We start from the raw sequence: 115,343 nt of genomic DNA on the forward strand, positions 1-115,343 counted from the left end.
ATTACAACGGAAGTTGTATCTGTACGGCATAGTTTTTTGGCGGTGTAGCTCAGCTGGCTAGAGCGTCCGGTTCATACCCGGGAGGTCGGGGGTTCGATCCCCTTCGCCGCTATTATTCCGGACCTTTAGCTCAGTTGGTTAGAGCAGGCGGCTCATAACCGCTCGGTCGTAGGTTCGAGTCCTACAGGGTCCATCTTTAAGGACCCCATTTGTTATTGTTATCGCGGGATGGAGCAGTCTGGTAGCTCGTCGGGCTCATAACCCGAAGGTCATAGGTTCAAATCCTATTCCCGCAATTGGTTTCAAAATATTTGGTTCCTTGGTCTAGTTGGTTAGGACGCCTGCCTGTCACGCAGGAGATCGCGGGTTCGATTCCCGCAGGGACCGTTAGTAGATATTAATCTATTAAGAGTTAAAAGTGTCGTAGGTAATATGCGGGTGTAGTTTAGTGGTAAAACCACAGCCTTCCAAGCTGTTGTCGCGAGTTCGATTCTCGTCACCCGCTTTGCCACTGTTTTGGGCCTATAGCTCAGCTGGTTTAGAGCGCACGCCTGATAAGCGTGAGGTCGATGGTTCAAGTCCATTTAGGCCCACTATATCTGGAGAAGTACTCAAGTGGCTGAAGAGGCGCCCCTGCTAAGGGTGTAGGTCGCGAAAGCGGCGCGAGGGTTCAAATCCCTCCTTCTCCGTTTTATATGACCCGTTGGTCAAGTGGTTAAGACACCGCCCTTTCACGGCGGTAACATGAGTTCAAATCTCGTACGGGTCATTGGTGCTAGTCACCAATAATTAAATAGTTTTGTATATTAAGCAATGGAGGATTACCCAAGTCCGGCTTAAGGGAACGGTCTTGAAAACCGTCAGGTCGCGAAAGCGGCGCGTGGGTTCGAATCCCACATCCTCCTTAGTGAGTAGCACAAGTTTCATTTTTATTATCGCGGGATGGAGCAGTCTGGTAGCTCGTCGGGCTCATAACCCGAAGGTCATAGGTTCAAATCCTATTCCCGCAATTAGTTTTAAAGAAATATTTGGTTCCTTGGTCTAGTTGGTTAGGACGCCTGCCTGTCACGCAGGAGATCGCGGGTTCGATTCCCGCAGGGACCGTAATGGCTCGGTAGCTCAGTTGGTAGAGCAATGCATTGAAGCTGCATGTGTCGGCGGTTCGATTCCGTCCCGCGCCATTTTGGAGGGGTAGCGAAGTCTGGCTAAACGCGGCGGACTGTAAATCCGCTCCTTCGGGTTCGGTGGTTCGAATCCACTCCCCTCCATATTAGGGATATAGTTTAAAGGTAGAACTACGGTCTCCAAAACCGTCGGTGTGGGTTCAATTCCTACTATCCCTGTTTCTACCTTTTATCATGGCGGTATTGGTGAAGTGGTTAACACATCGGTTTGTGGTACCGACACACGTGAGTTCGATTCTCACATACCGCCTATTTTATTGGGTTATAGCCAAGCGGTAAGGCAATGGACTTTGACTCCATCATGCGCTGGTTCGAATCCAGCTAACCCAATTGTTTTAAAAATGAATATGGCGGTATAGCCAAGTGGTAAGGCAGAGGTCTGCAAAACCTTCATCACCGGTTCAAATCCGGTTACCGCCTTTGGCTGATGCTAAATTATTCAAGTATTAAAATGCCGGTGTGGCGGAATTGGCAGACGCGCGGGATTCAAAATCCCGTTCCTGTATAAGGAGTATCGGTTCGACCCCGATCACCGGTATTAATGGTTTTTAAAGCCAAATATCAGTTAGCTTAAATTGTTGTTATTGACAATTTAAGCTTTTTTTGTATCTCAAAATAAATAACAAACATTTATTTGTCTGAAAATTTTGGATTGTCTAAGATAGAGTTCCTTAAACATTCGAAAGGTATATATACACTGGAATTTAATGTTTCCGTGATAAAGAACCCCATGTACAGCTCTGTTGGTCTAATGCCATGTATATCTTCAAAGATGTATGGGGGAACATTAAAGACAGCTCGTGAATGTTTAATAGCTTGTTCTTGAGCCATTTTTAGAACTGATAGATAAGTTGACGTATCCTTACTGAATCTAACTTTCTTGGGTTTAATTTGTCCTCTTACGGTAAAAGTATTGTGAGGTAAATCAAGATTATTCCATGTTAGATCATTAATTTCATCAAATTTAGCGCCAGTATCTATTTCTAGAAGAGTCTCATAGGAGTACATACGTTTAATTGAAGCCTTCAATTTGGAGGCAGTCTTTAAAAGACTTAATTCGTCTGACGTGAGTAAATCAGTTCTTAATTTGTTTTGCATGCTTAAGCTCCTTATTCTTATTAATATTCATTATGACACTCTTTTAGGAGTTTAATGTACTTGTGTGGTTTTGGATTTTCGATATTTATAGAACTATTTGATGTGATCAACCAAAATTGAAACAGCTGTTTGATTCAAATATTTAGAATTGAAATTGTCTTTAGACTTTATAGTTGTTTTTCCATTGAGAAATCCTTGAATTGTAATTCGCTGATTTCTTTTAAATGATTTAGTTGTTTTAGTAACAGCTAAGAAATATTGATTACTAGTACTGAGAGGGGCTAGTAGTAGATGAGTTTTTCCTGTTGAATCAAGAGAGAAATCCTTAATATAAAAATCTTTTAATGAAATATTCATAAATAACATATTGCTTTCATACTGTTGCATTGATGTTATATCCAGTTTGTTCATAATATCAGGATATTTAGTCTTATATTTTGACTTTTTATTCTTCTGATTAGCCTTAATTATTTGAACGTTCGGCTTTTTGGATGAATAATTATTGGAAAAATTTATGCCAGAAATAATTGTAAGGCCGGTCATAAGAGCAATTTGCTTGCGATTCATCATATATTCTCCTAAGTATTCAATTTATTAAATATTATAAATCCTGAATATTTTAAAAAATAGGAAAAGGTTCATCTATTTACTGATAAATATTAATATTTTATTTATTAAATATTTACTCAATTTAGATAACAAATTCGATTAATAAATTGTTGATAAATTCTCACTAAAGATGAAGAAATTTGCTAAGATACAAAGTAAATGGAGGTTTTAATGAATGAATTTGACAATTGATAGTTTGGTCAATTCCATCTACAAGGAATTATCAACAAGACGTGTGAATCGTTTTACGATGACTGATTTAATGAAAGCTTCGAGCGTCTCAAGGGGGACAATATATTATTATTTTAATAATATAGAAGATATTTATACAGCAGCATTTGAGAAAAATATTCTTAATCGAGCTATTGAGGAAAGCGACTCGTTTACTTCATTTATCAATAAATTTATTTCATACATTTATGAAAACAAAACGTTTAGCCTTAATTTTTATCATTTGACTGAAATAAAAATTAGAAAAGAATTTTTAATTGAAATATTTAATAATCAATTGCTGCGTTTCAAAATTAATATCAATCCTAAAAATTTATATGTTGTCAGCGGCTTTTGTTTTATAATCATTAACTGTTTTGATCATGATTTAGAATTGGAACAGGGATTGATTAATAAGGAAATTGAATTATATTCACAAATGTTGCGTAAAACTTTAAAAAACTTTTGAACAGAATTATAAAGATGTTCAAATTTTGAACACTTTCTGAAAACTGCTTATATATAGTTGAAAGTTATTTAGTTATGATATTTATGTAATCAAATATATGGATTGGAGAACCATTGTGAAAATTTGATTAACAAATAAAAAAATAGGAGAATGCAAATAATAATTTTGGAAACTTAAAAGCAATGAGCAAACTATCATTGCTTTTTTGTGATATAAAGGTAATTTGAGATTATTTTTAAATCATGTATTATATATATTTGAGGTGAAAATATGTTTAGATATGCGAAAGAAGAAGATGCTGATCAGATATTGCCGATACTGTTCCAAATCTTTGATGAGATGGAATTAGATGTTTTAAAAAAAGTCGGCGACAAAAAGATGGCAGAAGTTATTAGGGAAGGCTTTTTCCAACCAGGATATCGTTATGGATTCGAAAATATTCTTGTGAATGATATGGATGGAAAAGTTGTTGCCATCGTCGTTGGTTACCCTGAAGAACTCGAAGATGGTATTGATAAACCATTGATCAAAATTCTGCATAAACATGGTATAGAAGAAGATAATTTCTTTGGCGATAAGGAAGCTTGGCCGGGAGAATGGTATTTAGATTCATTTGCAGTTGCTCCTGATTATCAAAATCAAGGTATTGGAACTAAGACTTTGAAGCACGTCATCGAGGTTATACGTGAACGTGGTGAGAAAATTCTGAGTTTGAACGTTGATATTGATAATGAACCCGCTAAGCACGTTTACAAAAAAGCTGGCTTTGAAAAAGTTGGTCAATTATACATTGGCAGTCACTTATATGATCATATGCAATATGATTTAACGAAATAAAACCTTGAAGAGAAATCTTCAAGGTTTTTTATTCGCATCTGTTTTTAAAATTATTCAAATAAGGTATCTTAGATTTCAATAAGCTTCTATTCAGGTCAGTTGAGGAAGAAAAAGTCGGTAATTTAATATATTTGTTTAAAAAGATGGTCAGTAATGTGCCAATGGGTCCATCTTCCATATTAGTAAACTTCATCTCCAAACCTGGATGGCCTTGAGCCAATATTGTAGGTTGAACAGTGAGAATCTTTTTCCCGTTTTTTGTAACATGATAATCTGACATGACCAAATTTCCCATCACATGCCAATTAATTTTACTAAGATAGACATATTTGAGATCTAACATAGGAATAGCATTGATGGTGGCTTTTTCCTCACCGTTTATTTCAATTGAATAAATTTTCAAGAAATTATTTTTTAACTTTATTTCACCAACTAATGTATTTAAACGATTATAAAGTTTAATTATGAAAGGATCATTTTTGTCACGTGAAGCAATAAAGACGGTTTCTTTATTCTGATTAACTACGACAAGAATATTACCAACTGTTAAATCGGCCTTTCGAATATAGAGGTTCATCATTTTTCCTGCTTTTGAACTTTTTCAATAACTTTCTCGACAATTTGGGCTACACCATCGTTAACATTATTGTCTGTCTGAATTTCAGCCAAATCGGCAATAACAGGAATGGCATTTTTCATAGCAACGCCGATACCAGCATCTCGTATCATAGACTCATCATTTAAATTATCGCCGATTGCCATAGTTTCAGTTTGATCAATATTCTTGTCCTTAGCGTATTGCAAGAGAGCAATTCCCTTTTGAGCGTCAGTACTGTTGATTTCAATATTATTTGACGAAGAGGATGTTACCACAACGTCAGAAATATTTTTTTCAATATCTAGTCTTAACGGTTTTAGAACCTCATGTTCTTTATCGCTAAAGGCTAATATTTTCATGATTTGATACGATGGGTCATTGAAAATTTTGTCATAGTTTTCAATAAAAGTCATTGGTGTTAGTTTGATTCTTTCCATAGTATCTTCTAGTGCTTGTTCGTATGTCGTACTGGGATTTAACTTTACTAATAATTGAGCCAAGCTAGTGATACGCATATCTTTATTATCCGAAAAGATTCCCTTGTTGGTAACTACTTCAAAGTAAATTTGATGTTTTCTGAGGTAATCAATAACTTTCTGTTTAGAACTTTTCGAGATAGGATTACTGGAAATCAGATTTTCATTTTCATCATAAACTTCAGCGCCATTTAAAGTTATGTATCCTGGATGTACACGATTTTTTAAGAAAGGCTTAGCCTCATCAAGACTACGTCCTGTTGCAATTATAAATTCTATTCCTTCTTTTTGTGCATTTTTGATGGCTTGAATATTACGATCTGAAACAGCCATCTTGTCATTTAATAACGTTCCATCCATATCGGATGCAATTAATTTAATCATAAAGTTCCCTCCGAGTGCATTATGCTATATTTGCATGTTACCATATTTTATAGAATTAATATCAAACAGGTAGGTGTAAATTTGAAAACGCTAATAAAAAATGATTGGCAAGAAGTTCTTCAAGGTGAATTTGATAAACCATACTATGAAAAACTTCGTGAATTTCTTGTTGAAGAATATAATACTCAAACGATTTATCCAGAGATGCATCATATCTATCAAGCGTTTAAGTGGACTTCATTTTCTGACACTAAAGTCGTTATTTTAGGACAAGATCCTTATCATGAGCCTAATCAGGCAATCGGTTGCAGTTTTGCCGTTGCTCCCGGAATAACAATTCCACCATCATTACGAAATATTTATAAAGAACTGCAAGATGATTTGGGATGCACACCCGTAAATCATGGCTATTTAAAATCATGGGCAAAACAGGGAGTTTTATTGTTGAACTCTGTTTTAACCGTTAGAAGAGGACAAGCGTTCTCTCACAAGGGGAAAGGCTGGGAACAGTTAACTGATTATGCCATTCACGCTTTGTCAGAACGTGGAAAAGTTGTTTTCATCCTCTGGGGTAATGCTGCCAAGAGTAAGATACCTTTAATTGATGAATCGAAGAATACCATTATTTCTTCAACTCACCCAAGTCCGTTTGCTGCTCGCTATGGTTTCTTTGGTTCAAAACCATTTTCTAAAGCAAATGCAGCTCTTTTAAACTATAATGAAGAAGAAATCAACTGGCAGTTACCTGAGAATGCCGAAGATACGGAGGAAGAATAATGGATCTATTTGAAAGCCTTAAAAGTAAAATTAACGGAAAAAATTTAACAATTGTTTTCCCGGAAGGTGAAGAACCTAGGATTTTGGGTGCCGCAACTCGACTAGTTAAAGAAAATGTTTTAAAACCAATTCTCGTTGGTGAACAAACTAAAATTGAACAAGTAGCAACAGAAAAATCGTTTGATATTTCTAATATCGAAATTATTGACCCTAATAAATATGCTGATTTTGATACTTTAGTAGATAAATTTGTAGAACGTCGTAAAGGCAAAAATACTAAGGAACAAGCTCAAAAGATGCTATTAGACAATAACTATTTTGGAACAATGCTAGTTTATACTGGAAAAGCCGATGGGATGGTTTCTGGTGCAATCCATTCAACTGGCGACACTGTTCGTCCAGCTTTACAAATCGTCAAGACAGCGCCAGGAAATTCTAGAATCAGTGGCTCTTTCATCATGCAAAAAGGTGATGAAAGATATATGTTTGCTGATTGTGCAATCAATATTAATCCTGACGCACAAGAGTTAGCTGAGATTGCTGTACAGACTGCTAAGAGTGCAAAATTATTTGATATTGATCCTAAAGTTGCTATGCTTAGTTTTTCAACTAAAGGTAGTGCTAAAAGTGATGAAGTTACTAAAGTTGCTGAGGCTACAAATATTGCACATGAGTTGGCACCTGATTTAGCTATTGATGGCGAATTACAATTTGATGCTGCTTTTGTACCAAGTGTCGGAGCACAAAAAGCACCGGGCTCAAAAGTAGCAGGACATGGTAACGTCTTCGTCTTCCCAGATCTTCAATCGGGGAATATTGGCTACAAAATTGCACAAAGATTTGGTGGCTTCGAAGCTATTGGTCCAGTCTTACAAGGCTTAGCAAAACCTATCTCTGATTTATCCAGAGGATGCAATGAGGAAGATGTTTATAAGTCTGCCATTCTAACCGCTGCTTTAGCATTATAAAGTTTAGGAGAAATTATGCTCGAATATCAAGTAACCACACATTCGTATGAAGAAACTGAAAAAATAGGCGCACAGATGGCCAATCTATTAAAAATCGGGGATGTAGTCGTCCTAAACGGTGACTTAGGTGCCGGTAAAACGGCTCTGACTAGAGGATTGGCACGTGGATTAGGAATCAAAAAGAATGTCAAAAGCCCAACTTTTACGTTGATTCGTGAGTATCAGGATGGGCGTATTCCGCTTTATCATATGGATGCTTATCGTTTAGAGAGTAGTCCTGATGAAGATTTGGGGTTTGACGAGTACTTTAATGGAAATGGTATTACGGTCGTTGAATGGCCTCAATTCATCAAAGATGAGATACCAGAAGAACACATTTCTATCAATATTTCACGTCTATCAGATACGGATCGCCAAATTGTCTTTAAATTACATGGAAAAAAATATGCTGATCGAAAATTTGGAGAGTTGCAATGAGTGAGCAATTAGTTTTACGTGAAGCAGTTCCCAATGATGCAAATAATTTGATTGATTTTTTAAAAAAGGTCAGTCAGCAGTCAGATTTTATTGTTTTTGATGACCTAACAAATTTGACCATAGAAAAAGAAAGACAGTCATTAAATGATATCTATCAATCACGCTTTGATGAATTGATGGTGGCTATATTTGATCAAAAAATTGTTGGTTATTGTCGAATTGAAAAAATTGACGAACAAAAGGCTGAATTGGGAGTTGTAGTTGATCAAGAGTTTTGGAACAATGGGATTGCTTCATACTTAATCGAAGATAACCTCGATTGGGCAAAGGATTCGCCATTGAAAAAAATAATTTTAGAAGTATATAAAAATAACCCAGCTGCAATCCATATTTATCAAAAATATGGATTTACAACTGAGTTAACAAAAGAAAAAACTTTATTAATGTCGAAAATGTAAAGTGCTTCATAATTGTTAGACAAGAAATCTAACAGTTATGGAGCGCTTTTTATATGGTTAAATACAGTTCAAAATTAAAGGCAGAGGTTGTTGGTGAATACCTCCAAGGTAGAACCAGCATGCAAAGTCTCTCAGAGAAACATAATTTACCTAAACGGCAAGTCAGTTTCTGGATTCAAAAATATCGCTTAAGCGGCGTAGACTCGCTTAAGCGAAAAAAAACTAAACGGAGCTTTTCAGCTGAATTTAAAATTGATGTGATAAACTACTATCAAACTCATGATGAAACTTTAGCTGAAGTATCCGCCAGATTTGATGTTAACAAGTGTCAGATTAGTTCCTGGAGAACGGCATTCAATAAACATGGCATAGAAGCCTTGAAGTCTCATCCGAAAGGCAGAAAATCCAAAGTGAAAAATGATAAAAAGAAATTACGTCATTTAATAAACAAGAATGAATTAGATCAACTTCGCGAGGAACTCGCAAAGAAGAATCAAGAATTATATGACACAAAGTTGGAGAATGATATTTTAAAAAAATCAATGACCCTGTTCGGAACTTCAAAGGACGCAAAAAAACACAAATAGTTGATCAGATCAGGGTAGAACAAGAGTCTCTTCCAAAAGCAGAACGGTATAAGATAGGCGATATTCTTAAGGCCATTGGACTTAAAAAGGCCACTTACCATGATGAGCGTAAACGTATCAAAAATCATGTAGATAAGTACAAAGATATAAAAACTGAAATATTAAAAATTACTGAAAGTGGAAAATGTCGTGGACGCCTAACCTACGGTTATCGTCGCGTACAAGAAGGATTAATTAAACTAGATATTCACATAGCAGATGCCGTAGCTCGTCGCTTGATGAATGAGTTAAATGTTCAAGTAAATCTTTATAATCGTCATAAAAATGGAAAGTATTCCTCATATAAAGGAACTGTTGGAAAGGTCGCACACAACATTTTACATCAACAGTTTAATGAAACTGAGCCCTTTAAAGTCCTGCATACAGATGTCACACAAGTTCGTTTAAGGGATAACGAATGGGCTTATGTTTCCGCAATTACCGACGAGGCAAGCAAAGAAGTTCTAGCGTTCCAAGTAAGTAATAGTCCCAATAGTAAATTAATTATGGATACATTAAATGAATTAACGACAGTTATACCTAAAGGAAGCAACCCAGTGATACATTCAGATCAAGGCTGGCATTATCAACTAAATTATTATACTGATAGGCTTTCTGAAGATGGATTTATACAGAGCATGTCTCGCAAAGGAAATTGTCTCGACAATGCGCCAATCGAAAGTTTCTTTCATCTATTCAAAACAGAATGTCTCAATGGATTTCCACCTTGTAAAGATATGAAAGAATTTAGGAAACTTTCTAAGGAGTACGTCGATTGGTTTAACAATCGACGCATCTCAAGAAAAACAAAAGGCATGACTCCCCGCGAATACAGGGAACATGCCTTATCAGCTTAACAATATTCAATTTTGTCTAACTTTTGTGTTGCACTTTAAATGGTTTAGCTAGTAAGCTTGACCATTTTTTTTATTTGTTCAGTACCAAATTGCTGTTCAGTTTTAACTAAGATCTCCGCACAAGCAACGCTATCAGCTAGGGCGTTATGATGATTGCGTAGGTCGATATTGAGGCGGTCAGAAACTGTATTCAATTTATGATTGGGAAAGTCTGGGAAGAATTTGCGACTGGTTCTTAAAGTGTCAATGGTTAGGTACTTAGGCACCATGATACCGTAATCGCTTAAAGTCTTTTTGAGTACACTATTATCAAAACTAGCGTTATGAGCGGCAACTAAGTGACTGCTGTCAAAAAGGGGCTTAATGTGACTCCAAACCTGATCAAAAGTAGGAGCGTCTGCCACATCGTCAGGATGGATATGGTGAATCTGAATATTTCTTGGACTGAAATATTGTTGGGGATTTATTAAAGTGTAGAAGTTGTCAACAATCTGATCGTTACGTACTAAAACTAGGGCTAAGGAACAGGCACTAGAACGACTTCCGTTGGCAGTTTCAAAATCCATGGAAACAAAATTCATAAATTACTCTCCTTGTATATTTAAATCTAATTCAATTGGACAATGATCAGAACCGTAAACATCGGTTAAAATGTTGGAATTGCTAATAAGATTTTTGCCATTGTCAGAAACCACGAAGTAGTCGATTCTCCAACCGGCATTGTTCTTACGAGCGTTGAAACGATAGCTCCACCAGGAATATTTCACTTCATCGGGATGAAGGGTTCTGAAACTATCTATGAAACCACTATTTAATAGTTCTGTAAATTTATTTCGCTCTTCATCGGAGAAGCCGGGATTCTTGTGATTAGTTTTATCATTCTTTAAATCAATTTCTTCATGAGCTACATTTAAATCTCCGCATAGAACAACTGGTTTATCAACTGATAATTTCTTCATATAATCTCTTAAAGCATCGTCATAACGCATCCGATATTCCAAACGCTTCAACTTGGGCTGGGAATTTGGGGTATAACTATTGATTAAATAAAAGTCAGGAAATTCTAAGGTTAGAGTACGTCCTTCGTCATCAAATTCGTCAATACCTAAACCATATTTGATGTTTAAAGGTTCTTTTTTAGTAAAAACTGCTGTTCCAGAATAACCTTTTTTCTTAGCATAGAAGAAATATTGATGATACCCCGGTAGGGATAAGTCGATTTGTCCTTCTTGTAATTTGGTTTCTTGAATACTAAAGATATCTGCATTTAAATTTTGAAAAATTTCTGAAAAATCTTTTCTGACAACGGCACGCAGACCGTTTACATTCCAAGATATAAGTTTCATAAAATCACCTCGGCATAATTATAGCATTATTGTAATAGTTGTTAGTTCGTTATGTACCTTAGTATGTGATAAAATTATAAGTAAGTCTATGCAACACAAAGGATGATGAATATTGAATTTTCCAGTTGAAAAATTACCTAATATTGAATTTAAGATAAATGAACCGCTCAGTAAATACACTTTTACTAAAACAGGTGGCAATGCGGATGTTTTAGCGTTTCCGAAAACTCGGGAAGAATTAGTTGAGATTGTTGACACTGCTAGAGTAAATAAAGTAAAAATCACGATTATTGGTAACGCTAGTAATTTGATTATTAAAGATGGTGGAATTAGAGGTATTGTTATCATTTTACCTAATTTCCATAAGATTACAGTTACTGATACGGAGGTCACGGCGGAAGCTGGCGCTACGATTATCAATACAACCATCGCAGCCCAAAAAGCTGGTCTAACTGGCATTGAGTTTGCTGCGGGTATACCTGGTAGTGTAGGTGGAGCTGTTTTCATGAATGCTGGTGCCTATGGTGGTGAAATTAAGGATGTTTTTGAATCTGCTGAGGTACTCTTACCAGATGGTCATATAACGACTCTGACGCACGACGATATGAAATTCTCATACCGTCATAGTTTAGTTCAAGACGACGGAGGTATCGTTATAAGCGCCACCTTTGCTTTGAAACGTGGCAATAAAGAAGTTATTCAAGAAGAAATGGACCGTTTGAATGCTTTAAGAAGATCAAAACAGCCATTAGAATATCCTTCTTGTGGCAGTGTCTTCAAACGACCTAAGGGTCATTTCACTGGTCCGCTGATTATCAAGGCTGGTTTGCAAGGCAAGATAGTTGGCGGAGCACAAGTTTCAATGAAACATGCTGGCTTTATCGTTAATATTAAGCATGCGACAGCAACTGACTATATGAATTTGATTCATTTGATCCAAAAGACTGTGAAAGAAAAATTTGATGTCGAACTGCACACAGAAGTTCGCATTATTGGTGAAGATAAAAAATAAAGAGAATGGTAGGTGTTGTCTGTGGAAATAATCGAATCAATCATTTTGATTCTTTCATTATTAATTATTGCTAATATTGTGAGTCATTACTTTGTATCAATTCCACCAAGTTTGTTACAGATTGCTGCAGGAATCTTGGCGGCTTTATTTATACATGTGAAGATCTATGTTGATACGGAGTGGTTTTTATTGGCGTTTATTGCGCCAATTTTATTTAATGATGGGAATAATTTTCCTAAAAGAGAACTTTGGAAATTAAAAGGTCCAATTTTAGGAAATGCCATTATTTTAGTTATCATATCTACCGTAGTAGGTGGAGTTTTTGTTAAGTGGTTAATTCCACAATTGCCATGGGCAGTTGCTTTTACGTTGGTAGCCGTATTGTCACCGACGGATCCGATCGCTGTAGAATCAATTGCTAAGAAGGCACATATTCCAGATAAATTGATGCATTTGATCAATGGTGAAAGTTTGATAAATGATGCATCGGGATTGATCTGTTTTAAGTATGGCGTTGCAGCAACTGTAACGGGGGCGTTCTCGTTAAAGAATGCGACGGTAGATTTCTTCTACATCTCTATCTTTGGAGCTTTAGTCGGGGGCTTAATGATTTGGATTTTCAATGGGATCAGATTATATTTGATCAATCAAGGTGTGGATGATTCAATTTTGCACGCAATAATTCAAATTATTATTCCATTTATAATTTATTATGTTGCTGACGACATTTTAGGCGTTTCAGGTGTTGTTGCGGTGGTTATCGCAGGTATTTTGAATATTTCTTCTAGTCGGAATATGAGTACTTTTACACCAGAAATAAGACTCGTTACTTCAAGGACTTGGGATTTAGTAGTTTATATGCTAAATGGAATTGTCTTTGTTTTACTAGGGATTGAGATTCCTTTTGCGATGGAGGAATTGGTCCATAATGATAATATCAATACTTTTTGGGCAACTATTTTAGCCTTTATTATTTGGATAATGCTAGTTGTGATTCGTTTTCTTTGGAGTTACATTTATTCGACATTTTCTAATAATGGCGACGGTAAAATTAAACTTTGGTCAAAAGCCAGATTTGATGATTGCTTGATGTCTGGTATTTCAGGGGTACGTGGCGCCGTTACAATGGTTGGTGTTTTGTCAATTCCAATGACTATCAAGGGTGGTGGCGCCTTTCCTTCAAGAACCCTATTGCTATTTATCGCAAGTGCCGTGATTATCTTTAGTTTGTTAGGAGCAACGTTCTTGATTCCTATATTAACTAAAAATAGTGCACCTGTTGCTTATCGTGGAAGTACGTTTGGCGCTGATGCTGAGGATCTAGATGATGACGATGAACCCGCACCGATTGCTTTGACTCAAAATGAAGCTAGTAGGGTCATCTTAGAAAAGACAATTAAGAAATTGCGTTCAGAGATGGATGACGGAGACACTGCAGTATATTCTTCGGTAATTGCTGAATATCTTTATGATTTGAGAAATCTTGGTATTCAAGCCAATAACCCTGTTAAAACCCGTCAAATCAGTAAAAGGCGTGTCCGTGGGAAAAAGGATGCAGAACTTTGGGATATTTGTTTCAATTGCGAATTAGATGCAGTGGAAGAGCTCTATGATAATCAGGAAATATCTGATGAATCTTATGATTTAGCGGTTAGAAAGATTGCTCGTTATAAAAAAGAAATCGTGCATCGAAGTTACAATCAAACATTTGAATTCTTTTATAGCTACTTCAGACGGTCTTATTTGCAGATTAAACATATTATCTATCGTTCTGTAAATTCCGATGAAATTAAACAAATAAATCAAGATACTATCAAGATTTCTATTGCTGGGGCAAAGAAAGCCTTGGCAAAATTACAAGAATTAAATAAATCTGATCATGAAGATGTTGATGATAATTTGATTTATATTTTTCAACGTCATTACGAGGATCGTTTAGAATTACTGCAAGGTAAATATCGTGGTCGATCCCCACAATTCAACAGTGAACGAATGAATTTAGAGATCAAAGCACTCAGTTACCGTCGGGCTTTTGTCCAAGATATGTTAGAACAAGGTAAGATTAGTAAGTCGACGGCTAATGAATTGCGGCAAAATATTAATTACAGTGAAGAAGTAATTAATATTGATGTGGATTAACATATAAAATGTGATGAACTTTTATAATTTTTATTGTTTGTTATAATTAGTTCGAACTACTAAGGAGCTATGAAAATGAATTTTATACCAAGCAATATTTTTACATGGCAGAATTTGGCTAACTTGGTTGATGTCTTGGTAGTCTGGTATTTTTTATATAAAGTTCTGTCTATGTTACGAGGAACCAAAGCTGTCCAATTGCTAAAAGGAATCGTAATTATTTTCGGTATAAAGTTGATCAGTTGGGCCTTGAATCTTCATACAGTTTCGTATTTGATGGATCAATTGATCAATTGGGGGATTATTGTAATTGTGATAATCTTTCAGCCAGAAATTCGTCGTGGTTTGGAGCATCTGGGACGTTTGCCGTTTTTTAGTTCGACCAGTAATGAAGAAGGCAAAACTAAAAATCATTTGATTGAGAGCTTGGATCAAGCTATTCAATACATGAGTAAACGTCGGATTGGTGCCTTGATAACCTTGGAAATGAATACAGGTCTTGAAGAATATGTAGAGACCGGAATTGATTTGGACGCTGAAGTTACTGGCGCCTTGTTGATTAATATTTTTATTCCTAATACACCTTTGCATGATGGGGCAGCAATTATCCGAAATAATCGTATTTCAGTTGCAGCGGCATATCTACCACTTTCAGAAAGCAATACGATTCCCAAGGAATTGGGAACTAGGCATCGTGCAGCTGTCGGAATCAGTGAAGTAACGGATGCCATCACAATTGTTGTCTCCGAAGAGACCGGAGGGGTAATGATCACCAGAAATGGACATATGATGCTTGACCTCTCTAGGGAAGATTACCTGAAATATCTGCACGCCCAGTTAAAAGACCCTAATGACACTGGAACTCGTTCAATCTTAGGTTTCTTGAAACTAGACCGAAAGAAGGGAAAACAAGATGAAAAAGATAATTAACAGTAATTATTTTTATGCATTCCTTTCTCTCTGCTGTGCTCTTTGGTTGTTCTTCTTTGTAAGTACGCCTGGTGCAGGGTCAACACGGGATACCAATCAGTCGAATACTTCGACGGTCACTAAAAAGGCGACTTTTTCAGTACCTTTACAATTGCAGGCTGATGTCGATAAATATTACATAACTGGTTACCCTGAAAAAGTTAAGGTAACGGTTGAAGGTCCATCAGCTTTAGTCACGGCGACTAGAAATACTCAGAACTTTAATTTGTATTTAAATTTGCGTGACTTGTCGATTGGTCAACATCGAGTTCAAATTAGAGAAAATGGTTTGAATAGCGAGTTAACTTATAGTATTAAGCCGAAGTATGTAACGGTGAATATCCAAAGGCGTGAAACTAAGAAATTTGCTGTTGATATTGACTACAACAAAGAATCCTTAGCGACAGGCTATGAAACAGGAACTACTGAAGTGTCTCCTGAAACGGTTACCGTCACAGGTGCTGCTTCTGAAATTAATAAGATTAATAAAGTGGTTGTTAAACCAATTTTACCTAAGGGAATAAAATCTACATTCGATCAAGAAGTTTTAGTGCAAGCTCTCGATAAAAATGGTAAAACTGTAAATGTTACATTAGATCCACAAACTGTTCATGTGAAGATTCCTATTTCGATTCAAAGTAAGCAAGTAAGTATTAACTTGAAACAAAAAGGGAATACTTCGGATAATAGTTTTACACTGGAGTCTGATGTAAAGAATATTAGAGTTTATGGTACTAAGAGTCAGATCGATGCTATTGATGATTCAGTCGATGTGCCTGTTGATGTGTCTGATGCCTCTGATGGCGATAAAAAGACGATTGATTTAAGTGACGCCTTGGGCAATAAAGTTACTTTTACCGATCCTAGTTCTGTCAGTGTGACAATCAATCAGACTAGTTCTAACACTTTATCTAGTACGACGGGAAATCCTACTAGTGGGACAACATCTTCTGATTCTAGTTCTTCTTCAAAGAGTTCTAGTTCGGATAGCACGGATTCAGATAATGATTCTAGTTCGTCAAGCACTAATTCAACAAATGACAATAATGATAGCGAATAAAACGCTGGGGGTAAATTTTTCATGACAAAATATTTTGGAACAGATGGTGTAAGAGGTATCGCAAATAAGGACTTGAGTCCTGAATTAGCTTTTAAATTAGGTCGTTGTGGTGGCTATGTTCTAACACAACATTCAGATAATAAGAGTTCTCATCCACGTGTTTTAGTGGCTAGAGATACTCGTATTTCTGGACAAATGTTGCAATCTAGTTTGATTTCTGGCTTACTTTCTGTAGGTATCGAAGTTTTAAACTTGAACGTTGTTACAACTCCTGCTGTAGCCTACTTGGTACGTGCAGTGTCAGCTAATGCCGGAATTATGATTTCTGCTTCACATAATCCTGCAGAAGATAATGGTATCAAGTTCTTTGGTGCAGATGGCTACAAGTTGCCAGACGATGTTGAAGAAGAGATCGAGGAATTATTAGACGCTAAAGAAGATACTTTGCCAAGACCTTCAGCAGAAGGTTTAGGTAGCGTATCTGACTATCCAGAAGGTGCACAAAAGTATCTTCAATTCTTGAAGCAAACACTTTCAGATGATTTGAGCGGAATGAAGATTGTTTTAGATACAGCTAATGGTTCAACTAGTCGTTTGGCAAGTACACTCTTTGCTGACCTCAATGTTGATTTCGATATTATGGCATCTCATCCAGATGGTATCAATATTAATAAGGATGTTGGTTCAACTCATCCTGAGCAGTTGGCTAAGCGTGTTAAGGAATCAGACGCCGTTGCCGGATTAGCTTTTGATGGTGATGGAGATCGTTGTATTGCCGTTGATGCCGATGGAAATATTGTCGATGGTGACAAAATTATGTTCATCCTTGGTAAATATTTGCATGATGGTGGCCGTTTAAAGAAAGATACGATTGTTACGACTGTTATGAGTAATATCGGTTTGTATAAGGCAATTGAGGCCAACGGGATGAAGTCTGTTCAAACTGCTGTTGGTGACAGACACGTCGTTGAACAGATTCGTGAGAACAACTACAACATCGGTGGTGAACAATCTGGTCACGTTGTTTTGTATGAGTATATGAATACTGGTGATGGAATGTTGACAGGTACTCATCTGTTGCATGTTATGAAGGTTACAGGCAAGAGTTTGGCTGAACTAGCTGCTCCTGTAAAAGTTTATCCACAGAAATTAGTTAATATTCCTGTTGCTGATAAGAACTCATGGGACAAGCACCAACCTATCTTAGATGTCATCAAGACTGTTGAAGATGAAATGGATGGCGATGGACGTGTCTTAGTTCGTCCTAGTGGAACACAATCATTATTACGTGTTATGTGTGAAGCTCCTACAGAAGAAAAAGTTAACGAATATTGTGATCAAATAGTTGAAGTTGTTAAGACTGAATTAAGCTAAAACTATAAATATATTTTAAAAAAAGGAATCAGGATGATTAAAATCCTGATTCCTTTTTTGTGCTATAGACCAATTTTTATAAATGGTACATACCGCCTATACCATTTATAAAAAATATTAAACTTTTCTTGACATAATTATAATAGATTAGTATTCTATTCATTGTCGCGAGATGATACAACTAAATTAAATGAGCTATACCATTTTGAATAAATTAAACTATACCAATTTAGAAAGGCTTAATTATTATGTGTGGAATTGTTGGAGTAATTGGAAATAATAATACAACTGATATCTTATTAAATGGATTGGAAAAACTTGAATACCGTGGTTATGATTCAGCAGGTATTTATGTTAATAATCAAAAAGGCAAAGACTTCTTAGTTAAGGAAGTTGGTAAAATAAGCGAATTGGAAAATGCCGTTTCAAGCGATGTTCAAGGCGTTGTTGGAATTGGACATACAAGATGGGCAACACACGGTAAGCCAACGATTGAAAATGCTCATCCTCATTTTTCAGAAGATAATCGTTTTTACTTAGTTCATAACGGTGTCATTACTAATTATGAAGAATTAAAAAATAAATATTTATCAGATTTTACTTTTAAAAGTCAAACTGATACTGAAGTAGCTGTTCAATTAGTAGATTACTTTGCTAAACAAGGTATGGATGGTGAAAGTGCTTTTAGAAAAGCTCTGACCTTGATTGAGGGTTCATATGCTTTTGCAATGATTGATAAAGAGCAACCTGATAGAATCTTTGTTGCTAAAAACAAGAGTCCATTGTTGATTGGTTTGGGTGACGGTTCAAATGTTATTTGTTCCGATGCCATGGCCATGCTTGATCAAACACATAAGTTTGTTGAAATCCATGATGGCGAAGTTGTTATCCTCAAGAAGGATTCAGTTGAAATCAGTAAAATTGATGGTACAAAGGTTCAAAGAGATCCTTACACAGTCAATATTGATGCTAGTGATATTTCTAAAGGAACTTATGATCATTACATGTTGAAGGAAATTGATGAACAGCCTAATGTTATGAGAAAAATTTCTCAAAATTACATTAATGACGATGGCACCTTGAAAGTTGATAAAGACTTGTTAACAGAATTGAAAAAGGCTGATCGACTTTATATCGTCGCTGCAGGTACTAGTTACCATGCCGGTCTAGTTGGTAGAAATATTTTTGAACAACTAGCTGATATTCCTGTTGACGTTGAATTAGGAAGTGAATTTGGTTATCATATGCCAAAACTTTCAAAGCATCCTTTCTTTATTTTCCTTTCACAAAGTGGGGAAACAGCCGATAGTCGTCAAGTCTTAGTTAAGGTAAACGAAATGAAGTTGCCAAGCTTGACGATGACTAACGTTGCCAAATCAACACTTTCTAGAGAATCTGATTTCACAATGGAATTGTTGGCGGGTCCTGAGATTGCAGTTGCTTCTACGAAAGCTTATACAGCTCAGATTGCAGTTGAAGCAGTTTTGGCTAAGGCCTTGGGTGAAGCTAAAGGATTGGAAAGCGCTAAGAATTTCAATTTAAAGAAACAACTAGCTTTGGCTGCTAATGGCATTCAAACAATTGTCGATGAAAAAGAAAAAATCAAGGAATTGGCTGCTGATTATTTAACAGATCAATCAGATGCTTTCTATATTGGTCGAGGAATTGATTACGCCTTATCACTTGAAGCAGCATTGAAACTCAAGGAAATCTCTTACATCCACGCTGAGGGCTTTGCAGCCGGTGAATTGAAGCACGGAACAATTGCCTTGATTGAAAAAGGTACACCAGTCTTTGCTTTCGTAAATGACGGGATCGGTGCTAGTCATACACGTGGTAATATTCAAGAAGTTGAAGCTCGTGGAGCACATGTTTTGGTAATTGCCAATCAGAAATACGCTGAAGCAGGGGACCAAATAATTATTCCCGAAATTGATGAATTGATATCACCAATTATTAGCGTCGTACCAGCTCAATTGATTGCTTACTATGCTAGTTTGGCTCGAGGAAATGATGTTGATAAACCTCGTAATCTTGCAAAAAGTGTGACAGTAGAGTAGCCTATTTTTACATAATGGATATATAATAGTCTTCGTAATGAAGGCTATTTTTTATTATAAAAATTCAAAGATTGGTGGTTTTATGAGGAATAAAAAATTAAATTTGTTCTCAACAGTTATGTTTGGACTCAGCGCAATTATTGGGTCTGGATGGATGTTTGGTTCTAGTCAGGCAGCACAAATAGCTGGGCCTGCGGCAATTATTGCTTGGATCGTGGGAGCACTTTTAGTAGCAATGATTGCGATGGTTTATGTTGAAATTGGTACGATGTTTCCTGAAGAGGGGGCAATGAGTCGATTCACAATGTACACTCACGGTTCGTTGTTGGGACACATCTTTTCTTGGGCCAACTGGATATCGCTTTTAGCTATTTTACCGATTGAAGCCGTAGCTTCAGTACAGTATATGAGTACTTGGCCTTGGGAATGGGCCAATTGGACGCATGATTTCATGAGTGGTGGTCAGTTGAGTCCTCAAGGAATTATGATGGCTACAGTTATGCTTTTTATCTTTACCTTTATTAATTATTGGTCAGTAACAATTATGGCAAAATTCAATAACTTCATATCTGTTTTGAAAGTTATTGTGCCAATTATTACAATGATAGTTTTAGTAACAGCACATTTTGATTTTAATAATATGGGAAGTTCCTTTAGTGAATTTATGCCAAATGGAACCTCATCAATCTTTGTTGCTATTGGTAGTGCGGGAATTATTTACTCTTACGTAGACTTTCAAACGGTGATCAATTTGAGTAATGATATAAAAAAGCCCTCAGTCAATATTTAAAGTGCAACACAAAAGTTAGACAAAATTGAATATTGTTAAGCTGATAAGGCATGTTCCCTGTATTCGCGGGGAGTCATGCCTTTTGTTTTTCTTGAGATGCGTCGATTGTTAAACCAATCGATGTACTCCTTAGAAAGTTTCCTAAATTCTTTCATATCTTTACAAGGTGGAAATCCATTGAGACATTCTGTTTTGAATAGATGAAAGAAACTTTCGATTGGCGCATTGTCGAGACAATTTCCTTTGCGAGACATGCTCTGTATAAATCCATCTTCAGAAAGCCTATCAGTATAATAATTTAGTTGATAATGCCAGCCTTGATCTGAATGTATCACTGGGTTGCTTCCTTTAGGTATAACTGTCGTTAATTCATTTAATGTATCCATAATTAATTTACTATTGGGACTATTACTTACTTGGAACGCTAGAACTTCTTTGCTTGCCTCGTCGGTAATTGCGGAAACATAAGCCCATTCGTTATCCCTTAAACGAACTTGTGTGACATCTGTATGCAGGACTTTAAAGGGCTCAGTTTCATTAAACTGTTGATGTAAAATGTTGTGTGCGACCTTTCCAACAGTTCCTTTATATGAGGAATACTTTCCATTTTTATGACGATTATAAAGATTTACTTGAACATTTAACTCATTCATCAAGCGACGAGCTACGGCATCTGCTATGTGAATATCTAGTTTAATTAATCCTTCTTGTACGCGACGATAACCGTAGGTTAGGCGTCCACGACATTTTCCACTTTCAGTAATTTTTAATATTTCAGTTTTTATATCTTTGTACTTATCTACATGATTTTTGATACGTTTACGCTCATCATGGTAAGTGGCCTTTTTAAGTCCAATGGCCTTAAGAATATCGCCTATCTTATACCGTTCTGCTTTTGGAAGAGACTCTTGTTCTACCCTGATCTGATCAACTATTTGTGTTTTTTTGCGTCCTTTGAAGTTCCGAACAGGGTCATTGATTTTTTTAAAATATCATTCTCCAACTTTGTGTCATATAATTCTTGATTCTTCTTTGCGAGTTCCTCGCGAAGTTGATCTAATTCATTCTTGTTTATTAAATGACGTAATTTCTTTTTATCATTTTTCACTTTGGATTTTCTGCCTTTCGGATGAGACTTCAAGGCTTCTATGCCATGTTTATTGAATGCCGTTCTCCAGGAACTAATCTGACACTTGTTAACATCAAATCTGGCGGATACTTCAGCTAAAGTTTCATCATGAGTTTGATAGTAGTTTATCACATCAATTTTAAATTCAGCTGAAAAGCTCCGTTTAGTTTTTTTTCGCTTAAGCGAGTCTACGCCGCTTAAGCGATATTTTTGAATCCAGAAACTGACTTGCCGTTTAGGTAAATTATGTTTCTCTGAGAGACTTTGCATGCTGGTTCTACCTTGGAGGTATTCACCAACAACCTCTGCCTTTAATTTTGAACTGTATTTAACCATATAAAAAGCGCTCCATAACTGTTAGATTTCTTGTCTAACAATTATGAAGCACTTTATATTCGTAGAGGGATAATTTTATCGCTATTGATAAGTGCTTTGATTTACATTGCCTTGCAGATTGTCTTTATTGGTGCTTTGCCACAGTCAATTATTAGTGGCGGCTGGTCAAAGATTAGTTTCAATTCACCGTTTGCTGATTTGGCAATACTTTTAAATATCTACTGGTTATCTACACTGGTTTACTTTACAGCCTTTATTTCACCAGTTGGTAGTGGAATTGCTTTCGCTTCTTCGGCAAGTAAATCATTATCTTCTATGCCGAAAAATAAGCATTTGCCATTGTTCTTAAGTAATTCAAATAATAAGTACAATTCACCACGAATTGCTTTGTTTGTCGATTTGTTGGTCAGCTTTATTCTGATTTTGCTATTTAAAAACTGGTCATTATTGTCACGTGTCGTGGCAGCTTCAACTCTGATTTCTTTGCTTTCAGGTCCAGTTGTAGCTGGTAGTTTACGTAAAATGGGTCCTAATTTGAGGAGACCGACAAAGATTAAGGGGATGAATATCCTAGCACCAGTTGTTTTTGATTTAATAAGTTTGGCGATTTATTGGGCTATGTTCCCAACGACGGTTGAAGTTATCGTGATTATCATTGTCGGCTTGCCAATTTATTTCGTCTATGATTTTCGTCGTGGATTTAAAGAATTTAAACAAAAATTGTATGCCAGTCTTTGGCTAATAGTTCACTTGTTTGGCTTATCACTGATCTCATGGATCGGTGGCTCAGCTTTTGGTGGAATGAATCTGATTAAGTATCCTTTGGATTTCGTTGTTATTTTAATCTTTTCAACGTTCATGTACTTTTGGGCAATTCATTCATTGTATTATTCTGGTTATTTCGATGATGCTAAGGAAATCAATTCAACTGTCAAGCTGGATGAAGATTAATGAATAATCGTTCAAAGAATAAGCAAAAATGGTTCTGGGGAGTTGTTATAGCGATAGAATTGGTCTTATTTTACAGTTCTTCGATGACTTATAAAGAGCAAACTTCAGTACCATTTCTAGAAAAATATTTTAAGAATCAACCATTTCATGATTTATTATCAAAGATTGGTTTTAATTACAGTGGCAAGTACCAATCAGTGGCAAATGATGGCTATTTTAAATTTGTGGAATTTATTATTCGCAAAGGTGCACATTTTAGTATTTATTTGTTATTAGGATTGTTCTTGTGTTTAGCTTTAAATATATATTTTAAGAAGAATATTTTCTTGAAAGTTTTCGTACCATGGATGACAGCGACTGGTTTAGCTGCTTTTGATGAGTTCCATCAGGGACTGACTGGAGGAAGAACACCATTAGTCGATGATGTTATTTTGGACAGTTCTGGAGCTTTGGTAGGTAGCTTAATTGCAATTTTAATTCTTTATTTACTCTATCGTCATAAGTCCAAAAAAGAATTATTTACTATGTAAAGAGATAACGGCAGATAATCACAATATATGATTGTCTGCCGTTATATTACTTTGAATGAAGAAAAAAGTTTCGCATTTGAGGTTTATTTAGCTTAGTAATATTGAAATACCAGTCTTAGTTTGATAAAATTATATGCGGTTTACAATAATCATGAAAGAAGGAAACAGAAATGTCAGGACATTCAAAATGGCATAACATCCAAGGTAGAAAAAATGCCCAAGATGCAAAACGTGGTAAAATCTTCCAAAAGCTGTCTCGTGAATTATACATGGCAGCTAAATCGGGTGGTGCCGATCCTAACGATAATGCTGCCCTTCGTTTAATAGTAGATAAAGCTCGTGCAGCTAACATGCCAAAGGATAACATCAAGCGTGCTTTGGATAAAGCTGAAGGTGGCAGTGAAGAACATTATGATGAAGTTACATACGAAGGCTATGCTCCAGGTGGAGTTGCAGTATTAGTTGAAGCTTTGACAGATAACAAAAACAGAACTGCATCTGCCGTACGTGTTGCATTTACTCGTAATGGAGGAAGCTTAGGTTCAAGTGGTTCAGTTTCATATATGTTTGATCGTAAAGGATATCTTGTCTTAGATCGTACTAAGAATAGTCAAGATGAAGATACTGTTTTGATGGATATTATGGATTTAGGTGCAGATGATTTACAAACATCTGATGATGCTTATGAAATCTACACAGAAGCTAAGGATTTTACAGCCGTTCGTGATGGTTTGATTGAAAAGGGCTATGAAGTTGCTGATGCTGAATTAAAGATGATTCCTCAAAACACTACACCAGTGCCGGAAGATAAGAAAGAACAATTTGAACATATGATTGATCAACTCGAAGACGATGAGGATGTTTCAGAAGTTTACACTGCTGCTGCAGATGATGACGACGAAGAATAGATTCTTATTAATGAGTTAATAAAAGACCGTAGATTAATAATCTACGGTCTTTTTTTGGGTTCTGTAGCATTATTCAAAATATCATTTTGCATTAGTTTGTCATAATTGCTTTGCATTTTAATGAGATTTTGTTTATATGATTTGGAATAAACAATAGCGAAAAGGGTATTCAATAAGTATTCAAAGGTCATTTGTGAGGCGAAAGTACTGACTTTAAAAACATCGAATTCGTTTTGAACGATTGTAATATTTTGATCAGCATAGTCAATCAATTTGCTATTGGGATTGCCTGTGATCAAAAGTGTGGGGACATCCTGTTTTTTTAAAAATTTAAGTAATTTAAGATAATTTGAATTATTGCCTGTATAGGAGAGAAAAATGGCTAAATCGTTCTTATCAAGATTAATAGCACTCCAGGATTCATCGCTGTATTCTTCGGCGATAATAGCAAATTTGTTTATCTTAACCAGTTTACTCTGGAGACTTCGAGCTCTAATTTGAGTATCGCCGATGGCAAAGAGAACTAGCCGCTTACTGTCAATAATCATTTTTGCACTTGAGATTAACTCTTCTTCATTTACTTGAATTAAGGTGCGCTTAATAGCGTTAATGGTTAAATCCGAAATATTCTTAGCAATATTTATTGCTGAATCATCAGGCGAAAAAGGGAAGTTAGCATCGATATCGTTTAGTTGAGTGATATTTTGTTGAACATCATTAGATATAGCTTGTCGCATGGCTTTAAATCCTGAATAATTGAATTTTTTAGCCAAACGAACTATGGCTGAATGCGAGGTATAGGTCTTGGAAGCTAGAGTTTGAATTGACATAGTTGAAACAGCTTCTAAATTTTTTTTAATATATTGAACGATTCTTTTTTCGTTGTCGGTTAAATCTGTAATATGAGTCATTTTGTCGGTAAAAAGCATTTTATACCTTCCTTTTTGAACAGGATGTTCAAGAAAATATCCGTTTAATTAATATCTTTGTTCATTGTGACCACTTTTTTTCAAAAGGGTTTCTAAAAACTTTGATAGCAAGTAAAGTTTGATTATAGAAGTTTGGAGGAATTATTTATGAAAAAAATGACGGTTGCTTATATTGGTAATGGAAAAAGCGCTAATCGTTATCATTTACCATTTTCACTCAAATTGAATAATATCAAGGTTAAAACAATTTATGCTCGTCATATCGAACATGATATTTGGAAAGAAATTCCTGGTATTAAATATACAACAGATATCAATGATATTTATCAGGATCAAGAAATTGATTTGGTAGTTTTATCGGTTCCCGCAGCGGCACACTACCAATTAGCCAAAGACGTATTGAATCATGGGAAAAATGTTCTAGTTGAGAAGCCCTTTACAGAAACAGAAGCTCAAGCTAAAGAGCTTTTCAAACTGGCAGATGATTTAGGTTTACTAATTCAATGTTATCAGAATCGTCGTTATGATTCAGATTTTTTGACGGTTCAGAAAGTGATTGAGAGTAATAAATTGGGTGACATCTTGGAAGTAGAATCAGCCTATGATTATTTTCGCCCATACGTACCAGAAAATGAGAAGGAGTTCTCTATTGGTCATAGTTATTTGTATGGTCATGCTTGTCATACCCTAGATCAAGTTATTTCTTACTTTGGTAAAGCAGACAGTGTTCATTATGATGTAAGACAATTGTTAGGCAAGGGCAGAATGAACGATTATTTTGATATTGATATGTATTATGGCGTTATGAAGGTGTCAGTCAAATCAAGTTATTTCAGATTGGTACCTCGTCCAAGCTTTACTATCTATGGGAAAAAGGGTGTTTTTGTAAAAGAAACGATGGATCGACAAGAAATTGATTTGAAGCATTTTTATATGCCTGATCATGCTGATTTTGGAATTGATCGCCCCAAAGATTATGGAACATTGACTTATCTAGATGACAATAATAATTATCATCAGGAAAAAGTGGTTTCCGAAATTGGAGATTATAGTCGAGTTTATCAAGGGTTGTATAACGCCATTATCAAAGGACAACCTAAGACAGTAAAGGATTCAGAGACTATCTATCAAATGCATTTGTTAGAAAACGGTATTAAACAAATTACTTCAGAAGGGGAAGATTAATAATGAAATTAGCTATTTTAGGAGCTGGAATGATTGTGAAAGACTTTTTATCAATGATTCACGATATTCCCGAGATAGAATTAACTGCCATTATGGGGACGCCAAATGATTTAGAAAGAATGCAAGAATTTCAAAAAGAAAACCAGATCGGCAAAATTTATACAGATATTGCTGAGTGTTTAAAAGATCCAGAAGTAGACACAGTTTATGTGGCGCTACCTAACTTTTTACATTATAAATTTGCCAAATTAGCTTTAGAAGCTGGGAAAAATGTTATTTGTGAGAAGCCCTTTACCTTGAATACTTTTCAATTAGAAGAATTATCCAATCTTGCTCAAACTAAGAAGTTGATTTTGGTTGAAGCAATCACCAATCAATATTTGAATAATTATCGGAGTTTAAAAAGTGATCTATCAAAGTTAGGATCATTAAAAGTTATTGAATGCAACTATTCACAATATTCACATCGTTATGATGCCTTTTTGGCTGGTACAATTTTACCAGCGTTTGATCCTAAAAAGGGTGGTGGCGCTTTGATGGATTTGAACATCTATAATATTCATTTTATCGTTGGATTATTGGGTGCACCAAAAACGGTCCATTATTACGCCAATGTCAGTCGAGGAATCGACACCTCAGGTGTTTTAGTCTTAGAATATCCAGAAGTTAAAGTCGTATGTATTGCAGCTAAGGATTGTTCAGCTGAAGTCACCTCGACTATTCAAGGCAATTTAGGTTCAATAGTGGTTGATGAACCAACAAATGTATTAGATAATTATGAAATTCATTTAAATGGTGAAAGTGCACAAGTAGTGGATAACAAAGCGCATAGTCATCGAATGTATGAGGAATTCGTTACTTTTAATAAAATGATAGAACAACATGATCTGATTGAAGCACAAAAACGAATGAAACACAGTCTGGACGTTATGAAAGTAGTCGATTCTGCTCTCAGTGATTCAGGAATTAAATTAGGTTAAAGTAAATGCTCACGTTATTGAAAACATCAATTAATGTGAGCATTTTTGTTATTTAAAAATTATAAGTAATATTGTGTTTCCTCTTTGCGTAATTTTTAAACGAAAGGGGGTATTTTATGACTGCTGAATCAATGGTTAATAATCTATTAACCGAAGCATGTATCAATCAGATCTCAGATATCTATTTTTTTCCGCGTGATAACTTTTATCATATCGAAGCTAGTAATGCTTTACAAAGTTATAACGTAGCGGATTTAACCAATGATGAAAGTTTTGCTATTATGAATTTTTTGAAATTTAATGGAGGGTTGGATGTTTCAGAACGACGGCGATCACAAAAGGGAGCCTTTAATTTCATCTATCAGAATAAGAATATTTTTATTAGAATTTCCGCAGTAGGAGATTTTAAAAATCGTGAATCTATGGTAGTACGACTGATTTATCCACAGGAATATAACACACCAATTGATGAGGGGATTTTGGAGAAATTGCGACCTGTCTCGCAAAAAAAAGGCATGATGTTATTTGCCGGTCCAATGGGTTCGGGCAAGACGTCCTTAATGTATTCGTTGAGTCGGAGATTATCTGCTACTAAAAAAGTGATGTGTATTGAAGATCCCATTGAGATTGTCGAGGATGATTTTTTGCAATTACAAGTAAACGACGATGCAGGGATGACCTATGAAGAATTAATCAAAACTAGCTTACGACATCGACCAGAAGTACTGATTATTGGTGAGATCCGTGATAAAAATACCGCTAAACAAGCAATACAGGCTGCCTTGTGTGGCTATACGGTCATGTCAACTATCCATGGAAAATCAAAGTATTCTGTTTTGCAACGTCTGAGACAATTTGGAATTGAAGATGTTGAGATTATAAATGCCGTAAATTTTATTTCCTATCAACGATTAGTACCAGTTTTTGATAATTTGGAATTATTTTTGGATTCGATGGAAATATCGGAGATAAAGAAATATTTAGCTGATGGATTGCCTGATGAACAATGGCAACAATTATTGAAAAATGCATATCAAGCGGGACAAATTAATGAAGAAACTTATCAAGAATATCTTTCCTAAAAAAATTACTAATGGCAAGAAATCGGAACATTTGTTGACGATAAGCAAACTCTTAAAAAATGGATTTTCACTAAGTGATGCAATTAACTGTTTGCGTCTGTTGGATGATGATCAGAGAATCTTTTTTAAAATTTATCAAGATCTCTGTCAGGGAAAAATGATTTCACAAGCTTTGTTACATCTTGATTTGCCAACAGTTATTTCCAATCAATTAATTATCGCTCAAAATCACGGAAAATTAGCTCAGGCATTAGAACAGACGGGGCAATTGATTCAAAGTCAGGTCAAGCAAAAGAATAAATTAAAAGAACTGTTAATTTATCCTTGTTTCATCTTGTCATTTTTGATTGTGATGTTGGTTGCCATGAAGGTTTATATTGTGCCACAATTGGCAATTTCTGATAGTGGTAAAATGATTGATCTTTTTCTAGGAGCAATTCTGGGAGTGATTTTAAGTGTGTTCGTAGCGTCTTTGTTATTCATAGCGTTTCTTAAACGAAAGGATGAATACAAAAGAGCAATAATACTTGTGAAATTACCTATTGTTGGCAAAATATATCTCAATTTTTTACAATTTTTAATTTTGCAGGGGTGGGGGATGCAATTAGCCAATGGGATGAATTTATTCGACATTTGTGAAGTTAGTAAACAGTTTCAAGTTGGATCGGTTCAACGTCATTTGGCCGAAAAATTTACGAATGATTTAGTCCGTGGAAAAAGTTTTGTAGATTTGATAAAGCAAGAACCACTTTTACCAAAACAATTGTTAGTTATTTTTCAGGCTGGAGAAAGTGGGACTGCTTTGGCGCAGGATTTATTAGTGATGTCTGAATTGAAATTTGATGAGACCCAGCGAGGTTTAAAGAAGATGTTGGGCTTGATTCAACCAATATTATTTGGCGTAATTGCCATTGTGATCGTCGTGACTTATTTAATAGTTCTACTACCTACTTATGGAATGATGAAAGGAATTTCGTGATGAAAAAAATCAGAAAAGGTTTTACCCTAATTGAAATGGTAATCGTATTGTTTATTATTTCATTGTTACTTTTAATTATGATTCCTAATTTAACGGAGCAGAAAAATAATGCCAACAAGAGATCTGATGAAGCCTTGCAAACGACTGTAATAAATCAGGCAGAATTGTATTCTGAAACTCATGATGGCGACTTTTCTTTGGATGATTTAGAGGATACAGGTTACATAACTGGCAATCAGAAAAAGAAACTGAAGGGTCAATATTTGAAGAAAGATGATACCGGCAAATGGATACTAGAAAAGGATTCATGATCTTAGAAACAGTAATTGGTTTGATGATTGTCTGTAGTTTGATAACTATTTCGGTGATAAATTTCAATAATTATCGAGCTCATGTTGAGGAAAAGCAGGCCTTGGAGTGGTTTAAAGGATCGTTTAAGAATACGATGAATTACGCTTATTTGAATAATAAATCGGCTTCAATGAAAGTCGAAGCTAATCGGATTGACTTTTTATATACTGATATTCATGGTAAAAGAATCGATCATAAAAAGAAATTTCCTAAAACACTTACAATAGTTAATGCACCGGTTGATTACTTTATTGGTAGGTCAGGTCAATCGGGTCCAAGAACGGTAATAATTCATTCAAAGTTATCAAATGAAGACTATAAATATGTGATTCAATTGGGCTGGGGTGAGATTGTTGAGTCAAAAACGTAATGGTTTTATTCTATTTGAATCTCTTACAGCATTGATTATTTCGGTCTCAGTAATTTTTACTTTGACACTTTGTGTAACGGAGCAGTTTAAATTAATTGATAAATGGGAACAACGAGTCAATGCGCATAAAATAATCTTGCTTTATCTAGAAGGTCAAGACGTAAGTAGAAAGATAGTAATTAAGAATAGAGTATATTACTTCAGTCAGACACAGAATAAATATCAAGTGATGGTAAACAAAAATGTCTATCAAATTGAAAAATAACGTCCGTCATAAGGGTTTCATGTTGTATGAATCAATTGTCGCTTTGATGGTGACAATATTAACAATTAGCGTGTTGCAACAATCCTTACAATTAATGAAATCGATTCAAAATACAACTTTTAGAGAACAATTACGGTGGCATATTACTCAAGAAAAATTACAATCAATGTTAGACGATGCTTACGAGATTCGTAAGATAACTTCCAGCCAAATAATTTTTTCTAAGACAAAACTATTAGATAAAAAACATCCTGTTTTTGTACTAAGTATTCGTGAAGACAAGGGAACCTATGATAGAATGTTACGGATAACAACAGCAACCAATGGTGGTCATGAACCAATTCTAATGCACCAAAGGGAAATTAAGATTGAAAAAATCTCAAATTTGGTTATTATTACAACAGTGAACCAAGCTGGTGAAAAGTCCGAAATGTACTTAACATTGAAAGAGAAAAGCCATGATGAGCAATCAAAAACGTAGCGGAATGGTCTTAATAAATAGTATATTAATAATAATGGTCGCAATTATGATCGTAGGATATACTAATAAGTTGATTGGTGAACAAATCTCAGGATACCAGCAATTAGATGAGATTTATTTACGGCAGATCGACAAAAAAATTCATAAAAGTAATAAAATAGCTGTTGAGGATTGAGGAATCCTTGAATAAAATCGTTTCCAACGTTAAAATTTTATTATTAGGCAAAGAGGTTAACCATGTCAGAAAAAGATATGCAAACATATTTTGATAAGATAAATCAAGCTAATGCTTTATTAAAGGAGTCATTGAGAGTCGATAATATTGAGTCGCTTGCAGAAACATTAACGAATATTTCCGATGGAAAAGTTTATGTGGAAAATGATGTTCCAGATAAAGAGACCGTGGGGAAGTTAGAGAAAATCTATCAAGAAATGAAAGATTTAAATCTAACACCGTTACAATTAAAACAAGCAATTACAGTTTCAATTATTAAAGCTCAAAAGGACGACAAGACTGAAGTTAATAAACTGATGACTCCGGATGCGATTGGCTTGATAACTAGCTTAATTGCTTATGAGGTACTAAATGTTCAAAATAAGAAGAAAGTGAATATAGTTGATCCGACTGTTGGAACAGGTAACTTGTTGATTGAAGTCATTGAACAATTGAATATGACTGATAAATTTACTATCAATGCTGCTGCACTAGATAATGATGATGCCTTGGTTTCTTTGACAAAGTCGTTTAGTGAGGTAATGAATTTGAATCTCGATGCCTATCACCAAGATAGCGTGGCTGATTGGGACATTACTGATATTGATCTAGCAGTGGCTGATTTACCAGTTGGCTATTATCCAATTGATGATAATGCGCGCAATTTTAAGACTAAATCAGACAAGGGTCATTCCTATACTCACCACTTATTGATTGAACAAACTATGAATAATTTAAATGACGGTGGAATCGGTATATTCGTTGTACCTTCACAGATTTTCCAGACTGATCAAGCTAAGAAGCTATCTGAATGGATGGTCTCCAGTGTTTATTTGCAAGCTGTGTTAGATTTGCCAGCAAGCTTATTTGCATCGAAGGAAGCACAAAAGGCAGTCGTAGTTTTACAAAAGCATGGTGGCAACGCCAAGCAAGTTGGAAATGTTTTGATGGGCACAATACCAGATACCAATAACCCAAAGTTGTTTGAGGGATTTAAAGACCAGTTACAAGACTGGGCAAAAAATTTTAAAGGTTAGGTGAGATTAAATGTCTAAAATCATGGCCGTTAATTCTGGTAGCTCTACATTGAAGTGGAAACTATATACAGTACCTGATGAAAAAGTTATTGCTAAAGGGATGGTAGATCGTTTAGGTTTATCTGATTCAGTTTTTGAAGTCCAATATAATGGCAAGAAAATTAGTGAAGTGGGAGATATTCCTAATCACACGACAGCTGTTAATAAAATGCTCGATAAATTAATTGATTTGAAAATCATTGATGACTATAAAGAGATTAATGGCGTTGGTCATCGAGTTGTCGCTGGAGGCAGTATTTTTAAAGATTCAGCCATTGTGACGCCTCGTGTAATTCAACAGATTAAGAATCTTTCCGAATTTGCACCACTGCATAATCCAGGACAAGCAGCCGGAATTGAAGCATTTGAGAAGATCTTGCCTGATGTTCCTCAAGTTGCCGTATTCGATACGTCGTTTCACCAAACAATGGACCCAGTCAATTATCTCTATAGTATTCCTTATGAATATTATGAAAAATATGGTGTTCGTAAATTTGGAGCTCACGGAACTAGTCATCGTTATGTTTCACAAGCAGCAGCTGATTATTTACAGAAGCCATTGGCTGACTTAAAAATAATTTCTTGTCATCTTGGTAGTGGAGCTTCAATCGACGCGATTGAAGATGGAAAATCAGTTGATACTTCAATGGGATTCACACCACTTGCTGGTATTACTATGAGTACACGTTCAGGTGATATTGATCCATCATTGGTCGCTTACTTGATGCAAAAGATGAAGATCACCGATCCTAATGAAATGGTAAAAATTTTAAATACGAAGTCTGGTCTATTAGGTATATCTGGGGTTTCACCGGATATGCGCGATTTGCTTGCAACCAGAAAAGAAAATCATCGTTCAGATTTGGCTATTAAAATTTATATCAATCGAATTGTTAAGTATATTGGTTCATACATTGCTACTTTAGGTGGAGCCGATGTCTTGATTTTCACTGCCGGTACAGGCGCTAAAAATGCTGAAATTCGTGCCGATATTGTTAATAGATTTAATTATCGTGGCATAAAGATTGATAAAGAGGCCAATGAAAATGGTAAAGGAACTCGTTTAATCAGTACTAAGGATTCCACGACAGATGTTTTAGTCGTACCAACTGATGAAGAGTTAATGATCGTTCGTGATGTAGTTAGATTAACTAAATATAGTGATTAGAGTAAAAGATATTTTTCAATTAAATTTAATCAAATGGCATCTATTTGAAATGCACAAGTATCTGTGTATTCGAATAGGTGCCTTTTTCTTTGGAAAAATTTATTTGATCAAAATATTCTAACTTTTTTATGTTAAAAACTAGATTATAAATTTTGAAAATAATGCAATGTAAGCCTTTACTTTTAATGATTTACTGTTATATTAAAAGTGTAGAGAACGAAAACGATTTGGAATGGAGGTTCACTTATTATGACAAGAAAAGCCTACATGATCGGTACTGGGGTTGGTAACTTAGCCGCTGGTATCTATTTAATTCGTGATGGTGGTTTTAATGGCGATCAGATTACAATGATGGGTCTTGAAGATCATGGTGCTAACGATGGTGCCGCGGTTAAAGATTACGAAAATGAATATGGTAATCAAGCTTTGTCTAACAGCAAAGGTTACTTAGCCAAAGGTGGAAGAATGCTCAATGAAGAGACATTTGAAAATCTTTGGGATGTTTTACGTTCGGTACCATCTTTGGATAATCCTGGTCAAACAGTCACTGATGATATTTTGAACTTTGATCACGCACATCCAACACATGATGTGGGACGCCTGATCGACAGTGATGGTCCACGTGTCAAACCTAATAAAGACAATTACAAGCATATGCAATTTGACAATAAAGATCGTTATTTATTGTCGAAGTTAATGTTGATGCCTGAAAAGGACGAAGAAAAGTTAAACAATATTAGTATTGCTGAATGGTTTGCAAGCAGTCCCCATTTCTTCACAACTAATTTCTGGTACATGTGGCAAACGACTTTTGCTTTCAAACGTGCTAGTTCAGCCGTTGAATTACGTCGTTATATGAATCGAATGATATTGGAATTCAGTCGGATCAACACTTTGGAAGGTGTTACTAGAAGTCCTTATAATCAATTCGAAAGCATTATCTTACCAATGCGTAAGTATTTGGAAGATCGTGGCGTAACATTCATCAACAACCGTAAGGTTACTGATTTGGAATTTAAAGATACACCACTTCAAGACGATATAGTCGTTACAGGTTTGAAATATGAAGAAGTTGATAACGACAATAAAGAGGGACATATTGACATTGAAGAAAACGATTTAGTGTTTGATACTAATGGGTCAATCACCGACAGTTCTTCGATTGGCGACTTGAATACACCATTCAAGGAAAATATGGACTACGCTCCAAGCGCTTTGCTTTGGAAGAAGGCAGCTGAGAAATTCTATTCACTGGGTAATCCAGACAAATTCTTTGGCGACCGTACCCAAAGTGAGTGGGTCAGCTTTACAGTTACAACTAATAGTCATTTCTTGGTCAATGAGATTTCTAGAATCACTGAACAAGAACCCGGAAATGCTTTGAACACATGGATCAACAGTACACCACTATTGTCAATCGTTGTTCATCATCAACCACATTTCAAGGCACAAAAGACTAATGAATCAACCTTCTGGGGCTACTTCATGTACCCAAGAAGAAATGGTGATTATGTTCAAAAACCCGTTATGGAAATGACAGGTAAAGAAATGCTTGAAGAATTGTTGGGTCATTTGGCCGAAGTAGACCCAAGCAAAGATAATATTAAGAATCATACTCAAGAGATCATGGATAGTATTGTCAATGTAATTCCAGTTTACTTGCCATATGCTAGTGCTATGTTTAATCAAAGAGCAGTTGGCGACCGTCCTGATGTCGTACCAAAGCACAGTAAGAACTTGGCCTTCATCAGTCAATTCTGTGAACAACCATTTGATATGGTCTTTACAGAACAATATTCATTCCGCGCAGCACAGCGGGCAGTATATACACTATTGAATATTCCTTTGTCAGAAATGACACCAATGCATCATTATGAAAAAGATCCTAAAGTCATGGCACGTGCTACTAAGACTATGTTTAGATAAGTATCAAAAAAAGCAGGAGCGAGCTTTTTACGCTCAATAGAAAATAATGAATTTTCACAATAGGGACTGAATTTGATTTCAGCCCCTTTTTGTAGCGTTAAAAGGGTTAAATAGGATACTTTGTGAATAAATTTTCACAATAAAATATTAGTCAATTTAAATTAATATATAAATTTTTTTAACATAAAACAGACTGGGTGTTGATATATCAACGTGAATACGTTTACATTGGCTTTTTGCGATAATTTGCTTGAACAATATTCACACAGTGATAGTATAGAACGTGAATTAGTTAACAAATAAATGCTTTTTAAAATCTTGGAGGTAATCAGATGGTGAAAGGTTCCAAAGATACAAAAGTTTCTGTAAAAACAGACAAAAAAGAAGAAGTAAAACCAGTTATTGATGCAATGGTCGTGAAAGCTCACAAGGCCTTGGATATCATGGACAGTTTTACACAAGAACAAGTGGATCACATCGTACATCAAATGGCAATTGCCGGTTTAAATGCAAGTTTCGAGTTAGCAAAGTTAGCTTATAAAGAAACTGGTCGTGGTGTGGTTGAAGATAAAGTTATCAAGAATATGTATTCTACTGAAGAAATTTGGCATTCAATCAAACGTGATAAAACTGTTGGTATTATTGAAAATGATAAGGAACATCGCTTAATTAAAGTTGCTGAACCACTAGGTGTTTTAGCTGGTGTAACTCCAGTTACTAATCCAACTTCTACAGCAATGTTCAAGTCGTTGATTGCTATGAAGACACGTAATCCAATTATTTTTGGATTTCATCCCCAAGCTCAAGAGTCATCAGTCGCCGCAGCAAAGGTTATGTTAAAAGCTGCTGTTGACGCAGGTGCTCCTGAGGGTGTTATCCAATGGATCAAGAAACCAAGTATTGAAGCTACATCATATTTGATGAACAACGATGGTGTCGCCAGTGTCTTGGCTACTGGTGGTCCGGGAATGGTTAAGGCCGCTTATTCAACTGGTAAACCAGCTTTAGGTGTTGGTCCTGGTAATGGTCCCGCATATATTGAAAAAACTGCTAATATTAAACGTGCTGTTAACGATATTGTATTGTCAAAGACTTTTGATAATGGTATGGTTTGTGCTTCTGAAAATAGTGCCATCGTTGATGCCGATATTTATGATGAAGTTAAATCATTATTCGAAAAGAATAAAATTTTCTTCATTAAGAAATCAGAGTACAAGCAGCTAGCTGAAGCAATGTTTAGACCAGAAGGTGGAGTTAAAGGTCCGATTGCTGGTAAATCAGCTGTAGAGATTGCTAAACTTGCTGGAATCAAAGTTCCTAGTGACACTAAGGTCTTAGGGGTTGAGATTTCAAAGGTTGGACCAGATGAGCCACTTTCAGCTGAAAAACTTTCACCAGTTCTTTCCGTTTATAAAGTTGCTGGACATAAAGAAGGTTTTGAAAAAGCTGACGAGTTGCTTCACTTCGGTGGATTAGGCCATACTGTTGGTATTCATACTATGGATGAAGATTTGGCTACCGAATTTGGTATTAAGATGAAAGCTAGCCGTGTTCTAGTTAATACTCCTGCTGCCATTGGTGGTATTGGTAATCTTTACAATGAAATGATTCCATCACTTACACTTGGTACTGGTTCATGGGGGAAGAATTCTATTTCTCATAATGTATCCTCATTTGATTTGCTTAATATTAAGACAATCGCAAAACGGAGAAATAACATGCAATGGATTAAACAACCAAGAGTTTACTTTGAAAAGACTTCAGTTCGCTACTTAGAAGATCTTGAAGGAATGAAGAGAGCCTTTATTGTATGTGATCCTATCATGGTTCAATTAGGCTTTGTCGATACGATTACTGATGAGTTGAAGCGCAGCAAAGTACATGTTGAGTACTCAATGTTCTCAGATGTTGATAGTATCGTAACTACTGATGTTGTAAAACGTGGTGTTACTCAAATGAACTTGTTCAAGCCTGATACAATTATTGCTTTGGGTGGCGGAACAACTATGGATACTGCTAAAGATATGTGGCTATTCTATGAACATCCTGATGTTGATTTGTTTGGAGCTAAGCAAGGTTTCATTGATATTAGAAAACGTACTTACAAATTCCCTAAGCCTGAAAAAGCACAATTCGTTGCCATTCCAACAACTTATGGTACTGGCGCAGAAGTTACACCATTCAGTTCAATCATCGACACTAAGACAGGAACGAAGTATCCAATCGCCGATTATGCTTTGACACCTGATGTTGCTATCATTGATTCTCAATTCGTTGAAACAATGCCAAAGAGTATTATTCCTGAATCTGGTATGGATATTTTGAACAACGCTATTGAATCATATGTTGCTAATATGGCGTCTGACTATACAAGACCTTATGCACTTCAAGCTATTAAATTAGTCTTTGACAATCTTGAAAAGGCAGCTGCAGGTGATAAAAACGCACAAGCTGAAATGCACAATGCTTCAACACTTGCCGGTATGTCATTCGGCAATGCTTTTGCTGGAGTCGGTCATTCAATTACTGACGCTTTGACAAATGCTTATGGTATCAGACATGGATTAGCTTCAATTATTGCTTTGCCACAAGTAATTAACTACAATTTTGAACAACCAACAAAGATCACTATGTGGCCTAAGTATGAGAGTTTCAGAGCTGATTCAGATTACGCCAATATTGCTAGATACATTGGTTTGACTGGTGAAAATGATCGTGCATTGAAAGATGCTTTAGTTAAGAAAATTATTGATCTCGCACATGCACTTGGTATCAAACTAAGTCTAAAGGATAACTATATTGATAAAAAAGAATTTGATGAAAAATTGGATAGCTTATCAGAAGCAGCCTTTGGAGATCAATTCTCATTTACAAATCCAAAAGAACCATTGATTTCAGAATTAAAACAAGTTCTTGAAAATATGTATGTTGGAAAAGGAATTGAAAAATAATTATTTTATAAGGTTGAAGAGAGTGGAACATAATATGTTCAGCTTTTAGTAAATAGGGCAAGGCAATCGTACTTTGATTGTCTTGCCTTATTTATTTTGAGCAAAAATTGTGTTATATGTAAGTTTTTTTACCGATATTTTTTGAAATGATTTTTTTGGAAATCCTATTATAGCAATGAATTCAGCTGATAAGTTATTAATGGAACTTGTATCAAGAGATGAGGTTAACATGCTATAATTTCCCCACATGTTAAGACTATTTGGCGGGGGCAATTGATTGATGATTTCTTTGAAGAATAAAAGAAGTATCGGTTGGAGGATCAATAAAGAACAGTGGAGTTGGATTATGTACGATTGGGCTAATTCGGCATATGGAATTATTGTGACGACGGCTGTTTTACCAATCTATTTTAAATCGTTAGCTTCAAATGATAATATATCGGCTGCTAGTTCCACTGCATATTGGGGATACGCTAATAGTTTCAGTACATTATTAGTTTCGCTATTAGCTCCATTTTTAGGAGCGTTAGCTGATTATCCGCATTTTAAGAAGAAAATGCTAAGCATATTTTGTTGGTTAGGGATCGTTACGACAATAGGGTTAGCATTTGTTCCCAGTACACAATGGCAGTGGTTATTGATTGCTTATATTTTTTCGGCAATTGGGTATTCAGTTAGTAATCTGTTTTATGACAGTTTCTTGACTGATGTAGCCGATGACGAACAAATGAACAAAATATCGACTTATGGGTATGCGTATGGTTATTTAGGTGGCGTAATTGCCTTTATTTCATTTCTCATTTTAGAATTGACTAATGGTTTTGGTAATTTAGATGGGACAGGAATTGCCCGTTGGAGTTTTATTATTGCAGCGATTTGGTGGTTTATATTTTATTTGCCATTACAAAAAAATGTTAAACAAAAATATTCACTTAAAAAAAGTGAATCACCAATTCTAGGTAGTTTTAGAAGAGTTTTTCAGACGATAAGGCATGTTAAACAGTATAAAAAAGTAGCTTGGTTTTTAGTGGCATATTTTTTCTACATTGATGGTGTTGATACGATATTTACTATGGCAACAGCAATAGGGATGGATATTGGTATTAAGACAACAGAGTTGATGATTGTCATGTTAGTCGTGCAGTTGATTGCGGTACCTTTTTCAATTTTCTTTGGTTTTATTGCCGATAAAACTTCGACAAGAAAGGGAATACTTTTAGGAATATTTGTCTATTTATTGATCTGTTTGTATGCTCTACGATTGCATACTAATATTGATTTTTGGATTTTAGCGATTTTAGTAGGGACTAGTCAAGGTGGTTTACAAGCTTTGAGCCGATCTTACTTTGGCAAAATTATTCCTAAGGAATCTGGTAGTGAGTTCTATGGCTTTTATAATATATTAGGGAAGTTTTCCGCTGTAGTGGGTCCGTTTATCGTTGCCGTTGTGACGCAGTTAACAGGTAAATCAACAATTGGAGCAGCATCTTTAAGTGTTTTATTTTTGATTGGTTTAATTATTTTTACAATTTTACCAAAAATTAGTCGAGAGATCTAAAAAGAACTAAACACCATCTTTATTTTCAAGCAGTGTTTAGTTCTCTTCTAAGACTTTTTTCTATTAGCAGTAATTAATCGGAAATTATAGGAATTGATAACCAATTCAATATCATCTTTTTGGAGATAATAGTTTTTACCTTCTTTTGTAGTGACAGTTTCGTCAGATATAATTATCTGATTAACCAATTTCTTGATTTCATCGTTGGTTAAATTAAGAGTTAATTTTTTGTTGAATCGTCCAAAGACTAGTGTCGTGTAGCAGATTCTATCTAGAAACACTTGTCGATTGGGTATGTTCGTTATTTCCATTTGTCTATTAAGTGGACTGTCTCCTTAGTATTATTAGTAAAGACACTATCCACTTTTAAAGTGTTTAAAGCACGATAATTATCGTTATAAGTATTTAATATCCAAGCGTTAGTTTTGAAACCGTTCTTGTGAGAAAGCTTGATTAGTTTAGGTGTCCATTGTTCTAAACGAATTGAAATGAATTTAATATAACGAGGAGCATTTTCAATTTCCTCACTATATTGGCGCTGTGTAACTGAATCTAACAGCCAAAGAATAGGGACATTTTTAAGTGATTTGTGAAAAGCCTTGATACCGGGGATACTTTCATCTTGCATGATTATATTTTTACTCATTTTATACTTCTTGACCTCTTTAGCAAGGGCCTTTTCAGTGGCAGTATTGTCGCCAGCGTTTTTCTTAGTCTCAATTATATAATGGACATTTTTTCCGTAACGTTTAAAGACATCCTTTAATTGATGTAGTTTTTCACCATTTCGTAGTTTGACATTTTTTAATTGAGAAGTTGTTGAGTCAGAAATCGTAACATTTTTACCAGTTGATTTCTTTAGATTATTGTCGTGTGCGACATACAACTTTTTATCTTTACTGAGCCAAACATCTTGTTCAATGTATTGTGTTCCATCTTTGATGGCTTGATTGTAGCCACTAAATGAGTGATCGGGATTGTTATAAGGACTGCCACGATGTGAGAAGAGCAACGGATTTTCTGGTGAAGCATGATTGACACTTTGAGTAATCGAGGTTAAATTCTTGGCCTTAGGTGCTGCAGCTGCCTGGACTGTCACTAGGGAGGTTGATACACCTATAATTAGTCCTAGCGAAAAGATTAAAATGGATAATTTCTTTTTTAACATAATATTCCCCTTAATTTGATACTTCTCATGATAGTTTAAACATAAAAAAAGTGCCACCGTTGGGTGGCAGATTTTCTAAATATGCTTTGATAACAAGGAAAGATGTTTTTTATTTGCGGATAATTGCTTGGTTTTTTCCCGTTCAATTTGTAATTGCTTTTTGAGCTGACGATTCTTCCAAAATCCATGAATACAAATGGTTGTAGGAATCATTAGCCAAGCTAAAGTAGCCGGAATTAACCAAGGATTGTTTTCGATTATTTTGAAGCCTTCAGCGTCATACTTTTTCATTTCTTCACGCATTTCTTTAGATAATAACATAACATCGCATCCTCTCATTATTTAACTCAACTAAATCATATAGCAAAAAGTAAGCGGTGTCATTGGATAAGGGCAATTAATTACCAGAAGATATTTTGATACCGATAATACTGATCAATAATAAGACTACAAAAATCCACGTTAAAGGAGATAATTTGTCTCCAAATAAAATCACTCCTATAATGACTGAGCCAACAGCTCCGATACCAGTCCAAATAGGATAGGCGAGACTCATTGGGAGTTTTTTAATTGCGATTGCTAAAAAGAGCATGCTTAAAGCTAAACCGACAATTGTATAGATGGTAAAACTGATTTTACTAAAGCCATGGCTTAGTTTCATTGTAGTGGACCAAACTACTTCAAATAGTCCAGCAATAATTAAATAGATCCAACTCATAATATTTTCCTCCAAAAAAATAAGTACTCCTTAGCAATTCCTTCTTTGGCCTAATGGAATTGGTAAGAGTACTTTATTGATTAACACCCGGCGGTGTAGTTATTTTTAATAAAAATAGTTGCTGGTGACAAATTATTCTGCAGGGACAAGTGGATGTTTGCGAACAATAAATGTTAAAAGATACGATGCTGCAAGAATTACTGTAACGACTAAGTATGGGTAATGTGTATTCCAATCCATCAAAGCTCCTGACATCAATGGTCCAATGACGTTACCTACACTAGTTAGTGACATATTCATCCCATTGATCAAGCCTTGGTTAGAGCGACTCGATTTAGTCAAAAGTGTCGTGATAGCAGGTCTTAGAAGATCAAATGATGAAAAGATGACTAGAGTGGCTACGATGACTTCAATGTGCGAGTGTGCCTGAGTGATCCAGAATACGCATATAGCACTAAGTAGGAAAGCAATACTGATCAATCGCATTTCACCAATCTTTTCAATGATCCAATTAAAAGCAGCTACTTGTAAAACCAAGGAAATTATACCATTCAAAGTTAAAACTAAAGCGATTGTTCCTAGTCCAAAATTGAAGACTTGATTTACATAGATACTATAAATACTTTCGAAGCCTTGAAGTCCAAATGATGATACCAGAATCATACCGAATAACATGACCATTGGCAATGTTAAAATTGAACGAATGGAACCTTTTTCTTGGGCTTTCTTTTCAGCTTGAGCTTCTTCAACGGCGAGAACTTCTTTATCTTCTTTAAGAAAAATCTGTGTGAAGATAGCACTAGTAATACTTAGAACACCGGCGACCCAGAAAGGCGTTTTATAAGTAATACCGGCAAGGATTCCACCCAATCCTGGTCCTAAAATCAGACCACCACTAAAGGCGGCTGATAGCCAACCAATAACTTTAGCACGATCCTTTAAGGTAGTCAGATCAGACCCTAAGGCCATTGAGGTAGGAATTACCATAGCGGCTGATAAACCACCAATGATACGAGAAAGGTTAAAGATTGGTAAGCTTGTAGCGACTGCGAAGATGAATTCAGAAATCATATAAGTAAATAAACCAAAGACGATAACTGGTTTGCGACCAATCTTGTCGGACATCTTACCAACAATTGGTGAGGCAACGAATTGTGCAAAGGCAAAAAGAGATGTCATGACTCCCATTTGTGACGTAGTAAAATGATATTCATTCTTAATAAAAGGTGTGACAGGTATAACTAATCCAATTCCTAAACAAATTAAAAAATTACTAAAAACAAGAATATAAATAGATCTTTTATTCTTCCCCATATTTCCCTCCTTATAACTAAGTTTCAGTTCAAAAAAACTACCATCTGCCTAGGACGGTAGTTGAGAATAATAAAACCGATTTCTAAGCGAACTTAGACATCGGTTGTTGTGAACCTCAATTTATATTACTGACTAGCATACTATGGTTTTATGTTAATGTCTAATAAATTAAATGAATCATATTTTTAATTTATTATGAAATAATAACTTTTGGCATATAAATAGGATGTAATTATGGACAATCAGTATATTTCTGACTATTATATAAACATGACTGTAAATAAGGAGGTCATATTTTGGATTTTCGAAGTGGCTTAAACAGTGATAAGCCTCAGATAATAAATTTACTGGTGGACTCATTTAAAGAATACATTACTACTAAGAATATGTTTCAATCGAAATTTCGTTCGAGTGCAAAATTTGATAAATTGCTTCACAAATATTTTGCATTAGAAGTAAATGTATTTATGAAAAAAGGTTTGGTTTATGTTGGAGCTGACGGAAAGGGCAAACCACGTGCTGTGGCCTTAATTGAATTTTCTCAAGGTAATCAAATTAGTAGTTGGGATTATCTAACTTTGGATGGATTGAAATTAATTCCAGAGATATTGAGAAGTGGATTCAATGGTTTCAATGCATTCGATATCTTTAAGTTTGAAGATCTATTTGATTTAGTAAAGGGTAAGAAGAAATGTGCAGTTGAATATTTGGCTGTCGATAAGAAGCTTCGTGGTCAAGGTATCGGTAGTAAGATGCTTAATAATCACATTAGCCCTTATGTTAAGAAGATTGGTTATCGAAACATTATTCTTGAAACAAATACTCAAAAAAATGTTAAATTTTATAAGAAAAACCATTTTTCCGTGCGCTCAGTTAAAAAGGTTAACTTGAGTCATGGTGATGTAAAAGATTGGGTCTTATCTAAGGCTATCTAAAGTAAAAGAGACATTCACACGTTGTGAATGTCTCTTTTTTACTAAAAACAACTAATTCCTACGCCATAAGAATAACAAATTATTTTATACATAGTGTTTTTCTTAAGGAAACTTAAGATTTTAGATATCGGAATCAACCATAGTCCAAGTGATAGTTCCATTATAAGTACCAGGGGATGCTTCAGGAGAAAGATAAATTTGCCAATCTCCAACACCGACATAATTAGTCAAGTTTAAATCGTCTTGATTTCCAGAAAAGTTAGTATTTCGAATAGGTGTACCAGTAGGCGAAATAGGTTCCCAAGTTCCGGAATCTGTATCAGAAGTGTTTCTTTGTCTAATGAATAAGAGATTTGATCCATTAGTTGGCAAGGTTTTATTATCACCATTAATCATTTGGGTATTGACGTTAGTATTGTCATAGGAAACGTTAATGTTAAAGTCACTGTTGTCAGGATGAGAAACACGTAAATCTCCCTTTGTACTGATATTATTCAATGTTTTAGCTTGACCGTACATATTGGTAGAACCGAAATTAATTGATGTCGGGACTGAGAGAAAGGAGTCGGTCTTTTGAATGTTTAAATTTGCTTGAGGAGAATCAATATCCTTGGATTCGTTGCCATCCGTTGTTCCAGAAAGGTTTGCTGTATTAGTGACTATTCCAGCTGCAGCAGAGGTTACTTTAGCTTGGAATTCGACTGTCAGACTTTGTCCCTTTCCAATGGAAGTCACTCGTGTGTTGATAGTTGAACCGTTGTTATATGGTGTACTATCTCCTGGTCCTTTGATTTTAACGGTTCCAGTTTGTTGGAGTCCAGAGGCAAGCGTGTCAGTGAATTGGGAACCGTCAAGCATAGTGTCTTTACTATTACTGTTTACTTTGAACTCAATAAAGTAGTCGACAGTGTCGCCACTTTTAGCGGTGGTAGAATCTTTAAAGCTAGTCTCATTGTTGGTTACGTTTTTAACTTTTTTAGTAAAGGTATAACTAAAATCAGCAGGGGATACCGGAATTTTAACAGAGGCATCATATGAGTCTACTTTATTAGGAGAAATATTATAATCCGAACCTGAGAATGTGGCTGTATTAGTCAAATTGCCATCCGGGTCTAGATTATTTAAAGCAGAATTAGTTATTGTAGCTTCATAAGTAATTGTTTCATCTTGTTCATCAGTCAAAGCTTGTTCGGGTGTAACGGAAAGCTTTTGAGATGAAGAATCGTAACTATATTGACTGGAATCAAGAGCAGTGAATTTATCGCCATTGAATGACTGTTTGATTGAAGACGTATCTAGCTGGAGTCCAGAAGGAATCTTATCGCTTAGTGACTTGTAATTCCACTGAGCACCATAACCGTTATTAACCATTTTCAAAGTGAATTTAAGCTTATCGCCAACTTTATTAACGCTACCTGAACGTGATTCGTTGGTAAATGTTTTAGCAGCAGTGGGAATAGAGTAAGGTTTTGCGGTAACGCCCATAGTAGAACTGTAATGGGCTGTGTCACCTACAGCCAAGGTCGTTGGATTCCATTTTAAAGAATAGGCTGTATCCATAGCTTTAGTAATTGTAGGTTCAAGTAATTCATCACCAGTACCAGAAACAGTTGCAGGAGTGAAACCTTTGGCCCAATTCATACCGGTACCACCTGTAGTATTTTCTTCGCCTGCATAATTATCAAAGCCATCAGGGGTTTGATTACTGACGATTAATCGTAAATCATGACCATTATAGGATGTTTGGATGCTTAGTCCGTCTCTATTTTCCATGCCACGAATAGGAACCATATCGTTACCACCATTACTATCACCCATTTTAGTATCTTCACCGAAAAGAATTGTAAACTTTTGAGAGGTAGTGCCCTTATTCTTTAGGTAGAGTTCACGTTGAACAATGGCCGAATTAGACGGAGAAGCTCTCAGTAAGATTTCCGCTTCTAGATCATAATTACCATTATTAGTACTGCCTTGCGTTCTGACGTAATTACCGACAATTTTGTAAGCCGGATTTCCATTCTCATCGGTCCCAGCAAAGTATTTTTTGTCAGTCATACCGGGATTACCATTATTATTACTATTAGTACCAGCTCCTAAGATAGAGAAATTCTTAGCCGTAATTTCTTTGGTACTATCTGACGGTGCTAAAAGAAAATCAGGAGAAGTCATAGATACCCCTGATTTATTAGTAGAATTATATTTATAGCCTGATTGAAAGACAGAACTAATATATGTTCCGCCATCATTCAAAAAAACATTCATTTTTGAGTAATTGATATTGTTACCAGAGGCAATCGAATTGTTAGTAATGGTATTGTCGCCCATCTCTGAAACTAATCCAGAAGTATTTTGCGCCAATCCAAAGGCATAACCCAAGCTAATTTTTCCTCCAATAGGAAGCTGTGCAATTGAATTGGAAGTTCTACTTTGCCAGTTAGTTATTCCGTCATCAAAATCATTTCCCGAAATGGCATCTCCAGTAGCGGCCTGAGTATTCAAGACTGGAGTAAGAAAGAAGCATGCTATTAAAAAGAAGATTATTGATAATAAGAACTTGGTAGATTTATAATCCCTCATTATAATCCCTCGCAATTAATTCAATATTAATAATATTTTGTTTCTTTTATCAAAAAATCTATACATATATATTATAATATTAAACCAAATGTAAAAGTTATATTGTTTAGGAATAAAATAGATGAACAATAATGATTTTTAAGACAAAAAATTGTGATAAAAATAATTACTCGGCTTTTTTCAAGCCATTTTGAAGAGATTCAATTCCTTCACTAGCAATGAAGTAAACCAAAATCAAGGCAGCAATGGAGTCGACCCACCAGAGATTGAAGAGGGCGGTCAAAATAGCACCTAATAAAACTGTTCCTGCCATATAAGCACAAGTTATGTTGCACATACCATCTTCAATCAATGCATCTGATTTAATTATCTTACCTAACGAGCGTTTCTTGAAGGTAAAGATAGGCATCAAAATGACTGAGGCTATGGCAATAAGGATTCCCGAAAGACTGGATTCAGCACTTTGATGTGTCGCTAAGTTGAAAACAGAAACAGCAATGACATAGACAGATAAGAGCAGTAAAATTATGCCAACAATAAAGGATGATTTCTTTTCCGCTTGAGCAATTTCTTTTTCTGGGGCATGATTGAATTCTTTTTTTAAACGCCAGATCAAGGTGCTTCCGGAAATGATTTCTAGAAAGCTATCTAAGCCAAAAGCTATTAATAGGATAGAACCAGCTTTGATTCCTGAAGTGAAGCCAACGACAAATTCAAAAGCCATCCAAATAGTTGATAGGTACTCAATTTGTAAACTACGTTTGATATTACTAGTATTATTCACCGTGTTTCTTACCTCTCATAACGTGATCAGCATGTTCTAGTGTTTCATTAATAACATCTAGAATATGAGGATCATCTAGTTGATAGTAATTTGCTTTACCAATTCTTTTAGCGCTAACTAGTTGATAATTTTTTAACAAAGCCAATTGGTGGGAAACTACTGATTGTTCGATTCCTAATAGATCGACTAGTTCACTAACATTCATTTCTTTTTGTTCCAAAATATTCAACATTTGGATACGGATGGGATTACTGAGTAATTTCAAAATTTTTTGTGATTCATCGAGAAGATGTTGATCAATCATTTTTATTTCCATTGTTTTCTCCTTTATATGTTGTTTATAACATATGTCAAAGATAACATATAAAGACTTAATAAAAAATACTTCTGAAAAATTATTTGAATTTTTCTTAAAAGTATTTTAGATAGCGGTTGGTATCTTTGGTCCGCAGTGACCATTGCAAGCACATTTTTGATCGTCAATCATTGGACAATGACAGATTCCATCTTCACCAGAACAATGGCAAGTTGAAAAACAAGTCATGTTTTGATGACAATAAGGATTGTTGTCAGTCAAATAAATCCCCCCTTAAATTAATTTCTCTTTATAATTTTACCTCAGGAAAGTTCGTTGACAATGATTTATTGAATGCTAAGATTTTTACAAAGACTTTATCAAGGGGAACAAAATGAGAAAAGTGTCGGCAAAATCATTAATTTTTGGTGCTTTTTTAGAATCAGTTGGAGCTAGTTTTATTTGGCCCATCAATACAATATTTATCCACAATTATTTACACAAATCATTGGCTATTGCGGGAATAGTCCTATTTTTTAACTCAATTTTAACTTTTTGTGGCAATTATTTAGGCGGTAAATTGTTTGATCGCCTAGGAGGGCACAAGACGATTGTTCTAAGTACCGCTATAGCTTTGGCAGCGTTGATAGGATTGATTTTTAATCATAATTGGCCAGCCTATCCAATCCTTTTGCCTATTTTGGGATTCGGAGTAGGGAGTGCCTTTACAGTTATTAATTCGTTTGCGGCTCAAATTGATGATGTGGATCGTTACAAGCTCTTTAACGGGATTTATATGGGGACAAATTTGGGAAATGCCATCGGTACGGCTCTTGGTGGCTATATTGCGGGAATTCAGATGACCTTAGTTTTTATTGCTAATTTTATTTTTTTGACGCTTTTCTTCCTATTAGTAATATTTGGATATCATGATCGAGTGATTTCTAGCAAAAATGTTTCGCAAAGAAAATTTGTTAAAAGTGGTATTCATCCAGGTGTTGGTTTAATGGCTCTATTCTTAGGTGTGTCGTGGTTAGCTTATTCGCAATGGAGCAGCAATATTTCTACGCATTTGACGGATCTGGGTATTCCGGTCAGTAAATACAGTCTTCTTTGGACAATTAATGCAATTGTAATTGTTCTGGTTCTACCGATAATTAATCGTCTAGTTGAAAGTAGGGTCTGGTTTAAGAGAATTCAGATTCCTTTAGGTGTAATTTTATTTATTATGTCGTTTGTGGCGATTATCAATGCTAGAGTTTATTGGTTCTTTGTTGTTGGCATGGTTGTATTGACTATAGGAGAAACTTTGGTTTATCCAGGTATTCCTGCATTGGTGAGTGAATCCACTCCTAAATCGGAAGCTGGTCGCTATCAAAGCCTTTTGAGCATGTCATCCACATTTGCTAGAGCGATTGGACCATTAGTCGGTGGCGTGATTGTGGAACAAGGGTCATATGACACGTTATATTTGTCGGCTATTGGGGTTTTAATTGTTTCTTTAATTATTTTGCGTTTAGGATATCGTGAATTGATACATAGATATGACTAACTTAGATATTATTAATAAATAAAGTTATTTTATAATAAGGTAATAATAAATGTTATAGTCAATAATCGTTAATAATATTTGATAATTTTGATGATAGGTAGTATATATATAGATATAGTTAAGCGATGTGGAGGCAGTCGCGATGAAAAAATCAATTAGAGGGAAATTATATTTATTTTTATTAGCTACCTTAATTTTTTGTACTTTTATCAGTTTTAAGGGAAATTCATTAACTGTTAAGGCTGATGATGAGACGGTAACACCATATGAAACGCCAAATTCTGATCCAATTGTCTTTTTGGGGATTTGGTTTACAAATGGATACTCATTGCAGCCTGAAACAGATTATTATACGCAGGTAGGTCAGTCAATTGTTGTTCATACTTCACCTGGGCGTTCAATTTGGACGACAATGATGGGATTAGCCGATTCACCACATTATAGATGGTATAAATCAACTGACAGTGGCAAGAATTGGAGTGAAGTCTCTGAAAGTGATGGCGGTCACAGAATGAACTTTCCAATTACTCCAACAGAAACAGGAACAACTTGGTATCAGCTAGATACGCAATATTACACATTGATAACTCCATGGGCAAAAACTCATATTTATTCTAAAGTAACAGCGGTTCACGTAAAAGATGCGGTCAATGCTACTAGTTTGAAAGTAAGCGCTGACGATAATTATATTTACAATGAATCTGATTCAGATTTGGCTCAGAATTATACATTTATTCATGCGTACCCAACCCCATCGGATGCTACCGGTAAAATAACTTATTCTGTTGATAAGCCTGAGATTGCTGACTTTGCGGCCGATAGTGAGAATGGTGGTACAACAAACGAATTGGTCGCTAAAGATGGTGCAACTGGTACTGTTCGTGTCACAGCGACGATGGAAAATCCCAACGGTTCAGAAACAAGTGGTTATGTCGATGTCAAAGTTGGTGGTGGACTTGATGATCAAACAGTTGATGTTGGAGACCCGGCAACCTTTAGCATGCACGGTAATATTGATGGAACCAATTCAAATACTAATGGTAGTATCCAAATAAAATGGTACAAATACGATAAAGATGGAAATCAAACCACAGTAGCGACAAGTAGTGGCAGCAATTATAAAGATTATGCTGATTATACAATTCCAAAAACTACTATGGACGATGATGGGACTCAATATCAAGCTAAGATAACTGTTTCATTATTGGGAGGACTTATTCAAACCGATAGTTTGACGACTAATAAGGCAACGTTAACAGTTAAAAATGAACCGAAAGTTTCGATAACTGGAAAAGCTGTCAATAATACATATGATGATGGCAGTAATACTTCAAATACGTTGAATAAAGTTACTAATAAAGATGATGTTTCATACGAATATGATATAAAAGATAGCAAGAAACAATCCGTTCTAGATGGTGGTAGTTTTGTAATTCCATTGCACAATGGAACAACTGTCAATAGCGTGGAATTAGACGGCAGTTCTTTGGCATCAAGTGAGTATACTGTTATCAGTGATTCTGATGGTAAAAAAGATTATTTAGTTGTTAATGATATTAATTTCGACGCAGATACTCAGAGTCATTCGGTAAAAGTTGATACTACAGTATCAGGTATAACTGATAAAGAGCAATTTGATTACACGCCTTATTACTATGGTAATGATTACAGTGGTACTGTTTATAAAACGGAAGCGGATAAGTATACAATCAATTATGTAAATGATAGTTTTAATGCCTCGGTAGATGATATTGATTTTGGCACTATAGCATCTTCAGAGACAAATACACTTTACTACCGTCAGGAAGATAACAATCTACCTAATAATACGATTGATATTAGTGATCAAAGAAGAGATAAGAAGCCTATGAAAGTCTTTGTCGCCCAACCAGAGGCTCTGACAAATGGGATGGTTTTGCGTTATTACCAAAATGGCAATTATACTAATCTATCAAGTAGCGATGTCTTGATTAAAAGTTTTGGTCAAGATGATACTGCTTCAATTGGTTGGAAAAAGGATGAAGGTATTTTGCTTTACGTAGGTAATACGACACCACTTGCCGGTAAATATACTACCCAATTGAATTGGACCTTTGAAGATAGTGTTTAGATGATTGTTTTATATTGAAAGGGAAGAAATCAGATATTATTTGATTTCTTCTTTTTTTGTGCCAATAATAATTATTAATTGTTTTTTGACAAACAATATTATTAGATATATATTAATTAAATTAGAAAGATGCAATATATATGCTTTGTTCTAAACGGAGATTATTTATAAAAAGGGGAGTCTTAAAATGAAAAAATTTATAAGCAAACCACTTTTTCTTTTGGCGATTGTATTTAGTATTCTTGCGGGGTTGGAAACACCTTTCAACGTTATGACATATTCTTATATTTTTTATTTAATTAGTCATAAAAGTCTGAATCTTGTTTTCCCATCTATGATTATTATTATTTTATTGTATGGAGTATTTTGTATATTAGGTTATTTAAAGAGTGTCGTAATAAATAAAAATATATATTCAATCAACAATAATATAAAGTACAATTATCTGACTAGTAAAATGTTTAATGTGAGTCCTGAAGATGATGACTTTGAATCAAAAAATCTGTCCTTTTTTATGAATGATCTAAAATTGTTGGAGAACAATTATTGGAGACAAATTTTTAGGCTATTGGGTGGATTCATTACTACTTGTGCCACGTTGGCATATGCTTTGTACAATAATGTTTATATTACGTTAATATTCTTATTATTTATGGTATTACCATCAATGGCACCAAAAATGTTCAGTAAATCTATTCAGAAGAAAACTAAAATATGGTCCAAAAGAAATCAGAACTTATCTTCTGTAGTGAAAGACTTATTGCACGGTGCGCTACTTTTAAAGAGATATAAATCAACTTTAGGGTTTTCTGGGAAATTAAAGGGTTCTATTTCGGAAATGGAAAATTCAAACGCTGAAATGAAGAATAGAATTTCACTTTCAAATAATTCAATATCATTTCTGTTATATTTATGTACTTATTTACCAATTGGAATTGGAATTTACTTTACTATCAATGGCACAATAAATTTGGCTCAGTTCGTAGCAATTCAATATTCATCTTCTTGGATTCTTAATGGATTCAGCTCTATTATTCAGGGATGGAATACTATAAACAGTACTAAGGATATTAGAAATAAAATAGAATTATTACCTGAATATAAGAAAGATAATGATTCTGGAAATGACGAGATCTTTAAAGAACTGGAAGTAAATAACGTTTCATTTTTATATACTAGTAAAAAGGTCTTTGAAAATATCTCATTTAAATTATTATCAGGTAGTAAAATTTTAATAAAGGGAAAGTCAGGTATAGGAAAATCGACTTTACTCAGAATGATCCTTGGGGAAAAGAAACCTGTATTCGGGGAAATTACAGTTAATAATCACCAATACAATAGTGATTTTGCTTATAATCTTTTTGGAGTAGTAGGCCAGAGTCCAATAATATTTGAAGATAGTATTAGAATGAATATCACTTTGGGCAAACGTGATAGCAAGGATAATGAGGTTATTGATGCATTAAGAAAGTCGGGACTTGAAGAATTTGCTTCAAAAAAAGGAATTGATCTAAAAATAAATGAAAATGGACACAATTTATCTGGTGGTCAATTAAAACGAATAGAAATAGCTAGAGCTCTATTTTTCAATCGACAAGTTTTGTTAATTGACGAAGGCACAGCTTCATTAGATGAAGAGACGGCAAGTGAAATACATAAATCAATTTTGAGTAATAAGAATATATCTATAATAGAGGTGGATCACCACATATCAGAGGATATTAAGAATCTATATAGTAATGTTTATGAATTGAAGAATAGTGGGCTTGTTGAACAAGGATAGGATTATTGTTATTACTAAAAATGTTAATAATGGTAAAAAGCCACTACATAATAAATATGATGGCAACTGCCCCAACCAGTAATATATTTATTTTAAAATCTAAATTAAATTTGACCATAATAAGAACTCCTTGGTTTGATTTCATGTCCAAACTAAGGGATTCACTTCACTTAAATAATTTAGATGTGAGGCGTTTTTATTATGTCTGTGATTAATTATATTAAATAACCATAAAAGGGGCTCGTACGTTCGCATGGTGTTTTAAAATGTATATTTAAATTAATTAAAATAATCAAATTTGATGTATATAAAGTGATGTACCTGTTATAATATGGATGTACAAAAAAGAGGGATGCTCGAACACCCCCCAGATAGCCCGTTTAAGACGGTGACTACTTAAGTTTTAATAATAGTTCAATAACCGTTAACTCAGCCAAAAGTTAGGACGGTTATTTTTTTTGATTAAAATTGAGTATTAGAACTACCAACGTTGCAAAAGAAATCATCAACGTTAAAGCTTGGTAAACACTCATGGTTATCCTTTCGAGAGGTAAAGCCACTTTATTAATCTCATAAGGCATCACCTCACATCATCATGAAGTTAGCCACCGCCATTAACTTGCTATCGTTAATATTATCTAATATCAATCGGATCAATGAAAGCTATTTATCAGAATCTTAAAAGATAAATGGCTTTTTTGTTTAATATTGATAACAAATGCTAACTTTTATATATATAAAGTTGCAACCTTAAATATATGTAACTAGGGGTGTACATCGTATACACCCCAAATAACATACTTTAAAAATATCTAGGGAATTATTTTGAGAATACTACATAATACTACATTTTACTTGTTACTCATTTTTGACCCAAAGATTCATTATCCAAAAATGTTAATGACGCAAAAAAACCACCACATAAGAAATGTGATGGCAACCGCCCCAACCAGTAATATATTTATTCTTTGACTACCAAAAAGGTGTTATAAGATGATTCTTAAAATTATCAAAATAAAGAAAAAATCAGTTATATCAATGCTTGCACCCAATAACGGTTGTACGATAAATAGAGTTGATAGGCATTTTTATTTTAAAATAGAATCCCATATCCTGCTTCCACTATTTATTTTAAAAATTGATTGCACTTTTGATTGACATATTCGTGAAATAATATGAAACGGTTTGAAATTGAGAAAAGAAAAAAGCCAGTCATATCAAGGCTTTTAGGCCTTAATACAACTGACTGAAATCTACTTTATGGAGGTGAGGGGAATTGAACCCCTGTCCAAGCATAATGCTATGCAAGCTTCTACACTCATAGTTGTATCATTTAAAGTTTCGCTACTATGAACGCCATACAACCAGGCTAGCCACAGTAGCTATCCTGATAATCTCTTTTCAACTATTCAGAATGCACAGTTGAACGTAGCCCAATTAATTTGAGACCCATTTCCAACCCTTGGGCGAAACTAGAATGGATCACGCTTAGACTGTTTTTAGGCAGCTAATGCGTAAGAATTATTATTTTTTGCAGTTATAATAAACTGTGTGTTTTAAAGGGACACAAGGCCCTAAGTGCGGCTCACACGCTACTACACATGTCGAATCCAGAACACCCCCATGGTGTCCAACTAATATACTATCTAACTTTGGATAATTAGGCAAGTTATATGTTTTAAATTATTGAAAATAGCAATACATTTATGATGCTACTTTTCATTATTATTGTTAAAATACAGGGTGTAGATGGAGGTATTGAAAATTGAATGAAAATGAAAGGAAACCATTTTACAAGAGAAATTGGTTCTGGATCACGATTCTTTCGATTATAGTAGTAGTTTCAGCTACAACTTATGTTGCTAATTATGCTTTTTATCAAGATAAGGCGGACCAGACCACCTTGAGACAAAGAAAGAGTCAGTCATTAAAGAAAAAGGCTGAGAAGAGTCCTTCATTAATTACAAAGTACAATTCTATTAAAACGGGGCGTGAAGGTTATTCTAAACGTACCATCTATAAACTTTTGGGAAATCCTAAAGAGTCACAATTAATTGATCCTGAAGGTCAAATTGAAAATGTTACTTGGAATGGCACTGATAATAATAATGAAGTGATGATTCAAATTACCTTTGAAAAAAATAAAGCGCAAGCTAAATCAATTCAGGGGCTAGATATCGACCGTGAAAATAGTTTAACTTTAGTAGATTATAATAAAATTGCGGATGGCGACGGTTATAATCGGGTTATAGATGTATTAGGTGAACCAGATGATTATTCAGATATGAATGGGATTAGAACTTTGACGTATGTATCTGATTTATCAGAATTAGATCCGACTCAAAATGCTTCTATTCAAATAAAATTATCGAATAATCAAGTGATTTCTAAATCGCAAATTAATGTAAAATAAAAAAGATGCCTATGTCAAAACAGTGAATGCTTTGATATGGGCGTCTTTTACTGTGCAATGTGTCGTTTGTGAAAAATACCGAATGCCTTGATGGCTAGACTGGAGATGCCAACTGACATGACAGCTAAGAAGAATGAAACTATGTCAGTTAAAGCAATATTTCCTAAACAAACGAAGCCATCAATAATGAATAAACTAATGTATTTGTCGACACCAAAGTTTTTATGAATAATCATTGGTGGAACAGTGGTCCCTCCACTAGACATGTTGAGGGTATATAGAATTGCAAGACCAATGCCAAAAATTACACTTCCTACTATTATAGAGATAACTCTACTTTGAAGAATTAAGTTATAAACTGGTGTGATATATAACAGTAACGGAAGTACGAAACTTCCAATTGCTAATTTAATGGTGGTTTGTCGATCTAAATGTATGTAAGCCAGTACTAACATCACAATATTTATGACAAGAACCGAGATGAATGTTGGGATTTTCCATCCTGCCTGTAGCAAGATGGCGATACCTGTGGCACCACCAGCCGCTATACTATGCGGTTCGAAGAACATATTAAGACTAAATGCGATAAGTTCCAAAGCAACTAACATTATTAGTAGTTTTGCGGACGTTCTCTTTTTATTATTCTTCATATATAAAACTATATCATGAATATATTGTTATAGCAATAAAAGTATCCGATACCTAAATATAAGAACAAGCTTTCGCATGTTTCATGAATGTTACTAAAATTACATTATCATCCTAAAATGTAACTTTGCGGTCGTTGTCATGTAATACTGAGCTGTTAGTATAGCACCATAGCAATGAGAGCTAAACAATAAAAAATAAGGATGTAATTAATTCATGAAAAAAGTTTTATCTATCGCTTTATTAAGTACAGTAGCATTAGCAGGGGTATTCACTTCAACAAATACTGCTCAAGCCGCAGTTTCAACTGGTAACAATAAGGTACAAGTTGAAAAGGGTGATACTTACAAGAGCATTGCTGAAGCTAACGGAATTAGTATTTCCGCTCTTGAACAAGCAAACGGCCGTGAAGTTGGCGGATTTGACTTGATTTTCCCAGGAGAAACAATTACCTTACCTAGTGCCACAACAAACACAAGTGCAAATACAGATACAACAAATAATAATTCAAATACACAAGCAACAACACAAGCAGCACAAGCACAACCAACAACTGATACTCAATCTGCTACAACAACAGATAACACTGCTCAAGCAACACAACAAAGTGCTACTCAAAATACTCAAAGTACACAGAGTTCACAAAATACTAGTGCCACAACACAAGCTAGTCAAACTGCAAGTACAAGCACTACTTCAACATCAACTTCTAGTGGTACCTTCAAGATCAGTTTCTATGATCCATCTGTTTTAGGATCAAATATGGGTTATAGTGGTGTCGCTGCTAATCTTTCAGTCTTCCCTAAGGGTACACAATTGAAGATTACTTTAGCTGACGGTACAGTATTGTACAGAACAGTTAATGATACAGGAACATTTGCTAACTCAAACTCACAACAATTAGATGTTGCTATGCCTAGTTCATCAATTCCATCATATGGTGTTACAACAGCTTCTGTTGAAGTTATTTCTTAATTAGAAAAAAATAATTTAATATTTAAGTATTAATGATAGTCATAGCAATCACAAATTGTGATTGTTGTGGCTATTTTTGTGGACAATCTTCCTTAGATTAAAGTAGCGTCTTTTTAATAAAGTCTTAATTTTATAATATAAAAATATGTAAAATAGAAATTTTGTAATTTTTTTATTTTCAAAATAATATCAATTAACCGTTATAAAATCCGTAACGACGGTCTTTAAGAAACATTATTAAATAGGCGTTTTGCTAAATAACATGTTATAAATGACACTTGGCATAAAAAAGTAAAATTAGAATGTTACTAAAAAAAGTTCATTTTTATTGATTGACATTTTAAAAATTAGATTGTATTATCTAACCAATGATTAACAAAGACATTTATTAAACAATTTGATCGGGGGAAGTAATTCGATCTCGTTTGTACAGAAAGCCTCTAATTGCTGAGATGAGGACTACGACTTGAATGAAAATGACCCGTGATTGGTGCGCTGAATCCTTTCGGATAAAGATGCAATGGTTGGTACCCTTTACAGTACACGCGTATAGTGAATTTCTGTACGTTGTTAAGGGGATAAGTGTAAATTTATTCCGAATTAGAATGGTACCGCGCAAAAGCCGCTTCTAAATATGAACAGATTATGTTCAGTTTAGAAGTGGCTTTTTTGTTTATATAGATATTTTTGATTAGTAAGAAATGTATAAGGTGGGAGAAAGAAATGAGTAAATATAAAAAGATTGGCAAGGTTATCTTATTAGGCTTTACAGCATTATTTATTTTTGTATTAGCTGGTTGTGGTAATCAAAATAAAACCCAAACAGTTAAAGTAGGAATCAATCCTTCTGATTCTGCAATTTGGAAAGTTGTTAAGAAAAACGTGAAGAGTGAAGGTATCAACTTAAAGATTGTTGAGTTCAATGATTACAATCAACCCAACACAGCTTTGGTACAAGGGGAAGTGGACATCAATGCTTATCAACATACATTCTTCTTAAATTCATGGAATAAGGCACATCACAGTGATCTTGTTTCAATTGGTAAGACGGTTATTCAACCTATGTCTTTATATTCACACAAGATCACTAAGCTTAGTCAATTAAAGAATGGTGCAAAAATTGCTATTCCAAATGACGCTTCTAATGAGGCTCGTGCATTGCAGTTACTTGAAGCAAATGGTTTGTTGAAACTTGATAGTGGTGTGAAATTACCATCAACGAAGAATATCAAGGAAAACAAATTGAATTTGAAGTTTACCACACTTGATGCAGCTCAAACAGCTCGTTCACTTGATGATGTAGATGCAGCTATCGTTAATGGTAATGTTGCTAGTGATGCAAAACTTGATCCATCTAAAGCAGTTGTAACTGAAAAGGTTAATAAGAAATCACAACCATGGATCAATATTATCGTTGCTCAAAAGAAGGATAAGAACAACAAGACTTACAAGAAAGTTGTTAAAGCTTTCCAAACTAAGGCTGTTGCTAAAGAAATCAAGAAGGTTTATGGCGAAAGTGCCGTACCAGCTTGGAATAAGTAATAAAATGTTTTAAAAATTTGAGGAGGTTTTCATATGTCAAAACTATCAGATCCATTAATTCAGAAGTCGATTGAGGATTTAAAGCAATATATCGCACTACCATCCGTTTCAGCAAAGAATCAATCTATTACTGAGACAGCCGAATTCCTTAAGAATTTACTACAAGACTTTGGAGCAGACGCAACCGTTTGGGATGAATTTGAATATCCAGTTGTTTTCGCTGAGATCAAGCCAAAGAAACCTAGTGATACTACCATTCTTATTTATAATCACTACGATGTTCAACCGGAAGAACCACTGGACCTTTGGAATTCAGATCCATTTAAATTAAAGATTACTGATGACAAGTTCATTGGTCGTGGCGTTTCTGATTGTAAGGCCGATTTGATCAGTCGAATCACAGCTTTGAAGATTTATCGTCAAGAACATGGCGATCTTCCATGTAACATTAAATTCTTAGTCGAAGGACAAGAAGAAGTTGCCAGTCGTCATTTGGAAGATTACTTAAAGAAGTATTCCGATAAATTGTCTGCTGATTTGATAATTTGGGAATCAGGATATAAGAACGAAGAAGAACAATTTAATTTCACCGGTGGTAATAAAGGCGTTTTGTGCTTTGAATTAGAAGCCACTTCAGCAAATATTGATTTACATTCTTCATTTGCTGCGGTAGTTGATTCAGCCACATGGCGATTAGCTCAAGCACTGGATGCTTTGAGAACTCCCGAAGGTGATATTAAGATTCCTGGTTTCTATGATGATGTTGTAGAACCTACTCAAAGAGAAATTGATTTAGTTAATAAAGCTACTACACCAGATTTGAAATCAAAATGGGATCTACAAGTTCCATTATTGAAAAATAAATCGGTTAATTACAATTTAACTTTCAATCCTACTATTAATATAGAAGGAATCAGCGGTGGCTGGGAAGGCGAAGGAGTAAAAACTGTCACTCCTAAAGCCGCTACTGCTAAATTAGAGTTCCGATTAGTACCTAATCAAGATCCTCATGACCTATTTGATAAGTTGACAAAATATTTGAACGATCAAGGCTTTAAAGATATTAAAGTTAAGTATCTCTTAGGTGAAAAGGGTTATCGTTGGGATTTGGATAGTCCAATTGTTGATAAGTTGATTTCAACTGCTAAAGACTTCTTTGGTGGCAAGGATAAAGTTGAGGCATTGCCATCAAGTCCTGGTACTGGTCCAATGTATCTCTTGAACGAATATACTCATGCCTCAATTATTTCAACAGGTGTTAGTTATTCTAAAGCTGGCAATCATGCCCCAAACGAAAATATTAGAATTCAAGATTACTTAGATTTTATTGATTTCTTTGATCAATTCTTGGGTAAATTAAGGGAGTAATTATTAAATGGCAGAACAAAATGGGATAATTCAGCTAAAAGATATTGATGTTACCTTCCATAATGAAGGAAAAACGATTGAAGCTGTTAAAGATGTTTCGATCAACGTTAATAAAGGTGACGTTTTCGGAGTTATCGGGTACTCTGGTGCCGGGAAAAGTACTTTGGTTCGTGTAATTAATTTGTTGCAAAAGCCAACTTCTGGAACAGTAATTGTTAATAACCAGAATTTAACCAAATTAAGTGCAAAAGATTTACGGAAATCACGTCGTAATATTGGAATGATTTTCCAACATTTTAATTTGATGAATTCATTGACTGTTTACGGAAACGTCGATTTTCCACTACGTGATTCAAATTTGAGTAAAGCTGAACGTAAACAAAAAATTGATAAATTATTAAAAATTGTTGGTTTAGCTGATAAAGCTAAAAATTACCCATCACAATTATCTGGTGGTCAGAAACAGCGTGTGGCGATTGCTCGTGCTTTAGCTAATGATCCAGAAATTTTGATTTCTGATGAAGCTACTAGTGCTCTTGATCCAAAAACTACCACAGAAATCTTGGATCTACTGGGTAGCTTAAATAAAGAATTAGGAATTACCATTGTCATCATTACTCATGAAATGGATGCTATCAAACAAATCTGTAATCGTGTTGCGGTTATGGAAAGTGGACAATTGATTGAGGAAGGAAGCCTGTTGTCGATTTTTGGTAATCCAAAGAAACAACTTACGAAAGACTTTGTTAATACTTCGACACATATTGGTTCTGTTCTGGATGAAATCAGAGATAGCGGCATTGTTAACAAATTGAGTGGACGTTTGATTGAATTGAATTATATTGGTGACTCAACCAATGAGCCAATCGTTGTTGAACTTTACAAACGTTTTGAAGTTGAAGCAAACATTCTTTTCAGTAATATTGAAAGATTACAAAATACTACTGTGGGAATTATGTTATTTGCTTTAACTGGTGACGATAAAAAAGTTGAAGAAGCTATTCAATATTTAAATAGTTTAAATGTTAATGTTAAAGAAATTTCACTAAAGAAAGAAGGCAAATAATTCATGGCAGATTTAGTAAATAAGTTTCTTCCTAATGTTGTTGCCAACTGGGAAGGCGATAATGGATTCGTCGTAGCTATTTGGCAAACACTTTATATGACATTTGTCAGTGCTTTGTTTGCCGGAATCATCGGGATTATTTTAGGAATTCTCTTGGTTGTTACGGCTGATGATGGAATTACACCACACAAGGCCTTTTATACATGTTTGGATAAACTAGTTAATTTATTCAGATCAATTCCATTTATTATTTTATTAGCGGTCATTGGACCATTTACCAAATTGATTGTTGGTCAAACAATTGGACCTACAGGTGCTTTGGTACCGTTGGTTATTGGAACTGCACCATTTTTTGCCAGACAAGTCCAATTAGCCTTGGTTGAAGTTGATCATGGTGTGATTGAAGCTGCTGAAGCAATCGGACTTTCACCAATGAAAATCATTTTTAGAGTTTACTTACGTGAAGGTCTTCCAGAGTTGATTCGTTCAGGGACACTAACAATTATTAGTTTGATTGGTTTAACTGCCATGGCTGGTGCCGTTGGTGGTGGTGGTCTTGGTAACATGGCTATATCCGTTGGTTATCAACGATTCGAAAATGATGTCACAATCGTTTCTATGTTATTTATTTTAGTATTGGTATTCGTTATTCAAGGACTCGGTGATTTTGCTGTTAGAAAATTAGAACATTAGATAACAAGTTGATCGGAAAAGTAACATATTTAATTGGTACAGAAAGCCTCAGGTGCTGAGATGAGGACTAAGCAATATGTGAAAATGATCCGTGATTGGCATTCCTGATTTTTTTAGGGGATGATGGTTGGTACCCATTATCATACACAACATGCATTGCATGTTTTAGAGGAAAGTAAATGTGAATTTACTTTCGAAATAGAATGGTACCGCGCTAAAAGCGCTTCTATCTAAGATGATTAAGTCGTCTTAATAGGAGCGCTTTTTGTGTCGAGAAATAGGGTTTTAAAATCGAGGAGGAGTACTCATGAAGAATAATAAATTTAAAGCTATTCTTTTATTAATTGTTGCCACATTTAGTTTGTTTGCTTTGGTAGGTTGTGGAAGTAGTCAGGCTAGTTCAAATAAAGAAAAGACTGTAAAGATTGGTATTACTGGTTCCGATGACAAGGTATTAAAGGCCGTTGCTAAGAAAGTGAAAAAAGAAGGAATCAACATTAAAATTGTTGAGTTTTCAGACTATAGTCAACCAAATGCTGCTTTGGATCAAGGGGAAATTGATTTGAATGCCTTTCAAACAGTGATTTTCCAAAATGACTGGAATAAGAAGCATAAGACCAATATTGTATCAATTGGTTCCACTGTAATCGCACCAATGGCACTTTATTCAAAGAAGATTAAAAAGGTTAGTCAAATCAAAGAAGGCGATAAGATTGCCGTCGCTAATGATGCAACCAATGAAGCTCGTGGATTGACATTACTAGAGAGTGCCGGTTTGATCAAGCTTGATAATGCTAAAGTTCCTGGTTTAAAAGATATTACTGAGAATAAATTGAATTTGAAGATTACACCTTTAGATGCTGCTCAAACAGCTAAATCAATGGATGATGTTACTGCCTCGGTTGTTAATAGTGGAGTTGCTAATGATTCTAAATTAGACCCTAAGACAGCCGTATATAGAGAAAAGATTACTGCTAAGTCAAAACCATATGTTAATATCATTTCTGCTAATAAGAAAGACAAGAATAATGCAACATATAAAAAGATTGTTAAGGCATATCAATCTAAAGATATTGCTAAGGTTATTAAAGATGAATTCCATGGATATGAAAAACCAGCTTGGAATTATAAAGTATTAAATTAAAGAATAAAAATTGTTAAAAAGATTTTAAACTACCACAAAAAAGCGTCTAGAATATTTCTAGGCGTTTTTTGCAACTTAAAGTAACACATTTTTCCTGTTTTCATTTAGAATTAAGATAGTAAGTAAAGTAAAGTCAGGGATAAATATGAGAGATTTAGGGACGGTAATAAAAGAGTTACGTAAGGAAAAGCATTTTACACAAAAAGAATTGGCAGCTGGGGTCTGTGCTCAGTCAATGTTGTCAGCTATTGAGAATAATATTTATGTGCCTAATTCCAATCTATTGGTCAATTTAGCAAATAAGTTAATGGTGAATCTTGATGAAGTTAGTTTGGCAACTAATTTTCCTGTCAGTTCTAAATATAACTTTAATGATAAAGTTGATGACCTTTGTAACAATCATCAATATCATGAATTATTACAATTTTTATTGCAGGATAAAATTTTGAATAATTTGAAGACTGATTTACAAATTCAAGCTTATTATTACTATTTAGGCACGGCACAATTGCAAACAAGTGCTCTCTTTGAGGAAATTCAATCGTTTGAATTATCATTGGCAGGAATCAAAAATCAGAGACCAAATACTCTAGGACGTTTAGCATACATGTCAATGGGATATATCTATGCCTTGCAAGGACAAAAGAAATTGGCTGAAAAAAATATTAATATGGCCTTTAAACACTGGGATGAATTCTCTTATGAAGAGAATCAAAACGTGCTGTATTATTTAGCTGCATTGATTTATTTCAAATTAAATGATTATCAGAATTCAACGGCTTATTTGGCTGATGGGATTGAGTTTATCGCTAAACACAATTCGCATTATATGTTGGCCAATTGTTATTTTCTTCTGGCTAGGTTAGCACAAGCTGCGCACAATGATAATGAGAGATTGGAACCTAATCGTCGAAAAGATCTATTTACCGAGTTATATAGCGAAGATGCGTTTGAATAAATATTTCAATGTGACATAACTGTAAGTCTTATGTAAGCAGTTTAAATGTACTTATGTGCTGTAATAACTTATTATATAAGTAACAATAAAAGGGGGAAATAAAAATGCATATTCCAATAAAACGTTCTAGTAATGATAAAGTTTTTGCAGGTGTCATCGGTGGATTGGCCGAACATTTCCAATGGAATCCAACAATAGCCAGAGTTTTGTGGGTTGTTTTATCCTTAACACCATTTCCAGGGATTATTGGTTACTTAATTCTATGGTTATTGATGGAGAGTCCAGATTATTAATAGTTGGAGGTTAAATATATAATGCACATTCCCGTAAAGAGATCAAAGGATAATCAAATATTTGGAGGAGTCATTGCTGGTATTTGTGAAAAATTTGACTGGAATCCGGCAGCTGGTCGAGTATTGTATGTTGTGTTATCGCTCGTGCCAGGATTTCCTGGAATCATCGTTTATTTGGTTATGTGGCTTCTAATGGAGAAACCAGATTTAAATTAAATATATAAATTATAGATAGTAAAAAGCATTATCCAGAAGCCCTGTAAGGGGGTAAGTGGATAATGCTTTTATAATTTCATCAAAAATTTTATTTGTAAATCTGTCAAAAAATGTAATTAGTTTCGGGTTCCAAAAGTTATTTTTTATAACGATAAAAAATAATAATCACGCCAAATATTATGGTTATAATTCCAGTCATTTGCCATAGAATCAATGTTTTGACATTAATCCATGCGGCTAAATAACTAACGACCGAGAATAATGCGAATGTTGAAGTCGCCAATGCGTGCATAGCTGATATGTTCCCAACGTTAAATGATCGATACATTAATTTTTCAAAAACATTTCCCGACATTCCCATAACTATCCCCGCTATCAAAAGAAGAGCCAACCTTATAAAGTTGTTAATAGGGAAGGTGACGGCTATGAAACAGCCTCCAGAAATAATATAATCAAATGCGAAAAAAGTTGGTGCTTTCCATTTGACTAGCGGAGCAAACATACCACCTACTAAATCACCAATTTTTTGGACGGCGTTAACAATTGAAAACATGGCTACGGCTAATCCCAATTCTTTCATGGTTAACGGTAGCAAATCAAATAGTAAACCAGTAATACCACCCAAAATTGCTTCAAATAAGATAATCAAAAAAGCGGGCATCGTGTGTGAAAATTGATACAGTGAATCAATCATTTCTTTCAAGTAAGACTGTTCAAATTCATTTTCAGGTTCATTTTTAGGTAGATCAAAAGTTACGTCATAACTAATCAACCAGTAAAAAATTATTCCTAGCGGTGCACTAATAAAACTTACTACTAGAAGCCAGATACTATCGTACTTCAATACAAATGAACTAATGATACTGGCTATGATGGTTATTCCGGAACTCATAAAGTATTGAAAATCAACTGACTTCTCAATCAATGCTTCATTTTCTTGGAAGACCACCGGTATAAATCCCACTTCCACAGATTCTGAAATTGTATTTACAGCACTCAATATGAAATATAAAATGGCAATTTTGAACAAGTCAATGTGTTCAATTAAAAATATCCCACCGACAAGAATAGCAATAGTGGAAATCAATTGTAAATTTATTAGAACTTTCTTGTTGTTTTTTATCTGTCCCAGAATTGGGCTTAGAAGAATGATCAAAGCAGGGGGAAGTGCTGCTATTCCTCCAAATATTGCGATGATTCGAGCGTTTGCGTGATATTGTTGAACTAATAAATAGAGTAGTACTGTTGAGTATATGGTAAATGAAATTAATAATAAAGCTTGCCCTATAACTAATTTCAAAAGGTTTTTGTTTCCTTGAATTGTCATATGTTACCCCCAGCTATTATTTAAAAAAATTCCGTAGCAATTTTGGTTAATGCTACGGAATTCTAAAATAAAATTTAATCCATTTCCCTTTATAAAAATTTATAATATAGCTATTATTAAAAAATGTAAAGGCATTTATTAACTAAAAATAATTTAATCCTAATAATAATGATTAAAACGGCTTTGTTACAGCGTAAAACGATTAAAGCAATATATTAAAAATAAAAAAGTGTGAAAGAGAACATGACTTAAAAGTCGAGTTCTTTTTCACACTTTTATTTTAGAATTTTACTAAATCTTTGATAGTATTGAGTACGCCATCGTGATCATTGTCAGTTTTGGAAATTAGATCAGCATATTTTTGAATATGAGCACCGCTATTTTTCATAGCAACACCAATACCTGATTCCTCCAACATTTCTAAATCATTACCGTTATCGCCAAAGGAAATGACATCTTCTAATGAAATTTGATAGAAATCACACAATTGTTTTAAGCCGACGGCTTTGTTGATATGGGCAGGAATAATATCAATGCTGCCAAATCCGCTGACGGCAGCGTGGATACTATCGCTGTAATTATCATTGATGAATTTAACAGTCGGATCCAGTTGTTCTTCAGCAATTCGAATATTCATCTTAAAGATTTTGTCGTCAATATCGGCAATCCGATTCACTCGTACCAAATTGTTGATATAGTAATCATTTGTCTGTGGAGAATCTTGATTAACATAAGTGCCATTGACTCCTGAAAAACAAAGACTGATTAAATTGAGACGTTTATTAAATTCTTTGTCAATGTCAATTAACTGATTATTATTGAGGGTGTCCTCAAAGATAGTTTTATTATCGACTAGGATTTGAGCACCATTTTCAGCTACGATAGCGTCAATTGTGGGAGATTGAGTAAAGATTTCTTTCAAGTGACTATAACTATTACCACTGGCAATTGCAAATTTAATATTTTGTTGATGTAATTTATCGAGATAATTATTGAAGCGCTTTACATTATATTGGTGATGGGAATCAAAAAGGGTACCATCAATATCGGTTGCAATTAATTTTATGTCTGACAAAGCTGTTCTCCTTCTATGCGTTTATATTTAATTATAAACTAAACACTGTGGAATATAAAAAATAGACTTTAAATGAGTCTACTGAATTGAAGAATGATAAATATTTGGATATTTCAGAAATCAATAAAAAAATATGTAATAATTAAAGGAATAACAATGATGAAGAAAGAAAATTATATTGAACATCAATTAAATGAATTAGGACAGGAAGAAATTGACGGGAGAGGGATAAGACTGTTATGTACAATGTTTCAAGTTTAGTACTATTCGGTTATGACTTTATTGTTTTAGATTTTACATTCGTATTATTTTTAATATTTTCAGATACGAAATTCAAAGTAAGGACAGTCATAATGACCGTCCTTTTTTCAGCAATTATTTCTTTGTTTTCTGGACGTTATGATTCTGCAATTCTTCCAGTGTTAATAATTATAATTACATTAATCAATTATAAATGGCCAAAAATTATTGGTAATAAATATTTACTTATATTTATTTTTTCTTATATCGTACAATCGCTTATAGGAGAGTTTTCAGTATGGTTCGCTCGTATCATAATAAATACTTTGGCAAATAATCGAAGCATTAATATTTTTGTTTTAATATCCATTGTTATTAATTCAGTTCTTATTATAATTACGATTTATTTCTATAAGAAAAATATATTCTATATAACCAAATTGAAATTATCCATTCTGGGAAATAATAAAATAAATATTATGACAATTTGCTTTCTTGTAATAAATATAATCGTAATATTTTCTGTTAACATTATTTTTGATATGAACCATGTGAGTGGGATTCTTCAAGGTCTAGTTGTTTTTATACTTTTCTTAGTATTCTTTACAAATCTATATTTTTTCTATCTGTACATAACTTTAGTTAATGAAAAGAACAAGCTTCAGATTCAAAAGCAAAAAGATGAAGAATTCAGAAAGTATATGGAAGTTGCAAATCAAAATTATAATTCAATAAAAAAATTCAAACACGATTATAAAAATATTTTAATTGGTTTTGAAATTTTTGTGGAACGTTCTAAGGATCAAGACTTCAAGGATTACTTTAAGAAGGTTGTTGGATACTCTGACAAGGTACTGACATTTAATCAAGATGTAATGGGAATATTAAATAATATTAAGAGTAAGCCGATAAAGAGTATACTACTTACCAAAATAAATTTAGCCAAAAGTAAAGGTATAGAATTTCATTGTGAAATTGATGAACGAATAAATGATACCGTTGTTGATGAAATTGATTTATCTAGAATCTTATCAATTTTGCTGGATAATGCTATTGAATCCAGTATGGATCAAGTGAAAAAAATTATTAGTTTTGCTATTGTTAAATATACAGACGGGTTTGATATTGTTGTTGAAAATCATATCGATGAGCCTGAAAAATTAAACGTAAATTATTGGTTTATCAAAAATTACTCTACGAAGGGTAACAATCATGGAGAAGGACTTAAAGGTGTTGAAAGCTTTGTTTCGAGTAATGATAAATTAAGCTTGAATGCTTCAATTAAAAATCATACCGTACAAATTGTATTAATTGTGGGGGATAATAATGCTTAAAATATTAATACTTGAGGACGATATAGAGCAGAGAAAAGCGATAGTAGATTTTATGAAAAGGTACATAGAATTTGAGAATATTGATGCATGTATAGATATGCAGACCGATGATGTCAAAAGAATTCTAGATTCTGTAAATTCTAAGGATGATATATTGGTTTTTTTGGATATTGAGATAGGAAATGATGAAACAAGTGGAATTAGACTTGCCGAAAATATAAGGGGAGTGTCAAGTTCAATAAATATTGTTTTTATCACATCACATGAGGAAATGTCCTTATTAACTTTGGAGCGAAGAATTGCTCCATTAGATTATATTGTTAAATCTTTGAAAATAAATGATATTGAGGAAGACATACGTAAAGATATAAATTTGTCATTACAACTTTTAGAATCTAGAGTTGAAAATAATGAAAAATTCTTTGGGTATAAACTTAGAAATCGATTTTACAAGGAGCCAATGGATTCTGTTCTATATATTGAATCGGTTCCTAATCATATTAATAGAGTTATTTTACATACTAAAGAATCACGTATTGAGATAAAAGATTCCTTACATAATATTGAGAATAAATATAATAATTTATTTAGGGTTCATAAAGGATTTTTAGTAAATCCTAGAAGCGTTGTAAGTCTTGATACAATGACAAATACCGTGTTTTTTGATAAGGCTGGGCTTATTTGTTGTCCGTTAGCCATTAGAAAAAAGGGATTATTCAAAAAAAAGTTGAGATCATTTATTGAAGACTAACGTTAACTTAATAAATAGGAACGGTTAAATTAAATAAGTTTAATCCTATTTCAGGAGGTTAGTATATGAGTTAAGGAAAGGAGGTAGAAATATGCTGGTTCCACGACAACCCTGGCAGATTTGGAACTCTTGAAAGGAATATTTGAAGCAAGGTAACTGATTATGAAGTATAAAAATAAATTAATCCAATTTTTTGTGATAAATGCGATGCTTGTTATTGGAATTTATAACTTGTTTTCCTTTTATATAGATGATGCAATTTTTAGTTTAAAAAGTACAATCAATTTTATTGGTATCATATTGATTATATGGATTGATTACTTATATTTAAAGAAATTTAAAAATAATGGGAATCAATAAAAATTTAACTGAAATTATTTTTTACATTATAAAAAGTGCCACATGATTATTAACTTTTGCGTAATAATCATGTGGCACTTATTTTTAGTGCGCCCGGCATGAGCTAACTAATGGTGCAACAATCGCAGAAAACAGAACAAAAAACTGACCATGTTATGTCGCACTCTTTCATCATTTTATAATAGTGGCAGGAACCAATTAGCCCAGATCCAACTTAATGGCATAATAATGACCATTGCTGGAATCATATCCGCAATTGGAAACATCTTGAGCTTTACCATTCGAAATCCAGTTGCCAGCATAAGGAAACCACCACAGGCTTTGAAATCTAAAATCATGTTGGGATTAGTTAATGGGAAAATGAATTTAGCTAATAAGAACAGAATATAAAATAGAATAAATTGTGGTATGGCAATAATAGAAACTACGTAGCCTAAATTGCAGGCAAAAATAGCAGCTGTGAAGAAATCAAGGACAGATTTCGAAATTAGGATGGTTGTATCGCCAGTCATTCCGTTATCAAGACTTCCGTAAATTCCTGTACCACTAGCACAGAAAAGCACAATAACTGTGACTAAAGTGTTGATAAAATCTTCATGTGACATTTCAGTTTTAGTATTAGGAAAAAGTTTGGAGATTGGTTTTTGCATTTCCATGGCACCTTTGTTGATCCATTGACCTAAATGCATCCAAAGACCAATTCCGGTTCCGATAACTAATGCAAAAATAACAGCAGGCATGTATTTCATGGGTGCGATTGAATAAATTCCCATTCCCATAGAACAGACACCAAAAATCAAAGTGATGTCGTTTTTGAATTGTTCACTAAACTTATCACCTAAAAATCCACCCAGCAAGCCGCCGAATAAAACTGAGGCTGCATTAATAATAACGCCAGTTGGCATAGTCGTAATACCCCTTTCATTTGTTTAACTATTCCAACTTTAGATTTTCGTTAGGCGATTAACAATTCAAAAAATATGATATAGTATTCTAAAATGGAATGGGAAGTGGCAACAATGGATTCACGTAAGTTGAAAGTTTTTGTCGATTTATCAAAGACGCTCAATTATACTGAGACAGCTGAAAATCTTTTTACTACCCAAGGCAATATTTCTAAACAGATTATGGCATTGGAAAAGGACCTTGGTGTATCATTGTTCAAGCGTGCTCACCGAAAAATTGAATTGACACAACAAGCAATAATTGCCTTACCTTATGCTAAAAGGATTATCAGCGACTGCAATGACCTTGAGAATAGATTGAATGATTTTCAAGCTGCTAAGAATCTGACGATTGAATTGCATACAATTCCCACAATGCCGAGTTATCAAAGTTTTAATCTGATAACAAAGTTTTTGCAAAAACATCCCGAAGTGCACATGCAGCTGCAAGAAGAGGAGAGCTACAATTTAGTTACCTCACTGAAAGCAGGTAAGTGTGAAATTATCTTTGCTCGAACATTTGATTTTGATGATCCTGATTTAGAGCGGATCGTGATGGAAAAAGATGACTTTGTAGCCGTACTACCAAAAGGTCACAAGTTTTCCACTGCTAAGAAATTGAATTTAGCAAAATTAAAGAATGAACAGTTTTTGATATTGGGAAAAACGACTAATCTTTATGATCCTGTGATTAAGATGTGTCAAAATGCTGGGTTCATGCCTAAAATCGCCTATGAAGGAACTCGAGTCGATTTGATCATGCAAATGGTGCAAAATAATATGGGTGTTTCTTTGATGATGGAAAAAACTGCCAAAAACTTTGACAGCGACGATTTCGTAACGGTCCCATTAACTTCTAATATTGCAAATGATTTATGCTTTATCAGAACTAAAGGCGATCATTCCAGTGCAAACGAAATGTTTTGGAAGTATCTTAACAACAATGTAAACCAAATTGGGGGATGAAAATATCCAAGATTTATCAACAGAACAAATAATCGACTTGATGGAATCAGGTCTTAACATGAAATTTTCAGATGAACAAATAGCTATCTTAAAAAATGATTTTACTAAGCCCCTATTGGTCAATGCCTGCGCTGGCTCTGGAAAAACGACCATTTTTATTCTAATGGCATTGATTGCAATTGCTGAGGGTAAAGTGGAGCCAAATGAAATTTTAGGAATTACTTTTTCCCACAAGTCAAAAATTGATATGGGTCAACGTTATCAAAATTTCATTGATCAATTGGAAGACACTGGTTTGAATCTGAATGGTGGCAAACCGAAATTCACTACGTTTCACGCTTTATTTTATCAACTGTTATTACAGAATCCCGAGTATCGCAGTTCCAAAGTTCTGACTTCGTATCGTTATTTTATTCGAGATTTAGCCGATCAAATCAAGCATCCCAGTAACATTATTACAAAAGATGAAATGCTGAGTGAAATGTTTGATCTAAATGATTATATGATTAATCAGGATTTGACTAGTGATGGAATATTACCCAGGTCAAGTGAAGCTTCCTTGACAAAAGCTATTAAAATTATGAGCGAGTATTCACGTCAGAATCATAATGAAGAGTTTTATGCTGACTACGTAGATGTAATCAAAAAGTATCAAGTTTTGAAACGTGAAAATGGCTATATTGATTTTAACGATATGAAATTATTGTTATTAAAGAGTATGCAGACACCGCAATACTTGCAATATTATCAACAGGTTATGGCTCGTTTTAAGATTGCGGTTATTGATGAATTTCAGGATATCGACAACCTGCAGTGGAAAATTATTTCGAAATTATTGAGTCCAGAAACGATGAAACATCTGATTGTAATCGGTGATGATGATCAGAGTATCTATTCGTTTCGTGGCAGCAATCCTAAGTTCATTTTGAATTATAAAAAATTGCTTCCCAATGCTCAGAAACATAACCTTTCAACTAATTATCGAACTGGCGAAAAGATTTTGAAAAAAGTGATTCCGCTTATTAAGAAGAACCATGTTCGTTTGGATAAGGAACTGTTATCAGGTAAGAAAGATATGGGGAAGTTCATTCTTTATAGTACGAAGAAATCTGGTTTCAGTGGCGACTCGAAGATGTTACGGCACTTAGTTAAACAGATTCGTGATAAAAAAATAAATAACGATGATATTGCCATTTTGGTACGTTACAATTCTTCAAGAATGTTGTTGGCAGATTGGTTGGCTAATCAACAGATTTATGCGGATATTAATAATATTGGGGCAATTTTGCAGAATAATATCGTTTATCGAATTATTACTGAATTAATGAAAGCAATGTGGAATGATAAATTCGAATATTTTAGTAATCAAGCTAATCGAATTGGTTTTCGTTCTTACAAAGATCACACTCAAAAAGTTGTTAAAAATCAAGATTTAGAGAAATTAAGTCAGTATCTAAAATTTGCTGATCAATATAACGCTACAACCAATACACCCTTTAAAAGGACTGATGAGCGAGTTAAAGTTTATTTTAATAGCGTTCAGCGTTTTAAAACACGCATGCAAGAATCTGATAGTGAAGAGACTAGGGATAAACTAGCTAAAAGCCTGATTAAAGATTTGTACAAAGCAGCCCAGAAGTTGACGGATCGCTATTTTGACTATATGGAAGAAAAGAATTTCATGTCAAAAAATGAGGTCAATGATATAAAGAAATATTTAGAGGAAGAATTAAGCAAGTATCAAAGTATTGATGATTTCTTTTTAGCTGAGGAACAAAAGAAGGCAATTTTAACTAGTCGTATCGAACAAGGACGACAAACTGATCGAATCCAGTTTTTGTCATTGCACCAGGCAAAAGGTTTGGAGTTTAAATATGTTTATCTCTATGGATTAACGGATAAAGAAGTTGATCGTGCTAGTAAAGTCTTGAATTCATGGTTTCCACCTGAAATGGCGATGGATAAGTTCGTTCAAAAGTGGAAATTAGTTTATAAACAAAATTTTCAGTTTTTGGAAAATGCTTTGAAATCCGCTCATGTGGATAAATATCGTGAAATTACGAATAATAACGCTTTTAACCCAATTAATTTAGATAAAACTTTGAAAAAAAATAAAGAGTTTGGGATGTTCTATGACCTTTATAAAGAAATTGAGAATTATTCAGCCTTTATTGAAGAAGAGAGAAGACTCTTGTATGTTGGTGTCACGCGAGCTCAAAAAGAGCTGAATTTAAGAATTGCTCCAGATTCCAATCCGTTAGTGTTTGACTTAGCTTTACCAAAGAAAAATCCAAAAAAATAAGTTGAAAATGAGATCAAATAACTCCTAGGAGTGAATGTGGTCTCATTTCCAACTTTTTTTGTAGAGTAGCTAGTTTAAATCTTGTAACATCTTATCCAAAGCGGCAACGACTGTCTCTTTAGCATCGGTGTATTGATACTTGTAAGCTTTTGGATATTTAGTGTGAATATTTAAAGTGTTATTGATTTTGTTAATATTTTCTTTATAAAAATTACTATCTTTAGTATTTTGTAGAATATTCAAAGCAGTTTTTTGATCAATAATATGTGTCATATTACCGAAGAGAATTTGAATCTGTTGGTCAGTTAAATGCTCAGACACGATGTTAACTAATTGGCTGTACATCATTGAAAAGCCCTTACCCAGAATGCGAAGATTATTAACTTGGGTATCATTCATCAATGTCAATTCTAAATTGGCGATATCACGGACGTCGACACTATCCATTTGGGAGTCGATTAAAAAGCCACCATCTTTTAGATATGCTGGAATCATATCGTGATTCCAAGGTAAAAAGGAAGGACCAATCACGTTGGTGGGGTGAACGATGACATAGTTTATATTCAAATTCTGGCACCATTGAGTGATTGTTCTTTCTTCGGCTAGTTTCATGACGCCCCAAATATTATCAGGGTCGATGGCTGAATAGTCGCTCTCGTCATATTCAGTAACTTGAGGATTCAAATGTCCGCTACCAATTGTACCGACAGAACCTAAGTGAACAATTTTTTCAATCGTTTTGGCTTGTTTGATCGCCTGCATAACGTTATTGGCCATCAAAGTTTTAGTAACGATGAAATCAGTTGTGTCCTTTTTCTGACCAGTAAAAGCGGCAGTATTATTGAAGATCCATTTAGTATTGAACATTAAAGCATTTAACTTTTCAGTATCAGTTAAAACATTGATGTCAACTAAGTTCAAGTTGGGTAATGTACTTTTCAGAACAGTCGCTTTTTTACTGTTAGTATAACTTCCGTAAATATTTTGATACCCTGCAGCAGTTAAATCCTTTGCCAGCCAAGCACCCATATAGCCAGTAATACCTAAAATAACAATTTTATCTGTTTTCTTCATCTGACGATTCCTTTCTAGAAACAATTTCATTAATTATTATCGTAATACTTAATGTAAACTTTAGGTCAAGTATCTAGTTGGAAAAAGACAGTCATTTAGAAATCTTACTTTAAATCAGCATATGAAATTATTAAATAATCGTTTAAAATGAGGTCGACTTGTATGATGGAGGTAATTTTGAATGTTAAAGCTTAATGTTAATGATTATAATGATCGGATTTTATCAGACGATTTAGGTATTTCTTATCGAGAATTTCGGGATGTAACTTATGTTGAACATCCTGTTTCGCCAATACAAAAGTTGAATATCTTTGTACCATTAGCTTATTATCACCAGGGAACGATTAATGGTTATACTGCAAAGACTGCACCAATCTTTATGCCTAATACAGTTGGAGGCTATATGCCAGGACCGAGAGATTTTCCTGGTAACGCAGCTTTCCCCAATAATTCGACGACAATTGTTAAAGCAATTGAACACGGATATGTGGTGATTTCTGCTGGTTTAAGGGGTCGAAGTTTGACTGATGAAACTAAGAGATTCATTGGTAAAGCTCCAGCTTTTTTGGTTGATATGAAAGCAGCAATTAGGTACGTACGACACAATCAACAATTGATTCCCGGTAATGTTGAACAGATTATTACAAATGGGACCAGTGCTGGTGGAGCTACTTCGGCTACAGTTGGAACTTCAGGCAATGCCCAGTTTTTTGAAAAATATTTGCAAGAACTTGGTGCAGCAAATGAATCAGACGCGATTTATGCTGCTAGTTGCTATTGTCCAATTCATAATCTTGAGCATGCTGACGCTGCCTATGAATGGGAGTTTAATAATATTACTGATTGGAATCGAGTACAGATGGTTACACCACCACATGAAACTACGCCACCTGTTTTCAAAAAGATTAATGGGGAGCTGACCGCTGAGGAGAAAGATAATTCAAAAATTTTAAAGGATGAGTTTGTTAAATATTTAAATGGTCTAAGTTTGATTGATGCAAATGGGAATAGGCTTTCTTTAAATGCTGATGGTACTGGTTCATTTTTAGAATATGTAAAAGATTTTATTGAGCAATCCGCTCAAAAAGCCCTAGATAGTGGTCAAAAAATATCTGCTGATACAGGTGTTCACGTTGATTCTGGGGTCGTTAATGGTTTGGATTGGGATAAGTATTTACAATTTATCACACGAATGAAAGGCGTACCGGCTTTTGATGACTTAAAAATGCAAAATCCTGAACCTAATTTGTTCGGTGATGGGAAGACAGCAAGTAAACACTTTACCAAATTTTCTCAATCTAACAGTCAAGTAAAGTCACAGTTAGCTGACAGTGATTTGATTAAGGCAATTAATCCTTTGACTTATATAAAGTCTGCCGATGGTCAAACTGCTAAGTATTGGCGGATTCGTCATGGTGCTAGCGATAGAGATACTTCATTTGCTATTCCGGTTATTTTGGCCACGTTGTTAAGAAATGCCGGATTTGATGTTGATTTTGCAATGCCTTGGGCAACTCCTCATAGTGGCGATTATGATTTAAGGGATCTCTTCACTTGGATTGATAAGATTTGCGCAAAAAATTAAATTAAAGTTTTTATTGAGATTACTTGATACTGTTGGAATTCCAGGGGTATCAAGTAATCTTTTTTCTACTCATAGTATGAACTAATGGTTGGTAGTAGATTAACGGATAGATACTTCTAATTACACTCACTACCGCTTATAGTAGTAATTGTAATCGAGGCAATGAGAAACGTTAATCAAAGATAGTAAATGTAAGTAATTAGAAATGAAAACGTTCAAGAAAAATTAATATTAGAACTGCTACTTTGTACCCAGCAGCTATCAATGTTAAAGATCCAGCAAAATAAAAATTATGTTTTTGAAAGGATGTAAAAAAATGTCAAACAATGAAGAAGACGTTAAAAAAGGATTATTTGAAATAGGTGCACTGAATACTGCGTTTCAAAAATATTTTACCGGAAAGAGTTACCATAACTCTTTAGTCAAAGAAAACGATGTTAATGTTACAGTCAGCAATGTCAGTTTTGAACCTGGTTCTCGTAATCATTGGCATATCCACCATAATGGCTATCAAATTCTACTAGTTACCGGTGGCGAAGGTTGGTATCAAGAAGCTGGTAAACCAGCACAAAAGCTTCATCCTGGCGATGTAATTGTCACTCGTGATGGTGTTAAACATTGGCATGGCGCAACTAAAGATAGTTGGTTCAGCCACATTGCCATTACTGCAGGAACTCCAGAATGGTTGGAAGCTGTCAGTGATGAGGAATACAATTCTTTGAATTAATGATTAAAAAAATAAATATATTGTTCTATTAATGGAACGCAATCAAATAAGATTTCGTTCATCTGAAAATGTAAAAAATTGTTTAAAGGAGATAAGAAAAAATGTTTGATTTCACAGACAAAGTTGTCATTGTAACTGGTGCCCGTACTGGAATTGGTTTGAGTGCAGCTACTTTATTTGCTAAAGCTGGCGCCCATGTTGTTTTGGCTGGACACCACGAGCCTAAAGATGAAGCACAACATTTAGTTGATCAAGGTTATTCAGCAGTTTCTTTTCGCTGTGACGTTGCACAACCTCAAGATGTTGAAGCTATGGTCAAGTTTACCGTTGATAAATTTGGACGGTTAGATTATGCCTACAATGATGCAGGTATTCAAAGTCCTGTTAGTGATACAGCTGATTTATCCGTTGAAGAATATGATCATGTTATGGATACGAATTTAAAGGGCGTTTTCCTAAGCATGAAATATGAATTAACCCAAATGCGGACACAAAAGACACCTGCAGCCATCGTTAACTGTTCTTCGATGGGCGGTTTAGTGGGTATTGCCGGTCGGACTGCTTATCATGGTTCTAAACATGGTGTTCTGGGGTTAACTAAGAGCAGTGCACTGGAATATGCAAACCGTAACGTGAGAATTAATGCTGTTTGTCCAGGAATTATTGATACTCCAATGGTTTCTCGTATGAATGGAACTGAGAAAAAGGAAATAGATGACTTAATTCGTGAAATCCCAATGGGACGTTTGGCTAAGCCAGAAGAGGTTGCCCAAGTTGTTTTATTTCTCTGTAGCGATGCTGCAAGTTATATGGTCGGTCAAGCTGTTTCAGTTGACGGTGGCTATACGATACACTAGTTCATTAATTATTAAAAATTTTTATTGAGACTGCTTAATGTTGTTTGAATTCAAACAGCAAAGGGGAGTCTTTTTTATTCGCAAATGAAATAAAAAATATAACTCCAATATAAGCCTAAATGGTAATTAAATTCTTTTTAAGAATGCTATTATCAGACTTGGAAGGGCTTACTTTGGAAAATTGTTTGTGAGAATGCTTGAAAATATTCCAATTTGGAATATTTAAGTAGATAACTTGAATTGTTCCGCTAGGTCAGTCCTTTTATAATAATCACTGTTAAGACAAAGAGGAGGCAATTAAATGTCAGAACAACCATATGATTTAAGAAGAGTTATTGATGAATTAAAGAAAGAACCTAATCAATACCATGAAACTGATGTTGAGGTTGATCCGGATGCAGAACTTTCCGGAGTATATCGTTATATTGGTGCTGGTGGAACGGTTAAACGTCCTACTCAAGAGGGTCCAGCGATGATGTTCAACAATGTCAAAGGATTTCCTGGAACACGAGTTTTCATCGGTGCGATGGCAAGTCGTAAGCGTGATGGGATGATCTTGCACCACGACTATAAGACTTTGGGACGTCTTTTAAAGGATTCAGTGGAACACCCAGTTGCTCCAGTAATGGTGGATTCTGACAAAGCTCCTGTACAAGAAGTTGTTCATAAAGCAACTGACAAAGATTTTGATATTAGAAAGATTTTGCCAGCTCCAACTAACACTGAATATGACGCTGGTCCATACATTACTATGGGATTAGTTTTAGGATCAGATCCTGATAAGACTATGACTGATGTTACGATTCACCGTATGGTCTTGGAAGATAAAGATACAATTGGTATGTATATTATGCCTGGTGGTCGTCACATTGGACACTTCCAGAAACAATTTGAAAAACTAGATAAACCAATGCCAATTACAATTAACATTGGTTTGGACCCAGCTATTACCATTGGAGCAACTTTTGAGCCACCTACAACCCCACTTGGCTATGACGAATTGAATATTGCTGGTGCTTTGCGTAATCAAGCTGTTCAATTAGTAAATGCTAAGACGATTGATGAAAAAGCAATTGCTCGTGCTGAATACGTAGTTGAGGCTGAAATTATGCCTAATCAGACTATGCAAGAAGATATCAATACGCATACTGGTAAAGCTATGCCAGAATTTCCTGGCTATAATGGTGACGCTAATCCAGCCGTTAACGTTGTCAAAGTTAAAGCCATCACTCACAGAAAAGATAATCCAATTATGCAAACAACTATTGGACCTAGTGAAGAACATGTTTCTATGGCCGGTATTCCTACTGAAGCAAGTATCTTAGAACTTGTTGATAAAGCTATTCCCGGTAAAGTCGTTAATGTCTATAACCCACCAGCAGGTGGTGGTAAGTTGATGACTATCATGCAAATCCACAAGGATAATGAAGCCGATGAAGGTATTCAAAGACAAGCTGCTATTTTAGCTTTATCAGCCTTCAAAGAATTAAAGACAGTCTTTTTAGTTGATGAAGATGTTGATATTTTTGATATGAACGATGTGGTTTGGACTATGAATACTAGATTCCAAGGCGATAAAGATATCATGGTCTTGCCAGGGATGAGAAACCATCCGCTTGATCCATCAGAAAGACCTGAATATGATCCTAAGTCAATCAGAGTTCGTGGCATGAGTTCAAAGACGATTATTGATGGAACAGTACCATTTGACATGAAAGATCAATTTATTCGTGCCCAATTCAAAGAAGTTAAGGATTGGCAAAAATATTTGAAATAAGGAAGTGTGTAGATGACTCGGAAGAGAAGAATTGTTATTGGTGTAACTGGTGCCTCAGGAACAATTTATGCAATTGATTTGATGAAAAAGTTGAGAAAAATTGAAAACGTTGAAACACATGTTGTCCTCAGTGCATGGGCCAAGAAAAATTTGCAATTAGAGACTGATCTGTCTTTATCCGATATTAAGAATTTAGCTGATTACTTTTATAGTGACAGTGATCTAGGAGCTACAATTGCTAGTGGATCATTTTTGACGGACGGAATGGTAATCGTTCCCGCAAGTATGAAAACTGTTGCCAGCATAGCTGTCGGTATCGGTGACAATCTGATCTCCCGAGCCGCTGATGTCACTTTGAAAGAGCAACGTAAATTAATTATGGTGCCAAGAGAAACACCTTTGAATACGATACATTTAGAAAATATGACTAAGTTGTCGAAAATGGGTGTTCAAATGATTCCTCCAATTCCAGCTTTTTATAATCATCCTGAAACCATTCAAGATTTAGTTGATCATCAAACGATGAAAGAACTAGACGCCTTAAGAATTGATAATGAAATTGGCGGACGTTGGGAGGGAATTTAATGCAATTCTCAGTTACTAAAGAAGATTACACCATGGCAGCAGATATTACTGTCATTGGTCAGGACTTGTTCATCGCTATAACGGGTGGAGATAATCCTCATATCGGTACTATAACGACCCTGACAAAAGATAGTGACTTACAGACAAAACGTTTCCCTAGTCACGATGGCAGACTTCATAAAGATGATGTTTTAGCTATTAGGGTAGGAAAGATTATTCAACCATATTTACCCGGAAGTTGTACTATCAGCGCTGGAGTCCATGTTAATCATATTTCAAAGAAACAAATCATGGTATCTAGTCAGATGGCACAAAGTTTAGGTAAACAGATTGAAACTTGGCTACAAGACACTGATTTTAATGTAACGGCACCAATTTATTATAGTGATTCAGAAAATCCACAATAAAAGCGGAAGACAACCCAATTTTCTCTGTATGAAATAAGGTTGTGTCCCGCTTTTTTGGTATCAAAATTAATTAGATTGTAAATAAAATTCCCAGAATTTTTTAGCGATGTCGTTTTTAGACATTAGAGGCCAAGTAATTGGCTCTTGTCCTTTTTGCAGTAGAGTAATTTTATTAGTATCTACGTTAAAGCCTGAGCCAGTTTCAGCAACATTGTTAGCTAAAATGACATCAGCGTTCTTTTTAGCTAATTTCTTTTCGGCATTACTTAAAAGATTTTGAGTTTCAGCAGCGAATCCGACGACAAATTGTTTGTTAGTTTTAGTAGAGGCAATTGTTTGAAGAATATCTGGATTCTTAGTTAACTTGATGGTGAAGACATCTTCATCATCATTTTTTTTGATTTTCTGTTCAGCAACTTGCATTGGTTTGAAATCGGCTACGGCAGCGGCCATAATCAATACGTCACTTTTGGGAAAGAAAATTTTTAACTGTTTCATCATTTCATCGGCAGTTTCGACCTTAATAATATTCATATTATTGAAATCTGCTGAAACGGTGGTGATCAAGGTTACTTCGGCACCTAAGTCACGCGCAATCTTGGCCATTGAAAAGCCCATTTTTCCAGATGAACGATTGCCAATAAACCTCACTGGATCAATGGCTTCTTTAGTTCCACCAGCTGTAACGATAACTTTTTTGCCAGTCAATTTCCTTTCTACGAATTGATCTGAAATTACGTTGATAATAGTTTGAAGCTCTGGTAGCCGACCTTTACCAGTCATACCCTCGGCTAAAAAGCCGGTATCAGGTTCAATTATTTGAGAACCCATTTCCTTTAAACTATGTAAGTTTCTTTGGACGACTGGGTTTTGGTACATGTCGGTATTCATGGCTGGAAAAATCAATTTAGGAGCTTTGGTCGCTAGAAGACTTGTGGAAACAATATCGTCAGCTAGTCCATTAGCTAGTTTTCCGATAATATTAGCAGTAGCTGGAACAACTACTGCTAAATCAGTCCATAAAGCTAATTTGATGTGGGGAATAAAGTCATCATTAGCACTTTGGGATTGAAAGTTATCTGTAATAACAGGACGTTGGCTCAATGTAGCAAAGGTTAATGGTGTAACGAATTCTTGTGCAGCCTTGGTCATGATTACTTGAACTTGTGCCTGCTTTTTAATTAGACCACGGACGATATTGAGTGATTTGTAGGCGGCAATTCCACCTGTCACATAGATTGCGATATGTTTATCTTTTAGCATAACTTCACCTCAAAAATATTTTCTTACTATATTATACATGTTTCGGGATATGTTAATATTTTCTTATTAGGAGAATAAAAATGAATATTTATACGATGGATATTATTATTACTATTTTATTGATAATTATTATTAACAACCCATTATTGAATATCTTCCAAAAGATTTTTCCAAAAAAATAGAAAACGTGAAAATCCTTGACTTCTATGGTCACTTTTTTGTTAGTTAAAAGAGTAAAATTGAGTTATTGAATTTCCACCAAAGGAGAGAATTTAAGATGGAAAACGTTATTTCACAAAGAGAACTTGAAAATAAAGAGTTAGCTAAGCAAGCTGCATCTGAGGGAATTGTCTTGCTTCAAAACCGTAATGCTACTTTACCGATTCAAAATAAATCGGTTGCTCTATATGGCAGTGGTGCATTCGCTACAGTTAAGGGCGGTACTGGTTCAGGAGATGTCAATCAACGTAATGTCGTTAATATTTTGGATGGATTAGAAAGTCACGGATTTACGATCACTTCTAAATCCTGGTTGATGCGTCTACAACGTTACTATCAAAAAGAAAAACAGATTCATGATGAAAAATTAAAGGATGATCCTTTGGCACTGTTAGCCCCAGCATTTAAATTCGATGATCCAGAAATTGGTGATTTTGAAGATGGCATGACAGGGATTTACGTAATTTCTTGTAGTTCGGGCGAAGCCTATGATCGCAAAAATGCTAAGGGTGATTTTCAATTAACGGATAATGAATTGTCAAACGTCAAACGGATGAGTGAATACTATACTAATAGTATTCTTCTCTTAAATGTTGGTGGAGTGATTGATACTAGTTTTATAGAAGAATGTCCTTTACTCGATAGTATCTTGCTAGTTTCACAATTAGGTATGACGACTGGTGATGCTGTGGCGGAGATAATTGAAGGAACAGCTACTCCATCAGGAAAATTGACAGACACTTGGGCTTATTCATATGAAGATTATCCAACGTCTGAAAACTTTGGCATGGCTGATCCTAAATATGTTGAAGGCATTTATGTTGGTTATCGTTATTTTGACAGTTTCAATATTAAACCACGTTTTGAATTTGGTTATGGCTTGAGTTATGCTAAGTTTCAACTCAATACTCAGCAGGTTAAAGTTGATGAGAAAAAGATTGAATTAAGTGTCAATGTTAAAAATAGTGGCAATAAGTATTCTGGACGTGAAGTTGTGCAAGTCTATGTTTCTAAGCCACAAACAGGAATCCCAACGCCTTATCAAGATTTAATTGGTTATGAAAAAACAGCCGTGTTACGCCCTAGTGCTCAACAAAAGGTCGATTTTGAAATTCCTATTACTGATTTGAGTGTCTTTGATGAGGAATTAGGAGCATATATCTTAGTACCTGGTAATTATTTAATAAGAGTGGGAAATAGTTCTCGTAATACTGAAGTGGTTGCTTCATTCAAATTGGATCAAAAGGTTATCCTGAAAAAGGTTAATCAGTTGATGAAGTCAGAAAGCGATCCGACTGTCTTTACAGAAAATAAAGTGGAGTTAGAAGAAGTTGCAGGTGTTCCTCACTTTGATTTAAAAGCTACTGATTTTCCTGAAACTGAATTCGTTCAATATCAAGAAAAATCGGATGTGACCACTTTTATTAGTGATGAAAAACAATTGCCTGGCAAAGGATTAGATCAAGTTGTAGAAGAGGTTAGAAACGCTGCTGGGAAAACTTTAGATGACGTTAATAGTGGCGATGTTGAACTGGCAGAGTTTGTAGCTAGTTTGTCTACAAGAGAGTTGGTCAATTTAGTTGAGGGTCAATTATCGAGTGATAAGAATAGTATGGTAGGTATTTCTTCAGATCTTTTGCCGGGTGCAGCCGGTCAAACTGGTGTCATCGACGATAAGGGAATACCAGCTTTGATAATGGCTGATGGGCCGGCAGGTATTAGAATAAAGCCTGTTTATGAAAAAAATGGACAAACTATTGAGCATTATGCGACTGCTTGGCCAATCGGAACAGCTTTGGCTCAAACTTGGAACAAGTCAGTGATTAAAAAAGTCGGTTTTGCCGTTGGTACAGAAATGGTGGAATTTGGAGTTGACCTTTGGCTTGCTCCAGGAATGAACATTCACCGTGATCCATTGGGTGGACGTAATTTTGAATACTTTTCAGAAGATCCGTTTCTTTCAGGAACTATGGCTGCCTCTGAAACAAAAGGTGTCCAAGAACATCAAAAAATAGGCGTTACATTGAAACATTTCATTGGAAACAATCAAGAAAGTTTTCGTAATTCTGGTAATAGTCTTATCGGTGAACAAGCTCTGCGAGAAATCTACTTGCGCAACTTTGAATATGCGGTTAAATTAGGTCATCCCGTTGCGATGATGACTTCTTATAATCAAGTAAATGGGATTTTCTCAGGTGCTAACTTTGAATTGCTGACTAATATCTTGCGTGACGAGTGGCATTTTAATGGTCTTGTCATGACAGATTGGTTCAGTGCCGCTGATCCAAAAATTGGGATGCATGCTGGAAATGATTTAATTATGCCAGGTGCTTCGAAATCGGAGTTACTCTGTGCTGCCAGTGATTTTGGTCCAGAGTTTGACGAGCAGGGAAATATCAAGGTTAAAAAGGATTTTGATATTAATACTAAACAAGTCAAGACAACTGAGATGTGGAACGACTTTGTCCTTGATTCTGAAGGGGAAGTTTTAGTTAAAGTAAAAGTTGATAGTAATTCATCTTTGAATAAGCAAATCAAGAATTGGATATATACTGGCGAGGCCCAAATTGTCGATGACGATCACGTGTTATTGACTGGTAGATGGAAAGATAATAATGATTTATATTTAGGTGATTTACAGAAATCAGCGATTAATGTTTTGAAAACAGTTTTGAAATTAAAGTTTTAGATGAAAATATTTTTAAGCAAAAAGACCGATGTGCAATCAAGAATGATTGTTACACCGGTCTTTTTAGTACTCGGGAATAATCCCAATTTTTTTTTGGAACTGTTTTATCGAGCAATAGAACAATTACGCTCCGAAAGTACTATTGTATTAATATTTCTTCAATAGGTCAACATATGCGTCGACGATGCTTTGTAAGAATCCAACTGTTCCTTGAGCAACATTGCCTTCATCATCAAGAATCTTTGTAACATTACCGATATAAGCTTCTGGTTGTTGCAAAGTAGGCATGTTCAAGAATACCAATGATTGACGTAGGGCATGATTAGCACCGAAGCCACTGATAGCACCAGGTGAAACACTGATAACGGCAGCTGGTTTCTTATCCCAAGCACTTTGTCCGTAAGGACGTGAACCAACATCAATGGCATTCTTCAAACCACCAGGAATAGAACGGTTGTATTCAGGAGTTACGAAAACAACACCACTGGCTTCCTTGATTTTATTTCTGAATTCAGTATAAGCAGCAGGGACGTTTTCGGGTGTATCAATGTCCTCACTATAAAGTGGCAAGTTTCCAATTTCAACAAACTCTGGTTCGTAGTCACTAGGGAATAATTTAACGATATTTTTAGCAATTTGTTTTGAGTATGAACCCTTACGCAAACTACCAACTAAAACAGCAATCTTTTTTGACATGTAAAACTCCTCCAAATCCTTTGATGATTTAAAATTACCATAAAAAAATTTAATCAACAAATATTTGTTCTCGCAAACAAAAATAAATTTCAAATTGACAGGAAACGATTACATTTACTTTGAAATTTGATTCACAAAGTGGATGAAATTTCAGAAAAACTCATTTTACTTAATTAATATTAATTGTATGTGACTATGATTACAAAAACATTACAGTAATTACCTTTAACTAGTTATTTTTATTCTTAGTGTAATATGAATGAAATATTCATCTTGTATAGTGTCCTCTGGTAAACGAAAAACCGGGGAGAGATTATTTGTTAAAGCAATTTAAATTAGAAGCATTATTGATCATAAGTTTGATCGCTATGGGGGGTATGGGTTATACAGTTGCTTATGCCGCAGATTTGTCAACAGACCAGACAAGTAATGCACAAGATTTTCAAAAGACATTGACCAATTTGAAAACAGATCAAAAGGTTGATGAAACTGCCAATAAATTAAATAAAAAAATAGTGTTACCAGGTAATAAAGAATTTATGCCTGGAATCGAGTATAGTGAAAAGGATCCTACAATGCCAGAAATTGAAGAATCTGCCACTAATGAGAAAACTACAAAAGCAAATGCACAATCACAAGAAACGCAAGAAACAGTTGTTGAGGGAGCCTCCGAGGCACCAGTTGAATATCAAGGTCAAACTCAGACACAGGATCAAGCACAAACTCAACCAGTTCAGCAAACTACAACTAAGAGTGTTGGGACGTTTAAGATTAGTTTTTATGATCCTGCTGTTTTAGGATCAGATATGGGATACTCAGGAGTTGCTACTAACTTGAGTGTTATTCCTCGAGGTTCAAAATTAAAAATTACTACAGCACAAGGCGATGTCTATTATCGAACTGTTAATGATACAGGGACATTTGCTTATGATAATCCTTATCAAATTGATATGGCCATGCCTAATAGTATGATTCCTTCTTATGGAATTACTAGTGCTACTGTAGAAATTGTTGGATAAAAGATAATAATCGTCATGCAATTGATTGCATGGCTTTTTTTATAAAATTATGTCCTTGTTGTAGAATGAGATTAACGAACAAAGGGGTTGAAAAGATGAAGGCATTTGGTGTTACTAATAGCAAATTAGCTAGTTTTACAGAATTCAATAAAGAATCAGAGAATCCTTCTGGAAGAGACTTATTAGTAAAGATTCAGGGTATTTCAATTAATCCGGTTGATATTGCTACTCGTAAACGGATTACGGAGGATTTAACTGAACCTAAAATTTTAGGATATGACGGTTACGGTACAGTTGAAAAGATTGGTTCAGAGGTAAAGAATTTTGAAATTGGCGATCGGGTATTCTTTGCTGGTGATTATTCACGAGCAGGCTCTTATCAAGAATTTGAAGTAATTGATGAGCGAATCGTTTCTCATGCTCCTAAAGGTGCTTCAATTGAAAAAAGCGTTGCGATGCCTTTAGTTACCCTGACTGCCAGTGAATTACTTTATGAGAAGCTAAATATTAATCCTGGCGTAGACAATCGTTCTAAGACAATTTTGATTATTAATGGTGCAGGAGGAGTCGGTTCAATTGCGACCCAATTGGCACATTTAGCTGGTCTGAAAGTTATTGCTACAGCTTCTACTCAAGAAAAGGTCCAGTGGGTTAAAGATTTAGGTGCTGATTTAGTAGTCAATCATCATCATGATTTAGTTAAACAGGTCAACGATTTAGGAATAAAACAAGTTGATTACATTTTAGGATTGAGCGATAACGATCCGCATTGGCAAGAGATTGTCAGTTTGATTAAACCTTTTGGAACTTTTGCCACGGTCACCAATTTGAGAAATTCCCAGATTGGTGATTTAAAGCAAAAATCAGTCAACTTTTCATGGGAATGGATGTTTACTAAAGCTATGTATAAATTAGATTCTATGTCGACTCAAGGAGCTTATTTGGAAAAATTAGCTGATGGTTTGGATAGTGGCATGATTAAATCTACTGTTACAAAAGTTTTCCATGGTTTTAATTTGGAGAATATTAAAAGAGCAACTGAATTGGTTGAAGCTGGACATATGATGGGAAAAGTCGTTATTCTAAATTAATTTATTTGTTTATGGACAGTGACACAAGAAAAGCCTGTACTAATTGATAGATTTCAATTAATACAGGCTTTTTACGATATTTGAAAAAGTTAAATCAAATTGTAATGTTTCAAACCATTAACTATACCACCGTTAACGTTTTCAGTGGTAACATAAGAAGCAATGGATTTGACGGTTTCTAAACCATTGCCCATAGCTACGCTGTAATCGGCAAATTCAAGCATTGGTAAATCGTTATTGCCGTCTCCAAAAGCATAAACTGGTTTATCTTCAAGATGGAGTTCTTTTAACAAATGTTTGATACCGCTCATTTTGGAAACGCCTTTGTTAACTGTATCAACAGAACAAGGACCAGTTTTGTAGAAGGTAAGGTCATCGAAGAGTTCTTGGTAATTAGACCCATCATCTGCAGTAACTACGACAATCATTGGGACCTTATTTTTAAGGTAAAACTTAGGATCTATCTGAGGAAGTTCCAAGTGGATACTGTCATAAAAACCTTCGACAAAGGGAGTAGCGACGTTTAAAGAGGACTGATCAGCTGAATGCATACTGACAGTATCTCCAAATTTATCAACCTGTTTTAGAAGCTTTTCTATCAAATCTGGTTTAATATTGTTCTCATAGACGACTTTACCTTGAGATTGGACATAAGCGCCATCTAAGGTGATATAAGTGTCAATGTCAGTAGAACTAAGGACTGGATCGATTTCAATCGGAGAACGACCAGTATTAACAACAGGTAAGTAACCATTTTCCTTGAGTAGACGTGTAGCGTCAGCTACATCAGGATCAATGGCAGAATGGTCATTTAGTAGGGTTCCATCAAGATCGAAAAAGACGGTTCCTTTATAATTTGTTTGCAAAAGATCACCAACCTAAATAAATTTTTGTATACTTATAACATGGTAACAATTTTTAAACGAATGATATAGTCTAACTTAATAGATGGAGTGATATTAATGAAAATTTTAATGATCGAAGATAACAAATCTGTCTCCGAAATGATGGGGATGTTTTTTCAAAAAGAAAAATGGGAAGCAAGCTTTGCCTATGATGGCAACCAAGCTGTCGATATGTTTAATGAGGATCCAAATGCCTGGGACATGATTACCTTGGATTTAAATTTGCCAGGAAAAGATGGTATGGAAGTTGCAAAGGAAATTAGAAAGGTATCTAAAACAGTTCCAATCATCATGTTAACTGCTCGTGATACTGAAAGCGATCAAGTTCTAGGATTGGAATTTGGAGCAGATGATTACGTAACTAAGCCATTTAGTCCGATTACTTTAATTGCTAGAATAAAGGCCATTCATCGACGTGACGAGAATATGGCTGAAAAATTAGCTGAGAGCAAGAGTGTGAACGCAACAGTTGAAGAGGCGGATGATGGTTTCGACATCAATACTGGCTTCTTCAAGCTGAATTCAAGCACGCGTGAAGCCTATCTTAATGAGAAGGAAATTCCTGATTTGACCCCAAAGGAATTCGACTTATTGAAGACATTGGCAAGTAAGCCTAAACAAGTTTTCTCTCGAGAACAATTGCTGGAATTAGTCTGGGATTATGACTACTTCGGTGAAGAAAGAACGGTTGATGCACATATTAAGAAATTACGTCAAAAGATTGAAAAAGTTGGTCCACAAGTTATTGAGACTGTCTGGGGTGTGGGCTATAAGTTTGACGATACTGACGCAAAGGCTAAGGCATAATGAAATTAATTTATCAAAATATGCTGAGTTTCTTGATCGTTATTTTGACGACCTTGGGGATTATTTTGTATTCAGTTACCAGTGCGTCAACCAATTGGGAATATAACCGGACTTACAAGAGTTTGGAGAGTTATGCTGGCAATTTGGAAAAGATCGCTTTGAAAACTGATCCTAAGACGGGCCAAATGCATAATATTACAGGTGATAACATTCGGACTGTCGAACAAGTTTTGTCAGAAAGAAATGTTCAATTTGCGATATTTGATTACAATAATAATCAAGTTTATCCAACACCACCAACGAATGTTAAGTTGCATTTAAAGAAGTCTTACTGGCAGAAACTCAAGCAAGGTAAAACGATCCGAAATGTCCAGAAGATGCAAGATACTGAAGGGAACCCGCGTTTAAGAAAAGATGACAATAGAAGTTATGTCTATGTTCTGACGCCATGGTTTCAAAATGGCAAGTTAATTGCGGCTGTTTGGGCTGGTTCTGATGTTTCAGAATTACAGACTAATATCGGAGAAATCAATAGTCGCTTGTACTTTGCATTGTTGATTTCACTATTGGCAGCGATTATCTTGAGTTTTCTTTTGTCGAGGTATCAAGTCAATCGAATCAATCGCCTTCGTAGCGCAACTAAAAAGGTTGCCAATAACGATTTCTCAGTTCATATTGAGAGTAAAAATCGGGATGAGTTGGATGATTTGGCGGATGACTTTAATCAAATGGTTAAGTCTCTTGAAGCTTCTGATACTGAAATTAAGCGACAAGAGCAACGTCGAAAGGAATTTATGGCTGATGCATCTCATGAAATGAGAACGCCTTTGACGACTATCAATGGGTTACTAGAGGGCTTGGCTTATGATGCTATTCCTGAGGAATCTAAAGGTCAAAGTATTCAGTTAATGCGTAATGAAACGAAGCGTTTGATTAGATTAGTCAATGAAAACCTTGATTATGAAAAGATTCGAACTAATCAAATAACAATGGCTAAACGTGTCTTTGATGCAAATAAACCGCTGACAGATATTACATCACAGTTGGACAAAAAGGCTAAGAATGCCGGCGATGAATTAATCTTGAAGAAATTTGATGGTGAATTGAATACTTTTGCTGACTACGATCGTTTCGTCCAGGTTATGTTTAATATTATTCAAAATGCTATTCAGTTTACTAAGAATGGTAAGATCTTTGTCAGCGGAACTCGAGATGAAGATCGACATGGCTCAGTCTTTACTGTGTCTGATACTGGAATTGGGATGTCAGAAGATCAAGTGAAGAATATTTGGGATCGTTACTATAAAGCTGATCCTTCACGAAAGAACCGTAAGTATGGTGAATCAGGATTAGGCCTATCAATTGTTCATCAGTTGATTGAAAATCATGGTGGTGAAATAGAAGTCAAAAGTAAGGTCAATGAAGGAACAACTTTCATTGTTACTTTATTTGATGATGGATATGAACACAAATCAGATGAAAATCAAAAGAAGTAAATAAAAGAAATCAGTATTTTACCTGAAATGAACCCCTTAGTTTGGACATAAAACCAAACTAAGGGGTTTTTATTTGAGTGTGAGAAGTGGTGATTAATTGTCATTTATTGACATAGGACCAACTATCAATTGGTGTCCGGTCATCTTGTAATTGTAATGCATCGGTATTATAAAGATGGGTAGTCGATTTATTGCCGTTACGGGAATAGATACTAGTAGATTGATCACCCAATTCATCTCTAGTTTTAACTAGTTGTTGAATTTGATTTTGGTAGTCATAGTTAGTCGGATCTACTGGGGTAAATCCTGTTGGTGTATAGAAGCGTAACAGGTTTTTATTATTGATATCATCTGAAATCTTTAGTTTCTGGTTGACTTCTTTTTGCCAGCGATCCACTTTCATTGCTAATTCAGGATTATCTTTCAGAGGAATCCTTTGACCAGTCTTATTTTCATAGACAATTGGTTCAGACGACTCTTTAGGATAAACCGTGTAATTTGTTGTAATGAAACTATTATTTCTAAAGGCAACGACTGAATCATGTTTTTTGGATAAGAGGTCAGTTCCTAGTTGGATATATTGCTTAGTTTTAACACCAGCCAAATGTAAGATGGTTGGCAAAACGTCGATTTCTCCGCCATAGGTGTGCTTGATTCCACCTTTGAGGCCGTCCATATGAATCATAAATGGAACCCGTTGATATTGGGTTTCGTAGAATTGATTCCAAGTCTCTGGATCTTGACCAAAGAGGTTTGTAGCTAATTCTTTGTGTTGACTTTGATTCTGAGAATTCTTATCTAAGCCGTAATGATCGCCATATAAGACAATCATACTGTTAGTTGATAAACCAGTGGCGTCTAGATAGTTGAAGAATTCCTCAATTGACTTGTCAAGGTAGTGTGCTGTTTCAAAATAATGATTAATTTCATCATCATCTAGATCAGTTGTCTGGAAATCACCATTATCATCATCGGAGAATTGATAACGGACGTGGTTAGTAATAGTTAAAAATTTCGTATAGAAAGGTTGTTGCATTTGTTCGAGATACTTTGCGCCTTCTGAAAAAAGCAGTTTATCTTTTATACCATAACCATTTAAGGAATTGGCATTCGGGGTATTGGTATCATAATAACTTTTATCAAAGAAATAATTGTAACCCATATTCTTATAAACAGAGTTACGACTCCAAAAGGTACCGATATTTCCATGAAAAACGGCACTACTATAGCCTTTCTGCTGACCTAGAATAGCTGGAGCTGCCTGAAAGGTATTTTCAGAACCCAATTTAGTAAAAACGGAAGTTCCTTTGGGTAAACCAAATAATCCCGCTTCAAGCATAGTTTCAGCGTCACTAGTTCGACCTGAACCAACCTCGTTGAAAAAATTATCGTACGATAAAGTATTTTTGTCATGATAAAGTTTATTTAAAAATGGAGTCACTTCGACACCATTAACTTTCATGCCAATCAAGAATTGTTCAAAACTTTCCAAATGAATGATAATAATATTTTTACCATTGGCTTTCCCAAAGTATGAAGCATTGGGGGCGGCATAGTGTTGGTGTGTATAATCCAATATTTTGCTTACTTCGGATTCTGTCGCCTTGGATCGGACTTGTTCAGTCATAAGCGAGCGACTTATATCATAGGGCAAGAAACTGTTGATACCTAAATATTTGACGATATAAGAGTGATCAAAAGTACGACCCAATAACTGGGGACGATTAGATTCTGAACCAGCTAGATCGGCTGAAAATAGCATAATGCCTAAACAAGTTGTGGCTAAGGCATTTAATTTTCGAAATGAATGACGATCGATTTTAATAAAACGACTGATAAATAAAATAATGATCACGATAAAATCAATTAAATAGATAACATCACGGAGTTGCATAACACCTAGAGTCGTTGTCCCTAATCCCTTAGCGACTTTATTGACACTAGTAATAGAATTAAAGGAAAGAAAATCGCTGAATGAACGATAGTAAAGGACATTGGCATAAATGAAGATTGAGTCTGCTAGATAGATAATTCCCATAAAAATGTATGAAATAACAGCTTTATTGAAGTACAAAGCAAAACTCATTAGTAAGACAATAGTTGCAAAAGGATTAACTATTAGTAGAAAGTGCTGTAATAAATTTTCGACCCCTAAAGAAAAATCTAAATAGTAAGTGGTAACTGTTTTTAACCAGAGACAAAGAATTAGGAAGGTCATGAATCCCAATCGAGTGTTCAAAAGTGCTTTAACTTTTTTCATTGTTTTCCTCATAAATAAATTAGTTAACTTAATCATGATACTTTATAGAGATAGAAAAAAGCCAGCTTTCGCTGACTTTTTGTCTTTGTAATAGGTAAGTTTATTTTGAATCCTTTGCAGTATCATTCTTTAAAATACTAGACCAACTATCAATATTAGTTCGATCTCCATTCAATTCAGGTGCGTCAGTTGTATAGAGATTAGTAGTTGTCTTGTTATTGTTTTGAGAGTAAACGCTAGTTGATTTCAAACCTAGATCATCACGTGTTTTGACTAATTTTTGAATTTCATTTTGATAATCGTAGTCCTTAGGATTGACTGGAGTGAAACCACTTGGTGTGTAAAAGCGCAAGAGATTCTTATTATTGATCGTATCTGATAATTTAAGTTTATCATTAACGTATTTTTGCCATTTAGTGACTTTCTTCTTTAGAATCGGATCTTTTTCTAAGTCGACCAATTCGCCAGTTTTATTTCTATAAACCTCTGGATCTCCATCGCTACTTTTTAAAACGGTATAGTGTGGCGTCACGAAATTTTTATTTCTAAAAATCACGATAGGGTTATGTTGCTTAGAAAGTAAGTCGGTTCCCAGTTGAATATACTGTTTAGTTTTGATTCCCGCTAAATGCAAAATAGTCGGTAAGACATCAATTTCTCCACCATAAGTATGATTGATACCGCCCTTTAATCCTTTCATATGAATCATGAAAGGAACCTTTTGCATTTGAGAATTATTGAAATCAGTCCAATCATTGGAATCGACCCCTAATAATGGTGCTAAATCAGGATTTTGACTATTAGATAGACCATAATGGTCACCATATAAAACAATCATAGAATTATCATAAATACCACTGCTCTTGAGGTAACTGAAGAATTCTTTTAAGGAGTTATCCAAGTAGTGGGCTGTTTCAAAGTAGCCATTAACCGTACTGTTACTAGTATTTGGTGCAGTGAAGCTATCTTTATCTTCGTCGGGTAATTGGAAAGGATAGTGGTTAGTAACGGTAATAAATTTGGCATAGAAAGGTTGTTGCAGTTGTTCAAGGTATTTGACACTTTCTGAAAGCATCAATTTGTCTTTCATACCAAATTCAAGACTGGAGTCACTAGTTTTATTGAAATAACTTTCGTCAAAGAAATAGTTGTATCCCATATTCTTGTAAACAGAATTACGATTCCAGAATGAACCAGTATTACCATGGAAGACGGCACTAGTGTAGCCTTCTTTTTGACCAAGTATTGAAGGGGCGGCTTGGAAAGTATTGTCACTGCCAAGTTTCGTAAAGAGTGATCCTTCTGGCAACCCAAATAGACCAGTTTCGAGCATGTTTTCAGCGTCACTAGTTCGACCTTGTCCAACTTCATGATAAAAATTATCAAAGGACATTGTGTTTTTATCGTTGTAGAGACTGTTTAAGAATGGTGTAACTTCTTGACCATTGACCTTATCATTGATTAAGAATTGTTGGAAACTTTCCAAATGAATGATAATAATATTTTTCCCTTTGGCTTTACCAAAGTATTTGGCGTTAGGTTTAGCATAATTTTTTTCAACATCAGCTAAAACATCATCCATATCAGTTCCGACAGCTTCGGAACGAACTTGGTTATTTTGAACTGTTTTGATGGAATCATAGGCTAAAAAGGTATTTAGTCCTAAGTATTTAACAATATAAGCTCGATCAAAAGTCCGCCCTAATAACTGTGGACGATTACTTTCAGCAACTGTGAGATTAAATGAAAAGAGAAAAACTCCCAGCATAGTTGTCGCCACAGCGGTTAATTTGTGCATTGGGCGTGAATCAATTTTAATAAAATGAGTCATTAATAGTATAATAATTATGACGATATCTAAGCCATAAATAAAATCATGGCCTTGAACAAGTCCAGCAGCACTTCCACCTAATCCTTTAGAGACCTTGGAAGCACCTGCAATAGTATTGAAAGAGAGAAAATCACTGAATTCACGGTAGTAAAGAACATTCCCATAAAGTAAAGCTGATTCTAACAAGTAGATAATTCCCATAACGATGTACGAGGGTTTGGAACGCGTGATGTATAACGCTATGCTTAAAAGAACCAGTGTTGTAGCGATGGGATTGATTAGTAAAATCATATGTTGTAACGGATCTGCAACGCCTAGTGAAAAATCACTGTAATACGCTATAATGGTCTTGAGCCATAAAGTAAAGACCAAAAGAGTTAAGAATCCTAGACGTGTGCTTAGAAAATGTTTAAATTTATTCATTGAAAATTCCTTACTTTTAAAAATTCTTTAATGAAATCTATTTAAGTACTAAATAAATTACTTAATTGTTAGTATAATACGTTATAGGTAAAAAGTGGGGAAGAATAAGAAAAATGATATTTTTAGGACCATTGTATGCTTATGTATATAGAACATATGCGGCTCGATTTAATCATTTTCCATTGATCAGGCTTTCTTTTTACGCTGTAGATAAAGCAATTCTATATACCTTATTCTTCATCATCTTAAGGTATTTGTGGGTGAAGTTTAAAAAGAAAAAGACTAGTTTTAGTTATGAATTCTGGCTAGTTATTTTTGTTTTTTACGTGCTCTTGCTTTTTGCTTTAACAGTTTTTCGAGATGGCTATTTCATATGGCAATTTAAATTTTATTGGCATCGACCGTTGTCTGAAATTAATATAGTTCCTTTAGTGGAAACGTTAAAATTAGCCAACGGAAAGTCATTGGTCGACTTTTTTTATAATTTATATGGTAATATTATGTGGTTCGTACCAATGGGAATTTTTATACCAGCTTTGCACAAAAAAAGATGGGGTTTTCTCCAGATTGTGATAGTTGGGGCATTGATTTCCGTCTCGATTGAGACATTGCAGTTTATATTGAATACTGGAGTGACAGATATTGACGACGTTATTTTTAATACAATTGGTGCAGCACTAGGATATTTATTATATTTTGCAGGAAAATCGATAAAAAAGCTAATAAAGATTTGATATTTTCTTCAAAAATGATTAATCTAGTCTTGATGATATATGTAGAGGAGAGAGAAAATGACACAAATTAAATTTGATGATTCAAAATTAAGCAAGTTTGTTCATGACAACGAACTTGGCGAAATGCAAGCACTTGTTACTGCTGCTGATGACGAATTACGTAAAGGTACTGGTGCCGGTGCCGATTTCCGTGGTTTCATTGATTTGCCTGTTGATTATGACAAAGATGAATTCAGCCGTATCAAGAAAGCTGCTAAGAAGATCCAATCAGACTCAGAAGTCTTCGTTGGAATCGGTATTGGTGGTTCATATTTAGGTGCACGTGCTGCTATTGATTTTCTAAGTTCATCATTCTACAACGTTAAGAATGATAAAGATGTTCCAGAAGTTTACTTCTGTGGTAACTCAATTTCTCCAAATTACTTAGCTGACTTGTTAGACGTTATCGGCGACCGTGATTTCAGTATCAACATTATTTCAAAATCTGGTACAACAACAGAACCTTCAATTGCTTTCAGAATTTTGAAAGCTAAGTTGATCGAAAAGTATGGTGAAAAGGGTGCTAAGGAACGTATCTATGCTACAACTGATCGTGCTAAGGGTGCTTTGAAGAAAGAATCAGATGCTGAAGGCTACGAAGAATTCGTTGTTCCTGATGATATCGGTGGTCGTTTCTCAGTACTTACAGCCGTTGGTCTATTGCCAATTGCCGTTGCTGGTATCGACATTGATAAATTGATGGAAGGTGCTGCACAATCACGTGAAGACTACAAGTCATCTGATTTAACAAAGAACGATGCTTATAAGTACGCTGCTTTGAGAAACATCTTGTACCGTAAAGGTTACACAACAGAATTGCTTGAAAACTACGAACCAAACGTTCAATACTTTGGTGAATGGTGGAAGCAATTGATGGGTGAATCTGAAGGTAAAGACCAAAAAGGTATCTACCCATCATCAGCTAACTTCTCAACTGACTTGCATTCATTAGGTCAATATATCCAAGAAGGCCGTCGTAACCTTATGGAAACTGTTGTTCTAATTGATGAACCAAGACATGACGTTAAGATTCCTGCTGAAAAAGATAACCTTGACGGTTTGAAGTACTTGGAAAACAAGTCAATGGACTTTGTTAACAAGAAGGCTTACGAAGGTGTTGTTCTTGCACATACCGACGGTGGCGTTCCAGTTATGACAGTTCACATTGAAAAACAAGATGCCTTTAACTTAGGTTACTTGATGTACTTCTTCGAAATTGCTGTTGGTATTTCAGGTTACTTGAATGGTATCAACCCATTCAACCAACCAGGTGTTGAAGCATACAAGAAGAACATGTTTGGATTGCTAGGCCGTCCTGGTTATGAAGAACTTGGTAAAGAATTAAACAAGAGACTTTAATTTAAAAATAAAGAAAACGAAAGCTTCTTACATCTTTTGGTGTAAGAAGCTTTTTTAACGACGTATATATATATAATAAATTCCCGAATTTAAAATTGAAGTGCAACAACTAGAAAACTAGACCAAAAAGGTCATAAAGATCTATTCTTATAAGTGACCAAGCCAATAAGAAAAGAGTGTCTTTATGACTCACAGAAATAATACCCTTACTAAGCACTACCAACAACTCAAACCTTACGAAAGGAGATTTATTATGGCTCGTGTACGCGACGGTTGGTCAGACCGAAGGATTGCACACGAGCTCAGATCACCTAGTATGATTAGTCGTGAATTAAGACGAGGGACCGTTTGTCAGATAGGACCTAATAAGAAGCCATGTACCAAATATTTTGCAGATACGGCTCAATTGATTTACGAAAAAACAGAGCTAATTCACGCTCAGTTAGTTGGACTATCAAAGCTCTTGAATTCTTTCGTCAATTGATTATTGAGCTTAAGAAAAGTCCTAAAGTTCACAGTGTCGACAGCTTCGTTCATTGGTTTAAAATTCACTGCCCTAATCAAGCATGCCCATCTACTCCAACGGTTTACCGCTATATCGATGATGGCCAATTAGAGTTAACTAATAGTGACTTATCAATGAAATTACGCAGACAAATTAAATCTTCACGTAAGGCTCATAAACGTATTTCTAGTGAGCCGGCAATTATGACTCTTACCGACAGGAAGAATCGCTATGAAATCATTGTAAAGATAAAGAACTATCATGCAGACACTTATCGTAAAGCTCTTCAAAAAATAATTGATGATTACGGACCACAGTTCTTCAAGACTGTGACATTTGACAATGGTTCTGAGTTTGCGAACCTATCTAAAGTTACTGGTACTACTGTGTATTTTGCACATCCATATTACTATGGAACGTGGGTCTCAATGAGAACCAGAATGAACTGATTCGAGAGTTTATTCCAAAAGGTAAGTCTATGAATAGCTTGACTCTAATAGATATTCAATCAATCCAGGATACTCTAAACCAACGTCCAAGAAAGATTCTTAACTATCAATCCTCTATGGATCTATTCCCTTACTTTGATTAACTAGACCACTGATTAAGGATGAGTCAAAGGTGTTGCACTTGATTTGATATTTCGGGTATATAATAAATTGGAAAATATTTAGATTTTTATAATGTTAGGAATCTTATAACCTAATAATTGGAATATGGAATCCGTTGATGGAAGTGTATTTAAATTATTTTCATTCTTTTTTATGGGCACAATTGGAAGAACGGTTTGTGATCTTTTTTTAAGAGAATATTCTATTTTTATGGGACGAACCAGAATATAAAAATAATCAGAATCAATAATATATTTAAATTTACTACAAGAAGAATTATTTATTGATTTTTTATCAATATTGATTCCATTGTCAAAAAAAATAGTGTGGTCTTTTTTTGCAAAAATTTGAACATTCTTATTAATAAATATTTTCCACATTAAAAATCTTAAAAAGAAAATACAAAAAATCATTGCCAATAGATTTTGTATGGAATATATCAATTTTACTAGTGTTAGTTCATGGGGATCATCAAGTAGAGAGATTATTATAATAAAGGAAAAACTTATTACAGACAGAAACTGGCAAAATCTGATTCTTTTATTAAAAGAGCTCAGAATGTTATTTTTCTTCAGCAATAAAAAAACATATTTCCAATCTTTTTTTGTCAAATTGTTATTTATTTTAATCATAGGAAAATCCATTTCTTAAAAATTTATTTCTTAGAAATTCATTTTCACATATTTGGAAATGTAATAAAAGTCTGATTATGGTATATGAAAATAAAAAAAAAATAATGTGAATGAAAATCTTTTAGAAATATAATCTAAAAAATTTAAGAAATTTGATCGGAAAATTCAATAATATAAAAAAAGATCACTCATTTTGCTTTCTCTTGATAGATGTAAAATGAGAACGAAATTGATAAAAGTCATAGGCTATTTTGGCACTTGATGTCGGGTATTGAAAATTGGAATAGTAAATCCACCTCTAAACCATATTAATCCATGTATCACTACGATCCGACAAAATTATCTGCCCCAATTTATTCAGAAATGCATGATTTAGAAAGGATATATCAGGAAAAGAATGAGGATATAGTCAGAGAAAAGGACCGATTACATAAGATTTTATCCATAACTTTTCCTGAAATGGAAAAGTTACTCAGTTCTACCGATGGTGACCTTTATTGGAATCTCGTACAAGAATTTCCCGTACCCAAAGAAGTCTTAAAATATGACTTAAAAAGTTTATCCAAAATAGTATTACAATCAACCCCTAAAAATATGGGTATCTTGCATTCACAGCGTATTGCCCGTCGATTAATCGACTTGGCAAAAGAATCTTTCACAGTGAATAATCTTACTTACGCAATCAAGGAAACAACGTACCATGCACATGAAGTTCAGATAATTGATCATATGAAATTGCGATTAATTGATGAGATGGCAAAAATATCTGAAAACTTGCCTGAAATAAAAATGCTCACAAGTATTCCGGGTATTGGACTTAAGACGGCGGTCTGCTTGACCGCCGAATGGGGTGATATTAGAAGATTCTATAGTTCTAATGCCATCAACGCCTACATTGGAATAGACTTAATCCATTATGAATCTGGAAATTATACTGCTGGTGATCATATTCGAAAACGTGGTAATTCTTACGCACGAAAAATATTATTCAAGGCTGTACTAAACATCATTTCAGCTTCTAAATACACTCCAACAAATATTAGTTTGTCTTACAATGCAAAAAAACAATCTTCCGGTTCGAAAGGAACCAAGAAGATTGTCATATCTGCTATACATCATCTTATACGGACAATGTATCATCTAATAGTAAACAATGAGATGTATGATACAAAAATGTTCCTTGCCGAACATTAATCATCTCTCACTTATGATTTTATCACCTCATAAAAAATATGGTTTGTGAGGCTCTATTTAGTTTACTTTAATTTCTAATTTCCAATACTCAAAATCCTCTGACTTTTATCTATTTCCTACAAACCAAAAAAGAGAACCCTATAATATCAGGTTCTCCTTGACTAATGGTAGAAAAATGATCAACAGAAATGATGATAGATGCTGACTCAACACATATTGATACTTACTGGTCTCAAGAAAGTTTTAATTATAATACTTACTCATTAATAAACAACAATTATCGCTATTATATTCGATAGTGTAATGGCATATTTTTAATTACCAAATTGCAATCAAGGCAACACTTTACCAGCTGTATCTATTGGACACAATAGTATTTATATATATTAATCACATACACAAAAAGTAATTATATTAACTAATCCAACATTGTGATAAAGTGAGCATATGGGGCTTTATCATGAAATCCACAATGATTAAAAGAATAACAATTTATTTAATAATAATTTTTTGTACAGCATTCACCAGTGCGTGTTCAAAACAATCTCAGAAGTTATCAAATTCAAAAGAAGAGTCATCTCTAAAGGCTGAAATTAAATCTAATAAAAAGAAGTGGAATAATAAAGTAAAAAAAGTACCAGTCGTAAATTATCCTAAGTTAAATTCGGCTAGTGAATCAATAGAAAACAATCATTTGAATTTTAGTTTACAGTTAATTAAAGGTTTGAAAAGTAGTAATTTGAATAGATCTACTTTTTTTAAACATAACACTGTGATTAGTGCTACGGTTGTTAACTTTGAAGAGATGAAGGATAAAACTATAGGTCCTACCACCGAAGTAACTATACTTGTGAACAATGTACTCAGTGGGCAACAATCATTAGGAGGGCACACAATAAAAACTGAGTTTGGGGGAAGGATTGACAAAGGTAAAGTATTTGTATACTGATGTTGGGGGAAATTACTATGGCAATGAGTACGGCTATAATAACCCAAATACAGTAGTGTTTGCTAATGATCCCGCTTTTCCTATGCCTAAAATTGGAAGTAAAATAGTGACACAAGTTGTAAATTTTTCAATTATTAGTAAAGGTCAGCAGAAAAAATATAAAGCTAAATATAAATTAACGTCTAAAAATTTCTATCCTATAAAGGATCCTTATGTACTGTTTTGGATTGAGAAAAAGGGAAGGTACCAATTAAATAATCCAGGATTTAAAGATGTTCAGAATGACGAGCTTAATAAAATAACAAAAAAAATCAATACAATGATGTTAACAGGAAAAGGGGATCAATAATGCTTTGTAGGTAATTTATAATCAGAAAGAAAAATAATTATGAAGAAAGCATACTTTTAATCTATTATCTATAAGATATAGTTAGTGAAGATAAGACAAGCTAGTAATTTATATAGAATTTTGGCAATCAAGGTAAGCAATTATTGATTTGACAGCAAAAGCCAGAACAGAATTATCTGCTCTGGCTTTTAGTTATAGGTGCGCCCGGCATGGACACTAACCACTGTGAGCTGTAGTAGTCGGAATCACTAGCTGAGGACAAAGGCGTGTCCATCGTGAGATGTCGGTGACTAATTGTCACTTCCTACTTGATTCAGATTTTATGTGGAGTTCGATTGAGAAAATGTTTAGCACCGTCAATGACATGGAAATAAGTAGCTAGATTCAACATACCAGTGTTGATACTTTTCAAAAATGGCCATTCCTGTAAGGAGCCACGGATAACAGAACTATTTTGTTCAATAAATTCCTGGCTGATCTTTTGCGGACGATCCTTGAAAGCTCCTGATTGATACAAATAATTAGAGTAGTCAAAGAGGTATTTAGCGGTTTTCGGATCATTGATATTTTCACGCAATAATTTGGTTCGTAATCGAATAAAACTAATACTGTTTCGGATTACTTGTCTACTACTGTTGGAGCTGGACAGATAAATGAAGAGTTGTTCAAAGAAATGTTGATAAGCATGGATTTCACCACTGTTCAAGTAAGCTCTTGGATGATTTTTAAACGGATATTTCCAATTATTTAAATTGTATTCCCACTTTTGACCAATCCAGATAGTGAAGGGCAGTTCATAAAATACTTGGGTCATATCTTGTTCGAAGACTTCATTGATAATTTGTGAATAATCATGGGGTAAAAGTCGATTGATCTGTTGGCGTAAATCTTTTGTGATATATTTGACATTATCTGTATCATCGGTTAATTCGAATAATTTTTGCCAAGTATGTTCACTGAAAAGGGTCGGTTTGACATGTTGAATCAATTTTAAATTGACGGGTGCAGAGTTCAACGTGTAACCAGCGTCAAAACAATTGTCCATTAATTGTAAGGTCTGAACAAAATGTCCACCTAGGGAATGTCCCAATCCGTAAATTAAAGTTTTAGGGGCAATGTTATCTTCAATATAGCGCATGAAATCTTGAGCAACACGTAATTGGCTGAGATTCTTGTCGCTACCAACTAAAATGGCATTAACATTATAATCCCAATCTTTATATGTTTCTAAGATAGCTTTTTCGAAACGCTTGCTGCGAGAAGTGACTGTATAGTCAACGTTTACCTCAGTTCCCTTGAAGGTAACGTAACATTCTTTTAAACCATCAATTGATATTTCGTAGGCGATACCAGAAAAACCGCACTCGGCGGCCTCTGGGATAATGTCACGGGCGTCGAATGATTTAACGTAATCAGGCATTCGATTTACTCGAGTGTAAATTAGAAAGCGTAAGTAGTTTTCAGGTTTGAACTCTTGGTAGAGATAACGATCGTAGTCGAATTGTAAAAGCTTAGTTCTAAAATCATTGTCACGGAGTAATTCTCCAGCCTGATATGGTTCTTTGCGGAGATCTAATGGCAGTAAGTGATGAATCAATAAGATGACGTAAATTTGATTCAAGTAACCGTGACACAAATTAAGATTTTCATCTTCAATCATTTCAATCAATTGTTTAAGTTTATTGACTTTTCTATTTCTAGAAGGACGTTTAAGCTTTTGTTTCGTATGATTTTCGTCTATATTCTTCAATTTCAAAGCTTTGTCGATCATTTGGGGATGAATCGTTTTATTAAGAGCAAATTCAGGAACACGGAGATCAATTACTTGGTTCAACATCAAGTTGGTCAATCGTGTTTTTTCTTTGTTTAAGTAAGAATAATTGAAAGAGAGTCGCTTGTTTTTAGGAAGCAATTCCTTACTATCATTTTTATTGAAAGTTAATGGCAATTCTTTATGGGCGCGAAAATTTAAAAGATCAAGTTGATCATAAATACGATCTAGTCGTTTTAGGGTGCTCAGTAGTGCTTTCATATAATCACCTCAGTTACTTTTATTTTAACAAATTGTTGATATATAAGGAATTGAGAACTGTCCAAATTATATAGCACATTTGTGTTATATCACAAACGTGCTATAATGTAGTTGTGGAGGTTGAGGGATATGCAAATAGATATTAAATCGTACTTAGAAGACAATCATTTAACAATTTATGTAATTTCAAAGAAAAGTGGGTATGGTTATACGACTTTGCATAAATCCTTTAATAAGAAACAATCTTCCGCCACATCGCTCAATTTGCGCGATATAGAGGCAATTGCCAAGGCGCAGGATACTGAAATGTGGAGAGTTCTGCGTGAATTGGAGTTGCATTATCTAAGATGAGGAGGCTTTATATATATGGCAAGATCATTTTGGGACGACGATCCATTTAACGATAATATGGACGAAATATTTAAAAGATTGATGAATCAGCAAAACGGCGATTCACAAGCTAAGTATTATGTGAACGGTCATGAGCTGACTCCAGAAGAATTGGCAAAATATCAAGAGGCAAGAACAGTAGGACAAAATATTCCAATTAACAGTAATAACAAACAAGAGAAAAAAGGTACCATTTTAGAAAAATTAGGTCGTAATTTAACTAAGGAAGCTCAACAGGGCTTACTTGATCCAGTTATTGGCCGTGATAAAGAGATTCAAGAAACAGCCGAAGTTTTAAGTCGGAGAACTAAGAATAATCCAATCTTAGTTGGTGATGCCGGTGTTGGTAAGACTGCGGTTGTTGAAGGTTTAGCCCAAGCAATTGTTAAAGGTGATGTACCGGAAGCAATCAAGGATAAACAGATTATTTCAATTGATCTTTCTTCATTGGAAGCCGGAACACAGTACCGTGGTTCATTTGAGGAAAACATCCAGAATTTATTGAAAGAAGTTAAAAAGGCTGGCAATGTAGTCTTGTTCTTCGATGAAATTCATCAAATTATTGGTGCTGGATCATCTGGTTCAGATTCCGGTAGCAAGGGCTTAGCTGATATTATCAAACCGGCTTTAAGTCGTGGCGAAATTTCTATTATCGGAGCAACGACTCAAGATGAGTATCGTAATACCATCATGAAAGATGCAGCTTTAGCTAGAAGATTCAACGATGTAACAATTAATGAGCCTAGCAAAGAAGCAACTGTAGCTATCTTGAAGGGATTGCGTAAGGCTTATGAGAATCATCATCATGTCAAATTACCAGATGATGTTTTGAAGGCAGCGGTCGATTATTCAGTTCAATATATTCCACAAAGATCATTACCTGACAAGGCGATTGATTTGATTGATATGACTGCAGCTCACTTAGCAGCGAAGAATCCTGTAACAGATAAAGTAAGCTTGGAAAAATCTTTGAAACAGGCTGAAAAGGATAAAGAAACTGCTGCTCAAAAAGAAGATTATGAAAAAGCAGCCAGTTTGAAGAAAGAAATTGAAAAACTTCAAGCCAAGTTAAACAAGGGGGATGAACATCAAGACGAACCAGTCGCAACAATAAATGACATTGCTGCCTCTGTTCAAAGATTGACTGGCGTTCCTGTTTCTCAAATGGGTGCTAGTGATATCGAACACTTAAAGGATATGGGCAAGCGGTTAAAGAGTAAGGTCATTGGTCAAAATGAAGCTGTCGATATGGTTGTTCGTGCTATCCGTCGTAACCGGGCTGGTTTTGATGAAGGCAATCGTCCAATTGGTAGTTTCCTATTCGTTGGACCTACTGGTGTTGGTAAAACAGAATTAGTAAAGCAACTAGCTAAAGATATGTTTGGCAGTAAGGACGCAATTGTTCGTTTGGATATGAGTGAGTATTCTGATTTAACAGCTGTATCTAAATTGATTGGTACTTCAGCTGGATACGTTGGCTATGAGGATAACGGCAACACTTTGACTGAAAAAGTCCGTCGTAATCCATATTCAATCGTGTTGCTAGATGAAATTGAAAAAGCTAATCCACAAGTTTTAACTTTGTTACTACAAGTAATGGATGATGGTCGTTTGACTGACGGTCAAGGTAACGTAGTCGACTTCAAGAATACGATCATTATTGCAACATCTAATGCTGGATTTAGTGATAAGGGCAGTCAAGATAAGAAGTTGATGGATAAACTAGCACCATACTTCACTCCTGAATTCTTGAACAGATTCAATGGGATTGTAGAATTTACCCATTTATCTAAGACTGACTTGAACCAAATCGTTGATTTGATGTTGAATGATGTAAATCGTAATTTGGCTAAGAAACATTTGACTTTGAAGATCACTCCAGAAGCCAAGGAATGGTTGATTGATGAAGGATATGATGAAGCTATGGGAGCAAGACCTTTGCGTCGGGTTATTGAACAACAGATTAGAGATAAAGTAGCTGAATTTTATCTTGATCATATTGATGTAAAGAATTTGCAAGCTGATTTAGTCGACGGCACTATCAAGATCTCTGAAGCTAAATAATATTTAGAATTAAAATATAAATGACGAGAGCGAGACATAACATGGTCAGCTTTCGAGCATTAAAGCAAATAGACGAAGGTAATCGTATTTTGATTACCTTCGTCTATTGTTTTAAGCGGTATATTCCGCGTTTACACTGCCAATCTTAATAGATAGTTATGTCTCAAGTTCGTCATTTTATTTTACACAGAAAAATTGTATTTGAACTATTTAAATAAATTAATTGCGAAGTAAGGTTCATAAGTAGATGAGTTAGCTAATTCCTCTTGTAAGATATTATCAGTGAAGATTGAACTACCTAATGGAATCCATTCATTATTAGAAACTTTGGCAAAGAAGTAGCCAGCACTATTTTCTACAGCAGAATTAATTTTCCAAGCTGATCCAGCAGGGAGTGTTCTGGTCATAGAGTTGGTAGAAGTATCGTACAATTGAACAGGTTTGGATAGGGTAGCTGTAACGGTACCATTTTGAAAAATAGAAGTGCTTTGATCTTCAGTAGCTAAAACCCACTCGTCAGTAGCTACTTGATAGTATTGATGTCCATTGATAGTTTTTTCTTGAGCGACTTTCCATGATGAGCCCTTTGGTAGAGTTATTCCTAAACTGACACCATTACTATTGTAAAGCGTGGTAGTGGTGCGTAGGGTAATTGGTTGATGAGTATTAGGAATTACAACTGTATGACTGTCATTAATGATTGAATCGGCCATATTGAAATCTAACGCCTTGACCCATTCGTTGGTAGCAACACGATAATAAGGATAACCGTTGAAAATTCTAACACGGTCAACTTTCCATGATGAACCCTTTGGTAAAGTAATGCCTAAAGAGTTGTTGTTGTCATCGATAATTGATGCTCCCTTAGCATTACTAATAGTTTCCACATGATTAATATAAGAAATTTCGCTTGAAACTGGATTGAGTAATTTACCGTTTTGAGTGATGTCCATTGAAGTGGCATCAACGTATTCGTTTGTCGCAACCTCGTAATAGGGATTTCCACCAATAGTAATTCTTTGTCCCAATTTCCAAGAAGAGAAATTACCAAGGATATCACTTTCGACGAAATTATCATTACTGTCGACAGGAATAGTGCCACCACGCCTAATGGTACCAATCAATTGAGTATCAGCATGAACGGTTTGTGTAGTTGGTAGAGTATTTAAGGCAACAGGAGCAAGTAAAATGGCAAGAGTAGAAGCTAGAACAATTTTTTTCTTATTCATAATAAAGTCTCCCTATAATTAATATATTATCCAACTACAAACTACCACCATCTCAACTTTTTGATTGAATAAAAGAATTATATTAACGAAAAATTAATTGTTCGGCAAATGACAAATGGTATATTCAATATTATTTGATATTGTTCATCAATAATAAATCTAAACAATTAATAGCATTATTAAGGAAAATGGTCATTTATACACTTGTAAATAACTTAAATTAATTAAATTATGCGTTAATACGAACAATATTAGTATAAAACTATATAAAAGTTTTTATTTTGCTTGAAAAAACAATAAAAATCTGTAATACTAGTTAAGTTCTCAAAAGTTTATTATTTTACAAGGGGCGAATTATATTGAATTCTTTAGATAATAGGGAGAGCTCAATTATTGAGCGCATGTTTCACCTAAAAGAAGCTAAGACAAATGTACGACGGGAGATTTTGGCTGGTCTAACGACATTTGTTTCAATGGCTTATATTTTATTTGTTAATCCTCAGGTTTTGGGAGACTCAGGGATGAACAAAGGATCATTATTTACCGCTACAGCTTTGACTGCGGTAGTTGGTTCAGTTTTAATGGGAGTTTTGGCTAATTATCCAATTGCCATTGCTCCAGGTCTAGGAGACAATGCATTTTTTAGTTATTCAGTAGTCATTGCGATGGGAATTCCTTGGCAAACAGCGATGGCTGGAGTATTTGTTGCCAGTTTGATTTTCTTAGTGCTTTCATTGATGAAGATTCGTGAGGTCGTTATCAATGCTATCCCCAAAGATTTGAAATTAGCGGTTGCGGCTGGATTGGGTATTTTCATTGCCTTTGTTGGTTTGCAGGGTGGCGGATTGATTACCGCTAGTAAATCGTCACTGGTTGCTATTGGATCGTTTACTAATCCAACCACATTACTAACTATTGCTGGATTGTTAGTTACAGCAATTTTGATGGCACGAAAGATTCCTGGTGCAATTTTTATAGGAATGGTCTTTACGACAGTTGCTGGCTTAGTAACTAAATTAATTCCAGCACCAGCTCATATCGTCTCAGGAATACCTAGTTTGAAACCAACTTTTGGAGTAGGTGTGACACACATTGTTGATATTAAAGAGCCTCAATTGTGGGCAGTGGTCATTATCTTTCTACTAGTTGCTTTCTTTGATACGGCAGGTACTCTAATTGGATTGGCTGAACAAGTTGATGTCATGCAAGACAAAGATGGGAAAATGCCTAGAATTGGACATGCTTTGATGGCTGATTCAATTTCAATGGTCAGTGGGGCAGTCTTTGGAACTACTCCTCCAACAGCTTACGTTGAATCATCTGCTGGTATTGCCGTTGGTGGTAGAACCGGATTAACTTCAATTACCGTCGGAGTGTTGTTCGCATTATCAATGTTCTTCTCGCCATTATTGTCAGTTGTAACAGGTAACGTTACAGCACCAGTACTAATCATCGTTGGTACTTTGATGGCACAATCAATGCGGGGAATTCAATGGGATAGATTTGAAATTGCCTTACCAGCATTCTTAACGATTGTTGGGATGCCACTAACATATAATATTTCCTACGGAATTGCATTCGGATTCCTAGTTTATCCAATTACAATGTTAGCTGCAGGTAAGAGAAAAGAAATCAATCCGATTATGTACGGATTGTTCGTGGTTTTCGTTATCTTGCTATACATTATTAATATTTTGCCAAAAGCTAGTTTGGCTTAAAAATAGTAAATAAATAAGGTATGTTCTCAGTTTGGTGGAGGACATACCTTTTTTTGTGATTTAGCTTGATATAGAACCCGTTCGATGGTATACACCAATATATGAACATTTTTTATAAAAAAATTGATCCTTCAATTGATGAAATGATTTTACTAAAGAATGTTAAAAACTATTGCGGTAAAAGATAAGCGGATACTTGTATATTATTACATGTAAGGGTTATCAATACCGTAGAAAGGGGGACGGTCTTTGAATATATCTGGTATAGAAATTGCCATTAGTAAATATATTTTGAATAACGAAATTGTTCATTATTCAGATTTGGAAGAAGAATTTCAGATTTCTAAGCCAACAATTTCTAAAAAACTCACCGATATTGATTCATTTCTTAATTCATCAAAAGTGGATATCGAATTAATCAGGGGTAGAAACATAGGTATTTATTTTACCGGTAACAAAAAGTACCTATGGGAACTCTTAAGCAGTAATGATGAGTGGCATCCAATCACGCCAAAAGATCGAAGAATGTATATTCTTTCATCTTTATTATTCAGGAAGAATATCACGACAATTACTAATCTTACACAGGAACTTTTTGTCAGTCAGAGAACAATTGAAAATGACTTGTTATGGATAAGAAAATTTATTGCTGACAATAATGGCAGACTGATCAACGATTCAGGAATCTTAAAATTAGTAATGACTCGAGATTATCTTTATGCGTTTATGATTTATGTCTTTCATGATTATTGGGGAGATAACATTAATCAAAGTGACGATAAGAATGTAATATTTCCTCCTATTCTCAAGAATTTCTTTAATGAGAATGATGCACGAAGAATCTTTCAATTTGTAGATAATTTTTTGGAAGAACATAATTTTAAAACGACCGAGTATGAATATACATCATTGGTCATTTATTTATTAATCCAATATACACTATTTAGCAATTCGGTCGGTATTATTAAAATTTCCAATTTAGATACTGAATTTGAAAATTTTGAAGAGGAAACACTTGAATTAGCAAGAGCCTTTAATAATAAATTTCACTACCATTTTAAAAATGAACAGAAGAATTATTTGAATAACTTTATGATTTTAATTAAATCTGAGAATGATAGGAAATTGTCTTTTGATAATGAAAGTGAAATATCTGAAATAAAAGATATTATCGTTGGACATGATAAATCAGTTAATATTTATGATGGTAAATTTTTGGAAGGGCTGAGCAAGCATATATCTTTGTCCGTTAAGAGAATCAAATTCGGAATGAAGATTATTAATCCTTACACTTCCGATTTTAAAAAATCATATCCAATCTCTTTTGATGAGGCCTTGAAGTTGTTTGCGAGAATAAATAAAAAATTTAACGTTGTTTTCAATGATGATGAAGTTGCGCTAATGGGCATGTATTTTGCTTCTCTTAGTGAAAGAAGAGGAGTAGTCAACAAAATGGTAACAGCTACGATCGTTTGTAATACCGGCATAGGAACATCAAGATTTCTTGAAGAAAAAATTCATCAGGAAATGTCCGACATCATTATGGTAGATGGAATTAAAGTGACGCATGAACTTTCTTCGGAAGAAATTAATTCAGATATTATAATCTCTACAGTTCCAATCCGAAATGTGAATAAACCTTATGTTTATGTATCACCATTTTTGAATCAAGAAGATAAGAATAAGATCTTAAATTTGATTAAAAAAATAAATCAAACAAAAAAAGAGAATGACATTTTAAGCAAGTTAATTGATCCCAGACTAATTATTTTTACAGAAGAAAAAGATAGTAATTATAAAAGTGCTCTTTTGAAACTAATAGAACAAACTATTAAATATGGTTATTCGGATGATGAGCTTTATGATTCAGCAATTATTCGAGAAAAATTATCTAGTACGGCTACAGATGGAATGGCATTGCCACATGGGACGACTAACCATATAAAGAAACCTTTTATAGGAATAATTAAATCTAAACAGGGCATTGATTGGCTTGGAGAAAGCGTACACATAGCATTTTTTATGGGTTTAAAAGGAATAGATGCTACTAGTATGAAGAATATTTATCACCAATTAAATAATATTGTTGAGAATAAAAAAATTATTTCAAATCTTATTAATTGTGATGATAAGAAGAAATTCTTTACTTATTTATAGGAGGATTATTTTGAGTAACGATATTTTAAATCGAAATTATATTTTTACAGATATATCTGTAAGTAAATCTGAAAAGAATTTAGCTTTGGATAAAATAGCTGAATTACTAGCAGGGCCAATGAATTTATCAAAAGATGAATTACTAGATGGCCTTTTGAAACGTGAAAAAGAGGGTACCACAGGGTTTACTGATGGCTTGGCAATTCCTCATGCAACTTTACAATCATTGGCTGATCCTAAAGTTGGGGTTGTTACGTTCGATACACCAATCGAGTGGGATTCTTTGGATGGTAAAGGCGTTAGGACTGCTTTTGTCTTGTTAACACCAGACAACAGTAAAAACAATATTCATTTAAAGATGTTATCTCAATTATCTAGAAACTTAATGAAAGAAGATTTCGTTAAACAAATTCAGGATAATTTATCAAATGGTGATAATCTTTTCAAAATTGTTAGTTCAGTTGTTAATAATGAATAGGAGGTATTTCTAAATGACTACTTTAATAGGTGTAACGAAATGTCCAGTAGGTATTGCACACACGTATATGGCTGCAGAAAAATTGGAACAAGCAGCCAAGAAGATGGGCTATGACAAAGTTAAGATTGAAACAGAGGGAGCCTCTGGAACTGAAAATACTTTAACCAGAGAAGAAATTGTTAATGCTGACGCTATTGTTTTTGGAGCAGACGTTGCTGTTGATGATCTAGAAAGATTTGACGGTCAAAAGGTAGTATTCGGTGATACTACTTCTGCTATAAAAAATGCTGAGGAACTTATCAAAAAATACGATAATGCACCAGTTTTCCATATTCATGAGAGTGCCGGTCAAAAAGAAGAAGAGAAAGAAGAATCTTCTAAGGGTCAAAAGAATCCGCTTGTTAAGCAATTATTAAATGGTGTTTCCCATATGATTCCATTCGTCGTTGTTGGTGGTTTATTTATGGCTTTATCAATTGCCTTTGGTGGTCACCCAACAAGTGCAGGCATGGTAATCCCTAAGGGAACCGTTTGGTCAGCGATGAACCAAGTTGGTAATTTAGGATTTACTTTGATGATTCCAGTTTTAGCCGGATATATTGCTGATGCTATTGCGGGAAGAGCAGCATTAGCTCCAGTCATGATCAGTGCGTTAGTTTCAAATAGTCCTGATATTTTGGGAACAAAAGCTGGAACCGGATTTTTAGGAGCTATCTTAATCGGTTTCGTTGGTGGTTATTTAGTAAAGTGGATCAATACTTGGAAGATTCCTAAGGATTTACGTCCAATTATGCCAATCTTTGTTATTCCACTTTTAGGTACAGCAATTTTATCAGGTGCATTTATTTATTTGCTAGGTGGACCAATTTCTTGGTTAATGACAGCGTTGGAAGAAATGTTGAAGTCATTGTCAGCAAATCCATCAACAAATATTATATTAGGTGGCATTATTGGATTAATGGTTTCTTCCGATATGGGTGGTCCTATTAATAAGGTTGCCTTCTTGTTCGGTGTTGCTTCAATCACAGCCAATACTCCTCAAATCATGGGAATGGTTGCTTGCTGTGTTGCCGTACCACCATTGACAGTAGGAATTTCTACATTGATTAATGGCAAAAAATATAGTAAAGATGAAAGAGCAGCTGCCTTGCCAGCCGTTTTGATGGGATTAATTGGTATTACTGAGGGAACAATTCCATCAGCTACAGCTAATCCTAAACGAGTATTCCCAAGTATCTTAATTGGAAGTGCTGTTGCAGGTGCGTTCGGAGCTATATTCAAGATTACTGATGTTGTACCACACGGTGGCCCAATCGTTGGTATTCTGGGTGCCACAAATAATTTATTGTTATTCTTCTTAGCTATAATCATTGGAGTAGCAGTAGGTGTTGCTATTTTGACATTCTTACAGAATAGAGCTGTCAGAAATGGTAAAGCTAATATAGATTAATTATTCAAATGGAAACTAAAAAACTCTCATAATTAACTAAAGTGCAACACAAAAGTTAGACAAAATTGAATATTGTTAAGCTGATAAGGCATGTTCCCTGTATTCGCGGGGAGTCATGCCTTTTGTTTTTCTTGAGATGCGTCGATTGTTAAACCAATCGACGTACTCCTTAGAAAGTTTCCTAAATTCTTTCATATCTTTACAAGGTGGAAATCCATTGAGACATTCTGTTTTGAATAGATGAAAGAAACTTTCGATTGGCGCATTGTCGAGACAATTTCCTTTGCGAGACATGCTCTGTATAAATCCATCTTCAGAAAGCCTATCAGTATAATAATTTAGTTGATAATGCCAGCCTTGATCTGAATGTATCACTGGGTTGCTTCCTTTAGGTATAACTGTCGTTAATTCATTTAATGTATCCATAATTAATTTACTATTGGGACTATTACTTACTTGGAACGCTAGAACTTCTTTGCTTGCCTCGTCGGTAATTGCGGAAACATAAGCCCATTCGTTATCCCTTAAACGAACTTGTGTGACATCTGTATGCAGGACTTTAAAGGGCTCAGTTTCATTAAACTGTTGATGTAAAATGTTGTGTGCGACCTTTCCAACAGTTCCTTTATATGAGGAATACTTTCCATTTTTATGACGATTATAAAGATTTACTTGAACATTTAACTCATTCATCAAGCGACGAGCTACGGCATCTGCTATGTGAATATCTAGTTTAATTAATCCTTCTTGTACGCGACGATAACCGTAGGTTAGGCGTCCACGACATTTTCCACTTTCAGTAATTTTTAATATTTCAGTTTTTATATCTTTGTACTTATCTACATGATTTTTGATATGTTTACGCTCATCATGGTAAGTGGCCTTTTTAAGTCCAATGGCCTTAAGAATATCGCCTATCTTATACCGTTCTGCTTTTGGAAGAGACTCTTGTTCTACCCTGATCTGATCAACTATTTGTGTTTTTTTGCGTCCTTTGAAGTTCCGAACAGGGTCATTGATTTTTTTAAAATATCATTCTCCAACTTTGTGTCATATAATTCTTGATTCTTCTTTGCGAGTTCCTCGCGAAGTTGATCTAATTCATTCTTGTTTATTAAATGACGTAATTTCTTTTTATCATTTTTCACTTTGGATTTTCTGCCTTTCGGATGAGACTTCAAGGCTTCTATGCCATGTTTATTGAATGCCGTTCTCCAGGAACTAATCTGACACTTGTTAACATCAAATCTGGCGGATACTTCAGCTAAAGTTTCATCATGAGTTTGATAGTAGTTTATCACATCAATTTTAAATTCAGCTGAAAAGCTCCGTTTAGTTTTTTTTCGCTTAAGCGAGTCTACGCCGCTTAAGCGATATTTTTGAATCCAGAAACTGACTTGCCGTTTAGGTAAATTATGTTTCTCTGAGAGACTTTGCATGCTGGTTCTACCTTGGAGGTATTCACCAACAACCTCTGCCTTTAATTTTGAACTGTATTTAACCATATAAAAAGCGCTCCATAACTGTTAGATTTCTTGTCTAACAATTATGAAGCACTTTATAACAGTGAATGTTAATTGTGAGAGTTTTTGTTAACCGTTATATTTTGATAACCTGAAGACAACCTTGTCTTTATTGTGTAATTTCTTTTTATCAGCTGAAACGTTAACTTGTTTACCATTAACGGTAAATGTCCAATAAACTTTCTTCTTGTTATTTTGTTTGTGACCGTCGATAGCTGAGA

General features: G+C 34.7%; 105 protein-coding genes, 19 tRNA genes, 1 other RNA gene, 1 pseudogene and 1 other annotated feature (2 of these 127 cut by a window edge). Of the genes and pseudogenes, 92 read left to right on the forward strand and 34 right to left on the reverse strand.

The features are described from left to right. From LA20249_RS00300 to LA20249_RS00390, 19 genes are all read left to right on the forward strand, one after another. A tRNA-Pro gene (locus tag LA20249_RS00300) sits at position 1 on the forward strand; it begins 73 nt to the left of the window's first position. A 37-nt stretch (positions 2-38) separates the two neighbouring features. Further along, a tRNA-Met gene (locus LA20249_RS00305) sits at positions 39-112 on the forward strand. Positions 113-119: 7 nt separating this feature from the next. Next, a tRNA-Ile gene (locus LA20249_RS00310) sits at positions 120-193 on the forward strand. A gap of 29 nt (positions 194-222) precedes the next feature. Next, a tRNA-Met gene (locus LA20249_RS00315) sits at positions 223-296 on the forward strand. Between the two features lie 17 nt (positions 297-313). Next, positions 314-387 (forward strand) — tRNA-Asp (locus LA20249_RS00320). Between the two features lie 47 nt (positions 388-434). After that, a tRNA-Gly gene (locus tag LA20249_RS00325) sits at positions 435-505 on the forward strand. 13 nt (positions 506-518) lie between these two features. Further along, positions 519-593, forward strand: a tRNA-Ile gene (locus tag LA20249_RS00330). An 8-nt stretch (positions 594-601) separates the two neighbouring features. After that, positions 602-689: transfer RNA gene (locus LA20249_RS00335), tRNA-Ser, on the forward strand. 8 nt (positions 690-697) lie between these two features. Beyond that, positions 698-769, forward strand: a tRNA-Glu gene (locus LA20249_RS00340). 46 nt (positions 770-815) lie between these two features. Beyond that, positions 816-905: transfer RNA gene (locus LA20249_RS00345), tRNA-Ser, on the forward strand. Positions 906-936: 31 nt separating this feature from the next. After that, positions 937-1,010: transfer RNA gene (locus tag LA20249_RS00350), tRNA-Met, on the forward strand. Positions 1,011-1,030: 20 nt separating this feature from the next. After that, positions 1,031-1,104 (forward strand) — tRNA-Asp (locus tag LA20249_RS00355). 4 nt (positions 1,105-1,108) lie between these two features. Next, positions 1,109-1,181, forward strand: a tRNA-Phe gene (locus LA20249_RS00360). Between the two features lie 4 nt (positions 1,182-1,185). Next, positions 1,186-1,268: transfer RNA gene (locus LA20249_RS00365), tRNA-Tyr, on the forward strand. 4 nt (positions 1,269-1,272) lie between these two features. Then, positions 1,273-1,343, forward strand: a tRNA-Trp gene (locus LA20249_RS00370). Between the two features lie 18 nt (positions 1,344-1,361). After that, positions 1,362-1,434: transfer RNA gene (locus tag LA20249_RS00375), tRNA-His, on the forward strand. 8 nt (positions 1,435-1,442) lie between these two features. Beyond that, positions 1,443-1,514: transfer RNA gene (locus LA20249_RS00380), tRNA-Gln, on the forward strand. Between the two features lie 19 nt (positions 1,515-1,533). Continuing rightward, a tRNA-Cys gene (locus LA20249_RS00385) sits at positions 1,534-1,604 on the forward strand. 33 nt (positions 1,605-1,637) lie between these two features. Next, positions 1,638-1,722 (forward strand) — tRNA-Leu (locus LA20249_RS00390). A 92-nt stretch (positions 1,723-1,814) separates the two neighbouring features. Here LA20249_RS00390 and LA20249_RS00395 read toward each other — a convergent pair. Together LA20249_RS00395 and LA20249_RS00400 are read right to left on the reverse strand one after the other, a co-directional pair. Further along, entirely contained in the window at positions 1,815-2,282 is a 468-nt protein-coding gene (locus LA20249_RS00395; RefSeq protein ID WP_057740402.1) for a hypothetical protein, read from the reverse strand. Positions 2,283-2,375: 93 nt separating this feature from the next. Continuing rightward, positions 2,376-2,849 carry a hypothetical protein gene (locus LA20249_RS00400; protein WP_057740405.1) on the reverse strand — a complete coding sequence of 158 codons (474 nt, stop codon included), beginning with the start codon at positions 2,847-2,849 and terminating at the stop codon, positions 2,376-2,378. 217 nt (positions 2,850-3,066) lie between these two features. Here LA20249_RS00400 and LA20249_RS00405 point away from each other — a divergent pair, with 217 nt between their 5' ends. Then, positions 3,067-3,570, forward strand: a complete 504-nt coding sequence (locus LA20249_RS00405; RefSeq protein ID WP_057740407.1) for a TetR/AcrR family transcriptional regulator — start codon at positions 3,067-3,069, stop codon at positions 3,568-3,570. 270 nt (positions 3,571-3,840) lie between these two features. Next, on the forward strand, positions 3,841-4,407 hold the full coding sequence (locus LA20249_RS00410; protein ID WP_057740410.1) for a GNAT family N-acetyltransferase: 567 nt from the start codon (positions 3,841-3,843) through the stop codon (positions 4,405-4,407). Positions 4,408-4,435: 28 nt separating this feature from the next. On the opposite strand, the gene LA20249_RS00415 is transcribed toward LA20249_RS00410, so the two are convergent. Both LA20249_RS00415 and LA20249_RS00420 read right to left on the reverse strand, forming a co-directional pair. Continuing rightward, positions 4,436-4,984, reverse strand: a complete 549-nt coding sequence (locus LA20249_RS00415; protein ID WP_057740413.1) for an LURP-one-related/scramblase family protein — start codon at positions 4,982-4,984, stop codon at positions 4,436-4,438. Continuing rightward, positions 4,984-5,865, reverse strand: coding sequence for a Cof-type HAD-IIB family hydrolase (locus LA20249_RS00420; protein WP_057740416.1), 882 nt, complete (start codon positions 5,863-5,865; stop codon positions 4,984-4,986). Before LA20249_RS00420 ends, LA20249_RS00415 begins: the two co-directional genes overlap by 1 nt. An 81-nt stretch (positions 5,866-5,946) precedes the next feature. Here LA20249_RS00420 and LA20249_RS00425 point away from each other — a divergent pair, with 81 nt between their 5' ends. Genes LA20249_RS00425 through LA20249_RS00450 form a run of 6 tightly spaced genes read left to right on the forward strand, consistent with a single transcriptional unit; the run spans position 5,947 to position 10,028 of the window. Continuing rightward, a complete protein-coding gene (locus LA20249_RS00425) occupies positions 5,947-6,642 on the forward strand; it encodes a uracil-DNA glycosylase (protein WP_057740418.1) in 696 nt (231 codons plus the stop codon). Further along, on the forward strand, positions 6,642-7,610 hold the full coding sequence (gene pta / locus LA20249_RS00430) for a phosphate acetyltransferase (protein ID WP_057740421.1): 969 nt from the start codon (positions 6,642-6,644) through the stop codon (positions 7,608-7,610). Before LA20249_RS00425 ends, pta begins: the two co-directional genes overlap by 1 nt. Before the next feature lie 15 nt (positions 7,611-7,625). Then, positions 7,626-8,087 carry a tRNA (adenosine(37)-N6)-threonylcarbamoyltransferase complex ATPase subunit type 1 TsaE gene (tsaE, locus tag LA20249_RS00435; RefSeq protein WP_057740423.1) on the forward strand — a complete coding sequence of 154 codons (462 nt, stop codon included), beginning with the start codon at positions 7,626-7,628 and terminating at the stop codon, positions 8,085-8,087. Further along, complete coding sequence (locus LA20249_RS00440; protein ID WP_057740426.1) at positions 8,084-8,545, forward strand: GNAT family N-acetyltransferase; 462 nt, start codon at positions 8,084-8,086, stop codon at positions 8,543-8,545. The genes tsaE and LA20249_RS00440 overlap by 4 nt, the downstream gene beginning before the upstream one ends. 53 nt (positions 8,546-8,598) lie before the next feature. Next, entirely contained in the window at positions 8,599-9,132 is a 534-nt protein-coding gene (locus LA20249_RS00445) for a helix-turn-helix domain-containing protein (RefSeq protein ID WP_101836851.1), read from the forward strand. An 8-nt stretch (positions 9,133-9,140) separates the two neighbouring features. Continuing rightward, a complete protein-coding gene (locus tag LA20249_RS00450; RefSeq protein WP_313811430.1) occupies positions 9,141-10,028 on the forward strand; it encodes an IS3 family transposase in 888 nt (295 codons plus the stop codon). Between the two features lie 44 nt (positions 10,029-10,072). Here LA20249_RS00450 and LA20249_RS00455 read toward each other — a convergent pair whose 3' ends face one another. After that, positions 10,073-10,609 (reverse strand): 3'-5' exonuclease, encoded by a 537-nt coding sequence (locus LA20249_RS00455; protein WP_057738392.1) that lies wholly within the window; start codon positions 10,607-10,609, stop codon positions 10,073-10,075. Positions 10,610-10,612: 3 nt separating this feature from the next. Further along, positions 10,613-11,374, reverse strand: a complete 762-nt coding sequence (locus tag LA20249_RS00460) for an exodeoxyribonuclease III (protein ID WP_057738394.1) — start codon at positions 11,372-11,374, stop codon at positions 10,613-10,615. Positions 11,375-11,486: 112 nt separating this feature from the next. Between LA20249_RS00460 and murB the strand changes: the two genes are divergently transcribed. From murB to LA20249_RS00495, 7 genes are all read left to right on the forward strand, one after another. After that, positions 11,487-12,386: a UDP-N-acetylmuramate dehydrogenase gene (gene murB, locus LA20249_RS00465; RefSeq protein WP_057738396.1), complete on the forward strand. Its 900-nt coding sequence runs from the start codon at positions 11,487-11,489 to the stop codon at positions 12,384-12,386. 21 nt (positions 12,387-12,407) lie between these two features. After that, a complete protein-coding gene (locus tag LA20249_RS00470; protein WP_057738406.1) occupies positions 12,408-14,525 on the forward strand; it encodes a cation:proton antiporter in 2,118 nt (705 codons plus the stop codon). Positions 14,526-14,600: 75 nt separating this feature from the next. Next, positions 14,601-15,455: a diadenylate cyclase CdaA gene (gene cdaA, locus LA20249_RS00475; protein WP_057738398.1), complete on the forward strand. Its 855-nt coding sequence runs from the start codon at positions 14,601-14,603 to the stop codon at positions 15,453-15,455. Beyond that, positions 15,439-16,554 (forward strand): CdaR family protein, encoded by a 1,116-nt coding sequence (locus LA20249_RS00480; protein WP_057738400.1) that lies wholly within the window; start codon positions 15,439-15,441, stop codon positions 16,552-16,554. The genes cdaA and LA20249_RS00480 overlap by 17 nt, the downstream gene beginning before the upstream one ends. 21 nt (positions 16,555-16,575) lie before the next feature. Continuing rightward, positions 16,576-17,928 (forward strand): phosphoglucosamine mutase, encoded by a 1,353-nt coding sequence (gene glmM / locus LA20249_RS00485; protein WP_057738402.1) that lies wholly within the window; start codon positions 16,576-16,578, stop codon positions 17,926-17,928. Positions 17,929-18,176: 248 nt separating this feature from the next. Next, the gene (gene glmS, locus LA20249_RS00490) at positions 18,177-19,988 is read left to right on the forward strand and encodes a glutamine--fructose-6-phosphate transaminase (isomerizing) (RefSeq protein WP_057738404.1); all 1,812 of its coding nucleotides are present in this window, start codon (positions 18,177-18,179) and stop codon (positions 19,986-19,988) included. Positions 19,989-20,070: 82 nt separating this feature from the next. Continuing rightward, a complete protein-coding gene (locus LA20249_RS00495; protein WP_235806748.1) occupies positions 20,071-20,778 on the forward strand; it encodes an APC family permease in 708 nt (235 codons plus the stop codon). A gap of 35 nt (positions 20,779-20,813) precedes the next feature. Here LA20249_RS00495 and LA20249_RS00500 read toward each other — a convergent pair whose 3' ends face one another. Together LA20249_RS00500 and LA20249_RS00505 are read right to left on the reverse strand one after the other, a co-directional pair. Next, entirely contained in the window at positions 20,814-21,758 is a 945-nt protein-coding gene (locus tag LA20249_RS00500) for an IS3 family transposase (RefSeq protein WP_335583113.1), read from the reverse strand. Next, positions 21,710-22,243, reverse strand: coding sequence for a helix-turn-helix domain-containing protein (locus tag LA20249_RS00505; RefSeq protein ID WP_101836851.1), 534 nt, complete (start codon positions 22,241-22,243; stop codon positions 21,710-21,712). The genes LA20249_RS00500 and LA20249_RS00505 overlap by 49 nt, the downstream gene beginning before the upstream one ends. A gap of 30 nt (positions 22,244-22,273) precedes the next feature. On the opposite strand from LA20249_RS00505, the gene LA20249_RS00510 reads away from it, so the two are divergent. The 3 genes from LA20249_RS00510 (at position 22,274) to LA20249_RS00520 (ending at position 24,632) form a co-directional block, all read left to right on the forward strand. Beyond that, positions 22,274-23,194, forward strand: a complete 921-nt coding sequence (locus tag LA20249_RS00510) for an APC family permease (RefSeq protein ID WP_235806741.1) — start codon at positions 22,274-22,276, stop codon at positions 23,192-23,194. Further along, complete coding sequence (locus LA20249_RS00515) at positions 23,194-23,724, forward strand: VanZ family protein (RefSeq protein ID WP_057737954.1); 531 nt, start codon at positions 23,194-23,196, stop codon at positions 23,722-23,724. Before LA20249_RS00510 ends, LA20249_RS00515 begins: the two co-directional genes overlap by 1 nt. Before the next feature lie 170 nt (positions 23,725-23,894). Beyond that, positions 23,895-24,632: a YebC/PmpR family DNA-binding transcriptional regulator gene (locus LA20249_RS00520; protein WP_057737952.1), complete on the forward strand. Its 738-nt coding sequence runs from the start codon at positions 23,895-23,897 to the stop codon at positions 24,630-24,632. Between the two features lie 41 nt (positions 24,633-24,673). On the opposite strand, the gene LA20249_RS00525 is transcribed toward LA20249_RS00520, so the two are convergent. Further along, entirely contained in the window at positions 24,674-25,561 is an 888-nt protein-coding gene (locus LA20249_RS00525; RefSeq protein WP_057737950.1) for a MurR/RpiR family transcriptional regulator, read from the reverse strand. 147 nt (positions 25,562-25,708) lie between these two features. Between LA20249_RS00525 and LA20249_RS00530 the strand changes: the two genes are divergently transcribed. The 14 genes from LA20249_RS00530 to LA20249_RS00595 all read left to right on the forward strand — a co-directional run bounded on the left by LA20249_RS00530 (position 25,709) and on the right by LA20249_RS00595 (position 40,147). Next, complete coding sequence (locus LA20249_RS00530; protein WP_235806740.1) at positions 25,709-26,746, forward strand: Gfo/Idh/MocA family oxidoreductase; 1,038 nt, start codon at positions 25,709-25,711, stop codon at positions 26,744-26,746. A 2-nt stretch (positions 26,747-26,748) separates the two neighbouring features. After that, the gene (locus LA20249_RS00535; protein ID WP_057737947.1) at positions 26,749-27,726 is read left to right on the forward strand and encodes a Gfo/Idh/MocA family protein; all 978 of its coding nucleotides are present in this window, start codon (positions 26,749-26,751) and stop codon (positions 27,724-27,726) included. Between the two features lie 116 nt (positions 27,727-27,842). After that, complete coding sequence (comGA, locus tag LA20249_RS00540) at positions 27,843-28,808, forward strand: competence type IV pilus ATPase ComGA (RefSeq protein ID WP_057737945.1); 966 nt, start codon at positions 27,843-27,845, stop codon at positions 28,806-28,808. Beyond that, positions 28,777-29,787 (forward strand): type II secretion system F family protein, encoded by a 1,011-nt coding sequence (locus LA20249_RS00545; RefSeq protein WP_057737943.1) that lies wholly within the window; start codon positions 28,777-28,779, stop codon positions 29,785-29,787. Before comGA ends, LA20249_RS00545 begins: the two co-directional genes overlap by 32 nt. Then, positions 29,787-30,098 carry a competence type IV pilus major pilin ComGC gene (gene comGC, locus LA20249_RS00550; protein ID WP_057737941.1) on the forward strand — a complete coding sequence of 104 codons (312 nt, stop codon included), beginning with the start codon at positions 29,787-29,789 and terminating at the stop codon, positions 30,096-30,098. Before LA20249_RS00545 ends, comGC begins: the two co-directional genes overlap by 1 nt. Then, positions 30,074-30,508: a hypothetical protein gene (locus LA20249_RS00555; RefSeq protein WP_146983821.1), complete on the forward strand. Its 435-nt coding sequence runs from the start codon at positions 30,074-30,076 to the stop codon at positions 30,506-30,508. The genes comGC and LA20249_RS00555 overlap by 25 nt, the downstream gene beginning before the upstream one ends. Further along, the gene (locus LA20249_RS00560; protein WP_057737937.1) at positions 30,492-30,773 is read left to right on the forward strand and encodes a hypothetical protein; all 282 of its coding nucleotides are present in this window, start codon (positions 30,492-30,494) and stop codon (positions 30,771-30,773) included. The genes LA20249_RS00555 and LA20249_RS00560 overlap by 17 nt, the downstream gene beginning before the upstream one ends. Beyond that, on the forward strand, positions 30,751-31,254 hold the full coding sequence (locus tag LA20249_RS00565; protein WP_057737934.1) for a competence type IV pilus minor pilin ComGF: 504 nt from the start codon (positions 30,751-30,753) through the stop codon (positions 31,252-31,254). Before LA20249_RS00560 ends, LA20249_RS00565 begins: the two co-directional genes overlap by 23 nt. Next, positions 31,235-31,429, forward strand: a complete 195-nt coding sequence (locus LA20249_RS00570) for a hypothetical protein (RefSeq protein ID WP_057737932.1) — start codon at positions 31,235-31,237, stop codon at positions 31,427-31,429. The genes LA20249_RS00565 and LA20249_RS00570 overlap by 20 nt, the downstream gene beginning before the upstream one ends. A gap of 62 nt (positions 31,430-31,491) precedes the next feature. Beyond that, positions 31,492-32,505, forward strand: a complete 1,014-nt coding sequence (locus tag LA20249_RS00575) for a class I SAM-dependent methyltransferase (protein WP_057737930.1) — start codon at positions 31,492-31,494, stop codon at positions 32,503-32,505. Between the two features lie 10 nt (positions 32,506-32,515). Next, positions 32,516-33,712 (forward strand): acetate/propionate family kinase, encoded by a 1,197-nt coding sequence (locus LA20249_RS00580; protein ID WP_057737928.1) that lies wholly within the window; start codon positions 32,516-32,518, stop codon positions 33,710-33,712. A gap of 249 nt (positions 33,713-33,961) precedes the next feature. Continuing rightward, complete coding sequence (locus tag LA20249_RS00585) at positions 33,962-35,638, forward strand: oleate hydratase (protein ID WP_057737925.1); 1,677 nt, start codon at positions 33,962-33,964, stop codon at positions 35,636-35,638. 332 nt (positions 35,639-35,970) lie between these two features. Further along, a complete protein-coding gene (gene adhE, locus LA20249_RS00590; protein ID WP_057737923.1) occupies positions 35,971-38,589 on the forward strand; it encodes a bifunctional acetaldehyde-CoA/alcohol dehydrogenase in 2,619 nt (872 codons plus the stop codon). A 280-nt stretch (positions 38,590-38,869) separates the two neighbouring features. Continuing rightward, the gene (locus LA20249_RS00595; RefSeq protein WP_057737921.1) at positions 38,870-40,147 is read left to right on the forward strand and encodes an MFS transporter; all 1,278 of its coding nucleotides are present in this window, start codon (positions 38,870-38,872) and stop codon (positions 40,145-40,147) included. Between the two features lie 47 nt (positions 40,148-40,194). Here the strand turns inward: LA20249_RS00595 and LA20249_RS00600 are convergent, their stop codons facing one another. The 5 genes from LA20249_RS00600 to LA20249_RS00620 form a co-directional block, all read right to left on the reverse strand. Next, on the reverse strand, positions 40,195-40,458 hold the full coding sequence (locus LA20249_RS00600; RefSeq protein WP_057737919.1) for a DUF3781 domain-containing protein: 264 nt from the start codon (positions 40,456-40,458) through the stop codon (positions 40,195-40,197). Next, complete coding sequence (locus LA20249_RS00605; RefSeq protein WP_057737917.1) at positions 40,449-41,315, reverse strand: glycerophosphodiester phosphodiesterase; 867 nt, start codon at positions 41,313-41,315, stop codon at positions 40,449-40,451. Before LA20249_RS00605 ends, LA20249_RS00600 begins: the two co-directional genes overlap by 10 nt. A 75-nt stretch (positions 41,316-41,390) precedes the next feature. Next, a complete protein-coding gene (locus LA20249_RS00610; protein WP_057737916.1) occupies positions 41,391-41,636 on the reverse strand; it encodes a hypothetical protein in 246 nt (81 codons plus the stop codon). A 76-nt stretch (positions 41,637-41,712) separates the two neighbouring features. Further along, positions 41,713-42,033, reverse strand: coding sequence for a DMT family transporter (locus tag LA20249_RS00615; RefSeq protein WP_057737914.1), 321 nt, complete (start codon positions 42,031-42,033; stop codon positions 41,713-41,715). Positions 42,034-42,165: 132 nt separating this feature from the next. After that, positions 42,166-43,347 carry an MFS transporter gene (locus LA20249_RS00620; protein ID WP_057737912.1) on the reverse strand — a complete coding sequence of 394 codons (1,182 nt, stop codon included), beginning with the start codon at positions 43,345-43,347 and terminating at the stop codon, positions 42,166-42,168. 296 nt (positions 43,348-43,643) lie between these two features. On the opposite strand from LA20249_RS00620, the gene LA20249_RS00625 reads away from it, so the two are divergent. Then, positions 43,644-44,282, forward strand: coding sequence for a GNAT family N-acetyltransferase (locus LA20249_RS00625; protein ID WP_057737910.1), 639 nt, complete (start codon positions 43,644-43,646; stop codon positions 44,280-44,282). A 120-nt stretch (positions 44,283-44,402) separates the two neighbouring features. Here the strand turns inward: LA20249_RS00625 and LA20249_RS00630 are convergent, their stop codons facing one another. The 3 genes from LA20249_RS00630 to LA20249_RS00640 all read right to left on the reverse strand — a co-directional run bounded on the left by LA20249_RS00630 (position 44,403) and on the right by LA20249_RS00640 (position 47,959). Continuing rightward, the gene (locus LA20249_RS00630) at positions 44,403-46,859 is read right to left on the reverse strand and encodes an isopeptide-forming domain-containing fimbrial protein (protein WP_057737907.1); all 2,457 of its coding nucleotides are present in this window, start codon (positions 46,857-46,859) and stop codon (positions 44,403-44,405) included. Between the two features lie 166 nt (positions 46,860-47,025). Next, a complete protein-coding gene (locus LA20249_RS00635) occupies positions 47,026-47,643 on the reverse strand; it encodes a cation efflux transmembrane domain-containing protein (RefSeq protein ID WP_057737905.1) in 618 nt (205 codons plus the stop codon). After that, positions 47,636-47,959: an ArsR/SmtB family transcription factor gene (locus LA20249_RS00640; protein ID WP_057737903.1), complete on the reverse strand. Its 324-nt coding sequence runs from the start codon at positions 47,957-47,959 to the stop codon at positions 47,636-47,638. Before LA20249_RS00640 ends, LA20249_RS00635 begins: the two co-directional genes overlap by 8 nt. Before the next feature lie 373 nt (positions 47,960-48,332). Between LA20249_RS00640 and LA20249_RS00645 the strand changes: the two genes are divergently transcribed. The 3 genes from LA20249_RS00645 (at position 48,333) to LA20249_RS00655 (ending at position 53,383) form a co-directional block, all read left to right on the forward strand. After that, the gene (locus LA20249_RS00645) at positions 48,333-49,490 is read left to right on the forward strand and encodes an MFS transporter (RefSeq protein ID WP_057737900.1); all 1,158 of its coding nucleotides are present in this window, start codon (positions 48,333-48,335) and stop codon (positions 49,488-49,490) included. Positions 49,491-49,632: 142 nt separating this feature from the next. Continuing rightward, positions 49,633-51,600 (forward strand): type 2 periplasmic-binding domain-containing protein, encoded by a 1,968-nt coding sequence (locus LA20249_RS00650; protein WP_057737898.1) that lies wholly within the window; start codon positions 49,633-49,635, stop codon positions 51,598-51,600. A 187-nt stretch (positions 51,601-51,787) separates the two neighbouring features. Further along, positions 51,788-53,383, forward strand: a complete 1,596-nt coding sequence (locus LA20249_RS00655; RefSeq protein WP_057737897.1) for an ATP-binding cassette domain-containing protein — start codon at positions 51,788-51,790, stop codon at positions 53,381-53,383. A 449-nt stretch (positions 53,384-53,832) separates the two neighbouring features. Here the strand turns inward: LA20249_RS00655 and LA20249_RS12045 are convergent, their stop codons facing one another. Next, positions 53,833-53,964 (reverse strand): putative holin-like toxin, encoded by a 132-nt coding sequence (locus LA20249_RS12045; protein WP_418236091.1) that lies wholly within the window; start codon positions 53,962-53,964, stop codon positions 53,833-53,835. Between the two features lie 677 nt (positions 53,965-54,641). Continuing rightward, positions 54,642-55,006: a transfer-messenger RNA gene (gene ssrA, locus LA20249_RS00660) on the reverse strand. Positions 55,007-55,148: 142 nt separating this feature from the next. Between ssrA and LA20249_RS00665 the strand changes: the two genes are divergently transcribed. Next, entirely contained in the window at positions 55,149-55,796 is a 648-nt protein-coding gene (locus LA20249_RS00665) for a DUF3862 domain-containing protein (RefSeq protein WP_057737895.1), read from the forward strand. Positions 55,797-55,843: 47 nt separating this feature from the next. On the opposite strand, the gene LA20249_RS00670 is transcribed toward LA20249_RS00665, so the two are convergent. Further along, the gene (locus LA20249_RS00670) at positions 55,844-56,446 is read right to left on the reverse strand and encodes a YitT family protein (protein WP_083477892.1); all 603 of its coding nucleotides are present in this window, start codon (positions 56,444-56,446) and stop codon (positions 55,844-55,846) included. 214 nt (positions 56,447-56,660) lie between these two features. Between LA20249_RS00670 and LA20249_RS00675 the strand changes: the two genes are divergently transcribed. The 9 genes from LA20249_RS00675 to LA20249_RS00715 all read left to right on the forward strand — a co-directional run bounded on the left by LA20249_RS00675 (position 56,661) and on the right by LA20249_RS00715 (position 64,699). After that, complete coding sequence (locus LA20249_RS00675) at positions 56,661-57,419, forward strand: DPBB and LysM peptidoglycan-binding domain-containing protein (protein ID WP_057737891.1); 759 nt, start codon at positions 56,661-56,663, stop codon at positions 57,417-57,419. 723 nt (positions 57,420-58,142) lie between these two features. Next, positions 58,143-58,961 (forward strand): MetQ/NlpA family ABC transporter substrate-binding protein, encoded by an 819-nt coding sequence (locus LA20249_RS00680; protein WP_057737889.1) that lies wholly within the window; start codon positions 58,143-58,145, stop codon positions 58,959-58,961. 33 nt (positions 58,962-58,994) lie between these two features. Further along, positions 58,995-60,329: a M20/M25/M40 family metallo-hydrolase gene (locus LA20249_RS00685; protein ID WP_057737887.1), complete on the forward strand. Its 1,335-nt coding sequence runs from the start codon at positions 58,995-58,997 to the stop codon at positions 60,327-60,329. Positions 60,330-60,336: 7 nt separating this feature from the next. Continuing rightward, the gene (locus LA20249_RS00690) at positions 60,337-61,395 is read left to right on the forward strand and encodes a methionine ABC transporter ATP-binding protein (protein ID WP_057737885.1); all 1,059 of its coding nucleotides are present in this window, start codon (positions 60,337-60,339) and stop codon (positions 61,393-61,395) included. 3 nt (positions 61,396-61,398) lie between these two features. Then, positions 61,399-62,088, forward strand: a complete 690-nt coding sequence (locus tag LA20249_RS00695; RefSeq protein ID WP_057737883.1) for a methionine ABC transporter permease — start codon at positions 61,399-61,401, stop codon at positions 62,086-62,088. Then, positions 62,088-62,319 (forward strand) — a binding site (T-box leader). (Overlaps the previous gene by 1 nt.) Positions 62,320-62,395: 76 nt before the next feature. Continuing rightward, complete coding sequence (locus tag LA20249_RS00700) at positions 62,396-63,232, forward strand: MetQ/NlpA family ABC transporter substrate-binding protein (RefSeq protein ID WP_083477891.1); 837 nt, start codon at positions 62,396-62,398, stop codon at positions 63,230-63,232. 145 nt (positions 63,233-63,377) lie between these two features. Then, positions 63,378-64,190, forward strand: a complete 813-nt coding sequence (locus tag LA20249_RS00705) for a helix-turn-helix domain-containing protein (protein WP_057737881.1) — start codon at positions 63,378-63,380, stop codon at positions 64,188-64,190. A gap of 104 nt (positions 64,191-64,294) precedes the next feature. Continuing rightward, positions 64,295-64,483: a PspC domain-containing protein gene (locus LA20249_RS00710; RefSeq protein ID WP_057737879.1), complete on the forward strand. Its 189-nt coding sequence runs from the start codon at positions 64,295-64,297 to the stop codon at positions 64,481-64,483. Positions 64,484-64,504: 21 nt separating this feature from the next. Continuing rightward, positions 64,505-64,699 (forward strand): PspC domain-containing protein, encoded by a 195-nt coding sequence (locus tag LA20249_RS00715; RefSeq protein WP_057737877.1) that lies wholly within the window; start codon positions 64,505-64,507, stop codon positions 64,697-64,699. 136 nt (positions 64,700-64,835) lie between these two features. Here LA20249_RS00715 and LA20249_RS00720 read toward each other — a convergent pair whose 3' ends face one another. Together LA20249_RS00720 and LA20249_RS00725 are read right to left on the reverse strand one after the other, a co-directional pair. After that, on the reverse strand, positions 64,836-66,026 hold the full coding sequence (locus LA20249_RS00720) for an MFS transporter (RefSeq protein ID WP_057737875.1): 1,191 nt from the start codon (positions 66,024-66,026) through the stop codon (positions 64,836-64,838). A 280-nt stretch (positions 66,027-66,306) separates the two neighbouring features. Continuing rightward, positions 66,307-67,101: a Cof-type HAD-IIB family hydrolase gene (locus tag LA20249_RS00725; RefSeq protein ID WP_057737873.1), complete on the reverse strand. Its 795-nt coding sequence runs from the start codon at positions 67,099-67,101 to the stop codon at positions 66,307-66,309. A 239-nt stretch (positions 67,102-67,340) separates the two neighbouring features. On the opposite strand from LA20249_RS00725, the gene LA20249_RS00730 reads away from it, so the two are divergent. Next, positions 67,341-68,675 (forward strand): sensor histidine kinase, encoded by a 1,335-nt coding sequence (locus tag LA20249_RS00730; RefSeq protein ID WP_057737871.1) that lies wholly within the window; start codon positions 67,341-67,343, stop codon positions 68,673-68,675. Next, positions 68,668-69,426 (forward strand): LytR/AlgR family response regulator transcription factor, encoded by a 759-nt coding sequence (locus LA20249_RS00735; RefSeq protein ID WP_057737869.1) that lies wholly within the window; start codon positions 68,668-68,670, stop codon positions 69,424-69,426. The genes LA20249_RS00730 and LA20249_RS00735 overlap by 8 nt, the downstream gene beginning before the upstream one ends. A gap of 536 nt (positions 69,427-69,962) precedes the next feature. On the opposite strand, the gene LA20249_RS00745 is transcribed toward LA20249_RS00735, so the two are convergent. Further along, positions 69,963-70,691: a DUF554 domain-containing protein gene (locus LA20249_RS00745; RefSeq protein ID WP_057737865.1), complete on the reverse strand. Its 729-nt coding sequence runs from the start codon at positions 70,689-70,691 to the stop codon at positions 69,963-69,965. 114 nt (positions 70,692-70,805) lie between these two features. On the opposite strand from LA20249_RS00745, the gene LA20249_RS00750 reads away from it, so the two are divergent. Both LA20249_RS00750 and LA20249_RS00755 read left to right on the forward strand, forming a co-directional pair. Beyond that, on the forward strand, positions 70,806-71,696 hold the full coding sequence (locus LA20249_RS00750) for a LysR family transcriptional regulator (RefSeq protein WP_057737863.1): 891 nt from the start codon (positions 70,806-70,808) through the stop codon (positions 71,694-71,696). 58 nt (positions 71,697-71,754) lie between these two features. Beyond that, a complete protein-coding gene (locus tag LA20249_RS00755; RefSeq protein WP_158294581.1) occupies positions 71,755-73,998 on the forward strand; it encodes a UvrD-helicase domain-containing protein in 2,244 nt (747 codons plus the stop codon). Positions 73,999-74,067: 69 nt separating this feature from the next. On the opposite strand, the gene LA20249_RS00760 is transcribed toward LA20249_RS00755, so the two are convergent. After that, positions 74,068-75,072 (reverse strand): NAD-dependent epimerase/dehydratase family protein, encoded by a 1,005-nt coding sequence (locus tag LA20249_RS00760; protein WP_057737859.1) that lies wholly within the window; start codon positions 75,070-75,072, stop codon positions 74,068-74,070. A gap of 181 nt (positions 75,073-75,253) precedes the next feature. Between LA20249_RS00760 and LA20249_RS00765 the strand changes: the two genes are divergently transcribed. From LA20249_RS00765 to lpdD, 6 genes are all read left to right on the forward strand, one after another. Continuing rightward, positions 75,254-76,657, forward strand: coding sequence for a subtype B tannase (locus LA20249_RS00765; protein WP_235806739.1), 1,404 nt, complete (start codon positions 75,254-75,256; stop codon positions 76,655-76,657). A gap of 316 nt (positions 76,658-76,973) precedes the next feature. After that, a complete protein-coding gene (locus tag LA20249_RS00770; protein ID WP_057737857.1) occupies positions 76,974-77,384 on the forward strand; it encodes a cupin domain-containing protein in 411 nt (136 codons plus the stop codon). A gap of 101 nt (positions 77,385-77,485) precedes the next feature. Continuing rightward, positions 77,486-78,241: an SDR family NAD(P)-dependent oxidoreductase gene (locus LA20249_RS00775; protein ID WP_057737855.1), complete on the forward strand. Its 756-nt coding sequence runs from the start codon at positions 77,486-77,488 to the stop codon at positions 78,239-78,241. A 301-nt stretch (positions 78,242-78,542) separates the two neighbouring features. After that, the gene (locus LA20249_RS00780; protein ID WP_057737853.1) at positions 78,543-80,018 is read left to right on the forward strand and encodes a UbiD family decarboxylase; all 1,476 of its coding nucleotides are present in this window, start codon (positions 78,543-78,545) and stop codon (positions 80,016-80,018) included. Positions 80,019-80,030: 12 nt separating this feature from the next. Further along, entirely contained in the window at positions 80,031-80,603 is a 573-nt protein-coding gene (locus LA20249_RS00785; RefSeq protein WP_057737851.1) for a UbiX family flavin prenyltransferase, read from the forward strand. After that, positions 80,603-81,010: a prenylated flavin chaperone LpdD gene (lpdD, locus tag LA20249_RS00790; protein ID WP_057737849.1), complete on the forward strand. Its 408-nt coding sequence runs from the start codon at positions 80,603-80,605 to the stop codon at positions 81,008-81,010. The genes LA20249_RS00785 and lpdD overlap by 1 nt, the downstream gene beginning before the upstream one ends. A 66-nt stretch (positions 81,011-81,076) precedes the next feature. Here lpdD and coaBC read toward each other — a convergent pair whose 3' ends face one another. Then, positions 81,077-82,273, reverse strand: a complete 1,197-nt coding sequence (gene coaBC / locus LA20249_RS00795) for a bifunctional phosphopantothenoylcysteine decarboxylase/phosphopantothenate--cysteine ligase CoaBC (RefSeq protein ID WP_057737847.1) — start codon at positions 82,271-82,273, stop codon at positions 81,077-81,079. A 277-nt stretch (positions 82,274-82,550) separates the two neighbouring features. Here coaBC and LA20249_RS00800 point away from each other — a divergent pair, with 277 nt between their 5' ends. Continuing rightward, positions 82,551-85,181: a glycoside hydrolase family 3 protein gene (locus LA20249_RS00800; protein ID WP_057737845.1), complete on the forward strand. Its 2,631-nt coding sequence runs from the start codon at positions 82,551-82,553 to the stop codon at positions 85,179-85,181. 147 nt (positions 85,182-85,328) lie between these two features. Here the strand turns inward: LA20249_RS00800 and LA20249_RS00805 are convergent, their stop codons facing one another. Next, entirely contained in the window at positions 85,329-85,877 is a 549-nt protein-coding gene (locus LA20249_RS00805) for an NADPH-dependent FMN reductase (protein WP_057737843.1), read from the reverse strand. Positions 85,878-86,194: 317 nt separating this feature from the next. Here LA20249_RS00805 and LA20249_RS11785 point away from each other — a divergent pair, with 317 nt between their 5' ends. Together LA20249_RS11785 and LA20249_RS00815 are read left to right on the forward strand one after the other, a co-directional pair. Continuing rightward, positions 86,195-86,896: a hydrolase gene (locus LA20249_RS11785; protein WP_235806738.1), complete on the forward strand. Its 702-nt coding sequence runs from the start codon at positions 86,195-86,197 to the stop codon at positions 86,894-86,896. A 95-nt stretch (positions 86,897-86,991) separates the two neighbouring features. Next, entirely contained in the window at positions 86,992-87,987 is a 996-nt protein-coding gene (locus tag LA20249_RS00815) for a zinc-binding alcohol dehydrogenase family protein (RefSeq protein WP_057737841.1), read from the forward strand. Positions 87,988-88,076: 89 nt separating this feature from the next. Here the strand turns inward: LA20249_RS00815 and LA20249_RS00820 are convergent, their stop codons facing one another. Further along, on the reverse strand, positions 88,077-88,853 hold the full coding sequence (locus tag LA20249_RS00820; RefSeq protein ID WP_057737839.1) for a Cof-type HAD-IIB family hydrolase: 777 nt from the start codon (positions 88,851-88,853) through the stop codon (positions 88,077-88,079). 96 nt (positions 88,854-88,949) lie between these two features. Between LA20249_RS00820 and LA20249_RS00825 the strand changes: the two genes are divergently transcribed. Together LA20249_RS00825 and LA20249_RS00830 are read left to right on the forward strand one after the other, a co-directional pair. Then, positions 88,950-89,699: a response regulator transcription factor gene (locus LA20249_RS00825; RefSeq protein ID WP_057737837.1), complete on the forward strand. Its 750-nt coding sequence runs from the start codon at positions 88,950-88,952 to the stop codon at positions 89,697-89,699. Next, positions 89,699-91,195 carry a sensor histidine kinase gene (locus LA20249_RS00830; RefSeq protein WP_057737835.1) on the forward strand — a complete coding sequence of 499 codons (1,497 nt, stop codon included), beginning with the start codon at positions 89,699-89,701 and terminating at the stop codon, positions 91,193-91,195. Before LA20249_RS00825 ends, LA20249_RS00830 begins: the two co-directional genes overlap by 1 nt. A 100-nt stretch (positions 91,196-91,295) precedes the next feature. Here the strand turns inward: LA20249_RS00830 and LA20249_RS00835 are convergent, their stop codons facing one another. Together LA20249_RS00835 and LA20249_RS00840 are read right to left on the reverse strand one after the other, a co-directional pair. Beyond that, complete coding sequence (locus tag LA20249_RS00835; RefSeq protein WP_057737833.1) at positions 91,296-93,455, reverse strand: LTA synthase family protein; 2,160 nt, start codon at positions 93,453-93,455, stop codon at positions 91,296-91,298. Positions 93,456-93,555: 100 nt separating this feature from the next. After that, entirely contained in the window at positions 93,556-95,709 is a 2,154-nt protein-coding gene (locus LA20249_RS00840) for an LTA synthase family protein (protein WP_083477889.1), read from the reverse strand. A 113-nt stretch (positions 95,710-95,822) separates the two neighbouring features. Here LA20249_RS00840 and LA20249_RS00845 point away from each other — a divergent pair, with 113 nt between their 5' ends. From LA20249_RS00845 to LA20249_RS00875, 6 genes and pseudogenes are all read left to right on the forward strand, one after another. Further along, positions 95,823-96,443 (forward strand): VanZ family protein, encoded by a 621-nt coding sequence (locus LA20249_RS00845; RefSeq protein ID WP_057737831.1) that lies wholly within the window; start codon positions 95,823-95,825, stop codon positions 96,441-96,443. Between the two features lie 57 nt (positions 96,444-96,500). Next, positions 96,501-97,841, forward strand: a complete 1,341-nt coding sequence (locus LA20249_RS00850; RefSeq protein WP_057737829.1) for a glucose-6-phosphate isomerase — start codon at positions 96,501-96,503, stop codon at positions 97,839-97,841. 184 nt (positions 97,842-98,025) lie between these two features. After that, positions 98,026-98,938, forward strand: a pseudogene (locus LA20249_RS12050) (IS30 family transposase). Positions 98,939-99,904: 966 nt separating this feature from the next. After that, positions 99,905-100,783, forward strand: coding sequence for an IS110 family transposase (locus LA20249_RS00865; protein WP_057737825.1), 879 nt, complete (start codon positions 99,905-99,907; stop codon positions 100,781-100,783). A 460-nt stretch (positions 100,784-101,243) separates the two neighbouring features. After that, positions 101,244-101,732 carry a hypothetical protein gene (locus tag LA20249_RS00870; protein ID WP_057737823.1) on the forward strand — a complete coding sequence of 163 codons (489 nt, stop codon included), beginning with the start codon at positions 101,244-101,246 and terminating at the stop codon, positions 101,730-101,732. Beyond that, positions 101,704-102,081 (forward strand): hypothetical protein, encoded by a 378-nt coding sequence (locus LA20249_RS00875; protein ID WP_057737821.1) that lies wholly within the window; start codon positions 101,704-101,706, stop codon positions 102,079-102,081. Before LA20249_RS00870 ends, LA20249_RS00875 begins: the two co-directional genes overlap by 29 nt. Positions 102,082-102,394: 313 nt before the next feature. Here LA20249_RS00875 and LA20249_RS00880 read toward each other — a convergent pair whose 3' ends face one another. Further along, on the reverse strand, positions 102,395-104,113 hold the full coding sequence (locus LA20249_RS00880; protein WP_057737819.1) for a DUF6792 domain-containing protein: 1,719 nt from the start codon (positions 104,111-104,113) through the stop codon (positions 102,395-102,397). 129 nt (positions 104,114-104,242) lie between these two features. Between LA20249_RS00880 and LA20249_RS00885 the strand changes: the two genes are divergently transcribed. Together LA20249_RS00885 and LA20249_RS00890 are read left to right on the forward strand one after the other, a co-directional pair. Further along, the gene (locus LA20249_RS00885) at positions 104,243-104,464 is read left to right on the forward strand and encodes a hypothetical protein (protein ID WP_057737817.1); all 222 of its coding nucleotides are present in this window, start codon (positions 104,243-104,245) and stop codon (positions 104,462-104,464) included. Positions 104,465-104,479: 15 nt separating this feature from the next. Further along, positions 104,480-106,567 carry an AAA family ATPase gene (locus LA20249_RS00890; RefSeq protein WP_057737815.1) on the forward strand — a complete coding sequence of 696 codons (2,088 nt, stop codon included), beginning with the start codon at positions 104,480-104,482 and terminating at the stop codon, positions 106,565-106,567. 206 nt (positions 106,568-106,773) lie between these two features. Here LA20249_RS00890 and LA20249_RS00895 read toward each other — a convergent pair whose 3' ends face one another. Then, the gene (locus LA20249_RS00895; protein WP_057737813.1) at positions 106,774-107,796 is read right to left on the reverse strand and encodes an SLAP domain-containing protein; all 1,023 of its coding nucleotides are present in this window, start codon (positions 107,794-107,796) and stop codon (positions 106,774-106,776) included. 401 nt (positions 107,797-108,197) lie between these two features. Between LA20249_RS00895 and LA20249_RS00900 the strand changes: the two genes are divergently transcribed. From LA20249_RS00900 to LA20249_RS00915, 4 genes are all read left to right on the forward strand, one after another. Next, positions 108,198-109,514 carry an NCS2 family permease gene (locus LA20249_RS00900; RefSeq protein ID WP_057737956.1) on the forward strand — a complete coding sequence of 439 codons (1,317 nt, stop codon included), beginning with the start codon at positions 108,198-108,200 and terminating at the stop codon, positions 109,512-109,514. Positions 109,515-109,763: 249 nt separating this feature from the next. After that, entirely contained in the window at positions 109,764-111,671 is a 1,908-nt protein-coding gene (locus LA20249_RS00905; protein ID WP_057737811.1) for a BglG family transcription antiterminator, read from the forward strand. 10 nt (positions 111,672-111,681) lie between these two features. Continuing rightward, positions 111,682-112,149, forward strand: a complete 468-nt coding sequence (locus tag LA20249_RS00910; protein ID WP_057737809.1) for a PTS sugar transporter subunit IIA — start codon at positions 111,682-111,684, stop codon at positions 112,147-112,149. A 13-nt stretch (positions 112,150-112,162) separates the two neighbouring features. After that, positions 112,163-113,599, forward strand: coding sequence for a PTS fructose transporter subunit IIC (locus LA20249_RS00915; protein WP_057737806.1), 1,437 nt, complete (start codon positions 112,163-112,165; stop codon positions 113,597-113,599). A 75-nt stretch (positions 113,600-113,674) separates the two neighbouring features. Here LA20249_RS00915 and LA20249_RS00920 read toward each other — a convergent pair whose 3' ends face one another. From LA20249_RS00920 to LA20249_RS00930, 3 genes are all read right to left on the reverse strand, one after another. After that, complete coding sequence (locus tag LA20249_RS00920; RefSeq protein WP_335583114.1) at positions 113,675-114,619, reverse strand: IS3 family transposase; 945 nt, start codon at positions 114,617-114,619, stop codon at positions 113,675-113,677. Beyond that, positions 114,571-115,104 carry a helix-turn-helix domain-containing protein gene (locus LA20249_RS00925; RefSeq protein WP_101836851.1) on the reverse strand — a complete coding sequence of 178 codons (534 nt, stop codon included), beginning with the start codon at positions 115,102-115,104 and terminating at the stop codon, positions 114,571-114,573. Before LA20249_RS00925 ends, LA20249_RS00920 begins: the two co-directional genes overlap by 49 nt. An 87-nt stretch (positions 115,105-115,191) precedes the next feature. After that, positions 115,192-115,343: the end of a DUF4430 domain-containing protein gene (locus LA20249_RS00930; protein WP_057739168.1), read on the reverse strand. The gene runs 229 nt beyond the window's last position; 152 of the gene's 381 nt are visible here — the last part of the coding sequence; the start codon falls outside the window, past its right edge; its stop codon occupies positions 115,192-115,194.

It is taken from the genome of Companilactobacillus alimentarius DSM 20249, from assembly GCF_002849895.1.
Taxonomy (GTDB): Bacteria; Bacillota; Bacilli; order Lactobacillales; family Lactobacillaceae; genus Companilactobacillus; species Companilactobacillus alimentarius.

Coding starts and splice junctions, on each gene's coding strand:
- LA20249_RS00395 (WP_057740402.1), bottom strand. CDS start 2,282: ATGCAAAACAAATTAAGAACTGATTTACTCACGTCAGACGAATTAAGT.
- LA20249_RS00400 (WP_057740405.1), bottom strand. CDS start 2,849: ATGAATCGCAAGCAAATTGCTCTTATGACCGGCCTTACAATTATTTCT.
- LA20249_RS00405 (WP_057740407.1), top strand. CDS start 3,067: ATGAATTTGACAATTGATAGTTTGGTCAATTCCATCTACAAGGAATTA.
- LA20249_RS00410 (WP_057740410.1), top strand. CDS start 3,841: ATGTTTAGATATGCGAAAGAAGAAGATGCTGATCAGATATTGCCGATA.
- LA20249_RS00415 (WP_057740413.1), bottom strand. CDS start 4,984: ATGAACCTCTATATTCGAAAGGCCGATTTAACAGTTGGTAATATTCTT.
- LA20249_RS00420 (WP_057740416.1), bottom strand. CDS start 5,865: ATGATTAAATTAATTGCATCCGATATGGATGGAACGTTATTAAATGAC.
- pta (WP_057740421.1), top strand. CDS start 6,642: ATGGATCTATTTGAAAGCCTTAAAAGTAAAATTAACGGAAAAAATTTA.
- tsaE (WP_057740423.1), top strand. CDS start 7,626: ATGCTCGAATATCAAGTAACCACACATTCGTATGAAGAAACTGAAAAA.
- LA20249_RS00440 (WP_057740426.1), top strand. CDS start 8,084: ATGAGTGAGCAATTAGTTTTACGTGAAGCAGTTCCCAATGATGCAAAT.
- LA20249_RS00445 (WP_101836851.1), top strand. CDS start 8,599: ATGGTTAAATACAGTTCAAAATTAAAGGCAGAGGTTGTTGGTGAATAC.
- LA20249_RS00455 (WP_057738392.1), bottom strand. CDS start 10,609: ATGAATTTTGTTTCCATGGATTTTGAAACTGCCAACGGAAGTCGTTCT.
- LA20249_RS00460 (WP_057738394.1), bottom strand. CDS start 11,374: ATGAAACTTATATCTTGGAATGTAAACGGTCTGCGTGCCGTTGTCAGA.
- cdaA (WP_057738398.1), top strand. CDS start 14,601: ATGAATTTTATACCAAGCAATATTTTTACATGGCAGAATTTGGCTAAC.
- LA20249_RS00480 (WP_057738400.1), top strand. CDS start 15,439: ATGAAAAAGATAATTAACAGTAATTATTTTTATGCATTCCTTTCTCTC.
- glmM (WP_057738402.1), top strand. CDS start 16,576: ATGACAAAATATTTTGGAACAGATGGTGTAAGAGGTATCGCAAATAAG.
- glmS (WP_057738404.1), top strand. CDS start 18,177: ATGTGTGGAATTGTTGGAGTAATTGGAAATAATAATACAACTGATATC.
- LA20249_RS00495 (WP_235806748.1), top strand. CDS start 20,071: ATGAGGAATAAAAAATTAAATTTGTTCTCAACAGTTATGTTTGGACTC.
- LA20249_RS00505 (WP_101836851.1), bottom strand. CDS start 22,243: ATGGTTAAATACAGTTCAAAATTAAAGGCAGAGGTTGTTGGTGAATAC.
- LA20249_RS00515 (WP_057737954.1), top strand. CDS start 23,194: ATGAATAATCGTTCAAAGAATAAGCAAAAATGGTTCTGGGGAGTTGTT.
- LA20249_RS00520 (WP_057737952.1), top strand. CDS start 23,895: ATGTCAGGACATTCAAAATGGCATAACATCCAAGGTAGAAAAAATGCC.
- LA20249_RS00525 (WP_057737950.1), bottom strand. CDS start 25,561: ATGCTTTTTACCGACAAAATGACTCATATTACAGATTTAACCGACAAC.
- LA20249_RS00530 (WP_235806740.1), top strand. CDS start 25,709: ATGAAAAAAATGACGGTTGCTTATATTGGTAATGGAAAAAGCGCTAAT.
- LA20249_RS00535 (WP_057737947.1), top strand. CDS start 26,749: ATGAAATTAGCTATTTTAGGAGCTGGAATGATTGTGAAAGACTTTTTA.
- comGA (WP_057737945.1), top strand. CDS start 27,843: ATGACTGCTGAATCAATGGTTAATAATCTATTAACCGAAGCATGTATC.
- LA20249_RS00545 (WP_057737943.1), top strand. CDS start 28,777: ATGAAGAAACTTATCAAGAATATCTTTCCTAAAAAAATTACTAATGGC.
- comGC (WP_057737941.1), top strand. CDS start 29,787: ATGAAAAAAATCAGAAAAGGTTTTACCCTAATTGAAATGGTAATCGTA.
- LA20249_RS00555 (WP_146983821.1), top strand. CDS start 30,074: ATGGATACTAGAAAAGGATTCATGATCTTAGAAACAGTAATTGGTTTG.
- LA20249_RS00565 (WP_057737934.1), top strand. CDS start 30,751: ATGTCTATCAAATTGAAAAATAACGTCCGTCATAAGGGTTTCATGTTG.
- LA20249_RS00570 (WP_057737932.1), top strand. CDS start 31,235: ATGAGCAATCAAAAACGTAGCGGAATGGTCTTAATAAATAGTATATTA.
- LA20249_RS00575 (WP_057737930.1), top strand. CDS start 31,492: ATGTCAGAAAAAGATATGCAAACATATTTTGATAAGATAAATCAAGCT.
- LA20249_RS00580 (WP_057737928.1), top strand. CDS start 32,516: ATGTCTAAAATCATGGCCGTTAATTCTGGTAGCTCTACATTGAAGTGG.
- LA20249_RS00585 (WP_057737925.1), top strand. CDS start 33,962: ATGACAAGAAAAGCCTACATGATCGGTACTGGGGTTGGTAACTTAGCC.
- adhE (WP_057737923.1), top strand. CDS start 35,971: ATGGTGAAAGGTTCCAAAGATACAAAAGTTTCTGTAAAAACAGACAAA.
- LA20249_RS00595 (WP_057737921.1), top strand. CDS start 38,870: ATGATTTCTTTGAAGAATAAAAGAAGTATCGGTTGGAGGATCAATAAA.
- LA20249_RS00600 (WP_057737919.1), bottom strand. CDS start 40,458: ATGGAAATAACGAACATACCCAATCGACAAGTGTTTCTAGATAGAATC.
- LA20249_RS00605 (WP_057737917.1), bottom strand. CDS start 41,315: ATGTTAAAAAAGAAATTATCCATTTTAATCTTTTCGCTAGGACTAATT.
- LA20249_RS00610 (WP_057737916.1), bottom strand. CDS start 41,636: ATGTTATTATCTAAAGAAATGCGTGAAGAAATGAAAAAGTATGACGCT.
- LA20249_RS00615 (WP_057737914.1), bottom strand. CDS start 42,033: ATGAGTTGGATCTATTTAATTATTGCTGGACTATTTGAAGTAGTTTGG.
- LA20249_RS00620 (WP_057737912.1), bottom strand. CDS start 43,347: ATGGGGAAGAATAAAAGATCTATTTATATTCTTGTTTTTAGTAATTTT.
- LA20249_RS00630 (WP_057737907.1), bottom strand. CDS start 46,859: ATGAGGGATTATAAATCTACCAAGTTCTTATTATCAATAATCTTCTTT.
- LA20249_RS00640 (WP_057737903.1), bottom strand. CDS start 47,959: ATGGAAATAAAAATGATTGATCAACATCTTCTCGATGAATCACAAAAA.
- LA20249_RS00645 (WP_057737900.1), top strand. CDS start 48,333: ATGAGAAAAGTGTCGGCAAAATCATTAATTTTTGGTGCTTTTTTAGAA.
- LA20249_RS00650 (WP_057737898.1), top strand. CDS start 49,633: ATGAAAAAATCAATTAGAGGGAAATTATATTTATTTTTATTAGCTACC.
- LA20249_RS00655 (WP_057737897.1), top strand. CDS start 51,788: ATGAAAAAATTTATAAGCAAACCACTTTTTCTTTTGGCGATTGTATTT.
- LA20249_RS12045 (WP_418236091.1), bottom strand. CDS start 53,964: ATGCCTTATGAGATTAATAAAGTGGCTTTACCTCTCGAAAGGATAACC.
- LA20249_RS00670 (WP_083477892.1), bottom strand. CDS start 56,446: ATGAAGAATAATAAAAAGAGAACGTCCGCAAAACTACTAATAATGTTA.
- LA20249_RS00675 (WP_057737891.1), top strand. CDS start 56,661: ATGAAAAAAGTTTTATCTATCGCTTTATTAAGTACAGTAGCATTAGCA.
- LA20249_RS00680 (WP_057737889.1), top strand. CDS start 58,143: ATGAGTAAATATAAAAAGATTGGCAAGGTTATCTTATTAGGCTTTACA.
- LA20249_RS00685 (WP_057737887.1), top strand. CDS start 58,995: ATGTCAAAACTATCAGATCCATTAATTCAGAAGTCGATTGAGGATTTA.
- LA20249_RS00690 (WP_057737885.1), top strand. CDS start 60,337: ATGGCAGAACAAAATGGGATAATTCAGCTAAAAGATATTGATGTTACC.
- LA20249_RS00695 (WP_057737883.1), top strand. CDS start 61,399: ATGGCAGATTTAGTAAATAAGTTTCTTCCTAATGTTGTTGCCAACTGG.
- LA20249_RS00700 (WP_083477891.1), top strand. CDS start 62,396: ATGAAGAATAATAAATTTAAAGCTATTCTTTTATTAATTGTTGCCACA.
- LA20249_RS00705 (WP_057737881.1), top strand. CDS start 63,378: ATGAGAGATTTAGGGACGGTAATAAAAGAGTTACGTAAGGAAAAGCAT.
- LA20249_RS00710 (WP_057737879.1), top strand. CDS start 64,295: ATGCATATTCCAATAAAACGTTCTAGTAATGATAAAGTTTTTGCAGGT.
- LA20249_RS00715 (WP_057737877.1), top strand. CDS start 64,505: ATGCACATTCCCGTAAAGAGATCAAAGGATAATCAAATATTTGGAGGA.
- LA20249_RS00720 (WP_057737875.1), bottom strand. CDS start 66,026: ATGACAATTCAAGGAAACAAAAACCTTTTGAAATTAGTTATAGGGCAA.
- LA20249_RS00730 (WP_057737871.1), top strand. CDS start 67,341: ATGTACAATGTTTCAAGTTTAGTACTATTCGGTTATGACTTTATTGTT.
- LA20249_RS00735 (WP_057737869.1), top strand. CDS start 68,668: ATGCTTAAAATATTAATACTTGAGGACGATATAGAGCAGAGAAAAGCG.
- LA20249_RS00745 (WP_057737865.1), bottom strand. CDS start 70,691: ATGCCAACTGGCGTTATTATTAATGCAGCCTCAGTTTTATTCGGCGGC.
- LA20249_RS00750 (WP_057737863.1), top strand. CDS start 70,806: ATGGATTCACGTAAGTTGAAAGTTTTTGTCGATTTATCAAAGACGCTC.
- LA20249_RS00755 (WP_158294581.1), top strand. CDS start 71,755: ATGAAATTTTCAGATGAACAAATAGCTATCTTAAAAAATGATTTTACT.
- LA20249_RS00760 (WP_057737859.1), bottom strand. CDS start 75,072: ATGAAGAAAACAGATAAAATTGTTATTTTAGGTATTACTGGCTATATG.
- LA20249_RS00765 (WP_235806739.1), top strand. CDS start 75,254: ATGTTAAAGCTTAATGTTAATGATTATAATGATCGGATTTTATCAGAC.
- LA20249_RS00770 (WP_057737857.1), top strand. CDS start 76,974: ATGTCAAACAATGAAGAAGACGTTAAAAAAGGATTATTTGAAATAGGT.
- LA20249_RS00775 (WP_057737855.1), top strand. CDS start 77,486: ATGTTTGATTTCACAGACAAAGTTGTCATTGTAACTGGTGCCCGTACT.
- LA20249_RS00780 (WP_057737853.1), top strand. CDS start 78,543: ATGTCAGAACAACCATATGATTTAAGAAGAGTTATTGATGAATTAAAG.
- LA20249_RS00785 (WP_057737851.1), top strand. CDS start 80,031: ATGACTCGGAAGAGAAGAATTGTTATTGGTGTAACTGGTGCCTCAGGA.
- lpdD (WP_057737849.1), top strand. CDS start 80,603: ATGCAATTCTCAGTTACTAAAGAAGATTACACCATGGCAGCAGATATT.
- coaBC (WP_057737847.1), bottom strand. CDS start 82,273: ATGCTAAAAGATAAACATATCGCAATCTATGTGACAGGTGGAATTGCC.
- LA20249_RS00800 (WP_057737845.1), top strand. CDS start 82,551: ATGGAAAACGTTATTTCACAAAGAGAACTTGAAAATAAAGAGTTAGCT.
- LA20249_RS00805 (WP_057737843.1), bottom strand. CDS start 85,877: ATGTCAAAAAAGATTGCTGTTTTAGTTGGTAGTTTGCGTAAGGGTTCA.
- LA20249_RS00815 (WP_057737841.1), top strand. CDS start 86,992: ATGAAGGCATTTGGTGTTACTAATAGCAAATTAGCTAGTTTTACAGAA.
- LA20249_RS00825 (WP_057737837.1), top strand. CDS start 88,950: ATGAAAATTTTAATGATCGAAGATAACAAATCTGTCTCCGAAATGATG.
- LA20249_RS00830 (WP_057737835.1), top strand. CDS start 89,699: ATGAAATTAATTTATCAAAATATGCTGAGTTTCTTGATCGTTATTTTG.
- LA20249_RS00835 (WP_057737833.1), bottom strand. CDS start 93,455: ATGAAAAAAGTTAAAGCACTTTTGAACACTCGATTGGGATTCATGACC.
- LA20249_RS00840 (WP_083477889.1), bottom strand. CDS start 95,709: ATGAATAAATTTAAACATTTTCTAAGCACACGTCTAGGATTCTTAACT.
- LA20249_RS00845 (WP_057737831.1), top strand. CDS start 95,823: ATGATATTTTTAGGACCATTGTATGCTTATGTATATAGAACATATGCG.
- LA20249_RS00850 (WP_057737829.1), top strand. CDS start 96,501: ATGACACAAATTAAATTTGATGATTCAAAATTAAGCAAGTTTGTTCAT.
- LA20249_RS00865 (WP_057737825.1), top strand. CDS start 99,905: ATGTATCACTACGATCCGACAAAATTATCTGCCCCAATTTATTCAGAA.
- LA20249_RS00870 (WP_057737823.1), top strand. CDS start 101,244: ATGAAATCCACAATGATTAAAAGAATAACAATTTATTTAATAATAATT.
- LA20249_RS00880 (WP_057737819.1), bottom strand. CDS start 104,113: ATGAAAGCACTACTGAGCACCCTAAAACGACTAGATCGTATTTATGAT.
- LA20249_RS00885 (WP_057737817.1), top strand. CDS start 104,243: ATGCAAATAGATATTAAATCGTACTTAGAAGACAATCATTTAACAATT.
- LA20249_RS00890 (WP_057737815.1), top strand. CDS start 104,480: ATGGCAAGATCATTTTGGGACGACGATCCATTTAACGATAATATGGAC.
- LA20249_RS00895 (WP_057737813.1), bottom strand. CDS start 107,796: ATGAATAAGAAAAAAATTGTTCTAGCTTCTACTCTTGCCATTTTACTT.
- LA20249_RS00900 (WP_057737956.1), top strand. CDS start 108,198: ATGTTTCACCTAAAAGAAGCTAAGACAAATGTACGACGGGAGATTTTG.
- LA20249_RS00915 (WP_057737806.1), top strand. CDS start 112,163: ATGACTACTTTAATAGGTGTAACGAAATGTCCAGTAGGTATTGCACAC.
- LA20249_RS00925 (WP_101836851.1), bottom strand. CDS start 115,104: ATGGTTAAATACAGTTCAAAATTAAAGGCAGAGGTTGTTGGTGAATAC.